General features: G+C 42.5%; 108 protein-coding genes, 1 rRNA gene, 3 pseudogenes and 2 riboswitches (1 of these 114 running past the window's edge). Of the genes and pseudogenes, 32 read left to right on the top strand and 80 right to left on the bottom strand.

The features are described 5' to 3' along the window. From CA598_RS05835 to rrf, 3 genes are all read left to right on the top strand, one after another. On the top strand, nt 1-32 hold the final stretch of the coding sequence (locus CA598_RS05835; protein ID WP_094873092.1) for an ATP-dependent nuclease. 2,056 nt of this gene lie to the left of the window's left edge; 32 of the gene's 2,088 nt are visible here — the last part of the coding sequence; its start codon lies off the left edge, out of view; its stop codon occupies nt 30-32. Further along, nucleotides 17-1,705, top strand: coding sequence for a UvrD-helicase domain-containing protein (locus tag CA598_RS05830; RefSeq protein ID WP_094875818.1), 1,689 nt, complete (start codon nt 17-19; stop codon nt 1,703-1,705). Before CA598_RS05835 ends, CA598_RS05830 begins: the two co-directional genes overlap by 16 nt. Nucleotides 1,706-2,025: 320 nt before the next feature. Beyond that, nucleotides 2,026-2,138, top strand: a 5S ribosomal RNA gene (gene rrf / locus CA598_RS33550). 355 nt (nt 2,139-2,493) lie between these two features. On the opposite strand, the pseudogene CA598_RS05825 reads toward rrf, so the two are convergent. Next, a pseudogene (locus tag CA598_RS05825) lies at nt 2,494-3,120 on the bottom strand (hemolysin family protein); the annotation flags it as partial. A 441-nt stretch (nt 3,121-3,561) separates the two neighbouring features. On the opposite strand from CA598_RS05825, the gene CA598_RS05820 reads away from it, so the two are divergent. From CA598_RS05820 to asnB (CA598_RS05805), 4 genes are all read left to right on the top strand, one after another. After that, complete coding sequence (locus CA598_RS05820) at nt 3,562-5,565, top strand: peptidoglycan D,D-transpeptidase FtsI family protein (protein ID WP_094875816.1); 2,004 nt, start codon at nt 3,562-3,564, stop codon at nt 5,563-5,565. A gap of 203 nt (nt 5,566-5,768) precedes the next feature. Further along, nucleotides 5,769-6,821, top strand: coding sequence for a C39 family peptidase (locus tag CA598_RS05815; RefSeq protein WP_256989721.1), 1,053 nt, complete (start codon nt 5,769-5,771; stop codon nt 6,819-6,821). Between the two features lie 21 nt (nt 6,822-6,842). Next, nucleotides 6,843-8,162 (top strand): D-alanyl-D-alanine carboxypeptidase family protein, encoded by a 1,320-nt coding sequence (locus CA598_RS05810; RefSeq protein WP_094869058.1) that lies wholly within the window; start codon nt 6,843-6,845, stop codon nt 8,160-8,162. 188 nt (nt 8,163-8,350) lie between these two features. Next, entirely contained in the window at nt 8,351-10,219 is a 1,869-nt protein-coding gene (gene asnB, locus CA598_RS05805; protein ID WP_094869059.1) for an asparagine synthase (glutamine-hydrolyzing), read from the top strand. 12 nt (nt 10,220-10,231) lie between these two features. Here the strand turns inward: asnB (CA598_RS05805) and CA598_RS05800 are convergent, their stop codons facing one another. After that, a complete protein-coding gene (locus tag CA598_RS05800) occupies nt 10,232-11,635 on the bottom strand; it encodes a sensor histidine kinase (protein WP_094869060.1) in 1,404 nt (467 codons plus the stop codon). Next, nucleotides 11,622-12,380 carry a response regulator transcription factor gene (locus tag CA598_RS05795; RefSeq protein WP_256989722.1) on the bottom strand — a complete coding sequence of 253 codons (759 nt, stop codon included), beginning with the start codon at nt 12,378-12,380 and terminating at the stop codon, nt 11,622-11,624. The genes CA598_RS05800 and CA598_RS05795 overlap by 14 nt, the downstream gene beginning before the upstream one ends. A gap of 211 nt (nt 12,381-12,591) precedes the next feature. Between CA598_RS05795 and CA598_RS05790 the strand changes: the two genes are divergently transcribed. From CA598_RS05790 to CA598_RS05760, 8 genes and pseudogenes are all read left to right on the top strand, one after another. Next, a complete protein-coding gene (locus CA598_RS05790) occupies nt 12,592-13,956 on the top strand; it encodes an MATE family efflux transporter (RefSeq protein ID WP_256989732.1) in 1,365 nt (454 codons plus the stop codon). A gap of 28 nt (nt 13,957-13,984) precedes the next feature. Continuing rightward, complete coding sequence (locus CA598_RS05785; protein WP_179281523.1) at nt 13,985-14,629, top strand: TVP38/TMEM64 family protein; 645 nt, start codon at nt 13,985-13,987, stop codon at nt 14,627-14,629. A gap of 57 nt (nt 14,630-14,686) precedes the next feature. Further along, nucleotides 14,687-15,685: a tagatose 1,6-diphosphate aldolase gene (locus CA598_RS05780; RefSeq protein WP_256989733.1), complete on the top strand. Its 999-nt coding sequence runs from the start codon at nt 14,687-14,689 to the stop codon at nt 15,683-15,685. 121 nt (nt 15,686-15,806) lie between these two features. Next, nucleotides 15,807-16,157, top strand: a complete 351-nt coding sequence (locus CA598_RS32690; RefSeq protein ID WP_218832583.1) for a TraX family protein — start codon at nt 15,807-15,809, stop codon at nt 16,155-16,157. Next, nucleotides 16,072-16,527: a conjugal transfer protein TraX gene (locus CA598_RS32685; protein ID WP_256989723.1), complete on the top strand. Its 456-nt coding sequence runs from the start codon at nt 16,072-16,074 to the stop codon at nt 16,525-16,527. The genes CA598_RS32690 and CA598_RS32685 overlap by 86 nt, the downstream gene beginning before the upstream one ends. Before the next feature lie 109 nt (nt 16,528-16,636). Beyond that, a complete protein-coding gene (locus CA598_RS05770) occupies nt 16,637-17,734 on the top strand; it encodes a M15 family metallopeptidase domain-containing protein (protein ID WP_094869063.1) in 1,098 nt (365 codons plus the stop codon). Between the two features lie 119 nt (nt 17,735-17,853). Further along, entirely contained in the window at nt 17,854-18,165 is a 312-nt protein-coding gene (locus CA598_RS05765; RefSeq protein ID WP_094869064.1) for a metal-sensing transcriptional repressor, read from the top strand. A 221-nt stretch (nt 18,166-18,386) separates the two neighbouring features. Further along, nucleotides 18,387-18,728, top strand: a pseudogene (locus CA598_RS05760) (tyrosine-type recombinase/integrase); the annotation flags it as partial. A 1,147-nt stretch (nt 18,729-19,875) separates the two neighbouring features. Here CA598_RS05760 and asnB (CA598_RS05755) read toward each other — a convergent pair. The 11 genes from asnB (CA598_RS05755) to melA form a co-directional block, all read right to left on the bottom strand. Continuing rightward, entirely contained in the window at nt 19,876-21,753 is a 1,878-nt protein-coding gene (gene asnB, locus CA598_RS05755; protein WP_094875814.1) for an asparagine synthase (glutamine-hydrolyzing), read from the bottom strand. A 145-nt stretch (nt 21,754-21,898) separates the two neighbouring features. Next, nucleotides 21,899-22,834 (bottom strand): alpha/beta fold hydrolase, encoded by a 936-nt coding sequence (locus CA598_RS05750; RefSeq protein WP_094875813.1) that lies wholly within the window; start codon nt 22,832-22,834, stop codon nt 21,899-21,901. A gap of 283 nt (nt 22,835-23,117) precedes the next feature. Then, nucleotides 23,118-23,342 (bottom strand): DUF896 domain-containing protein, encoded by a 225-nt coding sequence (locus CA598_RS05745; RefSeq protein WP_042188496.1) that lies wholly within the window; start codon nt 23,340-23,342, stop codon nt 23,118-23,120. 26 nt (nt 23,343-23,368) lie between these two features. Then, on the bottom strand, nt 23,369-23,791 hold the full coding sequence (locus CA598_RS05740; RefSeq protein ID WP_231573276.1) for a MarR family winged helix-turn-helix transcriptional regulator: 423 nt from the start codon (nt 23,789-23,791) through the stop codon (nt 23,369-23,371). A 146-nt stretch (nt 23,792-23,937) separates the two neighbouring features. Beyond that, on the bottom strand, nt 23,938-25,035 hold the full coding sequence (locus tag CA598_RS05735) for a sensor histidine kinase (protein WP_094875812.1): 1,098 nt from the start codon (nt 25,033-25,035) through the stop codon (nt 23,938-23,940). Nucleotides 25,036-25,117: 82 nt separating this feature from the next. Continuing rightward, nucleotides 25,118-25,756, bottom strand: coding sequence for an ABC-2 transporter permease (locus CA598_RS05730; RefSeq protein ID WP_094875811.1), 639 nt, complete (start codon nt 25,754-25,756; stop codon nt 25,118-25,120). A 17-nt stretch (nt 25,757-25,773) separates the two neighbouring features. Further along, the gene (locus CA598_RS05725) at nt 25,774-26,409 is read right to left on the bottom strand and encodes an ABC-2 transporter permease (RefSeq protein ID WP_094875809.1); all 636 of its coding nucleotides are present in this window, start codon (nt 26,407-26,409) and stop codon (nt 25,774-25,776) included. Then, on the bottom strand, nt 26,402-27,271 hold the full coding sequence (locus CA598_RS05720) for an ABC transporter ATP-binding protein (protein ID WP_094875807.1): 870 nt from the start codon (nt 27,269-27,271) through the stop codon (nt 26,402-26,404). The genes CA598_RS05725 and CA598_RS05720 overlap by 8 nt, the downstream gene beginning before the upstream one ends. After that, complete coding sequence (locus tag CA598_RS05715; protein WP_094869071.1) at nt 27,268-27,648, bottom strand: GntR family transcriptional regulator; 381 nt, start codon at nt 27,646-27,648, stop codon at nt 27,268-27,270. Before CA598_RS05715 ends, CA598_RS05720 begins: the two co-directional genes overlap by 4 nt. 160 nt (nt 27,649-27,808) lie before the next feature. Further along, a complete protein-coding gene (locus tag CA598_RS05710; RefSeq protein ID WP_094875830.1) occupies nt 27,809-28,486 on the bottom strand; it encodes a M14 family metallopeptidase in 678 nt (225 codons plus the stop codon). Nucleotides 28,487-28,617: 131 nt separating this feature from the next. Beyond that, nucleotides 28,618-29,916: an alpha-glucosidase/alpha-galactosidase gene (gene melA, locus CA598_RS05705; protein ID WP_094875805.1), complete on the bottom strand. Its 1,299-nt coding sequence runs from the start codon at nt 29,914-29,916 to the stop codon at nt 28,618-28,620. Nucleotides 29,917-30,169: 253 nt separating this feature from the next. Here melA and CA598_RS05700 point away from each other — a divergent pair, with 253 nt between their 5' ends. Continuing rightward, nucleotides 30,170-31,033 (top strand): AraC family transcriptional regulator, encoded by an 864-nt coding sequence (locus CA598_RS05700; RefSeq protein WP_094869073.1) that lies wholly within the window; start codon nt 30,170-30,172, stop codon nt 31,031-31,033. A gap of 157 nt (nt 31,034-31,190) precedes the next feature. Here the strand turns inward: CA598_RS05700 and CA598_RS32875 are convergent, their stop codons facing one another. Further along, complete coding sequence (locus CA598_RS32875) at nt 31,191-31,346, bottom strand: GrpB family protein (protein ID WP_256990370.1); 156 nt, start codon at nt 31,344-31,346, stop codon at nt 31,191-31,193. Beyond that, nucleotides 31,343-32,566, bottom strand: a complete 1,224-nt coding sequence (locus CA598_RS05690; protein ID WP_094869074.1) for an MFS transporter — start codon at nt 32,564-32,566, stop codon at nt 31,343-31,345. The genes CA598_RS32875 and CA598_RS05690 overlap by 4 nt, the downstream gene beginning before the upstream one ends. A gap of 177 nt (nt 32,567-32,743) precedes the next feature. Between CA598_RS05690 and CA598_RS05685 the strand changes: the two genes are divergently transcribed. Both CA598_RS05685 and CA598_RS05680 read left to right on the top strand, forming a co-directional pair. Beyond that, the gene (locus tag CA598_RS05685; RefSeq protein ID WP_094875803.1) at nt 32,744-33,523 is read left to right on the top strand and encodes a GNAT family N-acetyltransferase; all 780 of its coding nucleotides are present in this window, start codon (nt 32,744-32,746) and stop codon (nt 33,521-33,523) included. A 24-nt stretch (nt 33,524-33,547) separates the two neighbouring features. After that, nucleotides 33,548-33,865 carry a DUF4190 domain-containing protein gene (locus CA598_RS05680; RefSeq protein WP_094869076.1) on the top strand — a complete coding sequence of 106 codons (318 nt, stop codon included), beginning with the start codon at nt 33,548-33,550 and terminating at the stop codon, nt 33,863-33,865. Between the two features lie 72 nt (nt 33,866-33,937). Here CA598_RS05680 and CA598_RS05675 read toward each other — a convergent pair whose 3' ends face one another. From CA598_RS05675 to CA598_RS05615, 13 genes are all read right to left on the bottom strand, one after another. Further along, nucleotides 33,938-35,122 (bottom strand): response regulator, encoded by a 1,185-nt coding sequence (locus tag CA598_RS05675; protein WP_094869077.1) that lies wholly within the window; start codon nt 35,120-35,122, stop codon nt 33,938-33,940. Continuing rightward, nucleotides 35,103-36,884 carry a cache domain-containing sensor histidine kinase gene (locus CA598_RS05670; protein ID WP_094875801.1) on the bottom strand — a complete coding sequence of 594 codons (1,782 nt, stop codon included), beginning with the start codon at nt 36,882-36,884 and terminating at the stop codon, nt 35,103-35,105. The genes CA598_RS05675 and CA598_RS05670 overlap by 20 nt, the downstream gene beginning before the upstream one ends. Before the next feature lie 77 nt (nt 36,885-36,961). Next, nucleotides 36,962-37,885, bottom strand: a complete 924-nt coding sequence (locus CA598_RS05665; RefSeq protein ID WP_256990369.1) for a carbohydrate ABC transporter permease — start codon at nt 37,883-37,885, stop codon at nt 36,962-36,964. A gap of 17 nt (nt 37,886-37,902) precedes the next feature. Further along, complete coding sequence (locus tag CA598_RS05660) at nt 37,903-38,793, bottom strand: carbohydrate ABC transporter permease (protein ID WP_094869079.1); 891 nt, start codon at nt 38,791-38,793, stop codon at nt 37,903-37,905. 76 nt (nt 38,794-38,869) lie between these two features. Next, a complete protein-coding gene (locus CA598_RS05655; protein WP_094869080.1) occupies nt 38,870-40,243 on the bottom strand; it encodes a sugar ABC transporter substrate-binding protein in 1,374 nt (457 codons plus the stop codon). A 180-nt stretch (nt 40,244-40,423) separates the two neighbouring features. Beyond that, complete coding sequence (locus CA598_RS05650; protein ID WP_094875800.1) at nt 40,424-41,614, bottom strand: Ger(x)C family spore germination protein; 1,191 nt, start codon at nt 41,612-41,614, stop codon at nt 40,424-40,426. Next, complete coding sequence (locus CA598_RS05645; RefSeq protein WP_094875798.1) at nt 41,607-42,710, bottom strand: GerAB/ArcD/ProY family transporter; 1,104 nt, start codon at nt 42,708-42,710, stop codon at nt 41,607-41,609. Before CA598_RS05645 ends, CA598_RS05650 begins: the two co-directional genes overlap by 8 nt. A 34-nt stretch (nt 42,711-42,744) precedes the next feature. Continuing rightward, nucleotides 42,745-44,436, bottom strand: coding sequence for a spore germination protein (locus tag CA598_RS05640; protein ID WP_094875797.1), 1,692 nt, complete (start codon nt 44,434-44,436; stop codon nt 42,745-42,747). A gap of 179 nt (nt 44,437-44,615) precedes the next feature. Then, the gene (locus CA598_RS05635; RefSeq protein ID WP_094875795.1) at nt 44,616-46,814 is read right to left on the bottom strand and encodes a DEAD/DEAH box helicase; all 2,199 of its coding nucleotides are present in this window, start codon (nt 46,812-46,814) and stop codon (nt 44,616-44,618) included. Further along, nucleotides 46,811-48,130, bottom strand: coding sequence for an ATP-binding protein (locus CA598_RS05630; protein ID WP_094875793.1), 1,320 nt, complete (start codon nt 48,128-48,130; stop codon nt 46,811-46,813). Before CA598_RS05630 ends, CA598_RS05635 begins: the two co-directional genes overlap by 4 nt. 15 nt (nt 48,131-48,145) lie before the next feature. Further along, nucleotides 48,146-49,750 carry a TerB N-terminal domain-containing protein gene (locus tag CA598_RS05625; protein WP_094875792.1) on the bottom strand — a complete coding sequence of 535 codons (1,605 nt, stop codon included), beginning with the start codon at nt 49,748-49,750 and terminating at the stop codon, nt 48,146-48,148. Nucleotides 49,751-49,892: 142 nt separating this feature from the next. Further along, the gene (locus CA598_RS05620; RefSeq protein WP_179281530.1) at nt 49,893-51,095 is read right to left on the bottom strand and encodes an MFS transporter; all 1,203 of its coding nucleotides are present in this window, start codon (nt 51,093-51,095) and stop codon (nt 49,893-49,895) included. Between the two features lie 91 nt (nt 51,096-51,186). Further along, nucleotides 51,187-51,954, bottom strand: a complete 768-nt coding sequence (locus CA598_RS05615; protein ID WP_094869088.1) for a DUF1836 domain-containing protein — start codon at nt 51,952-51,954, stop codon at nt 51,187-51,189. A 113-nt stretch (nt 51,955-52,067) separates the two neighbouring features. Here CA598_RS05615 and CA598_RS05610 point away from each other — a divergent pair, with 113 nt between their 5' ends. Then, on the top strand, nt 52,068-53,393 hold the full coding sequence (locus tag CA598_RS05610; protein WP_094869089.1) for a hemolysin family protein: 1,326 nt from the start codon (nt 52,068-52,070) through the stop codon (nt 53,391-53,393). A 30-nt stretch (nt 53,394-53,423) separates the two neighbouring features. Here the strand turns inward: CA598_RS05610 and CA598_RS05605 are convergent, their stop codons facing one another. After that, a complete protein-coding gene (locus CA598_RS05605) occupies nt 53,424-53,852 on the bottom strand; it encodes a GNAT family N-acetyltransferase (RefSeq protein ID WP_094875790.1) in 429 nt (142 codons plus the stop codon). A gap of 54 nt (nt 53,853-53,906) precedes the next feature. Further along, nucleotides 53,907-54,260: a VOC family protein gene (locus CA598_RS05600; RefSeq protein WP_094869173.1), complete on the bottom strand. Its 354-nt coding sequence runs from the start codon at nt 54,258-54,260 to the stop codon at nt 53,907-53,909. 161 nt (nt 54,261-54,421) lie between these two features. Between CA598_RS05600 and CA598_RS05595 the strand changes: the two genes are divergently transcribed. Beyond that, complete coding sequence (locus CA598_RS05595) at nt 54,422-55,768, top strand: TrkH family potassium uptake protein (RefSeq protein ID WP_094875788.1); 1,347 nt, start codon at nt 54,422-54,424, stop codon at nt 55,766-55,768. Between the two features lie 61 nt (nt 55,769-55,829). Here the strand turns inward: CA598_RS05595 and CA598_RS05590 are convergent, their stop codons facing one another. Then, nucleotides 55,830-56,105 carry a hypothetical protein gene (locus CA598_RS05590; protein ID WP_094875787.1) on the bottom strand — a complete coding sequence of 92 codons (276 nt, stop codon included), beginning with the start codon at nt 56,103-56,105 and terminating at the stop codon, nt 55,830-55,832. Nucleotides 56,106-56,282: 177 nt separating this feature from the next. Here CA598_RS05590 and CA598_RS05585 point away from each other — a divergent pair, with 177 nt between their 5' ends. The 3 genes from CA598_RS05585 to CA598_RS05575 all read left to right on the top strand — a co-directional run bounded on the left by CA598_RS05585 (nt 56,283) and on the right by CA598_RS05575 (nt 59,200). Next, nucleotides 56,283-57,515, top strand: coding sequence for an aminopeptidase (locus CA598_RS05585; protein WP_094875786.1), 1,233 nt, complete (start codon nt 56,283-56,285; stop codon nt 57,513-57,515). Nucleotides 57,516-57,565: 50 nt separating this feature from the next. Further along, nucleotides 57,566-58,795, top strand: a complete 1,230-nt coding sequence (locus CA598_RS05580; RefSeq protein WP_094875784.1) for an aminopeptidase — start codon at nt 57,566-57,568, stop codon at nt 58,793-58,795. 222 nt (nt 58,796-59,017) lie between these two features. Next, complete coding sequence (locus CA598_RS05575; RefSeq protein WP_094875783.1) at nt 59,018-59,200, top strand: hypothetical protein; 183 nt, start codon at nt 59,018-59,020, stop codon at nt 59,198-59,200. 71 nt (nt 59,201-59,271) lie between these two features. On the opposite strand, the gene CA598_RS05570 is transcribed toward CA598_RS05575, so the two are convergent. The 10 genes from CA598_RS05570 to CA598_RS05525 all read right to left on the bottom strand — a co-directional run bounded on the left by CA598_RS05570 (nt 59,272) and on the right by CA598_RS05525 (nt 66,638). Continuing rightward, the gene (locus CA598_RS05570; RefSeq protein ID WP_094875781.1) at nt 59,272-59,964 is read right to left on the bottom strand and encodes an AlkZ-related protein; all 693 of its coding nucleotides are present in this window, start codon (nt 59,962-59,964) and stop codon (nt 59,272-59,274) included. Nucleotides 59,965-59,989: 25 nt separating this feature from the next. Further along, the gene (locus CA598_RS05565) at nt 59,990-60,562 is read right to left on the bottom strand and encodes a TetR/AcrR family transcriptional regulator (RefSeq protein ID WP_094875779.1); all 573 of its coding nucleotides are present in this window, start codon (nt 60,560-60,562) and stop codon (nt 59,990-59,992) included. Next, complete coding sequence (locus tag CA598_RS05560) at nt 60,563-61,279, bottom strand: MBL fold metallo-hydrolase (RefSeq protein WP_094875777.1); 717 nt, start codon at nt 61,277-61,279, stop codon at nt 60,563-60,565. Nucleotides 61,280-61,362: 83 nt separating this feature from the next. After that, nucleotides 61,363-61,830, bottom strand: coding sequence for a DUF6773 family protein (locus tag CA598_RS05555; protein WP_094875775.1), 468 nt, complete (start codon nt 61,828-61,830; stop codon nt 61,363-61,365). Nucleotide 61,831: 1 nt separating this feature from the next. Further along, nucleotides 61,832-62,011 (bottom strand): helix-turn-helix transcriptional regulator, encoded by a 180-nt coding sequence (locus tag CA598_RS05550; RefSeq protein ID WP_094875826.1) that lies wholly within the window; start codon nt 62,009-62,011, stop codon nt 61,832-61,834. 270 nt (nt 62,012-62,281) lie between these two features. Further along, the gene (locus CA598_RS05545; RefSeq protein ID WP_094869099.1) at nt 62,282-62,884 is read right to left on the bottom strand and encodes a nitroreductase family protein; all 603 of its coding nucleotides are present in this window, start codon (nt 62,882-62,884) and stop codon (nt 62,282-62,284) included. Nucleotides 62,885-63,002: 118 nt separating this feature from the next. Next, nucleotides 63,003-63,779 (bottom strand): phosphate ABC transporter ATP-binding protein PstB, encoded by a 777-nt coding sequence (gene pstB / locus CA598_RS05540; protein ID WP_094875773.1) that lies wholly within the window; start codon nt 63,777-63,779, stop codon nt 63,003-63,005. A 39-nt stretch (nt 63,780-63,818) separates the two neighbouring features. Then, complete coding sequence (gene pstA, locus CA598_RS05535; RefSeq protein ID WP_042128135.1) at nt 63,819-64,715, bottom strand: phosphate ABC transporter permease PstA; 897 nt, start codon at nt 64,713-64,715, stop codon at nt 63,819-63,821. Continuing rightward, the gene (gene pstC, locus CA598_RS05530; RefSeq protein WP_094869100.1) at nt 64,712-65,614 is read right to left on the bottom strand and encodes a phosphate ABC transporter permease subunit PstC; all 903 of its coding nucleotides are present in this window, start codon (nt 65,612-65,614) and stop codon (nt 64,712-64,714) included. The genes pstA and pstC overlap by 4 nt, the downstream gene beginning before the upstream one ends. A gap of 91 nt (nt 65,615-65,705) precedes the next feature. Beyond that, nucleotides 65,706-66,638 (bottom strand): phosphate ABC transporter substrate-binding protein, encoded by a 933-nt coding sequence (locus tag CA598_RS05525; RefSeq protein ID WP_094875771.1) that lies wholly within the window; start codon nt 66,636-66,638, stop codon nt 65,706-65,708. A 332-nt stretch (nt 66,639-66,970) separates the two neighbouring features. Here CA598_RS05525 and CA598_RS05520 point away from each other — a divergent pair, with 332 nt between their 5' ends. Further along, nucleotides 66,971-67,855, top strand: coding sequence for a LysR family transcriptional regulator (locus CA598_RS05520; RefSeq protein WP_094875769.1), 885 nt, complete (start codon nt 66,971-66,973; stop codon nt 67,853-67,855). A 68-nt stretch (nt 67,856-67,923) separates the two neighbouring features. Here the strand turns inward: CA598_RS05520 and CA598_RS05515 are convergent, their stop codons facing one another. The 16 genes from CA598_RS05515 to CA598_RS33430 form a co-directional block, all read right to left on the bottom strand. After that, nucleotides 67,924-68,913, bottom strand: a complete 990-nt coding sequence (locus tag CA598_RS05515; RefSeq protein WP_094875767.1) for a substrate-binding domain-containing protein — start codon at nt 68,911-68,913, stop codon at nt 67,924-67,926. Next, on the bottom strand, nt 68,910-70,694 hold the full coding sequence (locus tag CA598_RS05510) for a cache domain-containing sensor histidine kinase (protein WP_094875765.1): 1,785 nt from the start codon (nt 70,692-70,694) through the stop codon (nt 68,910-68,912). Before CA598_RS05510 ends, CA598_RS05515 begins: the two co-directional genes overlap by 4 nt. Then, a complete protein-coding gene (locus tag CA598_RS05505) occupies nt 70,691-72,301 on the bottom strand; it encodes a response regulator (protein ID WP_094869105.1) in 1,611 nt (536 codons plus the stop codon). The genes CA598_RS05510 and CA598_RS05505 overlap by 4 nt, the downstream gene beginning before the upstream one ends. Before the next feature lie 112 nt (nt 72,302-72,413). Beyond that, nucleotides 72,414-73,394 (bottom strand): ABC transporter substrate-binding protein, encoded by a 981-nt coding sequence (locus tag CA598_RS05500; protein ID WP_094869106.1) that lies wholly within the window; start codon nt 73,392-73,394, stop codon nt 72,414-72,416. A 60-nt stretch (nt 73,395-73,454) separates the two neighbouring features. Next, entirely contained in the window at nt 73,455-74,447 is a 993-nt protein-coding gene (locus tag CA598_RS05495; protein ID WP_094875763.1) for an ABC transporter permease, read from the bottom strand. A 32-nt stretch (nt 74,448-74,479) separates the two neighbouring features. After that, nucleotides 74,480-75,979 (bottom strand): sugar ABC transporter ATP-binding protein, encoded by a 1,500-nt coding sequence (locus tag CA598_RS05490; protein WP_094869108.1) that lies wholly within the window; start codon nt 75,977-75,979, stop codon nt 74,480-74,482. Between the two features lie 203 nt (nt 75,980-76,182). Beyond that, nucleotides 76,183-77,025 carry a class I SAM-dependent methyltransferase gene (locus tag CA598_RS05485; RefSeq protein ID WP_094875761.1) on the bottom strand — a complete coding sequence of 281 codons (843 nt, stop codon included), beginning with the start codon at nt 77,023-77,025 and terminating at the stop codon, nt 76,183-76,185. Nucleotides 77,026-77,057: 32 nt separating this feature from the next. Beyond that, on the bottom strand, nt 77,058-77,972 hold the full coding sequence (locus CA598_RS05480; RefSeq protein ID WP_179283590.1) for a DMT family transporter: 915 nt from the start codon (nt 77,970-77,972) through the stop codon (nt 77,058-77,060). A gap of 141 nt (nt 77,973-78,113) precedes the next feature. Next, nucleotides 78,114-79,250: a zinc-dependent alcohol dehydrogenase gene (locus CA598_RS05475; RefSeq protein ID WP_094875759.1), complete on the bottom strand. Its 1,137-nt coding sequence runs from the start codon at nt 79,248-79,250 to the stop codon at nt 78,114-78,116. Nucleotides 79,251-79,330: 80 nt separating this feature from the next. Beyond that, nucleotides 79,331-80,149: a VanW family protein gene (locus CA598_RS05470; RefSeq protein ID WP_256990365.1), complete on the bottom strand. Its 819-nt coding sequence runs from the start codon at nt 80,147-80,149 to the stop codon at nt 79,331-79,333. Next, nucleotides 80,150-80,674 carry a cysteine hydrolase family protein gene (locus tag CA598_RS05465; RefSeq protein WP_094875757.1) on the bottom strand — a complete coding sequence of 175 codons (525 nt, stop codon included), beginning with the start codon at nt 80,672-80,674 and terminating at the stop codon, nt 80,150-80,152. 130 nt (nt 80,675-80,804) lie between these two features. Beyond that, complete coding sequence (queE, locus tag CA598_RS05460) at nt 80,805-81,527, bottom strand: 7-carboxy-7-deazaguanine synthase QueE (protein ID WP_094875755.1); 723 nt, start codon at nt 81,525-81,527, stop codon at nt 80,805-80,807. Next, entirely contained in the window at nt 81,520-82,002 is a 483-nt protein-coding gene (locus CA598_RS05455) for a 6-pyruvoyl trahydropterin synthase family protein (RefSeq protein ID WP_094869113.1), read from the bottom strand. Before CA598_RS05455 ends, queE begins: the two co-directional genes overlap by 8 nt. Beyond that, a complete protein-coding gene (gene queC, locus CA598_RS05450; RefSeq protein WP_094875754.1) occupies nt 82,002-82,664 on the bottom strand; it encodes a 7-cyano-7-deazaguanine synthase QueC in 663 nt (220 codons plus the stop codon). Before queC ends, CA598_RS05455 begins: the two co-directional genes overlap by 1 nt. Before the next feature lie 29 nt (nt 82,665-82,693). Continuing rightward, on the bottom strand, nt 82,694-83,179 hold the full coding sequence (queF, locus tag CA598_RS05445) for a preQ(1) synthase (RefSeq protein WP_094869177.1): 486 nt from the start codon (nt 83,177-83,179) through the stop codon (nt 82,694-82,696). 151 nt (nt 83,180-83,330) lie between these two features. After that, a riboswitch (PreQ1 riboswitch) is annotated at nt 83,331-83,374 on the bottom strand. 146 nt (nt 83,375-83,520) lie between these two features. Next, complete coding sequence (locus CA598_RS33430) at nt 83,521-83,775, bottom strand: ATP-binding cassette domain-containing protein (protein WP_373455809.1); 255 nt, start codon at nt 83,773-83,775, stop codon at nt 83,521-83,523. Nucleotides 83,776-83,865: 90 nt separating this feature from the next. Between CA598_RS33430 and ymzB the strand changes: the two genes are divergently transcribed. Beyond that, nucleotides 83,866-84,201 (top strand): protein YmzB, encoded by a 336-nt coding sequence (gene ymzB / locus CA598_RS05435; protein ID WP_094875750.1) that lies wholly within the window; start codon nt 83,866-83,868, stop codon nt 84,199-84,201. Nucleotides 84,202-84,270: 69 nt separating this feature from the next. On the opposite strand, the gene murB is transcribed toward ymzB, so the two are convergent. The 15 genes and pseudogenes from murB to bcaP form a co-directional block, all read right to left on the bottom strand. After that, nucleotides 84,271-85,182 (bottom strand): UDP-N-acetylmuramate dehydrogenase, encoded by a 912-nt coding sequence (murB, locus tag CA598_RS05430; RefSeq protein ID WP_094875749.1) that lies wholly within the window; start codon nt 85,180-85,182, stop codon nt 84,271-84,273. A gap of 160 nt (nt 85,183-85,342) precedes the next feature. Further along, the gene (locus CA598_RS05425; protein ID WP_094875747.1) at nt 85,343-86,134 is read right to left on the bottom strand and encodes an ABC transporter ATP-binding protein; all 792 of its coding nucleotides are present in this window, start codon (nt 86,132-86,134) and stop codon (nt 85,343-85,345) included. Nucleotides 86,135-86,234: 100 nt separating this feature from the next. Continuing rightward, nucleotides 86,235-87,269, bottom strand: a complete 1,035-nt coding sequence (locus CA598_RS05420) for a FecCD family ABC transporter permease (protein ID WP_094875746.1) — start codon at nt 87,267-87,269, stop codon at nt 86,235-86,237. Then, nucleotides 87,269-88,324, bottom strand: coding sequence for a FecCD family ABC transporter permease (locus CA598_RS05415; RefSeq protein WP_094875744.1), 1,056 nt, complete (start codon nt 88,322-88,324; stop codon nt 87,269-87,271). Before CA598_RS05415 ends, CA598_RS05420 begins: the two co-directional genes overlap by 1 nt. Nucleotides 88,325-88,542: 218 nt before the next feature. Continuing rightward, on the bottom strand, nt 88,543-89,550 hold the full coding sequence (locus CA598_RS05410; protein ID WP_094869120.1) for an ABC transporter substrate-binding protein: 1,008 nt from the start codon (nt 89,548-89,550) through the stop codon (nt 88,543-88,545). Nucleotides 89,551-89,752: 202 nt separating this feature from the next. Then, nucleotides 89,753-91,553 (bottom strand): annotated as a pseudogene (locus CA598_RS05405) (APC family permease). 123 nt (nt 91,554-91,676) lie between these two features. Beyond that, nucleotides 91,677-91,834: riboswitch (cyclic di-AMP (ydaO/yuaA leader) on the bottom strand. 196 nt (nt 91,835-92,030) lie between these two features. After that, nucleotides 92,031-92,495 carry a disulfide oxidoreductase gene (locus CA598_RS05400; protein WP_094869122.1) on the bottom strand — a complete coding sequence of 155 codons (465 nt, stop codon included), beginning with the start codon at nt 92,493-92,495 and terminating at the stop codon, nt 92,031-92,033. Next, entirely contained in the window at nt 92,492-93,244 is a 753-nt protein-coding gene (locus CA598_RS05395; RefSeq protein WP_094869123.1) for a DsbA family protein, read from the bottom strand. Before CA598_RS05395 ends, CA598_RS05400 begins: the two co-directional genes overlap by 4 nt. Before the next feature lie 160 nt (nt 93,245-93,404). Continuing rightward, complete coding sequence (locus CA598_RS05390) at nt 93,405-94,721, bottom strand: hemolysin family protein (protein WP_094869124.1); 1,317 nt, start codon at nt 94,719-94,721, stop codon at nt 93,405-93,407. A 311-nt stretch (nt 94,722-95,032) separates the two neighbouring features. Continuing rightward, complete coding sequence (gene gerQ / locus CA598_RS05385; protein ID WP_094875742.1) at nt 95,033-95,512, bottom strand: spore coat protein GerQ; 480 nt, start codon at nt 95,510-95,512, stop codon at nt 95,033-95,035. Between the two features lie 125 nt (nt 95,513-95,637). Then, the gene (locus tag CA598_RS05380) at nt 95,638-96,069 is read right to left on the bottom strand and encodes a cell wall hydrolase (protein WP_094869125.1); all 432 of its coding nucleotides are present in this window, start codon (nt 96,067-96,069) and stop codon (nt 95,638-95,640) included. A 208-nt stretch (nt 96,070-96,277) separates the two neighbouring features. Next, nucleotides 96,278-96,670 (bottom strand): DUF2500 domain-containing protein, encoded by a 393-nt coding sequence (locus CA598_RS05375; protein WP_179283592.1) that lies wholly within the window; start codon nt 96,668-96,670, stop codon nt 96,278-96,280. Between the two features lie 191 nt (nt 96,671-96,861). Next, on the bottom strand, nt 96,862-97,038 hold the full coding sequence (locus CA598_RS32130; RefSeq protein WP_179085723.1) for a hypothetical protein: 177 nt from the start codon (nt 97,036-97,038) through the stop codon (nt 96,862-96,864). Between the two features lie 243 nt (nt 97,039-97,281). After that, on the bottom strand, nt 97,282-98,571 hold the full coding sequence (locus CA598_RS05370) for a WD40/YVTN/BNR-like repeat-containing protein (protein WP_094869126.1): 1,290 nt from the start codon (nt 98,569-98,571) through the stop codon (nt 97,282-97,284). 26 nt (nt 98,572-98,597) lie between these two features. Continuing rightward, nucleotides 98,598-99,980 carry a branched-chain amino acid transporter BcaP gene (bcaP, locus tag CA598_RS05365; protein WP_094875739.1) on the bottom strand — a complete coding sequence of 461 codons (1,383 nt, stop codon included), beginning with the start codon at nt 99,978-99,980 and terminating at the stop codon, nt 98,598-98,600. A gap of 172 nt (nt 99,981-100,152) precedes the next feature. On the opposite strand from bcaP, the gene CA598_RS05360 reads away from it, so the two are divergent. Next, a complete protein-coding gene (locus CA598_RS05360; RefSeq protein WP_042188714.1) occupies nt 100,153-101,076 on the top strand; it encodes an L-lactate dehydrogenase in 924 nt (307 codons plus the stop codon). 91 nt (nt 101,077-101,167) lie between these two features. Here CA598_RS05360 and CA598_RS05355 read toward each other — a convergent pair whose 3' ends face one another. Together CA598_RS05355 and CA598_RS05350 are read right to left on the bottom strand one after the other, a co-directional pair. Next, nucleotides 101,168-102,073 (bottom strand): tyrosine-type recombinase/integrase, encoded by a 906-nt coding sequence (locus CA598_RS05355; protein ID WP_094875737.1) that lies wholly within the window; start codon nt 102,071-102,073, stop codon nt 101,168-101,170. 63 nt (nt 102,074-102,136) lie between these two features. Further along, entirely contained in the window at nt 102,137-103,033 is an 897-nt protein-coding gene (locus tag CA598_RS05350) for a LysR family transcriptional regulator (RefSeq protein ID WP_094875735.1), read from the bottom strand. A gap of 128 nt (nt 103,034-103,161) precedes the next feature. Between CA598_RS05350 and CA598_RS05345 the strand changes: the two genes are divergently transcribed. The 4 genes from CA598_RS05345 to CA598_RS32125 all read left to right on the top strand — a co-directional run bounded on the left by CA598_RS05345 (nt 103,162) and on the right by CA598_RS32125 (nt 107,913). Beyond that, a complete protein-coding gene (locus CA598_RS05345; RefSeq protein WP_094875734.1) occupies nt 103,162-104,484 on the top strand; it encodes an APC family permease in 1,323 nt (440 codons plus the stop codon). 204 nt (nt 104,485-104,688) lie between these two features. Beyond that, nucleotides 104,689-105,645, top strand: a complete 957-nt coding sequence (locus tag CA598_RS05340; protein WP_094875732.1) for an alpha/beta hydrolase — start codon at nt 104,689-104,691, stop codon at nt 105,643-105,645. A gap of 177 nt (nt 105,646-105,822) precedes the next feature. Further along, nucleotides 105,823-107,139: a PQQ-binding-like beta-propeller repeat protein gene (locus CA598_RS05335; RefSeq protein ID WP_179283589.1), complete on the top strand. Its 1,317-nt coding sequence runs from the start codon at nt 105,823-105,825 to the stop codon at nt 107,137-107,139. Nucleotides 107,140-107,736: 597 nt separating this feature from the next. Then, on the top strand, nt 107,737-107,913 hold the full coding sequence (locus CA598_RS32125; protein ID WP_179283588.1) for a hypothetical protein: 177 nt from the start codon (nt 107,737-107,739) through the stop codon (nt 107,911-107,913). 140 nt (nt 107,914-108,053) lie between these two features. On the opposite strand, the gene CA598_RS05325 is transcribed toward CA598_RS32125, so the two are convergent. Continuing rightward, the gene (locus CA598_RS05325; protein WP_256990364.1) at nt 108,054-109,025 is read right to left on the bottom strand and encodes a GNAT family N-acetyltransferase; all 972 of its coding nucleotides are present in this window, start codon (nt 109,023-109,025) and stop codon (nt 108,054-108,056) included. A 112-nt stretch (nt 109,026-109,137) separates the two neighbouring features. Between CA598_RS05325 and CA598_RS05320 the strand changes: the two genes are divergently transcribed. After that, nucleotides 109,138-109,533, top strand: a complete 396-nt coding sequence (locus CA598_RS05320) for a hypothetical protein (RefSeq protein WP_143812390.1) — start codon at nt 109,138-109,140, stop codon at nt 109,531-109,533. Nucleotides 109,534-109,622: 89 nt separating this feature from the next. On the opposite strand, the gene CA598_RS05315 is transcribed toward CA598_RS05320, so the two are convergent. From CA598_RS05315 to CA598_RS05300, 4 genes are all read right to left on the bottom strand, one after another. Further along, nucleotides 109,623-110,189, bottom strand: coding sequence for a GNAT family N-acetyltransferase (locus tag CA598_RS05315; RefSeq protein WP_094875724.1), 567 nt, complete (start codon nt 110,187-110,189; stop codon nt 109,623-109,625). A 68-nt stretch (nt 110,190-110,257) separates the two neighbouring features. Beyond that, the gene (locus CA598_RS05310; RefSeq protein WP_094875819.1) at nt 110,258-110,662 is read right to left on the bottom strand and encodes a VOC family protein; all 405 of its coding nucleotides are present in this window, start codon (nt 110,660-110,662) and stop codon (nt 110,258-110,260) included. A gap of 34 nt (nt 110,663-110,696) precedes the next feature. Then, entirely contained in the window at nt 110,697-111,620 is a 924-nt protein-coding gene (locus CA598_RS05305; RefSeq protein ID WP_094875722.1) for a ketopantoate reductase family protein, read from the bottom strand. Between the two features lie 289 nt (nt 111,621-111,909). Then, nucleotides 111,910-113,685, bottom strand: coding sequence for an ABC transporter substrate-binding protein (locus tag CA598_RS05300; RefSeq protein ID WP_094875720.1), 1,776 nt, complete (start codon nt 113,683-113,685; stop codon nt 111,910-111,912). Between the two features lie 143 nt (nt 113,686-113,828). Here CA598_RS05300 and CA598_RS05295 point away from each other — a divergent pair, with 143 nt between their 5' ends. Continuing rightward, nucleotides 113,829-115,073: an MDR family MFS transporter gene (locus CA598_RS05295; protein ID WP_094875718.1), complete on the top strand. Its 1,245-nt coding sequence runs from the start codon at nt 113,829-113,831 to the stop codon at nt 115,071-115,073. Nucleotides 115,074-115,343 lie beyond the last annotated feature (270 nt).

Genomic DNA, 115,343 nt, shown 5'->3' with positions numbered 1-115,343 from the left:
TAAAGGATGCGATCGTATGGATTTCGAATTAATATCTGCCGACTCTACAATTCCAATTGAAACTCACTTTAAAGTCGTAGCAGGGCCCGGGGCTGGTAAAACAAGATTTCTAATAAACCATATTCAGAATATACTGCATCAATCTCAGCGACTAGGTCGAAATAAAAAAATAGCATGTATTACCTATACTAATACTGGCGTAGAAACTATTTTAAAAAGACTCCCTAATGGGCATGATCACGTCGAAGTATGTACTATTCATAGTTTTTTATTTCTGCATGTAGTAAAGCCATTCTTATCTTTAGTTAGTAAGAAACATAATATTAATATTCATAAAGTTAAGGGACCTAGTGAACACTTAATATCAGGTTTTTTTAAACAAAGTGGATTGGAATATAGATACAGACTATCTAACGTTGAAGTAACAAAGGAATCCTTTTGGTTTATTGATAATGATAATGTTTGTAAGCTTCACATCAAAGGCAGAAAAGCAGACATGCACGAAAACCTGTATAGATACAAACAGATGTTTTGGGAAAAGGGAATCCTTCATTATGAAGACATTCTAGCCCTATCATGGGAAATAATGATTTTAAATCCAGATGTTTTAAGAGTCATTCGTTCTAAATTCCCATATATTTTTATTGATGAGTTTCAAGACACATCTCCTATACAAACAAAAATCATAAAACTGATTGCAGAAAAAGAAACGATTATTGGAGTTATTGGAGATTCAGCTCAATCAATTTACAGTTTTCAAGGTTCTGATATTATACAATTTGAGGAATTCAATCTAGAAAACAATGTAAACTACAAGATGGAAGACAACCATAGAAGTACAGTACAGATCATAGATTTGTTAAATTCAATTCGACCTAATATTTTTCAAAAAAGCCCTAATAATAAACAAGGGAATTTGCCGACTATTCTTATCGGGCACCCCTTGAACGCAGTAAAATATATTGAAGATTCACTCAATCTCAATAGTGAAGAAGAACTTTATACACTCTCTTTTTCTAATAAAAGGGCTAATTCTATAAGAGATAAGATAGATTATACGGACAATATCAGATCCGAAACACTCGAATCTATTTTCACCAATAATGATAGCTCTAATGAACGAAGAAAAATCATAGTTCCCATTATTAAAGCAATAGAATATGCACGCCTTTCCAACTTTAAAAAAGCAATTCAGGAGATAAATAAGATTTCCAATCAAATAATCAATGAAAGAAAAGGATTGGAGATCATCCAGCAATTATTAACTGACTATAGCAAATTTAATGATCAACCAATCCAAAAACTATATGAGAAAATTTTGACTCTAAGCATCAATATACCTGTTATTTCCAAAAGGGAAATTCCAACAAAAATAGAGGAGTTCTATAAAAATAAGAAGTATTCAGAACTCGCTTTATTAATATCAAGCCAAGACATTGTTGGTAAAGATCGAACCATACATCAGGCAAAGGGAAATGAATTTGAGAATGTATTAGTGAATATTCTTCCGCATAAGCAAAATTACTCAGAAAAGAGAGAATTGGGATTTCTTTTAAATCCTGATGTGATTTCAAAAGAAGACCACCGAGTTTATTATGTGGCTGCAAGCAGAGCAAAGTCTAATCTGTTTTTTTGTGTACCAAGTTTGTCTCTAAATGCTACAAAAAAACTAAGCAAACTTTGCAAAATCCATCCTCTAACATAAGTCTTAGTAAATGCATTTACAAATTGTTGTCTAGCGATCGGACCGTAGTTAACCCTCATAAGCATACCATTCTAAGCGTGAGTCACTCCTTACGAGCAGGTAAGACCCCTTGAAGACCGACGAGGTAGATAGCTTGGAGGTGGAAGTGCGGCAATGCATGGAGCAACCAATACTAATCGCACTATGGCTTATCCAAAAAATAAAACACAGATTTGTTTAGGATTCAGTTTTCAGGTGATTACGCCTGTACACACCGAAATTCATTTAAACATCCGTGATGAACCCAATTTCTAGCGACAGGTCTGTTTCACAGACGCATGTTTGGTGGCATAGCAGAGGGGTTCCACGCGTACCCATCCCGAACACGACCTTTTTAGCCTTCCACCGCCGGTGGTACTTGGCGAAAGGACTTGAGACTAGATCGACGCCAAGCTAATCTAAAGCATCTCCTTAAGGTGATGCTTTTTTGTTTTAATGTTCGAAGTAAGGTGAAAAGTACAAATCATAATGTTGTCATCTACTATAAAACCTAGAAAGTGTCTGAAGACAAGAAATTGGTCTCTTTGCCGATTTGATATTAAGCAAAATAGGATGTGATAAAGTATTTAGAAAGTTTAGTCGTTTTTTTTCAGTCTGTTATGACAGAGGCAGAGAATTTAGAGGCTGTCATTGTTACCTTAAAGAAATTGACCTTTGAAAGTGAGAGTAGAATTTATCTAGTCTGTGGGAGCTACGGTGGTTTTGTTTCTACGATTGTGGGAGCCAGAAGAAGAGATAAGATTAAGGAAGTGGTTTTGATATTCCAGCTTAGTTTCATTCAGCTCACCGCCTTCGAAACTTTGGGCCATAATGATCCGCACTTCTTCTTCCGAGTAATGCTCTTCATGCCCGACAGGTTTGACTCCAAACAGACGAAGAATTACCCGCGATGTTCCATTCAACGCCACAATAAAAGGATGCATGATTTTGCCGAACCAATACAGCGGAGGTGAGAGAAGCAGCGTCAGCTTCTCGGCGAACTGGATGGCAAGCGTCTTCGGCGCCATCTCCCCGACAACCACATGTAGAAAGGTAACAAAAATAAATGCAATCGCATAGGACGCTACGGAAGCGCTCGCTTCGGATAAATTAAATAAATCGAAAACCGGATACAAAATACGTTCTACTGTGGGCTTGCCAATAGCTCCAAGTCCTAGAGCTGTAACTGTAATCCCGAGCTGACACGCGGATAGATAATAATCCAGATCACCGACGACTTTTTTAGCAATAATAGCCTTTTTATTTCCTTCATCAATCAATTGTTCTATCCGTGACATTCGGATTTTAACGGCAGCAAATTCCGATGCTACAAAAAAAGCTGTCAATACAATTAACACTGCAAGAATAAATAAATTCATGATCGTTATTAAGTCCAATCCTTCCCATCTCAAAGAGGGACTCACCTCCAAATTGTAGTCAGATTACACTTCTTAATCCGCTAATGGGTTTAACAAAAGTACCGTCTGAGGCGGATCAATTCAGGAGCACAATCCATTTGCAAAATCGCCTTCCCATTATTGTTCAGCCCCCCCTCGAAATATATACGAAGGAGTATAACATAAAAGCACTTAAACCATCCAGTTGTACGTCATGGTTTGGTAAGTCGGGTGATCTCTCACTCTTCTCTTATTCCCCCAAGAAAAGATGTTGTAATACTTTCTTCACAAGATCTTCAAATCCATCTCCTACTATTGTAAATAGAGGTTAGTTATTTAGGCCAACTAAGGAGGTGGAAAGATAGTTTTACTATGGACTTTAAGAGCTGTCCTGACCTCACCTAAGCTTCATGAAACTCTATACTATAGTGAGGAAATGTGATGACAAAGTTTAATTTCAGCATAAAGAAAAATTCAAATCCCAAGAATCATCTGCATCTACGTATTAATATTTTCTTTTTTGGCGTATTCATAATCTTTTCAATTCTACTCATTCAATTGACAGTTCTACAATTTGTGGAAGGACCTGTAATGGCTGAGCAAGAGAATATCAGTGTAACAAGGACGGCTCCTTTACTCCCTGTTCGTGGGACGATATATGATTCTACTGGGCAAACGAAGCTGGCTTATTCTGAACCCTCGTACTCCTTGTATATTACTTTATTTAAGAACTATAGTGAACAGAGCGGAGGGTCACCAAACCCTAATCGAAAAGAGATTTTGGAGTTAGCAGAGAAACTGAGTAAAGTCTTCCAGCAGTTAAAAAATATAAACACCGCTGATTATAGTGTAGAACAAATTATCGAAGCTATGGACTTAGAGTATAAACAGGCCCTTGGCTATACTCCCAGACTCATAAAAAGCGGACTTTCGAATCAAGAAGTAGCTTATTTTATGGAGAATAAAATGGAATATCCCGGTGTGTCAGTCGTAGAAGAGACGATCAGAAAATACGACCCGGATACAATAGCCGTTCAGGCGATCGGATATCTGAAATCCTTCAAAACATCAAAGACCACTGTCAAGTATAAAGAACTCGATAGATTGAATGCCGAACAAACGGATCCTGGACTGATCTACTCTGAACTCGAAGATGTAGGCGTATCAGGACTGGAAATGCAGTATCAGGATTTGCTGCGCGGAAAAAATGGTTTTAAGCAAATTGCTATTAATGCCGTTAATTTGCCGGAAGAGGGTTCGCTGCCTGTTACACAACCGCCGATCAAAGGATACGATCTCGTCTCCACTCTTAATAAAACAGTTCAAATGAAGACTGAACAAGCTATCATAGATCAGTTGCAATGGTTGCAGCGAACGCCCGTATCCGGGAAGCTCCACCCCAACGCGAAGACGGGCTATGCAGTTGCCATGGAGGTGGAAACCGGAAACATAATCGCTATGGCAAGTATGCCAGATTATGATCCTAATGCCCCTTGGGATTATGAGAAGATCAAGTATATTTATCGCAATGGAACAGTGGAGTCTTTTCCACCAAATGATTCAGGACAGCATCCTGAATCCACTGTGCTCCTAGGTTCAACGATAAAACCGCTCAGTGTTCTAATCGGACTTAATGAAGGCTTAATCACACCAGGTACTACGTATATGGATCAAGGATATGCTGAATTCGGTAGGGATAATTCAAGAGTCCGTAATTCGGGAGGCAAAGCTTTTGGCTTGTTGACTCCTGTAACTGCAATTAAGAATTCATCCAATGCATTTATGGTTGACTTAATTGGCGAACAATTGTGGAGGAAATACGCAGATCAGTCAGTGGAAGTCTGGGATAAATATATGAAAGAATTCGGTCTAGGAGTGGAAACCGGGGTAGATTTGCCGCGAGAGTTTAGAGGACGAATTGAATATAACCAGAAAAACCAATCTCAGCTTTCAAGTATGGCTTTCGCTTCGTTCGGGCAGCAGGGTAAATATACAGCGTTGCAACTTGCACAATATACAGTGATGCTTGCCAACAAAGGTAAACGAATGGAGCCTCATCTCGTTAAAGAAATCCGAGATACTAACGGAAGTGTCATTCAAACCATTGAGCCGAAAATCTTAAACGAGGTTTCGTACGAAGATGAGTTATGGCAAACGATTCACCGTGGAATGGCTACGAATGTAGACAGCGCATTTCAAGGGTTTCCTTATGATTTCGCCAGAAAGACCGGAACATCCCAACAAACGATTTATAAGAATGGTCAAGCTATAAATGTGGAGAACGGAGTTTTCATCGCCTTTGCACCAAGAGAAAATCCGAAGCTTGTAGTTGCTGTTGTCGTTCCTGAAGGTGGTTACGGTTCACAAAGTGCAGCTCCCATTGCACGGAAAATTTTTGATGCTTATGATGCGGTGTTCGGATTAACTATGTCGCCACAAAGTTGACCAGTGATCTGAAAGACCTCAAGATAAGAACACAAATGCAGACTCTTTATGAAAACCGCGTAAATCGCGGTTTTTTTATTACTAAAAATCACTCGGGCTCCCCCCGGAAAAGATGTTGTAATAATTCCTTCACAATATCTACAAAGTCCATCGTTACCCTTAGAGATGTACGCTCATTACACTGCAAAGATAGGTGGTTTTGATTGCCAAAACAAAATAAGAACAAGGCTTGGTTACAGCATTTCATGTTAGTGTTAATCGTCTTAATCGCAGTTATCGTAACTGAACGTTTGCTTCAACCCAAAGAGCTTGTTATGCCGCAAAGCGAATCTTCATATGTGAATGAATTAGAGAAAGAAGCAGACAACACTTTTGCTGTGTATAGCGGGTCTACATTTGTAAACAGCTATACTACGCTAGGAGAAGCTATTAATTATGCTGAATCCACTCGATTAGCATCAGTCCGAGAAAAGGGATCTAATGCTTTACTGTGGAACAATTACCGTCCGTATTTGGTATACCAGAGTGAAATACTTGTGGCTGATTTTTCAGAATACGCAGAGGCTGTACAGTTCGCCAGAGGTAATCTGGGAACTCGTGTGTACCATGTCAGCAGTGAAAAGACAATATGGACCCTACAACCATTGCCGGCTCAGGTCCAGCCCCTTGATGCCGTACTAGTTAACCAAATGCCGGAGCTGCCGCGGGGTTGTGAGGTGACGAGTCTTGCGATGCTACTAAAACATGCTGGAATCGAGGCGGATAAAATGATACTTGCAAAACAAATTCGCAAAGATCCGACACCGTATTCCAAGATTAATGGTTCAGTTACATTTGGCAATCCTTACGATGGCTTTGTCGGCGATATGTACTCCTATGATAATCCGGGATACGGCGTCTACCACGGGCCGATTAAAGATCTGGCTGAGATGTATTTGCCTGGGCAGATCATTGATATGACTGGCAGCAGCTTTGACGATATGCTGGTTACTCTCACTCAAGGGAAGCCTGTGTGGGTTATAGCCAATACTTATTTCACTTCGTTGCCTATTGAGATGTTTGAAGAGTGGGATACCCCAAGTGGTCCAATCAAGATTACCTACAAAGAGCATTCCGTGCTCCTAACGGGCTATGATGAACGCTACATTTACTTCAATGACCCTTTGACCGAAGTGATTAACCGTAAAGTGAAGATCAACTCGTTTCGTGAAGCATGGGAGCAAATGGGCAGACAAGCCATTACTTATTCGAATTGAGACTAAAGGAGTGTACATCAAGTGTTAACCTCAAAAATTAAAACATACGTGATCCCAGCTCTAGTGTTTGTCAGCTTATGGGCAGCCTTTTACACAGGACCCTACGCCGTTGTATCAGCTAACGCCCATACACCCGCACCTGTCCGAAGTCTATCGCTACAGGCCAAATCGGCCATCCTTCTTGAAGTAGAGACAGGACAGATCTTATACCAGGCGAACGCAGATATCGCCTATCCGCCAGCCAGCATGTCTAAGATGATGACGGAGTACATCGTGCTTTCCGAAATCAAGGGCGGACGGTTAAACTGGGAGGATCAGGTGGCCGTTTCAAAAAGAGCCCAGGATACTGTGGGATCCAAGGTGTTTCTAGCGGAAGGCGATACACATACCGTTAGAGAATTGTTTACGGCAAAGGCAGTGGGGTCGGCTAATGATGCGTCAATCGCACTGGCTGAACATATTGCCGGCAGTGAAGAAGCCTTCGCCATGAGAATGAACGTTACTGCAAAAGAACTTCAGTTAACCAATGCCCACTTTATTAATGCCACCGGTTTAGGCAGGGGGGATATGAGCGAAGAATACCGTCCCACAGAAATTGAAGGTGAGACCGTGATGTCCGCACGTGATGCCGCCTATCTGGCATTGGCCATACAGCGCGAGCATCCCGATTTTTTCGAAATCTCCAGCCTTCCTTCATACCAGTTCAAGGCACGTGATGCCCAGCCGATCATTAACTACAACTGGATGCTGGAGGGGAATTCTTCCATAACCTCACTTAAAAACTATGCTTACGAGGGTCTGGACGGTATGAAGACAGGTTACACAGATCAAGCGGGTTATTGTTTTACGGGCACCGCCGAGCGGAATGGTATGCGGCTAATTAGCGTTGTCATGGGAACAGCTTCTGAGTCCATGCGTTTTGTTCAGACTCGGAAACTGCTCGATTATGGATTTGGCCAGTTCGAACGAAAGACGATTCTTGCAGAGAGAACGGTTCTGGAAGGGTTAGAAACCGTAAAAGTATTTAAAGCCAAGGAAAAAGAAGTAGGTCTGGAGACAGAGGAGGACCTAACTCTGATGACCATTAAAGGAACAAACCCTAAATTAACAATAACTGCCGAATTCGTAGATGAAATTGTAAGAACAGCTCCTATTCCAGATGGAACAGTTCTTGGGAAAGCAACAATTACGTATATAGATGAAACAGGTCAAGAGATCAAGTCAGAGATGAATTTGTTGTCTAAAAACCAAGTGGATAAAGCAAGCTGGTTCACTTTGATACTCCGTTCAATCGGAAATTTCTTCAATAACCTAAAGGATTCTTTAATGAATTTATTCTAAATCGGTGTTGTATTCAATAAGAGGATTTCAGCTCTCATTACGTGGTGCTGGAGATCCTCTTTTTTTTATGTCCCGTCCGTGAAGAAATTGTGGAGAATCGTAAGCACAAATGTAATCAAACCATCACGGTTTGTTCAAATACACTCCCTAAAATAAAGAAGAGATAACAAGTTAAGGAGTGCTAATTTATGTGTGGAATTACCGCTGTATATAATCGAAATCAAGTGCCTGTACAAGCCCAGATGCTCAGGCAGATGATAGAAATCATCAATCACCGCGGGCCTAACGACTCCGGTATTCATTTAAATGGGCACGTAGGTCTTGGTTTTCGAAGACTAAGCATCCTTGACCTGGAGCACGGCGCACAGCCGATGCACAATGAACCGGGCGAAATATCCCTTATTTTTAACGGAGAAATTTACAACTACCGGGAGCTGCGTGAATCACTACAGAGAGAGGGACATCACTTTCATACAGAGAGCGATACCGAGGTTATTCTCAGGCTGTATGAAGCCGAGGGTGAACACTTCGTCAAGCGGCTGCGAGGAATGTTTGGACTGGTCATCTGGGATCAGAGACAGCAAATGTTGCTGGTAGCCCGTGACCCTTTCGGAATCAAACCTATTTATTATTCTGAAACACCCAGTGGGTTCATGATTTCCTCAGAAATCAAATCCCTCCTGGCATCAGGTAAGATCGACAGAGAAGTGGATGGGCAAGCCTTCTCCCATTATCTGACCTTTCAGTACGTTCCGGAACCGGCCACTATGTTTAAAGGCATTAATAAGTTGATGGCTGGAAATATGCTTGTTATTAAGCAAGATCAAATATTCATAAAACCTTATTTCAAGGCATCATTTTATGCAGAGGATATTGTTACTTTTCCGGAGTTGGTAGAGGAGACGCGCGCTGTGCTGATGGATTCTGTTCAGATTCACCGGAACAGCGATGTGCCCAGAGGTGCCTTTCTGTCAGGAGGTATTGACTCCAGCAGCTTGGTGGGGATGCTCCAGCGTCTGGAGCCTACCCGAACCTTCTCCGTAGGTTTTGATGTTCCTGGATATAGTGAACTGGAGCTTGCCCGTAAGACGGCAGCGCATCTGGGTACAGAACATTATGAAGTATCGGTAAGCGCTCAAAGCTACCTTGAGGCGCTTCCGCGTATGATTTGGCATATGGATGAACCGGTTGCCGATCCTTCAGCGGCGGGTATTTACTTTGTTTCCGAGCTGGCCAGCAGGTATGTCAAAGTGGTTTTTTCCGGCGAAGGAGCAGACGAATTTTTCGGCGGCTACAATATCTACCGGGAGCCGTTATCCCTTAGAATGTTTAACTATATGCCAGCCGCAATGCGAAAGCTTGCCGGTGCAATTTCGAAGGGAATGCCGGCAGGAATGAAAGGAAAGAGCTTTTTAGAGAGGGGAAGTTTGGAGCTGCAGGAACGCTTCTATGGTAATGCAAAAATATTCCACGATGCTGAAAAGGGAGCAATAATGCCCGATAATCTAGCAAGAACTTTCCAGCGTGCACAAGAAGTGACCTTGCCGCTATATGAAGCTGCTGCTCATTATGACGACATTACTAAGATGCAGCATATTGATATTCATACCTGGCTGCGGGGAAATATCTTAATGAAAGCAGATAAGATGTCGATGGCACATTCTATTGAGCTTCGGGTTCCCTTTGTGGATCCTCGGGTTTTTGATCTCGCATCCCGTATCCCAAGCAAATACAAAGTGAATAAAACAACTACCAAGCTGCTTCTACGGGAAGCAATGAAGGATTTCGTACCTCCGGATGTGCAGAGCCGTAAGAAACTAGGCTTTCCGGTTCCCATCCGCATTTGGCTCAAAAATGAATGGTACCCTTGGGCTAAAGAGGTTATCGGCTCTGCTGATGATATTCCATGGATAACTACAAAACAAGCGTTGGGTATGCTCGAAGATCATCGGGCAGGCAAAGTGGATGCCAGCCGCAAGCTATGGACAATTTTGGTGTTCATCTTATGGCATCAGATGTATATTACTGCTCCAACGACTGTACCTGCTCTGCACTAAAAGAGGTCCGTTTCACGAAATAAGCGGGATGAGCACCTTAAAAGTGGTCCCTGATCCTTCTGTGCTATCCACAGTAATTTGTCCCTGATGCAGCATTACAATTTCTCGTGAGATAGCCAGACCCAGTCCTGTACCACCGGTCGTTCGCGATCTTGATTTTTCAACACGATAAAGGCGTTGCCAAATATGTGGTAGTTCATCCGCAGGAATTCCGATGCCTGTATCCTTGACCATAATAACAGCCTGACCATTACTGGTGCTAGTAGAAACCGTGATTCGCCCGCCGGAAGGGGTATACTTTCGCGCATTTTCAAGCAAGTTAATCACGACTTGCTGAAGGCGCCGTTCATCTCCCTTTACATAGACAGGTGATGAGGAGGGCTGATAATCAAGTTCTATTCCATGCTGTTGTATGGAATCCGACATAAGTTCCAAAGCATTTTGCATGACTTTGTCTACGGACGTTCGATCAATAACCAGTTTAAATGATCCTTGTTCCATGTTTGCTAGTTCGAATAAGTCCTGAACGAGTCTTTGTAACTGAATACTCTGGGTGTAGAGAAGCTGTAAGTACCGCTCCTGATCCTCCTGGTTCTGTACCAATCCATTCTTCAACACCTCTGAGTAGCCTTTCATATACGTTAGCGGTGTGCGAAGCTCATGGGAGATATCTGCTAAAAATTGTCTTCGCTGCTGTTCATAGTGTTGAATATTAGAGGACATCCGATTAATAGCATGGGATAATTGTGCAATTTCATCAGAACCACGAGGCTCCAGTTTCCAATCATAGATGCCTTCAGAAATCCGTTTTGTTATTTTGATCATTCTCAGCAACGGCTGCACCAGCTTCCGGGATACCAGAAGGATAATCAATGCCGATAGGACAAGCACAACTGCAGCGACGCCTATAAATGTATTGTTTAATGTCTTAATCGCTGTTTGAATGGGGACGGTAGGACTGAACATAAAGACTCTGCCAATCGTCTCTCCACTGGAAACAATGTCTGCTTCGGTCACAAAGTTAGGCTCATTCTTCCAATCAGAGTTTAACACCGGGCCATGAAAATCAGCACTCGTGCCATGGATGATGATTCCTTGCAAGTACTCAGGGGGGAGAGAGGCAGTCCCCTCCGAAGAGCCCAGTAAAGCGTTATCCCGGTCCAGTATCAGCAGGAGATTGTCCGTCTTGCTTTCTGTGAGCAGCACATGGTTAATTGTCGTCATATCAAAATGCTCACTTAACACAGCAGCATAACTTTGATTTCGGTGGATCTGTTCGTTCAGCACATCATCTGTGTAGAAGCGGATAAATAACATATAGAGCACACTTTCAATGCAAAAGAGCAGTACCATAAACATTATGACAAGTACAGAGCCAAGTTTCAGAGGAATGCTATTTAATTTAATTTTTCTCATTACAAATATATCCCGTACCCCAGATGGTCTTGATGACGTCATGCCCGGGGATTCCGGCCTGAGATAGCTTCTCCCTTAAATTTTTGATGTGCGTATCGACGGTCCGATCGTCGTTGATGGATCTCGTCTTCCACAGCAGCTCGAGGATATCTTCCCGCTGAAAGATTCGTTCTTTATGGCTCAGAAACAGCTTTAGGATCGAGTATTCCTTTGGGGTCAAAGCAATCTCCATGTCTTGATAGAACACCTGGTGAGTCTTCAAATTCATCTTCAGATCACGGAAGGTTAACTCTGATTTGGCGGGTAAAGTGGAGATTGACTGTACAGGCTTGACTATCATGTGATTCTGCTGCTGTACAAATTCCTGTCTGCGGAAAATAGATTCCATACGGGCGATAAGCTCTTGATGCTCAAAGGGCTTGGTTAAATAATCATCGGCACCGATTTTCAGGCCGACGACTTTATCTACCGTCTCTTCGCGGGCGGTTAGCATGATAATAGGAACGGTTGAAATTTGGCGGATTGCCTTGCATACATCAAACCCATCCATAATCGGCATCATGAGGTCCAGGATCACCAGATCGAAATCTGCTACAGTAATTCGTGACAATGCTTCTTTACCGCCGGCTGCGGATTCGGTGGAATAACCTTCAGCATGCAGATAAAGCTGCAGTAGCTCACGCATAGGAGCTTCATCGTCGATAATTAGTATTTTTTTATGATTTTTGCGGATAAATACGGACACGGCTTGAACCTCCTTTGTTTCTAGTGTACCCTGCATTTTCGAAGAATTTGTGAAGATAATCCTTGTAATCATCATATTTAGTTTTTTTAGAAGCACAAATAATCTAAATATTGTACCACATCACCTTTTGAAAGAATTTCTCTTGACAACAACCCCCCCGGGGGGTTAGTTTTTTGGTATGTATTTATTCCAGAGAGCTTAGAAAGGAACGATTGATGTGGCTAGGATAATAGAAATAACAGACACTACACCAAAAGAAAAAATTAAAATCATTTTGGCGCTCGGTGTACCTGCGATGATTGAAAATCTGCTTCAAACGGTGGTGGGATTTGTGGATACATTGTTTGTATCCAGAATCGGGCTAAATGAGGTTACGGCTGTCGGCGTTTCCAACACGATTTTGAATGTTTACATTGCTATTTTTCTCGCCATCGGTGTCGGAACTTCCTCCATGATAGCCAAACGTGTTGGCGCCGGGAAGATGAAAGAAGCTAAACAAGTTGCTCGTCAATCTACGTGGCTAGCTGTGTATGCCGGAATTTCATTTGGAATTATAACCTTATTTTTCGCTGAGCCGCTACTACGCATTATGGGAGCCGAGCCAGAAGTACTCAACAGCGGCGTCACTTATTTTCGTATTGTTGCCGTACCTTCCATATTTATTTCCTTAATGACTGTGTTCGGCAGTATCTTGCGTTCAGCTGGTGATACCAAAACCCCGATGAAGGTGGGGATCTGGGTAAATGTAATCCACATCGCTCTTGATTACATCCTGATCTTCGGACTAGCCGGCATTCCGGGGATGGGGATTGCCGGAGCGGCGTTAGCCACAGTTCTGGTTCGGATTCTTGGTTCCATTGCACTGTTCCATTACATCCGGAAGTCACAGCTGTCTTTCTCGCTGTTCAAAAAAGACCACAACGAGTTCACTAAACCGCTTCTCAAACTCTCAGGACCAGCAGCTGCAGAACGTCTCATCATGCGTCTGGGACAAGTTTTATACATGGGCCTTATCGTCAGAATCGGAACTGAGGTTTATGCTGCACATACCATTGCCGGTAATATCGAAGTTTTTTCATATATGCCGGGCTATGGGCTGGCCATTGCAGCCACCACCTTAGTTGGACAATACCTGGGAGCAAACCGACACCGGGATGCCTACCAGTTTGGTATATATACTACCGCTGTTGCCGTGGTATTTATGAGCTTCGTCGGTGTTCTCCTGTTTGTATTTGCCCCCTTTGCGGCAGCGTGGTTTACCGGGGATCAATCTGTCATTGAAATGGTGACAACCGCACTTCGAATCGATGCCTTCGCGCAGCCGTTCCTGGCTGTCGGACTCGTCCTTGCAGGTGCACTGCAGGGTGCGGGTGACACCAAGAGCCCCATGTATAGCACCGCCATCGGCATGTGGCTGATCCGGGTCATCGGAGTATACATCTTAGGCATTCAGCTGGATTTGGGCATTGCAGGCATCTGGTTGTCAATCGCTATTGATTTGGCGATTCGTGCAGTATTTTTATTTTTCCGTTTCCGGAAAAAGATTGCTGCGTTTGAAAATGAGGCCGCACATTAAAGCGAGGAGGGGAGGAAGAAAGGAGCGAATGTTTACCCGAAAGATGGCTGCCGTGATCTTCTATCTGGCCTTGCTCGGTTTGATTTACGTCCTGAGGGATGAGCTGCTTCCTTGGCTGGAAAATCTGGATTCTGGAAGCTGGCCCATCATCCTGTTCATCTGTGCAGTGCTCGGAATGGTTCCCGTCATCCCCTTTGCGCTGGTATCTGGCATCCTAGGCATCAAATACGGGCTATGGGGAGGAAGCGGGATGAGTGTGGCAGCATCGACTCTGGCTGCTGTTATTACCTATTGGATTTTTGCCAAAGGAGGTGGGGGGTATCAAAGCCAAAGTTCCAAAACCAAATTGAAGATATGGAATGAGCATATCCAGCAGCGCGCTTTTCTGTTCGTTCTTATCGGGCGGATGCTGCCTTTCATCCCAGCTGCGCTTATCAACGGATATGCAGGCTGGTTTAAACTTCCGTTCGTTCCGTATGTAACCGCAACTGTCCTGGGCAAAATCCCAACGATGCTTGTTTTCGCCTATGTTGGCGTTTCTGCGGTCTCGGGTTCGCAGTATTGGTCACCCGTGCTGCTGATATATGCTGTTTTTTTAGGTGTCGTGTATCTGATATATAGCCGATTATTTCCGAATGCCACGAGCGTTCAACGCTTAGAAAACGAGCAATAAGGTATGTAAATTTAATGCAATCAAAATTTCAAAATCGATGGAGGAACAATCATAACAATTAAGCTTTCAAAAGGTGAATTTGACCGTTTGCTCAAACTCTCCAACGACAATGGATATATTGCTGCTACCGCTATTGATCAAAGAGGCTCCTTATCCAAATCTTTAAGCAAAGCATTGGGAAAGGAAGCATCCTATGAGCAGGTCGCCGAGTTCAAACAGCTGGTTTCCGAAGAGCTTACACCTTATTCGACTGCTATTTTGCTGGACCCTGAGTTTGGCTGGCCAGCAGCAGAAGCCCGTGATGCAGACTGCGGGCTTCTGCTCGCTTATGAGGAAACCGGATATGATGTGACACAAATGGGCCGACTGCCAGATTTATTGCCCCGATCTTCAGCTCTGCGGTATGTCGAGAAGGGAGTAGATGCCGTTAAAATCCTGATGTATTACGATCCGGATGATCTAGAGGAAATCAACGACATTAAACATGTCTTCATCGAACGTGTCGGTGCGGAATGTGCCGCAAATGACATTCCCTTCTTTTTTGAAGCCGTAACATACAGTGACAGCATACCGGACTCAGGAAGCGCCGAGTTTGCCAAAGTCAAACCGGATAAAGTTAAGAAGTATATGCAGGAATTCTCCAAACCGCGTTATAAAATTGATGTGCTGAAGGTTGAAGTTCCGGTAAATATGAAATATGTATCCGGCACGGCAGCCAATACCGGCCATGAGCATGAAGCGGTATATACAAGGCAAGAAGCACTACAGCACTTTAAAGATACAGCAACAATTTCACCTATTCCGTTTATTTATCTAAGTGCGGGAGTCACGAATGAAATATTTCTAGAGACCTTGAAATTTGCCGGGGAAGCGGAAGTCCCTTTTTCAGGAGTACTGTGCGGTCGGGCTACATGGCAGGACGGTATAGAAATATACGGCAAGGAGGGGGTTGAAGCATTACGCAAATGGCTTCAAGAGGAAGGCAAACAGCGAATGATCAAGCTTGATAATATTCTGCGGCAAGTGACCACACCATGGTGGCAGAAACATCCTTGATTGATTTTACCGTCACCCATTAATCTGCTTTGAACCCCGGCAGGTCGTGCAGCAGGCATAGCCTTTCCGCCTGCCGGGTATTATATGGCTTCACGAAACAAGGGAAATGGAGCAGCAAATCATGCAGACAGCAGATGTCTCAGCTATTAAAGTTGTAAATTCGAATACACTTAAGATTATTGCTATATTATCCATGTTCATCGATCACCTATCGGTATGGCTGGTTCCCTCAGGAACCTCACTGGATATTCTGCTTCACACTATTGGCAGACTTGCCGCCCCCATTATTTGTTACCTGATTGCAGAGGGCTTCGCGCATACTTCCAACTTAAAGAAAATTTATGATACGGCTTTTTCTTTTTTCCTTAGTCTCTCATTTTCCATTTGTGCTCTTCTTCGGTCTATCCTGGTGGCAAGGGACCAGTGTGATCTGGGATTTGCTCATGGGGCTGATTGCACTGTCTATCTGTAAAAATCCCAAGATCCCCTTATGGGGACAGATCTCTTCGGTTGCGGTATGCTGCCTGCTCGCATGGACGGCAGATTGGAATTACATCGGAGTCTTATGGGTCGTGTGTTTTGGTTTGTTCAGAACACGCTTCAGTCTGCAAATGTTTGGCTTTGCACTAATTGGAACTTCCCTTTACATTATTCCAGGCCTTTCGGCATCAGGTTCAACGAGCATCTTCCGTTTCGGCATTCTGCTGGCGATTCCGCTCTTTGCTTTGTACAACGGAACCCGCGGCCGAAAATCCAATCTGATCAAGTATGGATTCTATATATTTTACCCGCTCCATCTAATAGTGCTGTATCTGTTTCGTTATATTTTATTTGAATCATAGATTAAGGAGAACGCTGCATGAAGTGGCTTAGAATAATTAATCATAGGTTCCTAACCTTGACTATATTTACAGCTGTAGTGCTGTAACGCTATCCGCTTGTACCGGCAAGATGAACCCGAATCCGCAAGTAGTAAATAGTCCTGCGCCCACGTTATCTGAGCAAGAAGTCCTGCCTGAACAGCCGCAAGCAACGAGAAGCGAAGAACCCTCGACAGGACTAGTGTACGACGGTAATTTGGAGCTGCCTGTAATTGGTGCTACAGGGTATGCCTCAGTAAGAATGGAGTTGAAAAATTCAGCCGACGTTAATTCCATTACGGTAGCAATAATTGAACCTAGAAGTGCCTTCCAGATTTTAAAGGAAGAGGGGGCATGGTGGCTGGTACAACATCAGGATGTTACCGGCTGGCTGCCGCATGTTTACTGTTTCATTAATCTTCCCGATGTTATTCCGTCTATGATTTATGACAACACCAATACGTATGCTTCACAGTTCAAATCTTCCGGAAAAGCGATTCCCGGTATCACCGATCAGAAACTGTATTCCGGGAAAAGTTACAATAATCGGCTGGCAAAAGAGGAGTTCATCGATCCTGTTCTGTATCAAATGTCAAAAAAAATATACTCCGCACAGCGCATGGCTTTATCTGATGGAAACTCGCTGAAAATTTATGAGGTTTTCCGCCCATATACTGTACAGAAAGATGTTGCCTCTGCATTAAAAGCTCTGGCTGAATCAGATCCTGAAGTGATGGAGGGGATCAATACGCCACCGTGGGGAATAACCTGGTTTATTGTTGATGGAGTATCCAATCACCAAATGGGGTACGGAATGGACGTGAGTTTAGTAGAAATCCAATCAGAGGAGCAAGTAAGGATCGGTGACTACCTTTCCTTGCAAGTTACGGATTATATTGAGTACGTCATGCCAACCTACATACATGAGTTGAGTGGAAGCTCAGCTATATTCACTGCTGCAGTGACTTCAAAAACGCCGGACGCTTGGAGAGGATCGACTTATGCCGATACGATGACAGACCCTGCTAAACAGCTGCAGAAATATTGCACGTCCGCGGGTTTGACTCCGTTGGCCTCGGAATGGTGGCACTTTAACGATCTTGAGGCCAGGGACAGTATCGCAGATCAAAGCGGCGATGGGGAATTTATTATAACGGATATTTACAGTACAGCACCTTTTGCGGAATAATTTGTTGTTGCCCCTCTGGATGATTGGACAGCCAGCCTAGACAGCGGTACTATTAAATTGTGTCATATGTATAGGGAGAGGTTCATTCAAAAAGGATTTAGCTAGGGAGGTAAGTACGCATGTCTGATGAGCATATTAACCATGGGAATAGTCATGAACATAATCATGAGCATAAGTACCGGAAAGATATTATTAACCGTTTGGCAAAAGTCGAGGGGCATTTGCGGTCAGTTAAAGAAATGGCGATCAATGGACGCCAGTGTCCCGATATCCTGCTGCAGATTGCGGCCGTGCAAAAAGCACTGGATGGAGCAGCAAAGCTGCTCTTAAAAGACCATCTGGAGAATTGTGTGGTTGATGCCGTGCATCATGGCGACGAAGCACAGGTGATTGCAGAACTGAATGCTGCGATAAATAGTTACATCCGGTAAAGCTTGTTGATGCCCCTTCTTGTGCCAGTATAGAAGGGGCTTTTTAATAATGTGTAATGGAGTGTATCCCATAAATATTAAATGGTTAATAAAATTTTAAATTATAGATATAAGGTGCATAGAGTGCTCAAATCAACCAAAAAAAAGTCAAGGTTGTTTTTAAAACTTCTGATTATAAGAACTTGTTAATTAGAAATGATCATCGGAATTAAAAAATGAATGATTTAAACAATTATCTTGCAATTAGAGAATCACGGTATAAACCAGATAAATCAGCTCCATTCCTATTTATAGCTGCACCAGTTGGACGGAAGGGTACTAATCGCCGCTTAAATCAAAGATCTATTGAAAAGCTTGTTGAAAAATATGCAATTGCCTTTGGAAAGCCGGCTCTATCGGTGCATGCATTAAGACACTCATTTGCAACTCGATATCATAAGGAGAATAATGATGTACCTAGATTAAAGAATCAACTGGGGCATTCATCTATTCAAACTACTATGATTTACACTCATTTAACTGATGAAGAGATGCGAATTGCAGTTAATAAAATGGATCAATAACAAATATTAAAAGGTGTTATGGATAACTAGCTGTATAAATAATGACACAAATGTGCCTACTTGCTTGGAGTAAATGACACTAAACCACCTACTTGTTTGGTGGGGTGACACAAAACCGCCTACTTACTTGGAGGAATGACACAAAATCATCTACTTGCTTGGTGGAGCTGACAAAATAGATTGATCAAATCATATTTGATTTTATTAACCTCCAAACTTTTTAACTAAAAGAGCTTAAAGTAGGGGGTTTTGTGTCAAAAAGGTAGGGAGTTTTGTGTCGCATTAGATCAACATATTGAAGATCAGTCTTTCTTAGTTATATGATAAAAAGGAGGGTGATCTCATGGACAACGGTACATATTCTTGTCATTCATCGGTACACATTCTTGTCATCCGTCACACACAGACAATAAGAACCAAACAGGGCGTTTTCCAACTCATAGACATATGTACAAAATACGGGTTTTGTGATGAAGTAGTATATAAATTAATGGAGTAAGCCAATTTGATCTATAAATACTGCTTATCAGCTGTCCATTAATGGTTATCGATACAACGTTCAAATGAACGTCCCTTGTATGAACATTATCTTCATCTTTTCTTTTTTATAGAGATCAATTTGTCGCTAACGAGTATTAAACTTTAAAGTGTATCAGAATCTCGGATTTAACTCTGTGTGGTTATATTTATATGTTTATTGTTGGTTGTTCTTTAAGTACCTCTTAAATAAAAAAGCTAATTATTACCATTAATCAACTTATACCAATATCTTCACACATGTTCGGTCTTATAGCTTTAATTTTAAAACAATTCTTCAGCTATCCTTAATTGTCTTTCCCATTCTTTAGTGGCAGCCTCGGCCACTAAAGAACAATTGGATACATTTACCATTTCAACGGCATAGTCACTGCTTACTATAGTATGTCCTCTCATATGTCCAGTTAGAACGCTCGGGTCAATTTATAAGATGTTGATCCAGATGATCCAGATGTTCAACAGCAACGCTCAAAGCCCATTAGGCCAGGAACTTCTGTGGTAATTTTTCAAGTGTCTCTTCAAGTTGATTTCTTAATTCATTATTGTCTACAATTTGCTGCTTATGTTTATTCCATGCATATTCCTCAATGTTCAAGCGATCACTCCCCCATTACAGCACAGCACTCTTTAATTGCTTCAGATCTTCTTTCATAAAAAGTGTGTACCACACTGAAAAAATGTAAATTAGCCAGATTCTACGCGAATAATCACCTTTATTACTCCGATGCTGGATAAACATTTCTTCGATGATATTCATATTGAATATTTCTTCAATACCACTATAGCGTATTTGCTCAAACATTATATCTGAAATCGGGGTCTTAAGCCAATCACGAATCGGTACGGGAAATCCTAATTTGGGGCGATTCACAATTGCGTCCGGAACAATTCCTTCCATAGCTTTACGCAAAGCAAGTTTTGTTGTGTTTTTGCCAATCCGATTGGCGACTGGAATTTTACTGGCCGTTTCAAAAACCTCTTTATCTAAAAACGGGACTCTTAATTCCAATGAATGTGCCATAGAGAGCTTATCTGCTTTTGACAAAATATCGCCAGGTAACCAAAAGTTCATATCAATAAACTGCATTCTTGTCGTAGGATCAAGATGCACTGTCTTATCATAAAAAGGCTTAACGATTTCGGTCGGATGTAAAAAGCTATTTTGAGCGTGTACCGATTCGTGAAGCAAGTTCATCTTTCCGCTTTTGTTAAAGATATTAGCATTACCGAAAAAGCGTTCCTCTAAAGGTGTCAGCCCCCGAAGTAAATAATTTTTTCCATAAAAATGATAAGGATATACGGTTAAAGATTTTCGTAACGTATCCTTTATGAAGTTAGGCATCCATGTAATGGGTCTTAATGCATCCGGCTCTCTATAGATTCGGTATCCTCCGAATAATTCATCAGCGCCTTCCCCCGATAGGACAACCGTGACATGCTCTTTGGCAAGCTGATTAAGATGATAGAGCGCAATAGCAGAAGGGTCCGCAACAGGCTCATCTAGATGCCATACCGTTTTCGGTATACTCTCAAAAAAGTCTTCTGTAGATAAAATGTGAAAATAATGATCCGTCCCCAGTTTGGCTGCCGTTTGATTTGCAATGATAGTTTCATTGTTCACCCCTTCAAATCCAATCGAAAAAGTCTTTGTTGATTCTTCTGCTTTCATCATTGCAGCTATAGCTGTGGAGTCAATTCCACTGGACAAAAAACACCCTCTATTCACATCACTTTGTAAATGAAGATTTACAGACTCTTTCAATTTCCATTGAATTTCTTCCGCATAGTCTGCTAAGGATCGTTTTACCGGATGAAAATGGGGTTCCCAATATTTCTCGATCTTCATTTCACCATTCGAGTTAACAAAGATACGCTCTGCAGGGCCTAATTTATGAATATGTTCAAACATCGTATCGGGTTGCGGTACATACTGAAAAGTTAAGTAGCTAAATAAGCTTTGATACTGAAGTTTTCTAGGCACTCCTTGCACGGCAAGAATGCTTTTGATTTCTGAAGCAAATAAAAGGTTATTCTCATCTTTGTAATAATAAAAAGGCTTAATACCGAAATGATCTCTAGCAGCAAAAAGGGTTTGTTCCTTAAGATCCCAAATCGCAAAACTAAACATTCCACGTAGATGATGGACACATTCCTTGCCGTATTCCTCAAATAAATGCAAGATAACTTCTGTATCTGATTGTGTTTGAAAATGATGTCCCTTTAGCTTAAGCTGATCTCTTAGTGTTTTATAATTATAGATTTCACCATTAAAAACAATCCACAGGGACTGATCTTCATTCGTCATCGGCTGATTCCCATCACGTAGGTCTATAATGGACAACCTCCGAAAACCGAGTCCAATGCGAGAATCAAGCCATACTCCCTCATGATTAGGACCTCGATGATTCATTGCACCTGTCATTTGTTTTAAGGTTTCTTCTTGCGGGGGGTGTCCATTACATTTTAGTATTCCTGCTATTCCGCACATGCTATGTTAGTCCTTCCTATAATAAAGATTAAGGTTTAGAGTGCCCACAAATGCGTTGATCAATCATTTTTTGTTGCTTATCATTCATATAAAAAAACGCCGAAGGATTCACTAAACGAATCGTTCGACGCTTTCTCATTTATGCTTATTTGGTTTCATTCATAAAGCTTCTGAAGTTCTCTACGATTTCTTTCGATCGAGTATGGTGTAAATAATGATCTCCTTCAAACATCAACATCTTCCCATGTAAGGAATCCTTGATCTGTTCTTCATGTAAAGCTGCCCAACCCTCAACATCCGAATTATCTTTTACTAAGAAGAAAATCACGGGAAGATCTTTAGGGAACTTTAATGTTTCGGTAGCTTTAAAATTACTAGGGAAATGCTCTGCTTCGTTAATGATGTTTGGGTTCATCATGTTTTTAAGCGTAATCATTCTATTTTGTTCTTTCGTTTTATCATCCACATTTGGCGAGAGGATTTGGTTAGGATCGATCTTAACCAGCAATCTGTAGAACCCTGATTGTTTAAGTGTTTTTAAGGCTGCAGTTGGAAGCGCCTCGCCTGCTCCTTGTGCCGGTACACTGCTGTCGATTCCCACGAATGCACTGACTTCGTTTTTGTATTTGTTCACATAGTCCAGACCATAAATCCCAGAAATAGAATGTCCCATCAGAATATAACGGTCTATTTTTAATTGTTGTAAAGCTTCATGAAGTTCACTCACTATATTATCGACCGTTCGTTCTTTTTCAGTGATATCACTTAACCCATACCCAAATGGCTCAATTACTACCACTTTGTAGAATGGAGATAGCTCGTCAACTAGCGGTTTAAAATCAATTCCTGGGGCTGCCGTTCCGAAACCTGGTAGTAATACTACCGTTTCTTCGCCTTGACCTTGAATCATGACATTCATGTTTTTTCCGTCTACCGGTATTAGCTGACCATAGGATTCAATTTTGCCTTTCTCTATTTTGTTGCTGACCACATTAACTGTAAATACAGTGGCTAGAAATACTACGATTAGTACGATAATAACTACTACTACTTTAAGTAACAAGAACAATGCTTTTTTCATCTGTCATCTCCCGCTCCCCATATGTTTATATCTTATCTTCTGTCCATTTCATTCTAACCATCCAGTCTTAGATCCTGTGTAACACAAGATTAATTCAGTCTTAATTCTCAACCACAACTAAAGAAATAGAATTAAGCTTCCGTTAAGATAACTTTTTATAGATAGGATTCCTCTTCCGCCCATTAGATATCACATAAAAAAACACCTTTAGATATTTGCTGATTAGCCCATAGGACCATTCAACAATATTCTAAAGGTGTCCATCCATTTCATTAGTTAAATATTAGTTCAAAGTTTCTTTACGCGATAAACGAATCTTTTCAGGTGTAACATCATTTCCCTCAGGATCTACAATCGTCACTCCCGATAGACTGTTACGAACTTGTCCACGAATTTCACGTAGGTAATCTTCACGCAAAGCGATTTGCTCCACCCATTCACTTTTTGTCAGACCTTCTTCACGTTCTTTCCTGGCTAGTTCATTAATACGAGTCAAACTGGTAATCATCTATGTTCCTCTTTTCTAAGTTTTGATTAGCTTGCTAATAAATTTACAACCATCTGTTTCATAAGCCTTCTTAATAATAAACGTTCTTCGGGTAGAATTCCTGTTAATAATTTATCCAGTTGCTTATTCCATATACGTTCCACAGGTTCACAAAGATTACGTCCGGCTGGAGTTAGATACACTCGGCTTACTCTGCCATCTTCAGGATCTCTTTTTCGAACAACAAACCCATGACTCTCAAGTGATTTCACCATATTCGTAATGGTTGGAGGCTCACAATTCAGACTTTCGCTTAACTGGATCTGTGTCATTCCATCTGATCTCCATAACCGGCATAATAACTGTTCTTGGCCCACATGAAGATTAAATTCTCTAAGCAATGCTGCATAATCTCTACGCATTTCCGCTGAAATTCTATCCAGTAGTTCTCTTATCTCATCTTCAATCACAGCTTGTTCCCCCGAACCACCTTACAAATTAATTAGCAAGCTAATTATATCATGTTTTTAAGAGGATTTCAAAGGTTGATGATCTTTAGATGTCACCCACCAACGAATCCTCTTTAGGTTGGAGCTTTATGGTATAGAAATGTTCTTCAATTACTGTTTTGCGGGAGCCTCACTTCAAAGATTGTACGCACCACACTGCTTTGCGCAGATACGGTTCCATTATGCTGCTCTACTATATTTTTTGTAATAAACAAGCCAAGTCCCGTACTTCCTGTTGGATGTGATCGAGCAAGATCGCCCGTGTAAAACATATCAAAAATACGTGGAAGCTCTTCCGGTTCAATACAATTTCCATAGTTGATCACTTCAACGACTACCTCGTTAGCGTCCAAGTAACCGTGAATATCAATAAACTGGCCGTCGTTTCCGTATCGGGCCGCATTCGTTAGAAGGTTCTCAAATACACGTGCTAACAATTCCCCGTCACCGTAAATCTTCAGTGGCTGTGTCATATCCAATCTGGAGGTTAGACCATTTTTCTCAAAGACTGGATATAATTCTTCATTTAATTGTAAGAGAAGCTCACTGAGATCAATCGAGGATTTCTCAAGCTTAAGCTTGCCATAGTTCATTCTTGTAATTTCAAACAACTCATCGATTAATTTTTCCAAACGCTGAGATTTGGTATAAGCAATCGTAGTGTAATGCCTGGCCTGTTCTGGGGTTAATTGATTGTCTTTCAAAATAAAATCCAAATAACCAATAACCGAGGTTAGGGGTGTACGTAAATCATGCGCTAGATTCAGCACGAGTTGATCTTTACTGCTCTCGGCAATGTCTCCCCGCTCAATGGCTTCTTGCATATTCTCAATGGCTAGATTGAGATCATGACCAATCATCCCAAATTCATCTTTGGAGGGGATATCTACTCGTTCGGAGAAATCACCTGACGCTAGCTGATGAATCCCCTTTGAGATTTCTTTGAAATATTTTGCATAAGGTTTAGTAAATAAGAAGAAAAATAGAATGGCTAGTGGTATAAAGATAATTAAAAATGTATTCACATCTCCAATATCTCTTATAACATAGCGAACTTGGGTTAGTGGATTCTCAAACTTCACCTCAGAGTGATAATATCGCTGGAGCGCCTTATAGATTAAAAAGGTTATCCCACCGGATACTAGCATACTGGCCATCAGCAGCATAATCATTTTTGTACGAAAGCTATAAATCATTTTAGGCATTGGATGTATACCCTTCCCCTACAGTATTTATCTTGTAGTGATAATGGTATATGAATTCAATCTAAATCTCAAATTATTAACATCACAGATCCTTCTTCTCAAAAATCCGCAGTGAAATGAGATAAGAACAACTGAGCAAGAACACGTAAGCCAGTCCTAGTATGATATAAGGAATAAAGCTAGACTTCACGCCAAAGCTCTGCCAGTTCTCTAGGTTAGGAAACCATTGAAGCAAACTACCGATCACATTTGGACCAACCATTATAATCATCATAAAAACGAGATTAACTACTTGCGTTCCTTTAGCCCCTAACCAGTAATGAATCGGTAAATAAAGCATGGCGAGAAGTGGGAAAATGGATATCGTAATACCAACCTCTTGCCAAAAATGAGGGGTTACCTCTTTACCTGTCATAATAATCAGGAGATAGGTAAAGGCCGTTGCCGCTAGCCCAACAAGAGCATACGGAAGGATTGAGAAGTATTTGGCACGGACAAGCTCTTGTCTCCGCACAGGGAGATTAACGAGAAGCCGTTGCGTCATCTGCTGAGTATCCATAGAACAGGAGCTTATCAGCAACAGCATGGGTGGCATTACCGTAAATAAACTGAAGCTATGATAGTTCGAGTAAGCTATAAAAATAAAGAAAGGGATTAGCAGCATCAGAAATTTACGCAGAAGAATGAAGTCTTTTTGAATAAGATACAATGAATGATACACTATAAGTCCTCCTTAGCTTATAACGCTTCCCTGCTAAACAATCGTAGTGAAATCTTATATGAGAAGTACAAGATGAATAGATAAACGATCCCTATTAAACCTGTCTGCACCGGATGATCCTGCAGCTTTATTTGGGTTATTGTTAAGAAAAATGATGAATTGGTGAGTGAAGATCCAGCACTTATCGTGGTTATCGTCACAACTACATTAAAAAGGATATTAAAGTGATAGTTCTTGTAACCAAGCCAATAATGGATCGGCAAATAAATAGATGCAGCTAAAGGGATCATAAGTAACGTTAAAGATACCCCTATCCAATAAACCGGGCTAATGGAATATCCAAATGAACTGGAAATTAGAAACAAAGCTAAAGAGCAAACCAAACCGATGAAACAATAAGGAATCAGTGATAAATATTTAGCCAAGACAATTTCATGCCGACTTACTGGCAGTCCTATAACAAACTTTGTGTTGTTATTCTGTGCATCCATTGAACAGGAGTATACGAGTAATAGTAAAGATTGAAAGGTAGCAAACATACTGGAGCTATCCAATTGTACATATGCAACAAACAAAATACTTAAGAGAAATAAAGGGATGAAATTCCGCAGGAGAGTAATGTCTTTACGAATCAACAGCAAGAGATTAAACATACAAAGCGTTTCCCTTTACCGTAAAATACATGATTTCTTCCAGAGTAGGTGTCTCGCATATGGCATGCTCTCTAAAGAATCGTTCCCCCTCAGAGCGATTGTTCAGAAGACCCTCGAAACCAACTTCAGTCTCTCTAAGCCCGATGAACCATTTTCGCACATCCCGATCAAGTAACTCCTTATTGCCTTTTACCAGCATATATTTATTAGGGAGAGATTCTTTCATCTCATTAAAAACTAGCCGCCCCTCATTCACAAAAACAATATAATCCGCTATCCGGTCTAAATCAGTCGTGTTATGCGTGGAGAAAAGAATAGATTTCTGCTCATCCTGGATATGCTCACTAAGCAGATCCAGCAGTTCTCTTCGGAATATGGGATCAAGACCCGCAGTAGGTTCATCCATGATGAGCAGATCTGCACCGTGCGATAAAGCAATGGCGAGCGAATACTTCATTTTCATCCCTTTGGAGAGTTCTTTAATCTTTTTCCGCGGGGAAAGCTTGAACATCTCTATGTATTTCCTATAAGTCTCTTTATCCCACTGACTATAAAAGGGGGCAATCATCTTACTCATCTGATCGATGGTTAATTGCTCGTAGAAGTAATTCTCATCGGAAACATACCCAATTCGATCTTTGTACTTTGCATTCTTTATGGACGTTTCTTTGCCAAAAATCTCGATTTTTCCTTGGTCGGGTTGTACCATACCCATCATCATTTTAATTAAAGTTGTTTTCCCTGCCCCATTGGGTCCAATTAGCCCCGTGATATACCCTTCCTTAATACCGAACGTAAGTTCGCATAGGCTAAAATGGCCATATTTTTTAGATATTTGATTCAATTGAATAACATCGTTCATTCTGTCTCCTCCTCATAAAGCAATTTCAACATCTCACTGAACTCAGCAAAATCAATCCCTAACAGCTTGCTCTCGTCAATAATCTCCTTCATTTTGTTCTCCATGATCCGTAGCCGCTGCTCACGAATAAACTCCTGATCTGCACCAGAAACAAAGGAACCTTTTCCCACAATGGAATTGATAAGCCCTTCCCTCTCCAGCTCTTCGTAGGCTCGTTTCGTTGTGATTACGCTAATCTGCAGCTCTTTGGCTAACAGCCGAATAGAAGGTAAAGGCGTACCTGAGACTAACTCTCCTTGTAGAATCATCTGGCGGATCTGACTGACAATCTGTGCATAGATGGGTTCACCGGAAGTGTTGGATATCAATATGTTCATGAACTCGTGCCCTCACTCCTAGTTTATCTGTATTCAATGTATATATGTAATATATACACTATACTCATTATTGTCAATGATCTTTCAAATCCACACAAAACAAGCCGATTCCTATGAACTCAGGGTCAGCTTGCTTGGCATACAGCGTATCTAATCATCTTCACATCAATCCAGCACTTCTTAAAAAGCGGTTAACAATGTCTATCTGATAGCGAATACGAAGATCACGATCAAGACTCCAGCAGGTTTCCACAGTAAATGCCTTCGCTCCTATGATACGGGAGACGGCTGCACGTGACGACCCGGGGCGCTCTCGTAAACGGATATTAAAATGATAAGAAGTATTAGCGATTGTACGATTAATGTCCTTTATAATACGTCTTGCTGTAGCCATACCTCGGCTCCCCGGCTTAATGATAATAGATTGACCAAGTCGTTTAGGATTTCTTTGAGATAAACCGTTCGCTTCATGAAGATCTAGATACCAGGTGGGTCGATAACGTCGTACTAATTGAAGCAAGGCTATGGATATCGTATGTTTGGCAGATCCATTGCTAGTACGTGGAAACGTTCGGTTCAAATCTGGTACGCCTCGAATTCGTTTGCGATAAGCTTTTTGATTCATGAGGGGTACAATAATAAGCGTACCTCGGTAAATATATAGTTCTCCTTGTCTTATGCGATTCACGATGTTTTTAGCAGCACGTATGCTTGCCGTTTCATTCCCGTGTATACCGGACACCACCATAAATACAGGACCAGGGAGCCCACCTCTGATCACATAATAAGGGGTGGCATGGGATGTGGACGCTGCTAAGGTATAATTCTCAATGATCATCATGCTTCACCTCCGCATTTAGGTGTCCATATATGTGTATTCCGTAAGAACCCAGTTGTCCTAGACAGATAAGCAAAAAAAAGCCTGATTTCTCAGGCTTTAGAATTATAAAATCGTAGCAATATGAAATTTTATTTATACGCTGGCAACCAGTCTCCATGGGCTGTAATTAGCTCATCACACATATTCGTAATGTCATCCATCGACAGTTCGGCGGCAGTGTGCGGATCGAGCATAGCTGCGTGATATATATGCTCTCTCTTATGCGTAATCGCTGCTTCGATCGTTAACAATTGTGTATTAATGTTCGTACGATTTAGTGCGGCACACTGCGGAGGAAGATCTCCCACGAAGGTCGGAGTGACGCCGCTTCTGTCTACAAGGCATGGAACTTCTACACAAGCTTCTTTCGGAAGATTGGTGATAAGACCTGTATTCATAACATTACCACCGATTTTGAAAGGCACATTCGTTTCGATAGCTTCCATAATATATGAAGCATATTCATGCGAACGTTCATGTACAAGCTCTTTATTATTTACTAATTCTTCACGCATTAGCTGCCAGCGTTCAATTTGATCTACACAGCGGCGTGGGTACTCGTCGAGTGGGATTTGAAACCGTTCGATGAGCTCAGGATAATTACGTTTGATAAAATAAGGATGATACTCTGCGTTATGTTCTGAAGACTCCGTAATGTAGTAACCAAATTTAAGCATCATTTCATAACGAACCATATCCCCGTGATGCTCTTTCTGCTTCTCGGCAGCGCGACGTTTGATTTCCGGATATAAGTCCTCTCCGTCCTTCGTAACCTCAAGTAGCCAAGCCATATGGTTAATCCCGGCAATCTTAGCCTGTACACCCGTCTGATCCATTCCCAGATGCTCGAATAAGCCTGGAATACAGTGCTGTACGCTATGACATAATCCAACAGTCTTCACACCACCATAAGTGTTCATCACATTGGTCAATACTGCCATTGGATTCGTATAATTCATGAACAGAGCATCTGGACAAACCTCTCTCACATCTGCAGCAAAATCAAGCATAACAGGAATCGTGCGTAAGTTGCGGAAAACACCACCGATACCAACCGTGTCCGCAATTGTCTGACGTAAGCCATATTTCTTCGGAATTTCAAAGTCTGTTATGGTACAAGGATCGTAACCCCCGACCTGAATCGCATTAATCACATATTTAGCTCCGCGCAAAGCTTCCTTACGATCCGTATAGGATTTCACGATACAAGTACTGCCACTACTTGCTTTTATATTACTCAGCATATTCTCGGAATCTTTTAGGCGCTGAAGATCAATATCATATAGGGCAAGCTCAAAGCCTTGAAGGGCTGGAGTTCTCATGCAATCTCCTAAAACGTTCTTTGCAAATACAGTACTTCCCGCTCCGATAAATGTAATTTTGGACATGTGAAATATTCCTCCTTAAATAGTGAGCTCTACGGTCCCGACATCGTTAACGACACAGAAAATATCGATAATTTTCCTTATAAACACTAGAATATCAGAGGGTATCCGTCTCTCTCTTCACTATTCACTATAAATGAGAGCGATCTCAATGAGTATGGATAAATACAATTCATATATGGATGTTTGTTGCATTTATGTGGTACGTCCTATAATCTATATGTAATTCAAATCAGTTATAGGAGGTCAGAAGCAAATGGCTTCAGAGCATTATCATTTCACAGCAGGGTTTAATCTTGCTCCAGATGAAATCGACCTGACTGTATTGTTCAGCGGAGAAGGTAAACCGGTCCCAGGACATAAGATGGGGCCTTCTGTTCACGATTACTACCTTATACATACCGTAATGGATGGTAAGGGAGTGTTTCAGAGTGAAAGTAACTCTCAGGTATGTGGTGCAGGAGATACCTTTGTTATATTCCCAGGGGCATTATTCAGCTATCAGGCAGACATGGAACAGCCTTGGACTTATGTATGGGTAGCCTTGCAAGGAGAAGCCGTTCAGCAGCTATTTAAAGAAGTGGGGATTACACCGGACAAGCCGTTAATACACTTAGATAATCTTTTAGAGATACATAACTTGTATGAACATATTCGTTTTTCCTTCCAGCAGTCTGCTTATCCAAGGTTGGAAAGTTTGGAGGCTTCTGGGTGGATGCGCCTTTTGGTGCACAAATTCGGCCTTGCGAACATAGGTTCGCTAACCCCTAATTCCGCACATTTACCGGATGTTATCGACCGCCAGATCAATCAAGCGATCCGCTGGATCTCTCTCCAATTTCATCAACAGATCAGTATCGACCACATGGCATCCTCGCTTGGTTATCATAGGGCTCACCTCTCTAAGGCCTTTAAGCAAAAGATCGGAATGTCACCCAAGCAATATTTGTTAAAGGTTCGCATGGATAAAGCAAAGGAACTGCTTGGAGGAACGCTCACCATCGACCAGGTATCCTCTTCGGTCGGTTTCAATGATGCGTTATATTTCTCCAAGCAGTTCCGTAAGTGGAGCGGTATGTCCCCCAGTGAATATCGAAGCCATCTTCGATCGGGCATATGATTGCTTATGGGTTATTTCATGGCTTTTGATAAAATCGAGGTGACAAACATTGTCTTTCCTTCACAGTAAGCATCCCTATCGTAGCGGTGTTATTCCGCCAGACGCTGTTTGACTTCTGCATATGCTTGACGCGTTACCGCCATTTGAACGGAGATAGTCAGCCTTCAATGGAAGTACTCCCCACATGCTCTATCGTAACAATGAGGTCGCCAACATAAGATAACAACTGAACTCTAATTCTATTGAATTCTACCTTCCACTCGGGGTCATACGGGACAACTCTTACCATTTCCGCCTTCAGATTGATGCTCATGCACCTCCTGCGTTTAATGCCTTCTTCTCAATTCCTCTATAGACTATCCATATGCATATAGCGGCCACAATTAGCATTCCACCCATCAGACAGACGCCATTCCAGCCCCAATGCTGCCATGCAAAGCTTCCAAGTGTTGATCCAATTGCGCCACCTGTAAAAGTGCTGACCATAAACACAGTATTTATTCGGCTGCGGGCCGCCGGCTCAAGTGCATAGATCCGTGTTTGGTTACTAACCTGTGACCCTTGTACGCCAAGATCCAGAATAATAACACCGGCAATCAGGCTCCAGATTGTAAATCCAGCTAAACCGAAGAAGCCATAAGCAATCAATGTCAGCAACAGTAGTATACCTACTATCTTTTTCGGTGCGATCCTGTCAGCTAACCTCCCGATAAATGGAGCACCCGCAGCACCTGCTACACCGATCAACCCAAACAAGCCTGTGATAGAGCTACTATAGTGGTAAGGTTCACCTTCTAAAAAGAAAGCCAGTGAAGTCCAGAACACGCTGAAGCCACCAAACATACAAGCCCCAATCAGTGATGCTTCACGAAGCGTCGAATATCTGCGAATCAAATTCCCCATTGATTTCAGTAGATCCGTATAGGATGAATTATTTTCTGGTTTCGTCTTTGGAATTAGTTGGTATAAGATAAGGGATAACAATAGCATTATAACTGCAGCAATCCAGTACATCGCTCTCCAGCCGAACATATCTCCTATAATTCCGGATATCGTTCTTGCCAGCAAAATACCAAAAAACAGCCCGCTCATTACGGTTCCAATAACCTTACCTCGTTCTTCTGGCAGAGCGAGCTCTGCGGAGAGAGGAATGATAACCTGCGGCACCACCGTAGTTATGCCAATAGCAAAACTGGCAATATACATCCAAATAAGGTTCTGAGCTGTAGCAAAACCAACGAGTGATAATGATACGGCAATAAGAAGTCCGGATATTAGTGTTCTTCGTTCACGAATGTCGCCCAACGGAACAAACAATAACATCCCAAGCGCATAACCGATCTGAGTAAGCATCGATACATATCCTACTGCGTTAGAGGATGCATGGAAGGTTCGTCCAATATCGGCCAGAAGGGGCTGATTGTAATACATATTTGCCACGCTTAATCCTGATGCAATAGCTAATATAAGTATGAATTGCTTAGTTAGGCCTCCTCCTACACGAACTGCAGCGGGTGTGATAGATTGTGTCATGAAATTTCTGTGCCTCCGATTACGTATGCTGCATCAAACAGCAAGCTTTATTTCCCTAATACATTATAGCAGTCACTGTCAAGCTTACGTATTTCTGCGATATAATAATCATCCAAATATATATGATCTACATAAGTACAATTTATATTTGATTCTATTTAGCGAGGAGTTAATAACATGCACCAGAATGACCGAATTATGACCAAATTGCGCAAGGAACCCTTGAAGAATGTCAGTTTATTAAAAATGCTAACCTCATTCCAGAAAGTCATGGCGTCTCATCTTGTGGAGCAAGGAAGTCAATGGGGTGTTTTATTGCTTCTTCCTGGCTCAGCCTACGCATATGATCATAGAGTATATCCTCAAGCGGATTACATCGTATTTATGGATTACAGCAGCCCAGATGTATTTCCGGCTCTGTTTCAATTGCTGCCTCCGCAAGCAAAATTTGTTTTTAAACTGCAAGACGTGAACTACACAGAGGCCTTATCATCACAATTTTCAATGGAGAAAGTCCGGGGGTTCTACTCATACAGTACAGTTGAGGGGCAAATCTTTCCGAAGGACGAAGAAATTGTTATCAGTCATGTGGTTGACGACAGATTAATTCCGCTATGGGCCGCTAATCATTACACGAAAGATGAAATAGAAGACTATTTTCAAAATGGTGCTTTTTCCGTGTCAATTTTCCTAGACGGCAATCCGGTCAGTACCTGCCTAGCGTTCCGTAATGAAGAAACCATCTGGGAAATCGGCGCTCTACATACATTAGAATCCTCACAAAGAAACGGGTATGCGAAAAAGGTGGTCCAAACCGCCATACAAGAAACGTTAGAACGAGGGTTTATTCCACGCTATCATGTGCTTGAAACAAATCAAGCGTCCATCAGACTAGCTGAATCTATTGGACTCATTCCTTGTGTACAGCTTGAACACTGGATTAACTACATCCAATAACACGCTTGATAGGAGGTGATTTGAATGAGTTATGTGCCGAACGAGAATCAAAACTATTATCCTCCCCCGCCCCCACCAACACCGATGAATGGCAAATCAATTGCTGGTTTCGTTTTAGGAGTACTTTCCATAATTGTTCCTTATATCGGATTTTTGTTAGGGATTGTAGCGGTTATTCTGTCTGCCCTATCCCTTAAAGAAATACGGATTCGGTATGAGCAAGGAAGAGGCTTAGCTATTGCGGGTCTGGTATGCGGGATTGTCGGCACTCTACTTTACGCCATATTAATTTTATTTTTCGTTATTTTTATATATGCAGCAGCAAATTACCCCCATTACTGATCCACAGAAGAAAAGGATCTCTATAGCCACCCTAATGGCTGCAGAGATCCTTTTTCCAATCCTATGAACCATTCAGTAGGTTCCATTATTAAGCTGCTGGCGATACTCCGTCGGAGTTACTAGGAACCGCTTGCGGAACATCTGTGTAAAATGCCGCATGTCCTGATATCCAATACGTTCGGCGATTTCTGCCACCTTAAGCTTCGAGTTTACAAGCAGTAGCTTTGCTTGTTCCAAACGTAAGGATGTCACGTATTCCTTATAGCCTTGACCCGTCTTCTGTTTAAATAATTGACTGAAGTAAACCGGATTCAGAAATACAACGGAGGCAATCTTTTCTAAAGTAAGGTCTTCGAAATAGTGTTCTTTTACATATTGCAATGCGATGTCGATGGCTTTTTCGCCACTACCTTTCGCTGGCGTTAAATCCAACACTTGCGAATTCACTGCCTCTCTTAAGCTCGTTACGATCTGAGGTACAGTATTTATATCGTAGCTAAGTCCGGAATGGATCATTTGGAAGGGTGTTTTTAAATATTGCTTCAAATAGGTACGCCCATCTTCCAGAAAAGTTTCTAATCGTGCTTCTTCTCTTAAGGTGATTAATCCCAGCAGACTCTGGCGGTCATAGCTGACTACAAACCCGCTCCCGTCCCGATCTATCAGCTCAGTTAACACATTTTCTACAATAAAATGTTCTATCCGAATGTTTTTATCACCCGCATCCATTTGGAGCAAAATCAAATAGAAACATTGATGATCTTCTATTAATTGGCTGATGTCTAAATTACCGAGATTAAAACCAGAAGCGAGCCTCTGAAATACACCTTCTCTTAAATATTTGAGACTTGACCTTAATCGGTCTTCATCTTTAATAAATTTATGATCCTGCTCTATTTCTAGCGATAAGTTACTTATAATCTCAAGTAGCTTGCTTTTACCGATCGGCTTAAGTAGATAATCTCTCGCTCCAAGACGAACAGCCTCCTGTGCATAGGCAAACTCACTGTGTGCAGAGATGACTACCCATTTGACATAAGGATACCGCCGCTTAGAAATCCTCATGAACTCTAGGCCATTCATACCGGGCATAAGAATATCAGTTAAGACCATATGGATGGACTGTTCCTCCATAATCTTGACAGCTTCTTCTGTGGACGCAGCCACATGTACACAATAATCTGGATAGATACTTCTTATAGTGCGCTTAATGCCTTCTCGGATCACTCGTTCATCATCAGCTATGAGAATGTTCAAGACTATGCTCTCCTTCCTGCGGAATCGGTAGCATGATAGCAACCTCAGTTCCTTCTCCAGGTAAGCTTCGAATCACAAGACCATAGGATTCTCCGAACATATGCTGGAGCCGCCGGTGCAGATTTTGAAGACCTATCCCCATTTTTCCATTTTCTTTCGTTGTTGCCCGATCCAAGGATTCCACCAGCGCATTCAGCTTTTCTGCATCCATACCTTTGCCATTATCTTGAACAACGATGTTCAGTACTCCAGCTTCTTCAATTACACTCACCTTCAGAATACCTTGACGGTCGAGCGATTCCAAGCCATGTTTTACAGCATTTTCAATAACCGGTTGTACAGTCATCTTGGGAAGGCGAACCTCAAGCCATCGTTCATCTATATTGATCTCAATCCGTAGACGACCTTCCAGTCGGATAGAAATTATATTTAGATAGTGTCCAATTTGTTCCAGTTCTTCTCGTAGTGTGACTTCTACGTCAACTTCCCAATGACTACTGTACCGGAACATCGAAGATAGCGAGAGAACAAGTTCACCCAGCTGCTCATTCCCTTCCTCATCCAGCATCCAATAAATCATATCCAAAGTATTGTATAGAAAATGTGGGTTCACTTGAGATTGCAAGGCATGAAGCTCAGCATTCTTCTCACTGACGGAAGAAAGTTTCACCCGCTCGATCAGTTCTTCGATTCGGCGAACCATCCGATTAAACGAAGCAACAAGAATATTAATCTCTTGATAAGAAGAAACATTCACCATTCCCCGAAAATTCCCGATCTCCACTTGCTTCATCTCTCGAATCACCTTTTTAAGCGGCAAAGAAATCGTTCGTGAAACCATAGAAGCTATTAAAGTAGAGACGAGTACAAGAATCGAAAATACAATGAACAGATAACGTTTCATCTCTACCAACTCTACATTTAGGTCACGATTAGGAGTGATACTAAGCACCCACCAACCAGAGAAGGACAGTTTAGAAGCGACAAGCAGACGACTTGCTGTCTGTTCGACCACAACATTCTGGGAGTTCTGTAAAGACGGGAGCTGAGTTAAATCAGGTTCCTGATCTTCGGCAGAGGATACGAATCGTCCATCCTGCGACATTAAATACACCTGGCTATGCTCACCCAGCTTCACATTATCTAGCGCATCCAGAACAGGCTTCGGATTCGTCTCGTACAGAACAATGCCAATCGGTTTGTGTTCATTGAGATCGTAAATCTGACGGCCAAAGGCAAACACAGGACTATCCTCTACTTGATCGATAAGAGAATGTTCATAGACGCCGAGCCAGACCATTTTACCGGAGGAAGCTTGCAGCTGATGGTACCAATCTTCCTTCATATAATCGGGATCAACCACATTCATATAATTTCCGTAATTATAAATCTTACCTTTATCTGTAATGACATGAATACCTACGAGATCATCCCGAGAATAAAATATAGCTCCTAGAATATTGGTAATTGTCTGTTCATTGATGTAAGCTACCGCCGGCTCAGTGCTTGTCTCATTAATCAAACGTATCAGTTCAAAGTTATTGCTGAGTGATTTAGAGAGACTATCATACCCTTTGTACAATAAGCTGAATAGATCCGCCGTCTGGGCGACATTCTTCTGCGACAAATCACTTATTTTCTCATGAAACTGTACAGTTGTCCGGTTGTAATAGAGCAGACTCACAATTAATAGAATGCTAGACATACAAAAAAGAAACAGCAAAAACAATCGATGGTGGATGGAATGAAAGCTGTTTTTCAAAAAGGCTTCCCTCCTCAAACTCATCTGTCCTGCTGCTTCTTCATTATAATTCCATTATTGTAATTTGCAATATAGAGTTATCCTTTTACTGCTCCCGCCACCATTCCTTTTGTAATCTGATTGGATAAGAAGAAATAGATTAAAATGACGGGTAACGCACCCATCACTAGAAATGCACCGATATTTCCATAGTTTACAGAATACTGACTAACGAATGTGTACACGCCAAAGGGCAAGGTCTTCAATTTCTCGGAGGAAATGAAGGTGGCCGCTAAGATATACTCATTCCAAATGTTGATGAACGTTAGAATACACACAGTCATTACCGGTGGCACGGATACAGGAAGAATGATCGCGCGGAAGATCCGATATACGCTCGCCCCATCTATAAAGGCCGATTCTTCGATTTCATGCGGAATGCTCTTCATAAAGCCACTTAATATAAACACCGCTATAGGAGTAGAAAAAGCTACATAAGGTAATATGAGCGATAAATGCGTATTCAGAATATGCATATTTTTGAAAATGATCATCAGTGGTAGCAAAGTGGCCTGCATGGGAATCATCATCCCCATTAAGAAAATCGTCATGACCAAGTTGCCGTAACGCCAACGGAATCGAGAAATCGCGTAAGCTACCATGGAGCTAAGCAGGATAACGAAGATCATCGTTACACCAGTAACCAATACACTATTTGATAAATACTTTAGGTAACTACCTGACTTATAAGCCTCGCTATAGTTATGCCACTGAAATACTTTAGGAAATGAGAAAAAACGTCCTCCCAAAATCTCCTCATTGGTCTTCAAGGAATAAAGCATTAGCCATAGAAGAGGATATAGCTGGGTAACGACAGGAATCGCAAAGAGAAGATACACGAGTCCTTTCTTGAAATATAAGAACGTATGAGTTCCACTTATTACATTATCCTTATATTTCTCGCTTAAGCGCTTACCGTCCTTGTAAGGACGCTTTGGGCGTTTATGCTTGACATTCCGCATAATCGCGCACTCCTTTGCTAACTGAATTTTTTCTCAAGCTTATTAAAGATCGTATTTATGCTAGCAGTAAACACTAGGCACAGTATGACCAAGAAAGAAGCGATAGCACTACCATAGCCATATTTAAAGGATAAGAATGAACTGTTGTACATATGTGTGGAGATAACATCTGTAGCATGAGCGGGTCCACCGGCTGTCATGACCATTACGAGATCAAAAGCCTGCAAAGACCCTATAAAGGCGAGTACGATAGATATTTTAAAGATTGGAATAATCAGCGGAAAAGTAATGTATCGATCGGCTTTGAATCCGTCAGCCCCATCAATCTTTGCCGCTTCATACAGCTCATCCGGAATATTCTGAACACCGGTATATTGAATCAGCAAATGGTAGCCGAAATATTGCCATAGAGATACTGCATAAAGAGCGAACATCGCAATTTTAGGTTCTGTGATCCAATTGTGAGTCCAGCTATCCAGCCCAAGAGAGATCAGGACACCGTTCAACATCCCTCCCATGGATACCGGGTCATAAATCGTTTTCCAGAGCTGTCCAATGATAACCACCGACAAAATAACCGGCGTAAAGTAAATAGAAACTAAAGTGTTTCCTTTTCTCACGTACCGGTTTAGAAGGACAGCCATCAACAAACAAAATGGAATTTCCACCATGGAAGCCACAGCATAGAGTAATGTTCTCCTTACAGAGGGCCAAAATACCGGATCATGAAAAAACATATCTTTGAAATTAGCAAGTCCAGCAAACTTCGCAGTCGTAATTCCGTCCCATTTTAGCAATCCTGTATAAAAGGATACTAGAATAGGAGCAAACACCAAGCACACATACAAAAGCAGGCAAGGTAACACGAAGACGGCGATTGTGCGCGCTGGAACCTTTAGTACCTTCATTATTTCCGCCCCCTAGAATGTAAACACGATGCGAAGAAGCGTTTAAGCACCCTCGCATCGCGTTTTGGAAACCTTCTTATTTATTTGCTTCAAATGCGGTTTGATGTTCTTTAGCTACTTGAGCGGAATCCACTTTTTGAACAAAAAGATTTTGGATACTGCTGAGATGGACTTGTGCCGTAGCTGGGTTCATAGTGTTGTCAAAGGCCAAGTCGCCACCTTTAACCTGATTGAATAATCCTGAAACGTTGATCGCCAGATCAGAGTAACCTGCGGCTTTCAGGTCTCCATCCACTTTTTGACCAATCCCTACAGCATTTTTGAGTTCAAATTGCTTTTTAGGATAGTTAAGTGTGAAGAAGTTTAAGAAGTCTTTGGTTTCTTGTAAATGCTCACTGTTCGCAGAAATTGCAAAGGCGCTACCTGGTGCGAGCATGAATTCATTTGGATCACCTTTACCATTCACACTTGGGAATTGGAAGGCTCCTGCTTTACCAGCCACTGAGGATGCGTCAATTGCACCTGTTTCCCAAGAACCGATAACCCACATAGCAGCTTTACCGGATTTAAAGATATTACCACCTGCGTTAGCATCGATGGAAGTAGCTCCATCTGGAAATGCACCTGCTTGCACGAGATCTTGGAAACGGTCAACAGCTTCTATGAAAGCAGGATCTTCAAATGTTTTTTTGCCATCCAGCACATCTTGAAGGAAACCAGGTCCCCCATTGGTGCGAAGCAGGATATTCATGAACAAGAATGAACCCGTCCAGGAATCTTTTTCACCGATCGCGATTGGCGTAATGCCCTTTGCTTTCAAGGTTTTTACATCTTGGAGTAATTCATCGAATGTTTTAGGAGTGTCTGTGATTCCCGCTTGCTCGAAAAGTTCTTTATTATAATAGACTACCTCGATGTTATTACCATCTGGCAGCGCATAAACATTGCCATCGAAGCTGTAGTAATCAAGCAGACCGGATTGATAAGTGTCCTTCAGTCCATTTTGATCCAGCATATCATTCAGGGGAGCAAACAGCTTAGCATCAACGAAGGGTTTCATTTGTGCAGCCGGGTTAACAATCGTAATATCAGGAACTTCTTTGGAAGCAGCTTGTGTCTTCAGTTTGACTTTTTGTTGGTCTGTATTCAAAGTATCTAGTTCGATGTGAATGTTAGGGTTTTCTTTTTCATATTGGTCAACTAATTCATGAAGCATCTTATAAGCAGGTGTTGCTGGATCCGGATAAATATTTTGAAAAGTAATCGTGACCTTCTTACCGCTTTCGGTTTTAGTAGTTCCGGCATCTGGAGCATTCGTAGCTGTATTCCCTTTCGACTCTGTAGCGCCTTTACTCTCATTGTTGTTTGAATTTCCACACGCTGCCATACTTAAAACCAAAGCTGCTGATAACGCAATTGTTGAAGTTGCCTTCATTTTTTTGCTGACCATTGTTTGACGCCCCCTATTTTCGTTATAGGCTAATTATTGTACTGTTAAGCGCTTTCAACAAGGTGTCAAATTTAAGATAAATGGTTTGTTTTTTCTAGAAAAATACAATATATGTCCGAACATAACGAAACACCCGCTAATTCGGGTGCTTCCATGAACCATATTTTCGACGTGAGGCGATCATTTAGATGTGGAACCAAAATCGGTGATTTTAAGTTTTATATCAAAGGTCAATGGAATCCGAGTAAATTCCTCGTCCCAATGATCCTTCATCTGTTTCCAGACTAGCGGCTTTTCAATGCTGAGCCGATCACCGAATCCTGCTACATCCACTTTGTAGGTGGACTGCATTTTGTAGATAAGATCATTGATATGTTGGGTTAATTCATCTTCGAATATCTTCTCTAATTCTTCGAAATAAGGAACATTCGAGGAATCCTCATCCACATTCCAATCCTCAATTAGGCGTCCAGTGGACTCAATCACAACATGAAATGACATCGCCTTATCATCACCCTCCTTCAGCGTAATCTTGCTCTTCACTGATTTAATCTCATAAGTAACGGTGTCATTCGACCGATCATAGGCTTTGATATTCCCGCCTTGTATATCCCCCTTAATCCAAGCAATACTCTCCACATCATGTTGGTCGAGATTGCCGATCCAATGTCCTGTATCTCCCTTGATAATACCGGCTCCGGAAAATTTGACCTCACCTTGTGCCTCCACAATGTTCTGCAACACAAAACTTTGCTTGGAGTACATCAGTGCATCTAGATGTGATAACGTTATGCCCTTCATAACTTTACTGGTTCTGAAGTTGTTACGGACCATCTCCGCCAGTCGAAAGGAAGGAATCTCCTCCTCTTTCGTCACAAGTGTATCGGATGCACGACCTTTGCTAAGAAATATGAGACAACTGGGACGGATATCGTTATCTCGCAGTACAAAGTCCATTAACCTTCTGATCTTCTCCTGTTGCACTAGATCCTCTGATATGACTATAACCTTGAGGTGATGGCCTATAATCGGACGGTTCTGCCGAATGGAGTACTGACGGAATATTTCAAGCAGAGAATCTCCTGATTCGGAAATATTGTTATAGTGGGTTTTGGGTGTTTCACCGCTTTTACCGGAGTTTCCGATTGTTCTTTCTGGCACAATTTGTACGGTTGCCGTAACTTTATTATGCTTTTGGTAGCTTCCTCCATGTTCCTCGAATTCCCGCTCGATCGCTTTAGGTTCCCCCTTGTCAAGCGCCAATCCCGTAAAAACACTCAGGTCTTCAATCTCTTTACTGCTCCAACAGCCAGGCTGCGTAATCAGAATCATAAATATTAATAGAATGTGTATAACCCTCTGTCTAAACATTCTGCTTGAGTCCTTTCTTCCTGATCAGTAATACAATCGACAATAACACTGGCAACAATACAAAGATCATCACACCCATATAACCAATGGAATCACCAAGTTTGAGGACGTCATTAAGGCGTTGAGGGATCATCGTGCAGATGAAGATGATGGGCATTAAGGCGATCATTACCGGGTGAATCTTCACGTTGAACACTTGCGAGATTCCAAGTGAAGCATTAAAGAAAAAGCTGCAAAAATTACAAAACATCTGCATCAGCCAGATGACCAGCAGCGGGAATTCAAATCGTTCAAAAAAGAAACCTGAAATTTCAAAGCTTCGTACTAAATCTATCGTTGGCCAAGTACTAGTGATTACAGAATTGATGGACAAACCACCAATAACCATCACAATAGTCACCAGATACAGCACCAGCGGGATGCATAAGCCGACTGTCATCGCTTTAACCGCTTCCTGCGGATGCTGCATAAAGGCCGTCATCGTCATTACAACCTCACAACCAGTAAAGATTAGGATGCTCGACTTCATCCCGCGGATGACCGGCATCATGCCTTCACTCAAAAGAGGACGTAAATGATGAATATCAAATATTCTGGAGCTTAATATAAAGCAAATGATCAAGATGAAAATACTGATTGGAAATACAATCTGAAACACGCGGGCAATGGCATTAATCCCACCGTACACCAGATAAGTCCCCACCCAGATGAAAGGCATCACAATCGCCCAGATCGGCGTGCCTTCCAGAAGAAAGAACAACGTTACTTCTGCCAGTACGCGGATTTCGAAGCCCGCAATGACAATGAAGTAGAGAATCAATAGTGAACTCAGCACACTGCCTGGGAAATTTCCAACAATTTTTTTAGAATACTGAAAGACCGTTTTACCCGGAAATTGTTGGCTAAGCTTCACCATTACCATGATCACCATAAACACGACGATACCACCCAGCGCCACTGAAAGCCACGCATCGGGAGTCTGCACAGCCTTGACAACACTTTTCGGCATGGTTAAAATTCCAGCACCCAGCATTGAATTGGTCAATACTATGGTAGCCTGCGAGGTTGAAATCTTGTCATCCGTACGTTTGAACACTGCGCTCTCCCTTCTGCCTTGCTAGATTCATTCTCTAGGACTTGCGTTTTTTCTTCTGGGTCTTCAGCATCTCCGGTCTTCGCTTCATGATGGATAACGGGGCACGGACGAACAAATCCTTCCAGTCACTAACCCGAAATGGCGAGATTGGGGTGACGTAAGGAACCCCGAAGCTAGAAAGTCGAGTCAGATGACTGCAAATCAGCAGGAAGAATAGGATGGTTCCGTACATACCCAGAACCGCCGCAAATAACATGCCTGCGAATCGTAAGATCCGGAGGGTAATGCCAGCACTGTACATCGGTATGGAAAAAGAAGAGATCGCTGTCACGGCTACGACAATTACCAGAAAGGGACTTACAATACCGGCTCGTACCGCGGCATCTCCAATGATCAGACCTCCAACAATCCCCATTGCCGGGCCTATGGGCTTTGGCAGACGAATCCCAGCTTCACGCAAGATTTCAATGGAAATCTCCAGAATCAACACTTCAATCAATGAAGGAAAGGGTACACCTTGGCGTGTTTCGATAATCGAAATCGCCAGCTGCGTAGGAATCAGCCCCGGATGAAAGGAGATAAAGGAAATATACAGAGCTGGGGCTAACAGAGCCAGAAATGCTGCGCCAAACCGTAGCACCCGCAAAAGTGTACCTGGAAACCAACGCTCATAGTAGTCCTCAGGTGACTGCAATAGCATACTGAACGTAACTGGAACAATGAGGGCAAACGGTGTGCCATCCAGCAGGATAGCGATTCTCCCCTCTAATAAGGATGCAATCACACGATCGGGTCTTTCTGTATTCTGTGTTTGTTGAAACGGGCTTAAATAATCATCTTCGATTAACTGTTCCACATAACCAGATTCCAGAATGAAATCCATATCAATTTTGGAGATCCGGTCTTTCACTTCCTGTAGCAGATCTGGATTTACAATGTTTTTCATATAAGCGATAACCAGGTTCTTCTTGATTTCGCTACCCACTTCAAACCTTTGCATTTCCAGATGCTTATTGAGCCCTTGTCGGCGAAGCATAGAGGTATTCTCACTGAGCACTTCGGTAAATCCAATCCTTGGTCCCCGCAGTAAAGCTTCTGAAGTCGGCTCAGTAATAGAGCGCACTGCTCCATGTGGAAAGCCAACCAGCAGCATCTCACGCATGCCTTCTACAATCAGTGCGGTGTATCCAAACAGGACTGACTCCTGCAGATGATCCAAATCTCTAGTTTCGTTTAGCTGAGCCAGCGGTAGCATATTCTGTTTCATATAGGTGTATATTCCTTCGGAAGCCTGCATTTCACTGGCAAACATCAGATTCTGCAGCACCTGTTGGTTGATTAGCAGTTCATTCTGCATGCCCTCAACATAGACCAAAGCGGCACGTGCCTGAATACCTTTGACTGTGAATTCACGAAAACACACATCACTATTTCCTTCTAATGCCGTTCTTATCGCTGCTAAATTGTCATCATAGTCTTGAGTAAACCCTGTAGACTTAGAAGGCGGGTGATCGGCTTCAGTTTCCTGTTGATTTGCTGCATGATTGTCCGAATTCTTCGGTTCTGCATCCTGAGATTTAGCCCCTGAATTCTTGGAGCGTCCGCTTCCAACGTAGAAATATAGATGCTTATAAAGATAATAAACCGCTATGGGAAAGAGCAACGTTATCGCCGCCTGTATAAAAACTGTCCAATCGGGAATATAAGAGACTATTTTAGACCACATCGCAATCATCCTCTTAATAGGAATCTTCTAGATACTATTCTCCGCCTGCCCTATTTTTATGCAGCTTTTGGAATAGGAGGAAACTCTAGATTGGCGTAAGGACATACATGTTGCTGTGCGTCCGAACATAAAGAGACGCCCGCATAAGCGGGCGTCTCGATTAAAAATGTTTAAAATAGTTATTGTGGTTGCCGCCATTGTTTTAGCACTTCAAGCAACCCCGGAACATCTAATCCATCCAAAGAAAAAGCTTTGCGCAGCAGCTCATGCGGGATGAACTCGTCGTATTTCCCGAGATAAGGCGCCTCATCTGGTGATAACAAGGATAAAGGGTCACTTGCAGCCATGCTTTCAGCGATAATTTCTGCTTCCAGTGTATCTGCATCTGTTTTGCCTGCAACCACCATATAATAAGGTTCCATCGGTACGATAGATCTAAGTCCCTGTGAGCTCTTTAAATTGTTCTTGAGAAGGCGCTCTAGTGTGCGGAATTGCCGACTACCCGCCCACGGTAAGATAAACATCGAATCTCCACCTGCCGGCATAACGGAACGTTCAAGCATTCCACTTTCCTTCGCTAAACGGCGTGCTCGTTCAAGCCGCGCGGCCGCACTCGGAGCAAGATACGGATACAAGGATGTTGCGCCTAACACTTCACGAATCTTTATCATAATGCGTGTATGCACATCCCCACCCGCTCCAAGCCACAACGTATCCACTTTTCCGCGTGAGGTTTTTACATAAACAGCTTTATGGCGATTATCGACCTCTTCTACCTTCCAGAGCTTTCCTGCCAGAGTAAAACAGTAACCCGGTGGTGGTACCGTTGTGATCGAACCGATCTCTTCCGTCCCGTTATAGACAACATGCTCTTCATCGTCTTTGAAGACTGCATAGAAGCGGAAGTTGTTCACGATCTTCTCCCCTGCCATCCCGATAATCAGGCTGCCTTCATCCATCTTCTCGATTTGTCCCATACCCAGCATATAAGTCATGAAAGTATCGTAGTCCACAGGATCAATGCTATTGAAGGAAGGTAAGCTAAGTACAGCCTCTTTTAATTCCTCCGGCTCCGCCTCCCCCATACTTTTCAATACGCTCATCGTCTGATGGTATAGCAGACCAACGGGCAACTGGCGCACCACCAGTGGTTCAACCCACTTCTCGCGCACATAGAGCTCTATCACCGCAATCGCTCGAAGCAATGTCCAAGGCATTCGTGCCGGAAGCTGCGCTTCCTCATCCTCTTCCTCGGGCGTGACAAAGATCATCTCGGATGCGGCGTCCCCGCGCCTGCCCGAGCGACCGAGCCGCTGCACAAAGCTTGCGCAGCTATAAGGAGCGCCGACCTGGAGCACCCGCTCCAGCTCTCCCAGATCAATGCCCAGCTCCAGCGTCAATGTCGCTGCCGCAACGGCAGGTCCGGAACCTTGCCGCAGCGCGGCTTCCGTCTCTTCGCGGAGCATCGCGGAGATACTGCCATGGTGAACGTGAAAAACATCCCGTTCTCCACGCTTCGCGGCCGTTCTCCGCAGCTCAAGGGTCGCCGTCTCCGCATCCGAGCGGCTATTCGTGAAGATCAACGCTTTCTTAAGATGCGTATGATCGTAAATGAAATCGTAGTAAGACTGCTTCGCGCGTTCTAAATGCTCCGCCTGCACTTCATCCCGTGCATCCGGAAAAGAGAAATGCTCCACACTTAATCGGAGCTTACGCCCGCCCTGTGGAGCGGACACCTCTACGCTCTCCCGCGTACCAGCCGCCAGCCATTCCGTCACCGAAGCATAGTCGCTAAGCGTGGCCGATAGACCGATTCTGCGCGGATGACATCCCGCCATTCGTGAGATTCTCGCCAACAGACTTAAGACCTGAATCCCCCGATCAGCGCCCATGAAGGCATGAACCTCGTCTATAACAATAAAACGAAGATCATGGAACAGAGCCGGAATAGCATTCGGACGGTTCATCAATAGTCCCTCAAGCGATTCAGGAGTAATCTGCAGCACGCCGGAAGGATTCTGCACCAGTTTTGTCTTATCTGCTTGCGGGACATCCCCATGCCAGTGCCACACCGGAATATTGCCTTCACGTAGTAAATCGTTCAGCCGTGTAAATTGATCGTTAATCAAAGCTTTCAGCGGAGCGATATACAGAATACCGACCGAACCGGATGGACGTTCATACAGCTCAGTAAGCGCTGGAAAAAAAGCCGCCTCTGTCTTACCAGAAGCTGTACCCGAAGCAATCAGTAAGTGATTTGGCGTATCAAACAGCACACGACAGGCATCTACCTGCGCCTCGCGCAAGGTCTCCCAACGATTCTTATAGATAAACTCTTTAATGAAGGGAGCCAGCCTGTAAAACGGATTATCACTCATAATTCAAACTCCGCGAGGAATCCATCTAACTCGTTTTGTTCATTTTCAGCAGGTTTAGTGGCTCGTTCGCCCACTAGCTTCTCGAAAGAAATTTCCGGATGCTGGTGCAAGGTGTGTAGCAGATCCATAAAATCACGCACCACTTCACGTGGAGTCAAGAGCTCGTCTGCCCCTAATCTGCCCACTGCTTCTTCCATAAAATGAACCAATTGTTCCTGTGTTAACTGTGCTTCGTAACCATAATGAAGGGCATGGATATCTCTAAGCTTTTGCAAAAGGATCAAAATTTCTTCATGTGAAAGCATGTCTAGTGCAATAACAGGCCCGGTATAATTGTTCAGACCTGCTGCGCCGTATCTTCCTGCAACTAATCTAGAACGCAGCGCTTCATAGCTAAATAATCCGCGTCGACTATCTTCCACAAATTGCGGAGTCCCCCCTATAAAAATTCCCAGGCTCTCTGCCTTGCCCTGCATCGTATCATTGAACATCGTAAGCAGCTTTTCATAGTTACTCTGACGTGAGATGCTGTTGGTGATTTTGTAGAGATTGACGCCTTCGTCTATGAACAGCAGCAGTCCCTTATAACCAATAGCAGAAGTGAATTCCGCCCACAACTTCATATAATCATACCAATTATCATCATCAATAATCACGCCAACACCAAGTGCTTTTCGTGCTTCCGTTCGAGTGGCGAATTCACCTCTGAGCCAGCGAAGGGAATCCTGCTTCAGTTCATCGTCAGCCAGCTTATGGGCATTCCAATAAGAAGCCAGTACTTTGGCAAAATCAAATCCATGCACCAACCCGCGCATTTCGGAGGCTACAGCATAGATTCGTTTCTCAACTTCTTCTCCAAGCTGGGGGTGATCAGGGCCATATTCATTCTCTTGCATCACAGACTGCTGAAGCGTAATGATCCATTTTTGCAAAATAATCTCCAGAGCCCCTCCATCTGGACGCGTCCGGGTAGACAAGTGACTCATCAGCTCTCGATATGTAGCAAGACCTTGTCCTTTCGTTCCCACTAATCTTCGTTCAGGGGATAGATCCGCATCAGCTACTACAAAATCCCGATCCATCGCATAATTACGTATCATCTGCAAAAGAAAGCTTTTGCCGCTACCGAATTTGCCTGTAATCAGCTTAAAAGCAGCTCCACCCTCCGCAATGTTATCCATATCTCTCAATATCGCTTCAATCTCTGGCCGGCGACCAACGGCTATATGCTCTAGTCCGATACGCGGAACCACACCGGCTGTCAGTGAATTGACTAGCGCTGTCGTCATGCGTTTAGGTATTTTTAAAACATTCATCCAAAGTTCACCTCATTAAATATTAAGCAGATAAATTTTATATTCTTCTGCAATTTCTTCACCATCTATGATCAAATCACCTAGAATGTCCATTGCCATATCATTGATCTCATCAATCAAGAGCTCTGACATCGTGCCGTTTGCAGCCGCTAGCTTCTGTATGGCTTGTGTTCCATCCTCGTTCATAAGCGCAATAAGAGCTTTATGTTGGAGTGGACTTAAAGCTTTAGAGAACGGCTCCCACTCCGTTCCTACGTTAGCAGATTGAATTTCTTCTATAGTTAATTCAGGCTCAAGAGACTGAAGCGGTACAATGATTTCATCTTCAATCTCTTCAAATTCTTCTTTTTCTACTACTTCTTCAAGCTTGGATTCCTCATTAGTAATCTCAAAACCGCTATCCTCAGGCTCTTCCAGCTCAATCATTTCCTCAACCGTAAGCATGGTTCGTACAATCTCGGAATCACTCTGCAGCCTTTCAAGCTTCTCACGATCAATGACTACTGCCGGCCCCTTGTCTTCCTGTTTCTCTTTCTCAAATTCCCGCTTCAGAAAACGAGTGATAAGATCATCCATATCAGCATCCACGTTAACCCCTTTGAGCCGACCACGATAACCCAGCAGTTCCCGTAATTTATTCTCAGTCAAACGAAACAGCCTTGTAATCAAACTGCGAAGCGGTGGAGATTTACTGATACGTACAACCGGTATAAGTACAGAATAACCATATAGCGAAATATCATATACGGCGCTACGGAATAAATAACGCTCCCGCATAACTGATGGGCCTGGTGGGAACATTTCAACCAAATTCGAGCCGTGTTTCCGACTGACATAAGCGTTGATTAATGCCACTATCTGTGGAATATATCGTTCGAGGGCTTCTTTACCTTCCCCCATATAAAACTTCGATTTACTAATATCGTAGTCCGACATCGCTGTTAATACCGTAAAGGTTAACTGCTCAGGAGATACAGTAAGACATCTCTCTAACTCTAGCTCAGCCAGATCTCCAGCAAGGCCGCGTGAACGAGCAACGATTAGCGATAATGGCACATCCAAATGATGAACAAACGAGAAGTCCGCGATCCAACCACCCAAATATTGATCCAGACGTTTATAATTTTCTCGATAAGCTTCCCAGATTTGACTGAGCTGCTTATAGCCATCATAAGGATCTTGCCAGCCTACACCATTAATAAGCTCATACACATGCAGAAAAATATATGAAAGATCCGTTTTCGGATATCTACCCTGTCTAACTTCATAGCGCCAATAAAAATACCATCTACTTTGCGTGCCTGTCATATGGCCATACGTTGGCCAGTAACTCTTAAAAGGAACAAATAGCGCCGAATCCTCGGTTCTTTGTTCCAGCTCCTTCGCTCTAGCTACAAACTGACCTTCGGTAGTTGTCACAGGCTCCGGCATGTCGGTCTCCAGATCCCAAAGCTGAAGCTGTAGAGAAGGTTCTGACGACGCTTTAGACTTCCCTACATTTGCAGTAGATAACTTAGGCAGCACTGGTTCTGATGAATTTCGCGGGGGAATAGGAACATTTTGCTCCGTACTTTCCCAGACTAATTCCGTGAAATGAGGCTGCTTTCCATCCTTACTCATGTTCGATCGCTCCGTTCTTATAAAAGAAGGACTAATTTAAAAAAAACGGCCCTGTTCACAATTGTGAAGGAACCGTTTTGTTCTTATTAAATTTTAGCATTGTTGATAGATTAACATCAAGTATGTAATGAAGAATTATCCTTTACAGTAGCTCCGTTCCCTTTGTCTCTTTTCCTAGGAAGAGCACCGCTAACGCCCCGATAATAATCGTTACAAAAAATAACATGAAGATCGAGCCAATTGCTATAGATTTACCTACCAGCACACCTACTAGTAAAGGAGCGATGATGCCACCAATCCGGCCAAAAGAAGTCGCTAAACCAGCACCTGTTGAACGAATAGATGTTGGATATAGCTCTGGTGTATATGCGTACATGCCACCCCATGCTCCAAGATTGAAGAACGACAAGCAAATACCAGCAGCCATCAGCATGCCTTCAGTCGTCGCATTTCCGAACCATGCCGCACTAACGGCAGTGAACAGCATATAGATGACCAGGACAAACTTACGTCCGAACTTCTCGATGAAGTAAGCGGCAGTAAAGTAACCCGGGAGCTGGGCGAGTGTCATGATTAGCACATACTCGAAGCTCTTAACTAAACTGAACCCTTTAAGTACCATAACTGTAGGAAGCCATAAAAACATGCCATAATACGAAAACACTACGGTAAACCATAAAATCCACAGCATAATCGTAGAACGGCGATACTCTGGTGACCATACAGTTGCGATACGTTTTTTCAAGGAGACAGGTGCCTTCTTAATCTCTGCAAACTTCGGCGAATCATCTATAGCGCGTCTTAAATATAAAGCATATAGAGCGGGAACAGCACCAATGCCGAATGCTACACGCCAGCCATAATCAGGAATGACGAAGAATGCAATTAACGCAGAAGCAATCCACCCAACCGCCCAAAAGCTCTCCAGCAGCACAACCGCGCGGCCTCTCTCACGGGCAGGCATACTCTCAGACACTAAAGTTGAGGCAACAGGCAGCTCCCCACCTAGTCCAAATCCAGCGATAAATCTAAGCACGCAGAGTATCCCGAAGCCTGTTGCAAAAGCCGATAACCCACTCGCAGCCGAGAAAATCAGGAGTGTCCATAGAAGGATCGGTTTACGTCCGAATCGATCTGCTAATATCCCTGCCGCCGCAGCGCCCACGGCCATGCCCACGGAGTTAATACTTGTTAATATGCCTATCTGCTCCGGTCCCAGATTCCAATCCTTGGCTAAAGCCGCTACAACAAAAGAAATCATCCCGACGTCCATCGCGTCGAACATCCAGCTTAAGCCTGCACTGAAGAGTAATTTCCTCTGCTTCGGATTCCGCAGCAGTGTCATTTGATTCACTTCTAAGCCCCCTTATATCCAACATATATCTTATGAAACTTACTTTTGATTGTTTCACTTATACATTTTAAAATTGAAGCGTTCAAAAATCAAGAAATAAAGCCGCATTAAAGTATTGTCTGGCAAGTGATTGAAAATAACAGGTCTGAACAGCTATCGTGGCGATCAGCAGTATGTTGCGCACAGATTCTCTCTGAGATCTTGTAAGATGCGTCAGCCGATTGATCACACGATCTGTAGAACTTCTAAGCAGGGATTCTTCTTTCCAGGAGAACTCCTTATGTAAAAGTTGATCTACTTTACATTGCGTCTGTATCGTGGGATTGCTCTTGATCTCTTCAAAAAGTCCAGCGTATGCGAAATACAGTTTTGCCGGTTCTATGAGATCATCATCGTCGCGATCTGGCTTTAAGAACATCAGTTGGAATAGCTGACGAATACTTTCGAAATTCAGGGCCGATTTGAGATCATCAATCATAAACAGAAGTGCTGCCTGATTGACTGAATACTTTTTTCCCTCTCTTGGAGAACCGAGGTACTCCTTAAAGTCGCGCTTCACCCAGTTTTGCATAGTAGTCACAGTCAACGTGGAATACTCTATAAGATGGCCTAATGAAGCAATTTCACCAAGTGAAAAGCCTTTAACATTATCGCCCTTAATGATCTTTTGTAAAATGGGTGGAACATCTGTAGATAAAAAAGCGGGTAACGAAGTCCCCTTTTGAATTTCATCAAGATGAAATTTGGTCCATGCCTCTTGGAGGATATTCAGCGGTTTCCGGTCTGATAATCCGGTCAATGAGAGCAGAAGACTGGACATCTCCACACGAGTCAATGCAAATGATTCCATATCTGTTTCCCTCCACCATTTGATATTTTTCTGAAAAGTTCGTAGAATAGTTCATAAGAACTCATAATATGAGTATAACCTATTTTAGGAACGAAAGGGATGGTAAAGATTATATGGGTATAGGACTTAGTTTGACGTTGGTGGCTATTTTGATTATTTTAACCGCTTTTTTTGTAGCAACGGAATTTGCATTGGTGAGACTTAGAGGTAGCCAGATCAGTCAAATGGTGATCGAGGGAAAGAAGAACGCGCTAGCTGTACAACGAGTGTCTGCTAATCTTGACGGGTACTTATCTGCTTGTCAGCTCGGAATTACAATCACTGCGCTGGGTATTGGTGCGTTAGCAGAGCCGGCGTTTGAGCAGCTGCTCCTTCCGGTATTCGACTGGGCTAACATTAGTTCAAGTGTGAGTCACCCTCTTGCGTTTTTATTCGCATTCGTCATTGCAACATTCCTACACGTCGTTGTCGGGGAACTTGCTCCGAAGACAGTAGCTATAAACATTCCGGAAAAAATCGGTCAAATTACATCACCGCTGATTATTTGGTTCTACAGAATTTTGTACCCACTCATTTGGTTTATGAATGGTTCCGCAAATCTGCTTGTTCGCCTTTTTGGGATGAAGCCTGCCAGTGAGCATGGAGACGCACATAGTGAAGATGAGATTCGTTTGATCTTATCCGAAAGCTATGAAAGTGGAAAAATCAATAAAGCTGAATATGGCTATGTAAACCGTATCTTTACTTTTGATGAGATGTTGGCCAAAGAAATCATGGTTCCAAGAACCGATATGGTATGTCTTTTCACCAATCATTCATTGAAAGAAAATTTCGAGATTATCCGTAAGGAGCAATATACTCGCTTCCCGGTTGCAGAAGGCAGCAAGGATAATATCATCGGAATGATTAATACCAAACAGCTTTATTTGCAATATGACAATAACCCAGATTTTGATTTCAAAGGCTTGATTCAGCCTGTCCTAACTGTATCTGAAGTAACACCTGTTAAGAATCTTTTAACCCGTATGCAATTGGAGCGGGTGCATATCGCCCTGCTGCTTGATGAATATGGTGGAACATCTGGCCTCATCACGATAGAAGATATTTTGGAAGAAATCGTTGGTGAAATTCGAGATGAATTTGACGGTGATGAGCGCAGAGAAATTGAGAAACTAAGCGATACAAATTATCTGTTCGATGGTAAGGTATCTTTAATTGAGGTCAAGGAGCTTACCGGTCTTGATTTCGAACATGAGGAAGTGACAACGATTGGAGGCTGGTTATACAGTCATATCCCAGATCCGGCCGTTGGCAAAAGCATTGTACATGATAACGTAACCTTAATCATTCGTGAAATGAACAGATACCGTGTACGCAAGGTTGAGGTCATCATTGAGTCTACTGGTGATACTGAATCGTCAGAGCTTGAGAATTCATAAGCTTTTAATCATAAAAAAAGGATAGAGTTATCAGATTAAAATCTGATCCTCTGTCCTTTTTTCTTTTTTCAAAATCTTACTCATGTAATATTCATCTACCCATTTGCTATCGATCACAAGTGATTTTCTTTTCGTCCCTTCGATCTCAAACCCATTTTTGATATATAGCGCCACAGCCGGTTCATTATGTGTCATGACGGTTAGCTCCAGTCGAACAATTTCAGTATTCCTAGCCCAAACATCCATCTCTCGGAACAGACCTGCACCAATCCCCTTACCTTGATATTGTCTTAGGATGCCAATGACTATGTACGCATTATGGTGATTGCGTCTAACACTTCCACCTCTAACCGACATAAAACCTATCAATTGGTTATCAACCTCTGCACCAATAAGGATTGAAGTATCGGCTGAAGCGAAGCTTTCGACAGCAAAGGGTCGATCGTCACATAATACAATGCGTCTTCAGGAACAGCCTCTCTTATCATTAGTTTATTCCTTTCTTAATCATTCTTAACAACGACAGACCATGATAACATTACCATTCGGATCTTTAAAATTAAACCAATGATCATGCTCGATATCCGTAAGAATCTCTCCGCCATTTGCTTTCACATAATCGTAAGCAGCATCAATATCTTCGGTATTTAGATGAAAAGAGGGGATATTAAGAACAGACTCAGAGGTGTAAATTTTGCTGTCTAATACGATTTCTGGTCCCTGCATGGGGATGACGTATAAATGCCCGAATAATACTTCACCATCCAAAGGCAAACCAAGCAATTGGCAATACCATTCTTTTGATTTCTCAATATCCTTTACCGGAATAAAAACTGCACCAATCTGATTCAGAATCGGACTTATCACCATTAAGAAAGCCTCCTCTTTAAAGTTGCAGAATAGGGTGTTATTCTAGAATAATTCGATAAAATATGTCAATTACCTCCCTCCACTTAGGGAAGGTCTGGCAAGTTATGTTATAATTTTGTGAGCACTAATCTAATTTCACGTATGACAGGAGAATTGAATTGGCTAATCTGAACTTCGGTGGATTGAAATTAACACCACCTAAAGTCTTATCACTAGGATTTGTAATACTTATCACTGCCGGAACCTTTTTACTTAGTTTGCCGGTAGCCTCCGTAGAAGGGCATATTTCTTTTATTGATGCATTATTCATGGCTACATCGGCAACCTGTGTTACAGGTTTGGCAGTCATTGATACGGGCACACAGTTAACAACTTTTGGACAAGTCGTTCTACTCGTATTATTTCAGTTTGGGGGGTTGGGTTTTATTACGATGGCCACCTTGATTACTTTGGTCCTTAATAAACGAATATCCTTTAAAGAACGAATTCTTATGCAAGAATCTATGAACCAGAATTCCATGCAAGGTATTGTCCAGTTAATCCGCAGAGTCCTGATCTATTCCCTTGTTATTCAGCTCACAGGTGCCATCTTGTTTGCCGGTAGGTTTATGATGGATATGCCTTTCGGAAAAGCTGTATATTATGGAATATTTCACAGTATATCTATTTTTAATAATGCAGGCTTTGATTTATTCGGTGACATTCATGGACCCTTTAGTGGACTTACTCGTTTTGTAAATGATCCTATAGTGAATTTCACCTCCATGATCCTTATCTTTCTAGGAGGGGTCGGTTTTATTGTCCTTTCTGATGTTTTTGACTTTCCAAAACGCAAAAAGCTTACTCTACATTCTAAAGTTGTTCTTTCGACCTCTGGGATATTAATTGTCATTGGGGCTGCTCTATTTTTCTTACTAGAATTTAATTCTACGCTGAAGCCTTTGAGTGCAGGTGGAAAGATGATGGCTACATTTTTACAAGCGATAACACCACGTTCAGGTGGGGTCACTACGATTGAAATTCCACTTATGCGGGAATCAACGCAATTTCTAATGATCCTCCTGATGTTCATAGGGGCTGCGCCTGGATCTACTGGTGGGGGAATTAAGATTACTACATTCGCTGTTCTAGTGGCTGCGGTTTCCGCAAGACTTAGGGGTAAAGAGGATATTGTAATGTTTCGTCATCGGATCGCCAAAGAAGATGTCTATAGAGCGGTGACGATGACATTAATGTCTCTAATGTTAGTGGTCATAGCTACGATGTTGTTATCCGTGACAGAAAAAGCTGACTTTCTTGCTGTACTCTTTGAATCCGTATCCGCATTCGGGACTTCTGGTCTCTCCCTGGGGCTTACTCCAGAACTAACTACTGCGGGTAAAGTGCTCATTATTATTCTAATGTTTCTGGGTCGGACAGGTCCGCTTACTCTAGCTTATGCACTCAAGCCTAGGGGTAGTAAGGAACTTTACCGCTATCCTGAAGGTAAGATTACCATCGGATAAGTTGAGATGTATCCAGCGGCAATGAATATTGCCGCTGGTAATCAATCAACACTTGTATGTTTTACTCTTCATCGATCTCTTGTTTATCTAGTGCGGCATCCAGCAATTGATTGTATACATCGTCATCATTTTCAAGTAGTGCATCAGTTTCTAAGAACTGCTCTTCACTTCCAGGCTCACCAGCAAAGCTTAGGCTGTAATCCCATTCCGTTCCTCTTGTACTGAAAAAAGTAATCTCATATGGAGCCTTATGGTTTTCGAGAGTAAATATCGTCCTCCCTACATAGCTTTTATCCTCTTTACGGCTCATTTCAGCACTTACGATCTCTAAATTCATCCGCTAATCTTCCTTCCATTCATCAAATCATTTCCCCTTTCAGTATAGCATTGAAATGAATGTAATTCCTCAATTTACACTGTAAATTCCATGTAATTGACTTTTTTCATCCGGCGGTTAATAATTTAGTACAATACTTGTAAAGTACCAAACTATTAGTAATTGGAGGAAATATCGATGACTGATTTCGAGGCAAAGCTTAGTAAATATGCAGATTTAGCTGTGCAAATTGGGGTTAACGTTCAGCCAGGGCAAATTCTGGTGGTGAATGCACCGATTCTTGCAGCTGATTTCGTTCGTATGATTACCGCCAAGGCATATGCGATTGGAGCAAGCTTAGTGAAGGTGAACTGGAGTGATGCGAGCATTACACGCCAGCAGTTTGAACATGCTGCTCCAGAAGTGTTCACTGAGCCTCCTACTTGGTACGCCGGTGAAATGACCGAACTCGCCGAGAAGGGTGCAGCTATTCTTAACGTGATTGCGGAAGATCCTGATGCACTTAAAGGTATTGATCCTGTACGTATTTCAAATTTTCAAAAAGTACGGGGAGCCGCACTCACCAAATATCGTGAAATGCAAATGTCCGACAAAGTTAGCTGGAGTATTGTTGCTGTACCTTGTCAGGCTTGGGCGGATAAAGTATTTCCGGATGTTCCAGCTGAAGAACGTGTAAGTAAGCTTTGGGAAGCTATTTTCCACACCGTACGCCTTGATCGTGAAGATCCAGTAGCTGCATGGCAAGAACATCTCGACACCTTAGATCAAAAAGCAAATGTACTCAACGCAAAAAAATATAAGAAACTGCATTACATAGCACCTGGTACGGACCTAAGCATCGAGCTTCCAGAAGGTCATATTTGGGCACAAGGAGACAGCATTAATGCGAAAGGCCATTCTTTTGTAGCCAATATGCCTACCGAGGAAGTATTTACCGCCCCTCTAAAAACTGGTGTACATGGTACCGTACGAAGCACCAAACCACTTAGCCATGGCGGCAACATTATCGATGGCTTCTCTATTACTTTTGAGAACGGACGAATTGTTAGTGTTAGTGCAGAACAGGGACAAGAAGCACTAGAGCACCTCATTAGTATGGATGAAGGCGCAAAATACCTCGGTGAAGTTGCATTAGTTCCACATAAGTCCCCTATCTCAGAATCCAATATTCTTTATTACAATACCTTATTTGATGAGAATGCTTCCAATCACCTAGCTATAGGTATGGCTTATGCTTTCTGTTTAGAAGGTGGTAAAGATATGACTCCGGACGAACTGATTGCTCATGGATTGAATAATAGCGTTACCCATGTGGATTTCATGATCGGTTCTGCGGAGATGAATATTTACGGAATTACTGCTGATGGAACAGAAGAACCTGTATTTATTAATGGAAACTGGGCGTTCTAATAACTGCATATTTGAAATAAAGACTAGAGATATTGAAAGGAGTAGGAACTATGTTGGATTTCAAGCAAAAACTGGAGAATTATGCATTGCTGGCAGTAAAGATTGGGGTTAATATCCAACCTGGGCAGACCCTTGTTGTAAATGCCGACATCGTTTCCGCAGAGCTAGTGCGTCTTGTAGTACGTAAAGCTTATGAAGCGGGTGCGAAGCTCGTCAAGGTTAATTATAGTGATGAGGTTGTTACACGTACTCGTTATGACCTCGCTCCATCCGATTCCTTTTTGGAACCGCCACAATGGCAAGCAGATGAATTGGAAGACCTGGCTAAAAAAGGTGCAGCATTTCTATCGATAACTTCAACGAATCCAGATCTATTGAGCGGTGTTGAGTCCAAAAGAATTGCGGATAATCAGCGGATCTCTGGACAGACGTTAGCTCCATATCGTGAGTTGTTAATGGGGAATCACGTAAGCTGGAGTATTGTAGCCTTCCCGTCAGCATCGTGGGCGGCAAAGGTATTCCCTGAAGCATCACCTGATCAACAAATTGATTTGCTATGGGATGCTATCTTTAAAGCCACACGTGCGGATCAAGCTGACCCTATTCAAGCATGGAGTCAACATTTAGATGGTCTGAAAGCACGTTGTACTGCTTTGAATGATAATAAGTTCCGCAAGCTGCACTATACAGGACCTGGAACCGATTTGACGATTGAGCTGCCAGACGGGCATATTTGGTGTCAAGCAGGAGCTGTCAATGGCAAGGGAGACCCTTTCCTAGCCAATATTCCTACAGAAGAAGTATTTACTGCCCCACTGAAGTCTGGTGTGAATGGTAAGGTAAGCAGCTCGAAGCCGCTTAGCTATGGGGGTAATCTGATTGACAATTTCACCCTCACCTTTGAGAACGGCAAAGTAACGGATTTCACCGCTGAAAAAGGTTCAGAAACGCTTGCTTCCCTTATCGCGTTAGATGAAGGCTCTGCTTATCTTGGAGAAGTTGCTTTGGTGCCTTTCCACTCTCCGATCTCCGAGAGCGGAATTCTATATTACACCACATTATATGATGAGAATGCCTCCTGCCATTTAGCATTAGGTGCAGCTTATGCCTTTACCCTTCAAGAGGGTACGACAATGACCAAAGAACAATTGCAGGAAAAAGGAATGAACCAAAGCCATACACATGTTGATTTTATGATGGGCTCACCTGAAATGAGCATTGATGGTATTAAGGATGATGGAACAACCGTACCTATCTTCCGTGATGGAGATTGGGTTTAAATTGTTCGCTTAAATTATTGAATAAATAAAATGCCAAACAACCTGCTTGGTTCCTCTTCCGGGGACACAAGCAGGTTGTTTTTTATTGCACGCTAGAATATCCAGTAAATAAATAGTCCAAATTTGAATAAAAGTTCAATATTTGTTCACACTATTGTTGATTTCCGTTCACAAATATGTCACAATACAGTTAAGGATCTAATTTCCAAGGAGGGGATTATCATGTTGAGAGACCCAATATCCAATGAAATTGACAGCGTTGAAGAAGAACAGCTCGAAATTCAAGCACCGGTGGATTCAAGAATTGTTGCATCTAATGCAATCAAATATACCGCCTATGTTATGCTGTTATTCGGATTCTTGTATTTCCTGATTGCTTACTTGGCACCTATGTTGGAACAATAATGTGATGGATATGATTTTATTAGAAAACGCTTACGGTTAATCACTCTCATGAGAGTAGTGATTAGCCGTTTTTATTTCCAAGAGAATGCTTTGTTCGTCCAGGCTATTGCTGTAGGCGACCATATGCCATTCATTTTGGAATGTAGCCAAGCTATGGCCTCTTCTCTATCGCCTTCAAATGAGGAAAGACTGTTATCTTCCGTCCACTGGCTTACAGTCTCAAACGAGGTACTGCTCCAGCCATTTTTCTCACCTTCTGCATTTTGGCGTTCTTTTACACCTGAAATAACGATGTCCAGCGATGCCTGAAGCTCCGTAACTGCATTATCGAATGCCGTCTTCTTTTCCTTAGCCTTCATATCAGCTTCAGCACGAAGGATGCGTGTATCAATCCCTTGACGTTCACGGATAATTTGCAGTAAAGTCACTGCTTCTCTGCTGGCCAATCCGTCATTATAACGTTCTTCTATAGATTTTGTACTTCCAACAGCTGCCACAAATGCTGGAAACCACCCGCTAGAGACCAAGATCGCTTTTTTCTTAATAAACTTGCCGTATCCAGCCAGTCCTTCCCCGGGAAACCTTACTCGCCATGACCAAGGATCTAGCTCTGTTCCTGTATGCCAATTTTCTGCTTTCGTTAATCCGTTTAAAGATGGGTGATCAGGAATCAAGTTTGCAAGCGGTAAAATCCCAAGCTTGGCCACAATTTCTGCCGCTTCCTCAAAAGTGGTGACACTACCTTCTTCATATCCCTCATGCATCACAACATCATCTCCTATGTACTCATTATTTAGACTTCATATTTCCGATCCCAGCAATATAAGTACTGATGAGCCGAGATAGGCTTACATTAGTATCAAGCGCTATTCCAAAACCGCCTTTTTGTTCCAAAGAGGCAAAGCCATGCAAAATGCTTCGTAACCCGCGGACTGCATGAATTTCACCCTCCTCACCTAACTGATAATCCTTCATCACTTGAATAATAAGATTCAGAATATGATCACTTGCTGCTTCTAGCTCCGTATTTGCCTGTTCAGGCGCTCGCAGCGTGGTCTCATATAAACCAGGGCGACTTCTAGCGAAATCGACATACGCTCGCCCCATCGCCTGTACAGCATCATCTCTACTAAGCCCTTTAGCTGCGCTAAACATGGCCGTAGAAAGCTCGCCTAGTCCATAAATTGCTAGTTGAGTACGCAAATCCTGTAATCCGTGAATGTGATTGTATAGCGACGGTGATCGCACACCCAGTTTGTTAGCCAATGCAGCTAAAGTTACGGTCTCGATTCCTTCATGATCAGCAATTTCTGCTGCTGCAATAACTAGCGTACGACGATCTAATCCCGCTCTAGGTGACATTTAATTCCTCCTTCCTTGATTCATTTGTGCTTTGTGTATGGCATTCTCCATGGTTTGAACTGGATTTCTAAGCAAGTCTCCATGTCCAGTGGCCAGTATAGTCGGAGAAGCCTCTAGAAGCTTAATGGCACTTTTTAAGGCTTGATCTTTATTCCAGGTGGCCATAGCCGGAAACGGAAACCAAGGAATTACGGTTCCTGAAACTGCGGTTCCCCGGAAGGTTTGAAAAGCATCGCCAACAATAACAGCTTTGCTTCGTGAATCAATAAAAGACATAGAGCCAGGGGTATGACCGGGAGTTAGAATGGCTGTCAACGAACCAATGACATCGCCATCATAGAGTAATACATCTGGTCTTGTTGTTACCTTATCGGGTACACTTCCCTTAATAGGGGTCTGAGGTTCTCCCTCACGAAGGGAACGATCTCCGCTTAATAAAGAGGAATCCCTTTCTGAAATGTACACCTGAGCCTCTGGAAGCTGCTTTTTTAGTTCATCCAGTGCACCAACATGATCACCATGAGCATGCGTTAATACAATACGAGTAATCTTCTTATTTAACTTTGCTGAAGTATCCATAATTCCCTTTACACTAAACGGCATGGCCGCATCGATCAAAGTTAATTCATTTTCTTCCTCTATGATGTAACAATTCACAGGAAACACTTTTGGCATCCAAGTCAGCTGTAATAAATGACCTTCACGAGTTACTCTCATCATTATCCCTCCACAAAACTAATGGTATTAGCTTAAATATAAACTAATGGTATTAGTTTTGCAATAGCGATTTATCCATTCCTCTATCCCTCTAGTTTTTTGTCCGCATTTCTATTGGATCGTTTGATGATGAACCACTGAATCCATGTAATCCCAATAAAAAATAAGACGGAACCCACAAGAGTACTCATGATACTTTTAGCAATCTGCAAATCCCCCGCTTCTTTTAGATCAGATAAGATCATTAATGCAGCCCATATGATTGTGCTGACGACTCCCCCTATAAAATTGTTTTTCTTATACTGTCTGACAGCCCCCTCATTACTCGGTAGCAGGTATATTCCATCTTTGACGCAACGAACAGTAATATACGAGCACGCTACCATCACAATCACGAAAGAATCCCACCAATACTTAAAGTCCCATTGTAGGATAAACACTTTTACAAAGAGACTAACCAATAAGCCCACAAGCACTATCATAAACCCGTATGTACTAATCTTCTGAACTTCTGTGATAATCCGCTCATCCTTAATCCTTGTCCCTCTCACCTTAATCCCCCCAAAAAATATCGTCTAATGATCTATCTAATGCCTTACAGATCGCTAAGCATAACTTAAGTGTCGGGTTATAGTTTCCCGCTTCAATTAGGCCAATCGTCTGCCTTGTAACTCCTACTAATTCCGCTAACTGTTCTTGGGAAAGATCTTTTTCTACACGAGCCAGTTTCATCTTGATGTTCTTGTTCTCCCCCACGCTTTTCCCTCCTTATACAGATTGTTTCATTACACTAAATTGTAATCTATACTAATCATTATGCACAATATATATTGCTATAAACATTTTCGAAACTTCTTCAACTCAACTTTACTCATCCTCGATTCATCTTTACTCGACTTTCCTTATCTTTTCCCTGCCTCTTTCCTAGAGATTCTAAGCAAGAAAAAAAGCACCCCAATGGATGCTTTAAATGATTACTATTCAAATCCCTTATAGTCTTCTCTATTCCACTACATCGTTCTCTGGATAGCTATCAACGATCTTCAGTAGTTCAGAAGCATCCGTGCGTGGACGGCTGTCTGGCACAGTCTCCGGGTATCCAGCATGAATCATAGCTATGATCTTCTCTCCTGGCTTCACACCAATTTTGTTACGGAATTCAGGATTATTGATATAAGGATCGGTCTTCCAAATCGTTCCCACGCCTTGCTCCCAAGCTGCTAGCTGGAAGTTCTGCACAAGTGCTGACGCTGCTGCAAAATCCTCATCCCACTCTCTCTGCCGAGGATCTTCAGGCATCACCACAATTAACGTTAAGGGAATATTTGAGATATATTCTTTGCGCTTGGCAGCCACTTCAGGATCAGCTATGGCACGTTTCACGAAGGCAAATGCTGCTTCAGCCAAGAACTTTGTACCTTCACCTTGAAAAGCAATGAATCTCCACGGCTCACGAACCCCATGATTAGGCGCCCATACCGCTACATTTAACAATTCCTCTAATAGTCCTTGTGGCAGTGGATCTTTTTGAAAAAGTTTAATAGAGCGCCGTTCTTTAATTAGTTCTGCTACGCTATTCTTTTGAGTCGATTGAGTTTGTGTCATAAGATCCACTCCCTATAGTAATAATGATAATCATTATCATTAATGATACAGTATCGATCTGCCTTTTGCAAATAATAGAAAAAAAACACCGTTCCCTAAAGAACGATGTTAAAAGGCTTCAGCCGAAACGGCCCATGATGTATTCTTGTGTCATTTGATTCTCAGGATTAGTAAAGACCTTATCCGTTTTATCATATTCTATAAGGGATCCAAGATAAAAATAGGCCGTATAATCAGAGATCCGTGCAGCCTGCTGCATGTTGTGCGTTACGATTACGATGCGAAGCTCTTCTTTTAACTCCTTGATGAGCTCCTCTACTTTACCAGTGGAAACCGGATCTAGTGCGGATGCGGGTTCGTCCAAGAGCAGAATTTGTGGGTTAACCGACAACGCCCTTGCAATACATAAGCGCTGCTGTTGTCCACCGGATAGAGCTAATGCTGAATCTTTTAACCGGTCCTTCACTTCGTCCCACAAGGCAGCTTTGCGAAGGCTGCTCTCTACGATCTCATCGAGTGCTTTTTTCCCTTTAATTCCATGATACTTAGGACCAAAAGCGATGTTATCATAAATGGATTTGTAGAACGGATTCGGCTTCTGCCACACCATACCAATCTTCTGACGCAGTTTGATAACGTCTGTGCCCGGAGCATTAATATCCACTCCATCAATCCAGATGCTTCCTTTGGTGTTTGATCCGGAGATTTCGTCATTCATCCGATTCAGTGAACGGAGAAAGGTTGATTTACCGCAGCCGGATGGGCCGATCAGTGCAGTAACCGTATTTTCAGCAAAAGGAAGACTAATCCCCTTTACTGCCTCATATGTTCCATAAAAAATACTCAGGTCCTCGGTTTGAAAAGATTCTCGCACTGCTGTTGCCGACGTTCCCATCGATTACTCCTCCTACATCTCTACTTTAATTTTTAGGAATTAGTTCATTCTTTTTGAAGCTGTAAGCTTACGATAAATAAATCTTCCGAAATAACGTGCTGCTAAGTTGAAGATCAACACCATAATTACAAGTACTGCTGAAGCTCCCGCAGCAATTTGCGCGGCATCAGGAGCAAGGCCTTCACTATTTACCTTCCAGATATGAACAGCCAGTGTTTCAGCGGGACGGAAAGGATTCAGTGGTGAGTTCGGACTAAGTGGATTCCAGTTGGTGAAATCTAGTCTTGGACTACTCATTCCTGCAGTAAACATCAACGCGGCTGCTTCCCCAAAGACACGGCCAGCGGACAAAATAGTACCGGTAATAATCGTTGGTAATGCTACTGGAAATAACACAGAGGTTACGATTTTCCACTTGGACAATCCTAGTGCAAAACCTGCCTCTTTTTGTTGCTTCGGAACACTACGGAAAGCTTGCTCAGTAATCCGAACCATCAGCGGTAGATTAAAGACCGTCAATGCCAGTGCTCCCGAGATTAAGGAAAAGCCAAGATTAAAATAGTTAACAATCAGCAATAGACCAAACAAGCCGACTACGATTGAAGGGAACGAAGATAATACTTCAACAATTAAGCGAATAAAGCCGGTGATTTTTCCTGGACGAGCATATTCAGCCATATAAATACCGGCACCCAGTCCAAGCGGTACTGTAATTATTAGCGTGAGTACCAAAAGGAATAAGGAGTTGAATAATTGAGGACCAATTCCTCCACCTGCTCGAATTTTTTGTGGTGCAGAGAATAGAAAATCCCAACTAATGTGACTAAGGCCTCGAAAGAGGATATATCCTAATAGACCAACCAGAATAGCTACGATGAGCAATGCGAAAAACACAATAAGGCTTGTGGCAATTTTATTTACAGTTCTCGGCTTCAAATTTTATTTCTCCTTTCAAGCAGTCTCACAAAGAAGACAAATACAAAGGTCATCAGCATAAGAACCAGTGCCATACTCCACAGAGCATTATTGTGCGCAGAGCCCATGGTTGTGTTCCCCATTCCAAGCGTGATTACACTCGTCAAGGTAGAAGCTGATTCAAAGAGTGATTTTGGTACGAATGGCGCATTCCCGATAACCATCTGTACAGCAAGGGCTTCACCGAATGCACGTGCCATCCCCAGGACAATACCAGTCATAATAGCAGGAAACGTTGTCGGAATAATCACTCGAGAGATCGTCTGCCACCGGGTGGCACCAAGCGCATAGGAGGATTCCTTTAAATTTTGCGGCAATGAAGCCAGCGCGTCTGCAGCCACGCTTGTAATCGTCGGAAGAATCATGACCGAGAGCACAAGCGCGCCTGCAGCTACCCCGATGCCTTGACCAGGCAGGTTGTTGCGTAGAAACGGTACAATAACACTTAATCCGATGAAACCATAAACAACTGAAGGGATACCTGCCAACAGCTCGATTACGGGCTGAAGCAATTTTTTGCCCCATCCTGGGACAATCTCCGTCATAAACAGCGCAGCGCAAAGGCTAAGTGGACTAGCAATCAATGCTGCAAGTAGAGTAACTAAGAAGGATCCCGTGATAAACGGAAATGCACCAAAGGATGGCGTATCTGCTTCAGGTGACCACTTTGTTCCGAACAGAAAATCTGTAACGCTAACATCGCCACTTGTGAAAGTTGAAATCCCTTTAGACGCCACAAAATATACCATCGATACAATGATTGTGATCAATAGCAGTACACAGAAGGACATATATGTACGTCCCACAAAATCTTCAATATGATGTTTCTCGATGCGTGAGTTCTTTATTTTCACCCTCAATTGCTCCCTCTTTCTAAAGTGAAAAGAGAGGCAGATGTATCCGCCTCTAATCACTTGAGATTCTAATCCTTACAAATTACTTAGAAGTGAATTACTTAGCTGTAACATTTCCTGCAACGTCACGAGTAACTTGCATTTTTACTGCTGGAATGTATCCAAGCTCAACAACTTCACCTGTTTGTACTTCGTCTGTCAAGAAAAAGCCAAGGAATGCTTTTACTGTTTCATTTGGTTCGCCGTTTGTGTACATGTGCTCGTAAGCCCATACTGGATATTTACCAGAAACAACATTGTCCACAGATGCTTCTACACCATCAAGGCTAAGTGTTTTGATTGAATCATCAAGGTATGAAAGAGCCAGATAACCAATAGCCCCTGGAGTTTCTCCGATCATTTTCTTAACAGTACCGGAGGAATCTTCTTGAATCGATCCTGGGATATCTTCCGTTTTAGTTCCAAGTGCAAAGCTTTCAAAGGTTGCGCGAGTACCGGAGCTGCCTGGACGGTTGATGATTTGGATTTTTTGATCCGCTCCGCCAACTTCTTTCCAGTTCGTAACCTTACCTGTGAAAATATCGATAAGCTGTTGCTTAGTCAAGCTGTCTACACCAGCATCCGGATGAGTTACTGCTGCGATCGCTACTACTGCTACTTGATGATCTACAAGAGCTGCTGCTTTTTCTGCATCTGCATCCTTTAGTTTTTCTTCTGCGAATACGTCAGAGTTACCGATATCTACTTGTTTCTCAGCTACTTGAGTAAGACCAGTACCACTGCCGCCGCCTTGAACTTGAATGTCCACCCCAGCATTTTTATCCATGAAATTCTCTGCTACCAGCTCAACTAATGGTTGTAGTGCTGTTGAACCTGATGCTAGAATCGAACCACTTATTTTAGCGCCGCTACCTTCATTTGTAGCTGCAGCGTTTCCTCCCGTGTTGTTTGCCCCACCATTACCGCAGGCCGAAAGTGCCAGTACGCTTGTTAAAGCCAAAGTCATAACCCAAGATTTTTTGAATTGCATTGTTTTGTCTCCTCCTAAATGTTTTGTTAGCACGGCTTCCTCATACAGTTCATGCGGAACTGGCTTCGAAAGCTTTAACATGGTGTTGTGGAGCTTTGGCCCCCATATGCTTGTTTACTGTAAAAGTGTATTGCACGCATATGTTATTGTTGTTGTCCGGAGCTTCTTGGCCCCTCTGACTCTTCTTATTCTAGAGCTCGTTCGTTAGAGAAACTTCTTAACTTTGTAAAGCGAACGATAAAAATACCAATAGAAACTATATATATGTATAGATTTAATCTATAATGGAGATATAATTTGTTATCCAACTTAGCATTGTGCGGAGGAAAGTCATGAATATTATGAAGTTAAAGATCGTTATCCTACTTGAAAAATATAAGAAAGTAACCGATGTAGCTGCTGAATTAGGCCTTAAACAACCCACTGTATCTTTTCATATGAAGAATTTAGAGAATGAATTTGGAACTCCTTTATTCCTGTATCGAAGTGGAAGAGTCCTGCTCACAGATGCGGGTAGAGCCCTTTATCAATATGCGCTCAAGATTGTCTCACTTACGGCCGAAGCTGAACGTACTGTTAAACAGTTTTCTTCCCCAACACATGGTACTTTAAAGCTGGAAGCAAGTTATATACCTGCAACTTATATTTTACCTAAAGCGCTAATCCAATTCATGAAACAATATCCTGGGATTAATAATTCGATGACGATCCAAAGTGATAATTTGTTAAAGGAACGACTCCGAAGCCGAGAAATTCAAATGGCTATTTTGCACACTTCAGATTGGCATGATGAATCCTTTAACTTTCAGCTGATTGTCCGCGACGAGCCTGTGCTGATTTTTGCCCCTAGTCACCCTTTTGCAACTATAGAGAAGCTAACACCAGAACAGATCGCGCTTGAGCCTTGGATTCAGTATGAGGGTGGTTCTTGTTTACGGGGATTTGCGGATCAATGGGCAGAAATAAATCATATTCGCTTGTGGAACCGATCCGAGATAAATTCACCTGAATCCCTAAAGAAGTTAGTTAGCGAGGGAGATGGCGTAGGCATTTGTTCTAGAGTCAGCATTGAAGCAGAACTTGCATTAGGTCGTCTTTGTTATGCTCCTTTACCGGGAGTTTTGCCTGAGAGCGGCGGTTTTGTACTGGCTTGGCGAAAAGATCATATATTAACACCCTTACAGCAGTCTTTAGCGGAAATATTAAACAACGTTTAGACCTTATATTTTATATTAAAAGGGAGCACCCAAAGCCATTACGGACTTGAGCACTCCCTTTTTTAGGCTTATTCTATAAACGGAAACATTAACTTCTCATTCTCACTTGTGTACATATTTTCCTTCGTAATGAATTCGGAGCCTGTATCCATAACAGGAGCTACTTTGTGGCCTGAAACGGCTTCAAGTGCAGTTTTCACAGCCAAGTACCCCATAGTAAAAGGTTTTTGAATCACCGTTCCCAGCATAATTTCATTCTCCAGCAATTGAACCTCACTACTGGAATTGTCGAACCCCACCAGCTTCACTTTTTCTTTTAAGCCCATATCCATAATTGCCAGTCCCGCACCTAATGTAGAGGGCTCATTGAGACCAATGATTCCCTTTAGTTGTGGCTGTTTCCGTAGAAGATCAACAGTTAATTGATATGCCTTCTTCGAAGAACCGTTACTGTAAAGGGTATCCTGCACAAGATTAACTCCATTCTGAGATAAAGCATCCCTAACCCCTTTCTCTCTCTCGATAGCTGTAGCGGAGCCTTGTACAAAATTCATAATGGCGACTAGATCGTCGCTATAAATATTTTCAATCAACTTCTGCGCTGCTTTGCGGCCTGCTTCATAATTATCTGTGGCGATAAAACTCTCCGATACACCGCCGTTCAGTCCCGAGTCTACCGTAATAAGCGTGATACCCGCAGCTTTAATCTGCTCTGCAACCGGAACAAGACGATAATAGTCGGTAGCAGCCAAAATAATGGCATCAGGCTTCTCCTCAATCGCCTGTTCTAGTAATTGAATCTGCTTATCCACATCTAACTCGGTATCTGTTCCTACCGTATGGACATCTGCACCGAATTCCTTGGCAGCAGTTGCCACACCTTGTTTCATTACCTCCCAGAATTCAATGCTGGTATCGATAGTCTTAGGAACGTAGATAATGGTTCTGACTTTTGGATCAAGTTCATTCGTAAACATACGATAACCTACCCACCCGAGCGCTACAATAAAGAATAACAGTAGAGCAGACAGGCCTATTTTTGACCAAAGTGAACTCATGGACTCTCCTCCTCATAGAGCGCAGGAATTCTTAAAGTGACCGTCGTCCCTTCTTCCATTTCACTTGCAAAAGACAAACCGTAATGGTCCCCGAAATAAAGCTGAATGCGATGGTTTACATTCGCGACGCCTACCCCACTGCCAATCCTGTAATCTGGCTTTTGAAGCAGTAACTTCCCCATCTGATCTGGATTCATACCGACACCATTGTCAATAATTTGAATAGTAATATCTTTTTGCTCTCTTTTGCCTTTAATCAGGATGTGACCTTGCTCAGGATTATGCTTTATCCCATGATAAATCGCATTTTCAACTAAGGGTTGAAGGACCATTTTCAAAATACTGCATTCAAGAATGTCTTCATCCACTTCTATCGAATATGTGAATTTATGGCGATAGCGCATGTTCTGAATCGTTAGATAGTGCCGAATATGTTCTAGTTCTCTAGCGATCGGGATCAGCTCCTCGCCCTCACCAATCGTAGAACGTAGCAGCTTCGATAATGAAGAGGTCATTTCGACTACCTCCTCCATCTTACCGGTCTCTGCCATCCAAATGATCGAGTCCAGCGTATTATACAAAAAGTGGGGCTTAATCTGTGCTTGTAAGGCCTTAAGCTCACTCACACGCTTCATCTCTTGCTCCATGACGATCTGACTCATCAGCTCTTTAATCTTCAGGATCATCAGGTTAAAGGTACGGGCTAGCTTACCGATTTCGTTCGTGCTCTCAATCTCCACGCGAATGTCGAACTCACCGCGTTCAGCCTTTTTCATATTCATTTCTAATTTCTTGAGCGGTTTGGTTAATGCGTAGGACAGCAGCACAGAAATTGCCATAGCACAGATCAGACTTACGGCTCCCCACAAGGCGGCGGTCCCTTGCATCTGCTGTTTGTTAGCAACCAGATCATCTGGATAGGTGACCCCTACAATCTTCCAGCCAAAGCTAGTGGTATCCACGGTGTACAGTTTCTGTTCGTTCCCTGCTTTCACCGTAACTGACCCGTTCTTAATCCCAAGAACAGTATCCAATTGCTCAAACTTGAGCTGCGAATAAATCAACTGCTGTTGAGGATGATAGACTAGGCTCCCTGTCGGATCTACGATAAATACATAACCGCGCTTTCCCAGTTCGATTTGTTTGCACAAATTGTTAATAACACTGAAATTAAGATCTACGAGTAGCACACCCTGTCGGTCTGCTTCCATTTCAGAAAAAGAATCGGAAAGCTTTCTACTGATCGACACTACCCAACGGTATTCATTCTGAAATAAGTGCTGCACATGTGAAGAGGAGACAGCCACTCCCGTCTGGTTCAATGCTTGCTGATACCACTCTTGAGCAATCAATTCGGGAAGCGGTTTCAAAACTGCATCCAGTCGATCTGAAACGGTTATCCCTTCCGAGCTTGCATACACAATTGAAGAAATATCCGAGCGGGATTGGACTACAGATCGTAGATATTGGCTAGCTAATTGCTTATCCTTGGTCTCCCCTTCTTGTCCAGAACTCGAACCTCTTACATATTTCTCAAGATCACTGCTAGTTAACACCAGAGCAGCAATGCTCTCCATGTTGCTAATATAATTCTCGATGTTCAGTTTTACTTGTTCTATTAATTGTGAGGTATAGGCTACGGAATTCCCCATGACGGCTGCTGAGGAGAGTCGATATGAAGTATAGGTAAGTACTATAGTGGTGCAGAGGATAAGAAGCGAAAAAGAAATCGCGATATTATTATGAATACTTCGACTTCGGAAGAAACGATGAGGTTTCATAGAAGAAGATTCTCCTTCTGTCGCTGTCGATATTCCTTAGGTGTGATCCCAACATTTCGTTTAAAAATAACACTGAAATACTGAGGATCAGCATAGCCCACTCTAGCAGCGATATCATAAGTCTTCAGCTGTGTGATGGTAAGCAGTTCTTTAGCTTTTTCCAAACGGAGGCGAGTCAAATACTCAATAAAAGTCTCACCGGTATGCTGTTTAAACGTTGCACTGAAATAACTGATGCTCATAAAAATATGGCTACATAACTCATTGAGTGAAAAACTGTCATTATAATAATTCTCCCGGATATAAGCTTCCGCGGCTTTCATCTGAGAAGCCCTTACCGTAGTTCTTTGTTCCGACAGCTTGAGGATCAGCTCATGGCAAGTTCTCTCCAAATAATTCCTTGCTTCCTCTAAAGTCTTTAGAGCAGCAACTTCTGCGAACATATTATGCGAAACCAGCTCAGTATTGGGGAATCCAATATCGGCCACATAATTCATTAGAGAAACGAGCATCTGGTAAATGATACTGCGGCACCCTTCTATAGAAGAGCTATTGCTCTTTAATTCCTGAAACCATTGTGAGAGAACCTCTGAGATCGCTGATGCTTTCCCTGTCTTCAACGCGGATATAAATTGCTTTTCCCAAGAAGTGAAGTGCGCTTGATCCAACCCTTTGCCAAACTCAAGATCCTGAATGGAGATCACCTTATCGATGCCTAAAAGATAACGATATTCTAAGGATGAAATCGCTTCCTGGAAGGATTGTGGAATTTGTTGCATGCTAGCGTATTTTCTACCGATGCCGATGGTGGCGGTCAGCTTCAAATACTTATTCAAGCTGGTCTGAACCTGATCCGCGAGAAGCTGTGTTGTAACTTCAATTGCTTCTGAATCTCCTGATAATATCGCAGCGAGTTTACCATCTCTAGTCTGAAACACCACCCCGCACTGCCCCTTCTCAAGTTGCTCCTGCACAATGTTAAATGCAGCAAAACGTAGTAGCTCAGCATCAGAAGCAATGTCCTGGCTTCGACTCTCCATTTCTATCTCGATTACGATTGCAAGGTAAACCGCGCCCTGAAGCTGTATATGAAAATAATTCATTTTATTCTCGATCTCATCGTTCTTCATTCGAGTCGTAACCAGTTTCTCCAGAAAACGTTCGCGCAGTAAAGGTAAGCTCTGATTTAATTGCATGCGAAGCTTAGCGATATTGGCCTTTTGTAAATACTCTTCATCCAAATCCTGCTTCATTTTGCTTAGAAATTCTGCAAACTCACGAGCATTAATTGGTTTTAACAAATATTCTGTCACCTTCAAGGTTATTGCCTGTTTGGCGTAATCGAAGTCTTCATATCCAGTTACGATAATGACCTTCATGTCGCGGTACCGTTCCATAACAGCTTTTGCCAGTCCTAAACCATCCATAAAGGGCATGCAAATATCTGTAATAATCACATCTGGTCGAAACTGCTCGATCGCATCAAGGGCATCTCTGCCGTTATCGAAATCTCCAACGAGCTCAAAACCATAATTATTCCAAGATATCTTCTGTTTAATCGCTTCCCGAACCTCATCTTCATCATCAACCAGAATAATCTTATACATCCAACACCTCCTCAGCTATGAACTTATCGATCGCTTACATGTAAATGTTTACCTTTTTAAATAAGGATAATAGAGGTTGCCTCTTTAAGGCAACCTCTATTATATGTAGCTTCTATTCGTATAGCAGAGGTTTGATCTCATCAGAATCCATATTGTTCTTATCGTACCAATGAAACCCTGTGTCAATATTCTTTTCTACGGTTTCCCCTTTAATCGCCTGCACAGCCGCCTTCACCGCTTGATAACCAATCCCAATAGGGTCCTGTGTAACCGCGCCAGCCACAACACCACTACGAATGGCATCCATTAACTGTTTACCAGAGTCAAATCCGATGACCACAATCTTTCCACCCATCTGCAATTCATTTACGGCATTAGCCACACCTACCGCAGAGCCTTCGTTTGAGCCATAGATCCCTTTAAGATCCGGATTGGCCTGCATCATCGCTTTTGCAAGATCCGTGGACTTCAACTGGTCTCCACCGCCATATTGTGGCTCTAATACTTCAATGTCTGGATATTTCGCTTTCATTTGTTCTAAGAAACCATCACGACGTTGTTGACCTGTGCTGCTTGTTTGGTCATGTACGACTAGACCTACTTTACCTTTCTTGCCAATCAACTCCGCCATTTTATCAGCTGCTAAAGCGGCGGCTGCTTTATTGTCCGTCGCTGCTGTTGCTACAGGGATATCGCTGTCTACACCAGAGTCAAACCCAATGATGGGGATATTGTTTTCCTTTGCCTTTTCCAGATATGGAATCGCTGCTTTGCTGTCCAGAGCCGCTAAAGCGATTGCTGCAGGTTTCTTGTCTAGCGCCGTCTGCAACATTTCAATTTGTTTATCTACCTGACTCTCGTTTTCAGGGCCTTCAAACGTAATCTCGACATTAAACTCCTTGGCAGCCTTCTCGGCTCCTTGCTTCACCGCTTGCCAGAATTGATGCTGGAAGCCTTTTGAAATGACTGGGATATAGGGTTTGTCTGAACCGGATGCACTCTTTTTGCTATCACTGTTGTTACAAGCACCAAGTAAGGTAGTAGCCAGTAACAAACTGGCAAGCATAATAATCCCTTTTCGACGTTGTTTCATTTAAATCTTCCCCCTCGTCATTTGCTTTGTATATCACTCCGTATGGAGATAATACCTCTTTCATTGCTTCCGTCTGCGATGAATATCAGCATACACTGCGATGATGATGACAACACCGACAATGACTGTCCGCCATTCCTGAGCAACGGACATAATCTGTAAGCCATTCGTCAGTACACTCATAATCAGTGCACCAATAATCGTACCTAGAATAGATCCTACGCCCCCGCTTAAAGATGTGCCTCCAATGACGACAGCCGCTATAGCTTCTAATTCATAACCGGTGCCAAGTGACGGCTGCGCTGAATTAAGTCGTGAGGCCATCAGGATACCAGCGATTCCACTGAAGATCCCTGTGATGGTGTAGATTACAATCTTCCATTTGACCGTATTTACACCGGATAAGCGAGTCGCTTCTTCATTGCTGCCAAGCGCAAAATTATAGCGCCCAATAATGGTCTTCGACAATATGATGCTTGCGATAATTCCGAGCAATAAGAAGATGATGATGGTATTCGGAATGCCTGGGATCATCTTACCCATAGCAATCTTGGCAAAGATCGGATCATCATTGAAATAAATAGGCTTAGCACCCGTTATGACCAGTGATAATCCTTTAGTAATCATCATGATCGCCAGCGTAGCAATGAAAGGTGGAATATTCATTTTCGCCACCATTAAACCGCTGATAAAGCCACATAGTGCACCAGCTAGAATCCCGCCTACAATACCGAGTGGAACGGGTAGACCCCAGAATGTAATGAAGACGCCAACCATCACGGAGGAGAAGGTCATCACCGTACCCAAAGCAAGATCGATCCCACCTGTAATAATTACAAAGGTTGCGCCTAGAGCTAATACTCCAATTACAGCAGTAGAGACCAGAATTCCAACTAGATTAGAGAATTGAAAAAAGTTACTTGAGGCTACCGAAAATACGATGACCAATATGATCAAACTTGCGAATGCCAATAATTTTTGTTTGAACCCTGATTGCGCCCCGGTTTGCTTCGAGCCGATAGGTTGGCTAATCCCTTGATCTGCGATCTTCATGACCTTGACACCTCCGATAAACTCTTGAACGATTATGAACGCATCGTCGCATATTTCATAATTGCTTCTTGCGATGCTTCTTCTGCGGTTAGTTCTCCGGTTATACGTCCTTCACACATGACAATAATGCGATGGCTCATTCTTAGAATCTCTGGGAGATCTGAAGAGACTATAATGATCGCTTTTCCTTCGCTGGCCAGCTGATCAAGCAACTTATAGATCTCACTTTTCGCCCCTACATCAATTCCACGTGTCGGTTCGTCGAAAATCAGCACATCGCAGTCTCTCGTCAACCATTTACCGATAACCACTTTTTGCTGATTGCCACCGGATAAGAATTTGACTTTTTGACTTATACTTGGTGTCTTGGTTGCTAGTGCTTCCGCATGCTGCTCCGCTGTCTTTCGCATCTCGCGATCCCTCATCCATCCGAAGGCATTGCGGAACTTATAGAAGGAAGCCATCGCATTATTCATGCTAATGTCCATCTCTACAAGCAGTCCGTAGCGTTTGCGATCTTCGGACAAATAGCCAATACCCTGCTGCACTGCTTGATGAGGATGTCGTATACGTACCGTATTTCCATGCAGCTTAATCTCACCTTTATCGATAGGATCAGCCCCAAATACTGCGCGAACAACCTCAGTACGTCCAGCTCCCATTAATCCTGCGAAACCCAGAATCTCACCCTTATTCAGATGAAAGCTGATATCCTTCAACAACTGCCCGCTAGAAAGATTTTGAACCTCCAGAACGACTTGCTGCGTCTGTTTGGAAATCGTCGGCTTTGACGTTTGATAGAGTTCTCTACCGACCATCATGCTAATAATCTGATCAATGGTTATTGAATCCGTCCGAACAGTATCCACGTAACAACCATCCCGCATGACTGTAATGCGATCTGTGATCCGTTTCAACTCATCCATGCGGTGAGAAATGTATATAATACCTACACCTTCTTCTCGTAATTGCTCAATCATACGGAATAACTCGTTAATTTCCGTATCTGTCAACGCTGCAGTTGGTTCATCCATAATCAGTACCTCCGCATTGAAAGACAAAGCTTTTGCGATTTCAACCATTTGCTGATTAGCAACTGTCAGATCTGAGACCAAAGTCTTCGGATCCAGTTTTAGATTCATCTGATCAAACAGTTCCTGCACCTTACGATTAAGCTCCAGATCATCAACGAACCATTTCAGTGCCTTACGCGGCTCACGACCAATAAATATATTTTGGGCCACTGTAAGATGCGGCATTAGATTCAGTTCCTGATGGATAATACTAATCCCAAGTTCCTGCGCAGCACGAGTATTGGCAATCTCCACCTCAGATCCCTTGTACCACATCTGACCCGCATCCTTGGAATAGACTCCTGTTGCAATCTTCATTAATGTAGATTTTCCTGCGCCATTTTCACCAACTAATGCATGTACTTCCCCACGCTTCAGCTCAAATTGACATTGATTCAATGCGTGAACACCGGGGAAAAATTTATCAATCCCCGCCATTCGTAGTAATAATTCGTCCATTTCATCTCCACCTCAAATCCTTTAGGAGTGCTTTTTTATTGAAGTAATCGCTTTCAATATTGAATGTAAAATTATTGTATTGCCTATAGGCTTCAAATGTAATGGAATATTCTCCGCAAAAAAGTTTAAAATTTTATGTTTTAAAGCAAGCAAAAAAGACTGCACCGTCTTTTCATGGACGATGCAGTCTTTTATAAGAATTATTAATTCAAACCCTTTCCAGCCACCAAGGTGTACGTCTTTGGGATTCCTTTATCAAAAACATCCGAGGATAAATTGGGCTCTTCAACCAATTGGCGGATCACAAGTCCAGAACTAGCAGCGGCTGTAACGATTTCTCCAAGCGTCCAGCGGCGCCAGTAGACAACGCTATGTTCCTGTTCGCCTACAGGTTTGCCTGTGGAGGGCAAATACTTAGAATACGAGACCTTTTTTTCTTCCAATGTTGTATCGAAATAATCCCCACTAACTTTGTGCTTGCGAATCTTAGCCGTAGATCCCTTCGAGGTTATAAGCTTAGTTGTCACTGGATGGAAATCACGCAGAACAAAAATCCCACCAGGAGAAAGTAAACGACGGACGGTTTCCATAAACGGTGCAAGATCGGTAAAGTAGTGCATGATTCCTAACTCAGCAAATACGATGTCATATGAACCATCTAGGACGTGTTCTGGAAGCTTAAGAACATCTGATACGATGTAGGTAAGCTGAACACCCGCTTCTTGTGCGAGATCAGCGGCATAACGCGCATTTGCTTCCGAGAAATCGGCAACGGTTACGTCCGCTCCAAGTAAAGACAAAGCGACGGCCTTCATGCCATTTGATCCCATGAGATTCATCATCTTTTTACCCTTTACTTCTCCAAAATAAGAAGAGAGCGGGTACAGCTTCGCACTTGGTTCCTTGATTAATTTGGCTGCTGCTTCTGAAGGTGTACCAAATCGAGTAACCCAAGCTGTGTATGTGTCTTCGTTCCATAGTTCCTCACTGGTTGGCCCTGTGCCTTTTCCAGAAGGTAGTTCTACATTGTGATCTTGTTCTTCCATTCCTTGTGACCCCTTTATGATTAAAATATCTGTTATGAAGCATTCTGAATGGCATCTGCCACCCGAATAGTTTTCTTTCTTCCAGCGTACAAATATACACCGAGTCCAAACATGACTAACAGTCCACCAGCCCATTGCAGCGCTGTTAATTGTTCACCTAAGAGCAGAAAAGCTAGGATGCTAGCACCCACGGGTTCTCCTAAGATGTTCATGGATACCGTAGTTGCGGATACATACTGAAGTAGCCAATTAAATAAAATATGCCCAAATACCGTGGGTACCACAGCTAGCAATATGAAAATCCCCCACTCATTCGCAGGATAATTAAAGAAGGAAATCCCCATGAACAGATTGTATATGGCAAACACGCCAGCTGCTGACAAGAAGACTATCAAGCTATACAAATAGGAAGGCATACGCACCACTAGCTTTTGACCGATAAGCATATGCACAGCTACCGCTACAGTACCTCCAACCGATAACAAATCGCCTTTAAGATTATCCGCAGAGATTCCAATGTCTCCCCAGCCGATAAATACTACACCGCCAATAGCAATACTCAGTCCCAGAATAGCAGACGCAGCCGTTTTTTCCTTATACAAAAAATAAACGCCCAGCATAATAAAAACCGGCTCCAGCGCCATGATCATCGTTGAACTAGCTACCGAAGTATACTTCAAAGAGCCCATCCAAAGCAAAAAATGTAGAGCAAGCATAGTGCCTGAGAGCACTAACATGATCCAGTCCTTTTTACGAAGCGCAACCGCTGCTCCACTGTATGGCCTTGCAAAAGGTAACATCAATAGCGAGGTGAATAACAGCCGATACATGCCTTGAATAGACGCTGGTGCTGCAGACCATTTAATAAAAATAGCAGAAAATGAGATGGCCACAATCCCAATCAACATTAATATTGGAATAGGAAGTGGCGGTTTTTTAAGATTCACATGGTACGCGTCCTTTCAATATCTAAAGTCACTTATGTTAATTTAACGCAGACCGTAAAAAAATGCATCTATTTTCATTAGATTTCACTAAAAAAAGCATAAGCCACGTCATTTCTGACGAGAGCTCATGCTTCTATAAGGTTACGGCTTCAGAACAACCTTGATACAATTCTCTTTTTTCTCACTAAAAACGTCATAGCCATGCTCTGCTTTACTGATGGGCAGGCGATGCGTAATGATATCTGTAGGATCAAATTTATTCTCTTTAATCATCTTATAAAGCAAAGGCATATAGTGAATAACTGGGGCTTGTCCCATCTTTAAAGTAATATTACGTTCAAATAGATGACCCAGCGGGAACATATTGTAATTAAGCCCATAAACCCCTACTAGCTGAATGGTTCCGAATTTACGTACAATATCCGAGGCCATCCTAAATGCGCTGAGTGAGCCGCCTTGTAGCTTCAGTGTGGTTTCCACTTTTTCCAAAGCAGATATTTTGGCATCCAAACCTACGCAATCAATAACTACGTCTGCTCCCCCATGAGTAATCTCCTTCAAATGCGCCTCAATATCCTTGATCTCTTCAAAATTATAAATTTCAACCTTATTGGTTTGCTTCGCATGCTGCAGCCTGTAACCAACATGGTCAACAGCTATGACTCTAGAAGCACCTTTCATCCAGGCGAATTTTTGAGTTAACAGTCCAACAGGTCCGCAGCCGAGAACAATCACTGTATCCCCTGGCTTCACGCCTCCGCTTTCTACTCCCCACCAGGCTGTAGGCACAATATCTGATAAGAAAAGAATTTTCTCATCTTCCATTTCCGCATCCTCAGGAACCACAAAGGGGCCGAAATTACCATAAGGTACCCGCAGTAACTCGGACTGCCCCCCGGCAAAGCCACCATAAGTATCGGTATAGCCTAAATAACCACCTGTGTCCTTTGCGTCATTAGAATTATCGCATTGGCTCTCCATCTCATGCTGGCAAAAGAAACACTGGCCACAGGCCACATTAAAGGGAATAATGACACGATCACCTTTCTTGACTTTAGTTACGTCAGGACCAATTTCTTCAACAATCCCCATAGGCTCATGACCGATAATATAATCATCATGCATACCTGGAATCTCACCGTTATAGATGTGTAGATCTGAGCCACAAATCGCTGTAGTTGTAATCCGAACGATAATATCGTCCTTTTTCTCAAGCTTCGGATCAGCTACCTCTTTAACCTTAACTTTTTTCTTCCCTTGATAGGTTAGTGCCTTCATACTGTTCATCCGCTCCTTTAGAGTATGGCAAAGGGTGTAACGATAACATCATCTATGTTATAACCCTAAGACCTATCTTCTTATCCATGAAGAAGCGGGGAATACATCATAAGCGCATAATTATCGGTTACATCTTCATCTCCAACTAGGTCGCCGGTACGTGTATATACTTTTCGACTAATCTTGTTACTGCGTATATACCCTCCCCAAGGTTCTAAGCTAATTCGATGATCACTTTCGTACACTTCATATTTATAAAGGGATTGCTCGTCGCATCTCCATTCCCCATGCAAATGGCTGTCATCCAGCCAGAGCTTTAATTGATAGGCTTGATTTGTGTTATTCTTCACTTGAAGATCCAAATAATTATAAGAACAGGTGGCCCCGCTTCCAAATGGCTGTGTACGCTGTTCATCTGGAAAAACATCATAGCTGTGCCGATGCCGTTCCGTAACCGTAAGAGGTGTATGCAGTGTCATCCAGTAGATCAGATTGGACAGCTGGCATAAGCCTCCGCCTACCCCGGAATGGAAGCCACCATAATGCAGCACCATTCCCTCCAGATACCCTTTTCGCTTCGTGGGCTTCCCGATGCTTCTCCAGTAAGAAAAAGTCTCCCCCGGCTGCACCATAAGTCCATCCAGTTTCGCTATCGCCAGACGTAAATTGGTTATTTTATTGTATTGAAGCACCATATCTACATTCCGTAGACTTCTTAATAACGGTGTAGCATGAGTCATCACTTCATTAGATAAAACTTCACTAGTGCGTTGCTTCGCCACCTTGCTGCGGCTAGTACACCATTTCAGATATCTTTTGTAAATAAAATATCGCTTTCCGGCAAATAATCTAAGTCGAGAACGCTGAATAGGTTTCATGGCAGCCTGAGAGGTATTCATCTAGAACTGAACCTCGCTTTCAGCTCGTAACTGGGCGAATCTCCCTCCAAGCAGGGCATTATGATGCTTAACGATCTGTTCACTATTCAGCATTTTGTTATCAAAGGTGCTATGAGCGTCTGAAACCAATACACTTTTATAGCCCATGCTGTATGCGCGTCTTATCGTCGTATCTAGACAGAACTCACTTTGCATTCCACAAATCACCAGATTCGTGATCCCCAGCTTCTGTAGCTCATCTTGCAGTACGGTTCGGTGAAAAGCATCCCAAGTAGGCTTCTCCACAATAACTTCGCCTTCCTGCGGTGTGATACGATGACTAATCTGCCACGTGGGCGTTCCTTTTGTATATTCCTCATCTTCTGTATGTTGGACATAAACAATTGGAGTGCCTGCCACCCTAGCTTTGTGCTGAAGGGAAATAATTCTCTCCATCACCCCCTCTTCATCGTACAGCTTTTGATCAGGGTAGGAGAACATAGCTTCTTGAACATCAATAATTAATAGTGCAGTTGAATTTTCCAAGTGGATAACCTCCTAGAGCTTTTACAAAAATAATACCAGATTATGGGACACTCTATCTACCTATTTAAAGACTCCAATCAACAAAAAAAGGGCATCTGCTAAGCAGACACCCACATCATTACAATCCTTTTTACTTACCGCGTTTATTATGCCAGATCAAAGCATGCAACTGTGGAAGTACTCGCACTCTATTCATTTCTGAATCCATGATCACTTTATTAAACAGCCACTCCAGCCTTCCCAAAAGTCGAGCAGAAATGTCTCCTTCTTCAGTGACATCATCATTCCCAGGCTGCAGGAAGAGCGGCACATTGGGATATCGCTGGTGAACGTCTTTTGCATAATCAAAATCTTTGTCATCAAACACAACGACTTTCAGGCTATGTGTAGAACGGCCCGGATTCTCCATCTTACGCATGATGGTATCTAGCATCTCCCAATTTGTCGTCATCCCTGAGCTTGGTGGTTTCGGACTGATGGTCAGCACATCCACATCATTGAACCAGTCCTGCCATTTACTGCCCTGAGTTTCTATAGCCGCTTGTTTCCCTCGCTCATGAAGCTGGTTAATAAAAGTGCCCATCCCATCACCAATTAAAGCAGGATTACCGCCGGAAATCGTAACACAGTCGAAATTATCTCCAGCTATAGCTAAAAGTTCATTCATAATTTCATCCGAGGTCATCATACGAACCTTGTCTTTCGCCGTGCCATCCCAAGTGAAGGAGGAGTCACACCAGCCACAGCGATAATCGCAGCCATAGGTGCGGACAAACATCGTCTTTACACCAATCACCGCACCTTCCCCTTGAATGGTCGGACCAAACATTTCAATTACGGGAATCTTACTCACAGTCACAGCCTCCATACAAGCGGTAAGACGGCCCATCCTCAGGGATATCTTCAGCCAGTACCTCTGCCCAGGAGGTTGGTGTCTCCCACAGCTTTACAGCGTAGAGCGGCAGCCCCGCTTGCTTCAGCTTATAGGCAATATAGGAGGACATATTCTCAACCGTGGTGCGGAAAGACAATAAAGCTACTTTGGAGCCAGTATTCACTAACGTCTCTAATACAGGTTCATTCCCCATAGCGAGAAAAGCGTGATCTAAACGATCTACAAGGCTTTGTTGTACTGTCATTTTGATATCGCTGAAATCAATAACAAACCCTTCATCCGAATGGCCTTCCGCGGTCATAGGTTTACCCTTGAGCACTACTTCAAGCTTATAAGTATGTCCATGCAGATTGCTGCATTTCCCCTTGTGGCCCACTAATTGATGCGCCGCGTCGAACGTGAATATTTTGCAGACTGAAACCTCGTTTAGCATTAAGAACTAACCTCCGTTCTTTCTGCCTCATACTGTTCAAGACCACGCTGACGTAAAAGACAAGCTGGACAAGTTCCACAGCCACTCCCAATTATGCCGTTGTAACAGGTTAATGTGTGTTCACGAACATAATCAAAATAGCCCAGTTCATCGGCCATCTTCCATGTTTCTTTTTTATCCAGCCACATCAGTGGAGTGTGTACTGCAAACTCATAGTCCATAGATAAATTCAGCGTAACATTTAATGATTTCACAAATACATCACGGCAGTCCGGATACCCGCTAAAGTCCGTTTGACAGACACCCGTAACGATATGGGAGTAATCCAGCTGTTTAGCTAATATTGCCGCAAAAGATAAAAACAACAGATTCCGTCCGTCTACAAACGTGCTAGGAAGCTCATCGCCTTCGCCAGCAACGATATCAATATCTTGGCGGGTTAGTGCATTGGGTGCCAGCTGATTCAGCAGCCCAAGATCTAGGATATGCTGTTGTACCTTAAACTTAGCCGCTATTTCTGTAGCCACTTCGATTTCGGCCGCATGCCGCTGATTATAATTGAAGGTAACAACCTGCACTTCCTCAAATTGCTTCAAAGCCCATACCAGGCAAGTGGTGCTATCTTGTCCGCCGCTGAATACGACGAGTGCTTTCTTATTCATCTAAATCTCTCCTTATCAACTTATTGGGATTAGCGGTTGTCCACTTTTTCCGGATAGAGGTCATGATTGATTAAGCGGTGCTCCGCTATCGCTTCATACTTCGTACCCGGTCTTCCATAGTTGCAATAAGGGTCAATAGAGATGCCTCCACGCGGAGTGAACTTCCCCCACACCTCAATGTAACGAGGGTCCATCAGTGCGATCAGATCATTCATAATAATGTTGACACAGTCCTCATGAAAGTCACCATGGTTACGGAAGCTAAACAAATATAGCTTTAATGATTTGGATTCCACCATTTTCTGCTCAGGAATATATGAAATATACAATGTAGCAAAATCCGGCTGGCCTGTTACAGGACATAAGCTTGTGAACTCAGGACAGTTGAATTTAACAAAATAATCACGCCCAGGATGTTTGTTATCAAACACCTCTAAAATATCTGGATCATAACCAAACTGGTACTGCGTTCCCTGATTCCCAAGCAAAGTAACCTCTTGCATTTCCTCTTTCATTCTTCCTTCTGACACGACAAAAAACCCCTCTCTTTTCCTTCGGCCTTGGCCGGTAATGGAAAGAAGAACGAGATTTCGAAAACTTGGCTCCACTAAGAAGAAACGGAAGCAACGTCCCGATAAAGGAGCGCATCCGCTTATATGATTTAATATACTCTTAGTTTTTTATAGAGGGAGTTCGCGAACCTCTCCTGCATCATCCGTGCAGACTTCTTCTTTAAGCATATTGCGTCTTGAACTATACCATGGGTAACCTGCTCCTGACAAGTTCTACGCTTTGCCTTAGCTTTTCCCTTGTCAAACAGTTGAAGTTTCCATGACTTCAATCACTCAAATTGGTGCTACCTTACAGAGATCAGCGAACAGCTCCAGGTTATCTCGGATAGAACAACGCATGTACAGATTGGGAAGCTCAAAAACAACACCAATTTGGCATGGATTTCTTTTTTATGATGTGAAATATTCATGCCATTAATTAAAATTTCTCCGCTTGTAGACTGAAGTAGACCTGTCATCATGCACATTGTTGTTGTCTTCCCAACACCCTTGGGACCTAGAAACCCAAAGGCCTCGCCCTTTTTCACAGCAAAAGTAATTCGTTCTAATATAGCAGAAATATGGATTCAAATCCTAAGAAAAGGGTAACTTAAACTTAATAATCTTCGAGGTAAAGGTGGGCTCATCTAATGGAACAAAGTATACAGAAAGTTATGGACTGGATTAACAGTCATGTGAATGAAACTATTGTAATTGAAAAGAAAGAGCTTCGTGATCTGGATAAAATTCATTTTAATCTAGAGGCCGTTGAGTTTCGGAGTGCGGAGGATGTTATCGATGATTATCTAGGGAGTGCAATAATATTAAAAGGATTTGGCAGCACTTTAAACGCCGATGGTGAGCTAGTATCGCTACCACACTCCACCTATGACTTAGCTATTGACGGGCTTCGGATTGAGGACATAGGAGATCGTAAGGCGGAAATTACGACAGATCGAGCTATATATACCCTCTCAGTAAATTAAGCAAGTTGTAATAACAGCAAAAGAGCCCGCAGTAAATCTGGGGCTCTTTCGATTTATACGATTAATAAGTTACTCTTCTCCAATGATCTCCACTTCAGTTTCCAGCTCCACACCGAATTTATCCTTCACAGTCGCCCTTACATGGTGAATTAGCCCAATGTAATCGCTGGCGGTTGCATGATCTGCATTTACAATAAACCCTGCATGCTTCTTGGATACCTCAGCACCACCGATTCTTGTTCCCTGCAAGCCACTCTCTTGAATTAACTGACCTGCAAACCGACCTGGAGGACGTTTAAAGACACTACCACAGGAAGGATACTCAAGCGGTTGCTTGGATTCACGCAGGTAAGTAAGTTCATCCATTTTCGACTTGATGGCTAATGCATCACCTGAAGTCATAGCAAAATTGGCCTCAAGTACGATGTATTCACCGCTTGCGAACACGCTTTTTCTATAACCCCATTGCAGCTCATCCCCTTGCAGAGTCACCAATTGCCCGCTCTTAGTTATAGCTAGCGCACTATGCAGTACATCTTTAATTTCTCCGCCGTAAGCGCCTGCGTTCATGTATAACGCTCCACCAACCGTTCCTGGAATGCCACAGGCGAACTCAAGACCCGTAAGCTCCATATCCAGCGCATATCTGGAAACATCAATAATCTTAGCGCCGCACTCCGCATATAAGAGATTGTCTCGAATCCCCACATCCGTTAGTCCTGCCGTTTGCAGAACGATTCCACGTACACCGCCATCGCGGATAATCACATTCGAACCGTTCCCAAGTACAGTAAGGGTGATCCCATTCTGTTCCGCATATGTAACAATCTTTTGAATTTCCTCATAAGTAGCTGGTGCTGCCAAAATATCTGCTTTACCGCCCATTTTGGTATACACGTGATCTTTTAAGTTCTCATGACTCTTCACAATTCCTGCAGTCATTAGCTGCTCTAGGTCATTTTGAATTTTGTCAATATTCATGTTTCATGCTCCTTTAACCATGTATAAATGATGGTCCTTAATCTATTTTTAGTAGTGGTATCATGGATTTGTAGGCAACCCCAACTGTAACAACGAACAGGCTCCCTTGTCAATGACGGGAGCCTGTTCGTTGTATGATTATCGAATATGATTATACCGCTTAATAGGCAGCAAGCTCGTAAGGAAGGCACAGTGGCACTCCCGTACGTGGATCTGGAACAATATCTGCTTCAATGCCAAACACTTCGCGCAATACATTTGGGGTCATAACCTCAGTAGGTGATCCTTCACTAATCACAGTACCCGACTTGATAGCTACCATATGCTGCGCATAACGAGTAGCATGATTCAAATCATGCACGACCATGATAATGGTACGCCCTTCTTCCTCATTCAGCTTTTGCAGAAGCTGTAGGACTTCAAGCTGGTGAGCCATATCTAGAAATGTTGTTGGTTCGTCTAAGAACAAAATATCCGTCTCTTGTGCCAATGCCATAGCGATCCAAGCGCGTTGACGTTGTCCACCCGATAGACGGTCAATCGGACGATCATGGAATGGTTCCATCCCCGTAACGGAGATTGCGTTCGAGATAATGTTGCGATCCTCTGCGGTCATTGTACCGAAACCTTTTTGATGGGGGAAACGACCGTAGCTGACAAGCTCAGAAACCGTTAGACCGTCTGGAGCTGTTGGGTTTTGCGGTAAAATCGCAAGTTGACGAGCTACCTCTTTCGTTGAAAAGTTATGGATTGATTTGCCGTCCAGCATTACACTGCCGCTCTTAGGCTTCATGATCCGAGCCATCGTTTTGAGGATTGTAGATTTACCGGAGCCGTTAGCGCCCACTAGTGCAGTGATTTTTCCCGTTGGGATAGTCAAGTTCAATCCTTTAACAATTGTAGCCTCTGCATACCCAATACTTAATTCTTCTGTATTCAAACGTTCTGACATGATAACAACTCCTTATAAGTTTTATGGAGCTATGCTCCTAGAATGAACTACATAATAAATTCCGCTTCGTAAGCACGCGCTACGTTGTATGGAGCTATACTCACGCTTTTGATTTGGCGAGTAAATATAAAAAGTAAGGTGCGCCAATAATTGCAACCACAATGCCCGTGGGAACTTCTGCAGGTTGTAATACCCATCTGCCGATCGTATCGGCAGTAATCATAAGGAGTGCCCCTGTCAACGCACTAGCCGGCAATAATACCTGATGACGGGGACCTACAAGCCTGCGAGCCAAGTGTGGTGCTATCAGTCCAACGAAGCCTATACCTCCGCTTACAGCAACGCAGGAGCCGGCAAGCGCCACTGCTGTCATGAGTAGAAGAATACGCTCCTTCTCCACTCTCATTCCAAGCCCTAGTGAAGTATGATCGCCTAGATTCAATACATTAAGAATCCGTGCTTTATAGAAGGCAAACGGTAACAAAATCGCTATCCAAGGTAACAGAGCAAGGACAAATCTCCAATCCCCACCCCATATTTTACCGGCGATCCAAGTCGCTACAAATTGATAATTATTAGGATCAAGCCGAAGTGCCAACACAAGCTGGCAAGCATTAATTCCGGCAGCGACCGCAATCCCGATAAGGATCAACCTTGTTGGAGATAGACCATCTGCTTTCCGATAAGCGAGAAGATAGATTAAAGCGGCGGTTAAGCTAGCCCCTCCAAGCGCTAAGAGCGGCAAGACGAATACCGGAGCTGCTGTTGTAGCCGGAAAAAACGAGATGAAAATGATTACCGCAAAACCTGCACCCGCACTTATGCCCAGCGTAGCCGGCTCAGCAAGTGCATTTCGTGCGAGACTCTGTAAGATACAGCCTGACACTGCAAAGCCCGCTCCAACCAACAGTGAAATTACGATGCGAGGTAATCTAAAATCAAATAAAATAAGCTTTTGCTGATGTGTTCCATCTCCCAGCAGTGTATGTAATACCTCCAATGGGGATAGGCGCATAAACCCTGTATTCATACTGATAATAAACATGACGACGATCAGTATAGCTAGGAGCGATAATACTGTAAGCACGCGTTTGCGGCGTTCTTTTTCATTTGGAGAAAGGGTTAATCTGTGCATTACAGCTCCCCCTTCCGCTTACTCGCCAAGTAAATGAAGAAGGGTACCCCGATAATGGCAATTAAAGCGCCTAGCGGCGTTTCATAAGGTGCATTGATCATTCTAGCGGCGATATCCGCAAAGATAATCAATAAGCTCCCAAGTACTGCCGAGCAAGGAATAATCCAGCGATAATCTACCCCCACGAAATAACGCGTAACATGTGGAATAATTAGTCCTATAAAAGCAATCGGGCCAACCATGGATACTGCACTTCCGGCAAGAACGACTACAACAATCATACATGCCAACTGGACTAATCGAGTCCGCTGCCCCAGACCAACGGCCACTTCCTTACCTAAACTGAGCAATGTGACGGAACGCGATAACATCATCGCTGCAATTAATGCCACAAACACCCAAGGGAAAATGATTTTGATCTGAGTCCAGCTAGCTCCTCCCATTCCACCAGCTAACCAAAAAGCTATATCCTGAGATAAGTTAAAAAGAATCGCTATGCCCTGGCTAACAGCAACTAGTAATGCGCTGACAGCAGAGCCCGCAAGTGTCAACCGCAACGGTGTCAGGCCATTAAAGGAAAGCGACCCAATTCCGAATACGATAAAAGAAGCAACTGCGGCACCAATAAAACAAAACAACATAAGTGTAGTGAAGGAGAGCGAAGGTGCAAAAGCAAATACTATAGCAAGCGCTACACCCGCTCCCGCATTCAAGCCGAGCAGACCTGAATCCGCAAGTGGGTTCCTTGTCATCCCCTGCATGATTGCCCCGGCTACTGCGAAGCAAGCACCGACTAAAGCACCTGCGATCACGCGTGGAAGTCTTAGTTCTCTAATCACCTGATGTTGCTGTATATCTGGATTGAATTGAAATATTGCTTCCCATACCGTAGCTAGCTTGATATTTGCCGCACCCACTGAGACTGAAAGTGCCAGTCCAAAGGCAATAGCAGCAAGTCCAAAAATCAGAATACCTATTGCAGCTGCCGGACGGGTATGTAGAGCTTTTTGTGTATCATTTTTATTGCGATGTGCGAAATCTGAGGGTGAAACCATGAGTCGTCTCCTTAATCGATAGTTACAATAGTCTATATGATAACAACAATCATTCTCATTATCGCAAAAAAATTAATGTTGTACAATTGCAGGAGCCATTTTCCCGTAATATGGGCGTAGTTTATAAAAAAATGGTGCAGATCTTTGTATCTAAGATACTGATCTGCACGCCCTTCCCCACCCAAATGAGCAGTCTCATTCATGGTGAATTACGACTTTTATTTCACAAGACTTGTTAACACATCGTCAATGATTTTGCCACCAGCGTTCGCACCACTGTATAGCCAACTGCTTGTTGAGCTCATTTCATGCACATTACCAGCTTTTACAGCCGGGATGCCTTTCCAAATGGCACTGTCCAGAATCTCCGAACCCTCAGTCTTATCACTATTTACAAGGATAATATGATCTGCAGTCAGCTCAGAAAGCTTCTCCAGCGAAATTGGATTCCAAGTAGCTCTTGTACCCACAGGAATTTCTGTTACTAAGTTAGGCAGCTTTACACCAAGGTCTGTATATAATACAGCACCACTGCTGCGAGTTTCGTCTACAATATAGAAGTTTTTTTGTACCAGCCATAAAATCGCCACGGACTCTTCTCCAATAGCTCCTTTAAGCTTTTCTTTCGCAGCCGCCGCTTTGTCTTCATAATCTTTAATGGCTTTCTCTGCTTCAGGGGTTTTGTTCAGAATTTCACCAATCTTGAGTAGCGATTTACGCCAATCTTGATTTAGCTTATCCCCAATCACATATGTCGGTGCAATCTTATTCAGTTGGTCGTAGATACCATTCTGTACGGAAGACTCCGATGGGATAAGAATCAGATCCGGAGCGAAGCTGGTTACTGCCTCCAATGGAAGATCGTAGCTAATGGTAGGGACATCTTTCAATTCAGCAGCCAGATAATCCTGAACGCCATTTGGCACAGACCATTGGGCTACTGGAGTCACACCCAGCGTTACCAAAGAATCTTCCAAATAAGAACCCAGAACACGCCCAGGATTAGCAGGGATCGTTACTTCATGCCCCATCGCATCCGTTAACGTTTTTGGTGCTGCCGGTGCTTCTGTAGCTTCTGCAGTAGGCGCTGTTGTAGGCTCCGTTCCTGCATTGGATGAACTTTCAGCATTATTATTACCGCAAGCGGATAGGAATAGCGTCATCACTATTAGTCCGATCATCGTCAATTTCATGCTTCCAAATCTTTTTCTGTTTAACGAAAACATTAAATACCCTCCTAATATATACCTGCTTTGATATTCAAAGGTGTTGTTTACCTCTGTCTCACTTTTAAATGATATTGATTCTCATTCTCTGTGTCAACCTATAAATTTAAAATTTTGTTGATTTGCAGCATTTTCCTTCAAGAAAAATACAAAAGAGACTATATTCCGAACGTTCCGGATATAGCCTCTCCTTAATAATCCATTATTTATTCAAATGATAGGGGACAGTCGCAACTACAACATCTTTTGAATTCATTAGATACGAACGGATTAAAAAGCTGGTCTGATTATGAAGTACAGCTTGCCACCAATGCTTAGTTATAAACTGTGGAATCAGAATCGTGATATGATCCGTCGCTGCGGTCTTCCACTCCACGGTATCAATAAATTTCACTAACGGACGAATAATACTGCGATATCTGGAACGAAGTACAATCAGGCGTACACCCGGATTCCATTCCTCCCACCGTTGCTCCATCTTTTGAATGTCCTCTTCATCAAAGCCAACATACACGGCTACTACATTATCTGTTAGAGACTTAGCATAGCTGATGGAATGCAGTACAGCACGTGTTACACCAGCAACAGGGACAACAACCGTACTTCCTTTAATCAAAGGTTTATCCGTAGCCGGACATATACGAAGCTGATCTGCAGTGTTCAAATAGTGCTTGTGAATGCGGTGGAACACAAACATTACAGCAGGTAAGAAAATGAACGCCATCCATACGCTTGAGAACTTAGTAATGATAAAAATAAGCGTAATTGTCAATGTAGTCAGCATACCGATGGTATTTACAACAAATCTTTTTTTCCATCCCGCTGGTTTGGTTTTAAACCAATGAAGACAATGTGAACGGAATGAAGACACCTACCGCATAAAGAGGAATCAAGCTTTCTGTATTTCCGTGAAATGCAGCTACAAGTACCGCAGACAGAACACCTAGAAAAATAATACCATTTGAGAAACCTAGACGGTCACCACGAACCATAAAAGCATGTGGCATATATTTATCTTTTGCAAACATAAAGGCGAGCAGCGGGAACGCTGAGTAAGCTGTATTAGCTGCTAAGAATAAAATGACTGCTGTAATCCCTTGAATGAAAAAGTATAAAGTTCCGCGACCAAAGGTCGATTCAGCGATCTGAGAAACAACCGTTGCCTTTTCATCAGGCACTATACCGTACCAATAGGCCAGTAATGTGATACCTGTAAACATAAATCCAAGTATAACCCCCATGACCATTAAGGTCTTGGCTGCATTCTTTTCAGCCGGTGCTTTAAAGTTTGGAATGGCATTAGATACAGCCTCTACACCCGTAAGTGCCGAACAACCAGAACTGAAGGCTTTTAATAGTAGAAACAAACTAACATTGGAGACGGCGCTGCCTATTTCAGGGACATTCGCATGTACGCCACCTGCTGCATATTTAATAACACCGGAGATAATCAAAACTACAATCGACACCACAAACAAATACACTGGGATTGCGATAAATGAAGCCGATTCTGTAACTCCGCGAAGATTAATCAATGTTAGAAGAATAATTACGGATACAGCAATAAGAACCGTGTGATTATGAAGACTTGGAAACGCTGATGTGATCGCATCTGTCCCTGCCGAGGCACTAACAGCTACGGTCAGAATGTAATCCACTAACAAAGACCCTCCTGCTAAAAGCCCTGTCGGAACACCAAGATTACTCTTGGCAACGATGTAAGCTCCTCCTCCTTGCGGATAAGCGTAGATCGTCTGCCGATAGGATAAAATCAGGATGGCCAGCAGGCCCAATACGGCTAATGCAATTGGCAGGGAATACCAGATGGCAGTAAACCCGGCAGCCACCAGTACAATCAGAATTTGTTCCGTTCCGTAGGCTACAGACGAGAGCGCATCAGAAGACAGGACAGCCAGTGCTTTAACCTTGGATAACTTTTCATGATCGAGTTCGTTCGACTTCATCGGACGCCCGATCAATAGTCGTTTTACCTTGCTTACCATGGTGGATACAGTTCCTTTCCTTGGGAGCTGAAACGGAATTTCCGCGCGCTGTTTTCATTGGTGGATTTCATAAATGCAGACACAAAAAATAGCATACGGAAATGATCCGCATGCTATGCATGGTCATTATCCCACCTTGCTTACGAGGTTAGCTGGCGGATTCGGGCTGTGGTTTAGCCCTACGGTACAAGTCCAATCGACCTATTCCGATTCACCCCATTGGCACATATGCCAAGTTTGGTTCCCCCGTTTTTCCTAAGAAAATTCAGCGCATATTCAACTTCTCACAAGGTCTAATATTAGTCTACAAAGTGTATGCAGTAAAGCGTTGAAAAAAATGAAAAAAGAATGAAAAAACATCCAAAAAGCGCAAATACATCGTCTAATTGGATGCTCTCTTTCATTCTCTTCAATTATCCCTCTGGGTCGTGTTTTTAGTCACTTTTCACATTTTTTCGTTCCTTCAAAGTTGAAAAATCAAAATCCTAAACTTTCTTCTGTTTCTAATTCCATCACTTCTTCTTCCTTGCGTCCGTACCAAAGTAAAATACTTATTAAAGCAAACGCGATTAAAGCAAGAAAAGGAATCGTAATGAATCCGAAATAGTTCAAGTAATCCTTATTACAAGGAACACCAATTGTACAAGGAAGCACTTTACTTAACGCAGGAATCTTCTGCTCCGCATAATGATAAATCGAGATACTGCCACCAATCAAGCTTAATGGAAGTACATATGGGATAATCCTTTTATCTCCTCGAAACGTCGCAATTCCCAAGAGGAATAACTGAGGATACATAAAAATTCGCTGGAACCAGCAAAGCTTACAAGGTTCATATTTCAATACTTCGCTCAAATACAAGCTACCAGCTACAGCAACTAAAGAGACGAACCAGGCCAGATACAGGCAGTTACGCTTGCAAAAAGATAGGAACTTTGTCACTTTGCCTCCACAGCTTTTGCGGCGTCGTTAATTTCAGTTGAAATCGCTTCAACGTTAAAAGGATCCGCAATCATTACTCCATTGATGTAAAGGGATGGTGTAGTCGTCACCCCAGCTTCACTAGCTAACTGCATACCCTTATTCAGCTCATCTGCATACGTACGATCCTTAATATCTTTACGAAGCAGTTCGTAATCGATAGCTAACTTCTCTTTCTCCGCAAGGCTTACTAAGAAATCTTCAGTCGCCCATTCTTCACTTTCATCACCTTGCTGAGCATATACAGCATCATAGAACTTCCAGAACTCATCATTATTCTGATGATAAACAGATAATGCAGCAAGTGAGGCCGTTTCAGAGTCTGGACCAACGAAAGCCATATTTACAAAGTAGAGCGCTGCTTTTCCCTCGTTGACAAAATCTTGAACAATTTTCGGTTTAACTGAAGTTGCAAATTGGGAACACGCTGGACATTTTAAGTCTCCAAATTCAACAATTTTAACAGGTGCATCCTCTTTACCAACTCTAGGTAGCTCACTGTAATTGAATGCTACTGGTTCTCCCGAAGTGGCATTTTTTGTGGCATCTTTCGAAGCTAACATAAACAATCCAACAAAAATAATGACTACTAAAGCAATTGAACTAATAATTAAAATTCTCGTCTTCTGCTTTTGCTGCTCCTGTTCTACCCGCCGTTTCTCTTGTTTGCTAAGCTGGGGAACGCTTGTACTTTTATTAGGTTTACTCAAGGAGAGTTCCTTTCTGTCCTCTGTGGACTAATGTAGTTTTTATCATATACATTTAAAATTATATAATTTTTAGTCTCTTTTTGGCAAACAATACTGTAAAAACTCTGTAAAAAAAGACACAGCACTATAGCACTGTGTCCTAATCATTCTAATAAGTTCGTTATGCACCAGCTTCTTCAGTCAATAGCTGTAACTTCAGCAGTTTAATTCGAGAAATCCGCTTATGATCCGTTTCTTCCACAATAAACAGATGATCATCAAATTCTACAGACTGTCCTTTTTGAGGTGGATTAACCTCCAATTTAGAATACAGCCAACCGCCTATCGTATCATAATCCTCAGTATCCATATGGAGCCCCAAAAGATCATTGATCTCTTCAATAAGCATCAAGCCGTCGATGGAGTGTTCATCCTCCCCCAGCTTCTCAACACCAGGACGTTCTTCATCGAACTCATCCTGAATTTCTCCTACAATCTCCTCCATGATATCTTCCAGCGTAACCATTCCTGATGTTCCACCGTACTCATCAATCAGAATGGCGATTTGTGTCTTTGCGCGCTGCATGACTTTCAACAGAGCACTAATCTGAATAGATTCTGGTACAGTTAGTATAGGACGGATCAATTTATTATAGCTTTGTTCACGATCCCTAATTAAGTCCTTGATATGGATGAAGCCAAGGATATGATCCTTATCACCATCACAGACAGGATAACGCGTCCTCATTCCATCAAAAGCAATCTCAAGGTTCTCTTCCGTTGAAAGATGATTATTCAAGCAGATCATTTCTGTTCGAGGAATCATGATCTCGCGGGCCATTGTATCCACAAATTCAAAAATATTGTCAACCAGCGCCATTTCGGTATTATCAATAAAGCCGCTTTTATTACTTTCTTGCATAATAATACGGATTTCTTCTTCCGTATGCGCCGTTCCCAGCTCTGAAGCAGGGGATAAACGGAAGATCCGTAATAAACCACGTGCCAGCCCGTTTACGATCCAAATCACTGGATACATGATCTTGTAAAACACATTCATCGGCCCCGATGTTAGCAAAAGGACAGATTCAGCCTTGTTAACTGCAATAGTCTTAGGTGCAAGCTCTCCTAGCACGATATGCAAGATAGTGATAAACATTAGAGCAATAATCAAAGATACAACATTAACAGCGGTTACTCCAAAACCTATACTTCCTAATAAGGGCCCAACAAGGTTAGCTATAGCGGGCTGCCCCAACCATCCTAACGCAAGTGAAGCCAATGTAATACCAAGTTGACAGGCGGATAGATAACCTTCCAAGTTGCGTACAATGCTTCTCGCTTTTAAAGCTTTTTTACTACCTTCTTCAATAAGGGTATCGATTCTACCGCTTCGTACTTTCACCATTGCATACTCAACTGAAACAAAGAATCCATTTAATAATACCAACAGAATAATAAGACCTACGTGTAATATACCGGGTAAAGGGTCGCTCAATTTATAATCCTATCCACCATTCTCCGTACGGATGGATAGGCCCACCTCCTTCGTTTTTTAAGAGTATTGGCAAATCGCTTGCCAGTTGTTCCTTTCAGTATCAATTTCCCAATGCTTTCATCTCCAGTCTAGAATCACGTTTTTGAATATATACTTTATTATATTAATATATTGGGGCAAACCGCAAGCATGCGTGTCCTTTCGAAAAAAAATAGGCCTTTATTCCCCTTATTATTCCAAAATATCAGCATAAATAGAGAAAACCCCCTCACGGTTAAGTGATGGGGTTCATACCAAATATAAGACCTTGATTAACGACAGTTTCTTGTTGTAGGAGGATTACCGATCACACCAGGGTACTGATAAGTAAGGGGCTCATCAAATGTAGCATAATCAAAATAAATCATAAGTAATACAGTACGTTGACCAGTTACTGGGTCACTAATAATAATGTGGTCACGGCCCGCAGCTTCCAGCACACCCTTGTAAACTTTGGCATTCCACTCTTTGTTATTTTCGTAAGTAAAATAAAATGTACCTACTTTGCCTAAATTCAGTCTGAAAATATTTTCGATATACGATTGTTCAAACTGTTGAGGCGGGTTTTGAACTACAACCCCTCCTGGTGTCATCGGACTTCCGCTGCTAACTTGTGGTGGCATGCTACCCATGCCTTGCATTCCTTGCATCCCTTGCATGCCTTGCATTCCTGTAGACATTGGCATTTGCATACCTGAAGAAGAAACACTGCCAATAGTGTAAGTAACGGGACGGTATGGTTGAACGATCATTTAATGAAACCTCCTAAATATTTATCGGAGCAGTTGCTCCCTTTGGATACAAAAGAACCTTTACACTAGCTTACTGAGAGAATTACTCATAATAATGAGTAATTCTCTTTTACACAGTTACCCTGTTAATTACCAATAAATACAGCCGGGCAATCTTCTCCAGTCGGAGTAAAGAAACAATGAGCTTTAAAGCGGCCAGTGTTTTGTTGGTTATACCAGGTTGGAGGGCAATCTCCTACAGGACGGAAGAACCATAAAGCATTGGTCGCTGGCCATGTTCTTTCACCTGCAATTGCACGTTTAGCAAGACGGATGTCTGCTTCTCTTGCTCGTTGATAAAAGTAGCTTTTTTGCGGGGCTTCGAATCCTCCCGGACTTTGATAGACCATGTCATTCACAGTACGAATGTTCAAAAAATCAAGGCAATTGCCAAGAATCCGGTTGACACCAACATTGCCAACCATAAGCATACCGAGATCTCCATCTTCCTCAGCTTCCGCTCTCATCAACCGCGCTAGCACCCTCACATCTTCCGAGTTCGTTTTGATGACGGCCACGCTGTCTCCTCCTTGGGGTTGCTTCGTAAACAACCTCGTTCTTAACTGCATGGTGTATTGTATGTGCATTAGCCCAAGAGGTGACAGTTCCCACCTAATTTTAAAGCCATTTACATTCCGTCTAGTTGCTTATTAGACCGCAAATAAAAACCATCCCTCTGCTCCGTTGAATAGAACAGAAGAATGGTTTAAGAATGAATGCTAATGACTACTCCGCTGTGGAGTAGTGTGGTTGTCGCTCAAATCCGTGATATCTAGTTCCTTGATAGGTAAGCATGCCTTTATCGCCTTCTGCACTCATTCCATATTCATGGCCATCTACTTTAAATTCAATTCGAGTGCCTCCATTCAATTCGTACGTTAAGTAGTATGTTGTACTTGTACGACTTGAACCATTATCTTCTTGAACCTGCTGCTGCCTTATTTCACTCCGTTTGCTGACGATACGGGCAGGGATAGTTAGCATGGGTGAGCTATTGTTCCGGCTCCATTGAAGCAAACCCCTGCCTGCTGAAACTGCAAGAATACCAACCATTACAATGAGAAATATTGGCATCACTGTTCCAGAGAAATCAAACATCCATGAAAGATCCGGGCCCATTCCCATGACATTGTCCCCCTTCATACCCATTAATTCAACCCTTAGCTTAACTTCAGGCACTTCTGTACATGTATATGCCTCTTCTAGTCCAGAAAGCATTAAATTAGTGAGACTTCATGCAAAAAGACCACTTCGTTTTCTTAGAAATCAAGAAATCGTGTGGTCTTTAATCATAGTTTTGAGTGTTCAGATTAAGCATGAACGAGGTCTAGCAATTGCTTCGTTTCATCAGTCTCAACATCTAACATACCATTGTCTGCCCAGCATGCTCTGCATTGTTCTTCCGTTTCACACAGGTGAGCATCATCACAGTTGTAGCAAAGTTGCAGTAGGTTTCTTGTCATATAATCTGTTTCAAAAGTTTTCATTGTAATCTCTCCTATTCGAAAGTTAAGTTTGTGAAAATTTGAACTTGTTCTATGTGTTAAATATATCACACAATCAATTAAATGTCATGTGATTTTTTTCACATCTTTAAAGAAAATTTTAATTAAGTTTTTTCCTTATATTCAATCAATCAAAAACAAATTGATTTGGAAGTTCATTCTTGTTTATTTTTTAAAGAAAGCTGTTTCAAAAGTAGTATCTACTACTTTTGAAACAGCTTCACTTTACATCACACGCCAACTAATCCCACCATTTGTAGTTTGTAAGAGGAGCGAGCGTTTTTGTTCTTTTTTCTCAAGCAAAAGCCATCCCACCTCTGCGGAAATAAACTGCATCTTAATCGTCTCAGGATATTCCTCAAGCTTAGACTGCAGAACACTGCTCTCCTTAAGAGGGAGCCAAGTTTTCCCTTGATTAACGGTATGGTAAAGCGTATCACCAATAATTGCCCAACCAACTTGCGAATCCAGAAATGTCGGAGCGCTCTGATGATTCCCTCCGGTTGGACTCTTTAATTCAAAAGGGGTGAATTTCCAGTTGTCTCCACCATTAGCGGTAAAGTAACCGTGGTAAGTAATCGTCTTATCTTTATCATTTTGGCAGCCCACAGACATCCAACCATTAGTCTTACTAGCATCGAAGAACTCTGGTTTGCCAGTAATGACTCTGTCACAGCTTTCCAGTTGTTCATTTACCAGAAAAGACTGTCCCGGATTCCAACTCTGCCCGCCGTCCTTAGTTATAAAGATCTTAGGAAGGGCACCGGTTTGCAAAGTCACAAATCCTTCTACATGATTCTTGAAGATCATTCCAGTACTTACTCCTGTGAACGGGATCGAATGATTTGGAAGGTTCGGATTATACTGTTCATTCTGCATCACTTCTTCCCATGTGGCCCCACCGTCTGTCGTTGAATAAATCGCCTTGCTTTCCTTATTAGGAGTAGCGTTCGCAGAGGTCATTAGCCATCCCTGAGTTGGTGAATTGAAATAAACGGAAGATACATTATTATCATCACCTAATGAAGAGATTTTCCAGCTCTTCCCTCCATCTGTGGTTCGTAACACTATATTTTCTGTCGTACCAAAGGCACTTCTTATAATCCAACCATGATTAGAGTCAGTGAAAAAGATGCCTTTTCCATAGACAGGTGTGGAAAGGAACTGCACATTGGGTGCAGGAGAGATATTAGCCCAGGTCGACCCGTTATTATGGGTAACGTACAAACGAAGTTCATTTTTTGTTACACCCCATACCATGCCCTCTGTCTCACTAAGCAGATGAAAACCCGTAATTCGAGTTTGAACCTGATATTTCGGGCCACTCTCTTTGTTAGTATTGTTACTAGGTGGTGTAATGAGAGTAATCGTCTGTCCTTCTTCCGGTGCTTCTGTAGGTTGTGGCTGTGGAGAAGGCTCCGGTGGTGGTGAAGAACATGCTGAGACTATCCACGCTAGAAAAAATAGCATCATAAACATTCTTAGAGTTTTCAATCCAGCGGTTCTAGATGTCAATGCCCTCTCTCCTCTCAATTGGAATCTTATTTATAATTTAACTTACTATTACGGTAGCCGTATAGAAAATAGATCAGAAGCCCAAGACCTGTCCAAATCAGAAATCCAATCCATGTCTCACTTCCTAGATTATACATCAAATATCCGCATGTTGCCGCACTTAGCAATGGAATGAAGGGTACCCAGGGTACTCTGAATCCTCTTTTCATATTAGGATGAATAACCCGCAGGGCAATTATCCCCAATGAAATGACAAAGAAGGCAAACAGTGTTCCAATGCTTGTTAAGTTAGCCAATCGATCCAATGGAATAAAGCCCGTTAATACAGCTATAATGATCCCAACCATCCACGTACTCCGAATAGGTGTCTGTGTTTTAGCATTGATCTTAGACAATCCTCGTGGTAAAAGACCATCACGTGAGATTGCAAATAACAATCTAGTTTGACCGAACAGCATTACGAGCAGTACGGTGGTCATTCCCGCAATAGCTCCAACAGAGATTAAACCCGCTATCATATCTTGATTTACAACACGGAGCGCATAAGAAACGGGATCACTAACATTGAGATCCGTATAAGGTATAATCCCCGTTAATACAAGTGAAACTAGGATATACAATACAGAACATATAGCAAGGGATGAAATAATCCCTATAGGCAAATCGCGCTGAGGCTGCTTTACTTCTTCTGCAGCAGTCGATAACGCATCAAAACCTATGTAGGCAAAGAAGACAGTTGCCGCACCGTTCACAACACCTTGATAGCCAAAGGGCAGGAATGGAGTCCAGTTCTCTGGTTTAACATAGAAAAATCCAGTTACGATAAACAAAAGCACTACAGCTATTTTGATAATAACCATAATCGCATTAAAACGAGCAGTCTCTTTAGTTCCCCGTGTTAGTAAGTAGGAAATTAGTAAAATGATTATTACTGCTGGTAAATTAATAATGGTACCTGCTTCCGCATTATACGCCCCGGATAGTGCTGTAGGAATATGGATACCAAAGCCCTCTAAAAGTCCCTGTAAATAGCCTGACCACCCGCTGCTCACTGCAGCTGCTGCAACGCCATACTCTAACACAAGGTCCCAGCCCAAAATCCAAGCGAGTAATTCTCCAAAAGCTACATAACTATAAGCATAGGCACTTCCGGAGACTGGGATGCTCGATGCAAACTCTGAATAACAAAGGGCTGACAGCACGCAGGCAAACGCGGCTAACAGGAATGAAATGACAAGGCCAGGACCAGCGTGTTCTGCTGCCGCTACTCCTGTCATTACAAAAATACCAGTACCAATAATCGCTCCTACACCTAACATGGTTAGATCCAGCGCACCGAGTGTTTTATTTAACTTGGTTGTACCGGAGTTTGAAGGTGCGATTAGCGGTTTTTTGCGAAATAAATCCATTCTTACATTCTCTCCTGTCTAGTCTTGTTGTCAAATTGATTAGAGAATTTCTATTAAGTATGCCCAAAATGGGGTAATGCATTAAATAAGACCTGCTTGAAAACAATATCGTTAGCGATTATGATGGACAAGATTAAAAGCTAAAAATTTTAATTACTGAGGAGATGGAATCATGGCCCCCCCGAAACCCAATCGTGTCGTAGTCATTGGTACTGGAGCAGTTGGTACAACAACAGCCTATACATTACTGCTACGGAGACGTATGCCTGAGCTTGTACTTATTGACGTTAATCAAAAGAAAGCCCTTGGAGAAGCATTGGATATGAATCACGGTATGCCTTTTGTTGGTGGTGTGAAGCTATGGGCTGGTACATATGAAGATTGCCGGGAAGCGGATATCATCATTGTAACTGCCGGTGCATCACAAAAACCGGGTGAGACCCGGATAGATCTTCTCCGCAAAAACATTTCAATTTTCAAAGATATCGTTCAAAAGATCACCAAATATAATCAACATGCGATACTACTTATTGCTACTAATCCTGTAGATATTTTGTCATATGCCACTTTGAAAATAAGCGGTTTTGATCGCAGAAGAGTCATCGGTTCCGGAACGGTGCTGGATAGCGCACGTTTTCGCTACCTGATTGGACGCCACAAAGAAATTGATCCACGCAGTATTCACGGTCAGATTATCGGGGAACATGGAGACTCGGAACTTCCGGTTTGGAGTCTAGCGAATGTTGCCGGGATTGATCTCGGTTTTGACGAAGCAGAACAAGATGAAATATTCCAAGATACTAAGAATGCCGCTTATGAAATTATTGATGCCAAAGGCTCAACCTCTTACGCAATAGCATTAGCACTAGATCGTATTGTAGTCTCCATTCTTCATAATGAAGGCTCTGTATTGAACGTATCTACTTTATTGAATAATTATAACGGAGTTTCGGATGTCTACCTTGGCGCGCCTTGCGTCGTAGATCGGTCCGGTGTACGAGAAGTACTAGATCTTCCATTGAATGAAACAGAACGAGCTCTATTCCAGAAATCTGCCGAGAAGCTTAAAGCTGAGATAGCTAAGCTGGAACTATAAGCAAAAGAATACATGGGGTTCTCCCTACTGTCATGATACAATGGCAAGGGATAGCCCCTTTTTCATGAAAAGAATTGCACTTAGAATTCTATCAAATCTGGATTTGCAATTTCGACATGGCTTCTTCCTTCTCACGGCTCGTGATATGCGTGTAAACCGTTGTTGTCTGAATGGAAGAGTGTCCCAGCAGCTCTTGAACCGTCCGCAGATCCGCACCTTTTCGTAGCAGCATGGTAGCGAAGGAATGTCGTAGCTTATGGCTGGAATAGGGTCGACGTTGTGCAGCAGGCACATCCCTTTGGAAACGATCGAAGGTGTCCGCAGCGATTTGCTGAATGCCACGTATGGACAGCCTGCGTCCTTTTTGTGAAATGAACATAGCTTCCTCTTTACTGCGCCAAGGATTTAATCGTTCTTCAATCGCCAGATCGAGAAAAGGTACCACATCCTCTGGGATCGGTACATTACGCCATTTACGTCCCTTACCGAACACTCGAAGGGAATGTCTTTCTACATTATAATCACTTAAATTAAGCGTGTGGACTTCCCCCACCCGAAGCCCCATATAGGACATCAGTAAAAAGACTGCTAAATTACGGCCTTTGTATTTCCCATCTATAGAAGACAAAAATCGCCCCAGATCACCCTCATCTAAGTAGACCGGCTCGCGATTGATCTCCGTTTTAGATTTCTTAATCCCAGCTGCAGGATTGGTTAGAAGCAATTCCAGCTCAATTAATGCCTTGAAAAAACAGTTAATTGAGGCATGCTTCCGGTTACGGGTAGCATCACTTACTCCACGTTCACGCACTGACGTAAGAAAAGAAATAACATGCAGCTTCTTTACGAACTCTAGCTTTTTACCATTCAGACTTTCTAAAAACTGTCTTACATCTACTAAATAGGATTTCTGCGTATAGGGAGTGTAACCGGCATCCTTCATCCAGATTAAAAAAGCCTCAAGCCCCTCTTCGTAGTCTTCACTCCACTCATTCATGGCTTCGAGCCTCCCTTGATTTCGACAATCTATTGTACCATAGAATGGCTATATGAATTAAACTTAGCTGCTCCATTTTTCAGCATGCTTTTGCACAGCTTTTAAAAACTCTGTTAGAACAGGAGATTTCCACTTCTTATGATGATAGGCTATTTGAGTTGCAACCCGCTGGGATTCATCATTCCAATTCAACCTGGCTAACTTCCCTTCCGCTAATTCGTTGTTCACTGTAATCATTGGAATAAAAGCGATGCCTAGACCGGCCATAACACATTGCTTGATTGCCTCGATACTCCAAAACTCTAGTGTAGGGTCAGGAAATACCCCGTGGCTGTTTAAATGATGCTCGAACAAAGTACGGTAGCTACAACCGGTTTCCGTATGCAGTATCGTTTCTCCCTTAAGGTGTAGAGGCTCTACCTCCGAAAGATTAATTAGAGGGTGTTCCGGCGGGGCGATCAGGGTCATTTGTTCATGCACCAGAGTTTCTATATTCAGATCTTTATCTTCCGTTTCGGATTGCAGTAAGAAAGCCAGATCCAGTTCACCGGAACGAACTAGATCTGTTAGCTCCCAGCAGGCTCCAGGCTTCAGAAGAATTTGGACCTTCGGATATTTAACACGAAACTCCTTGATAATGCCTGGTAAACGAAAAGCAGCCAGAGATTCAGGTGCGCCAATTCGTAAAGACCCTGTTAACTCACTCTCGGAGCGAAGAGCATCTTGCGCTAGAGAGTGCATTCTGGAGATCTCTTGTGCGAATGGAAGCAGACGGCGGCCTGCATCGGTTAGGATAATCTTTTTACTGATCCGATCAAATAAAGGCTGACCTATTTCAGTCTCTAGCGCTTGGATCTGTGCGGTAATACTGGATTGTGCATAATCAAGCTTCTGTGCAGCACGGGTGAAGCTTCCAGTTTCCACTACAACTATAAAGGTAAAAAGATGACGTGATTCCATAGAAGCCCCCTGAATAATAGTTATCCATCGGAATTTTGAATGGATACTATTCAAAAAATCTGTTTTTCCAATGGATATATTATCTGCTACTCTATAACAAAAGACAATGAAAGCAGGATTAAAAAATTATGAAAGATTCAAGTTCAACCACTTTACGAAGAAACATCGGCATGCCGCAAGCCATAGCTCTTTATATCGGTGCTGTATTGGGCTCAGGAGTCTTAATCGTTCCCGGGCTGGCTGCAGAAATAGCTGGTCCCGCTTCATTACTGGCATGGGGATTTATGACGCTGTTGATTTTGCCAATGGCCTTATCGATGGGCCTGCTCTCTGCCAAATTCCCTAACGCTGGAGGCGTGTCCCACTTCGTTACCCTTGCTTTCGGACCTAAAGCCGGATCTTTAGTGGGCTGGTTCTTCCTAATGTCCGTTCCGATTGGTGCGCCTGTCGCTGCGCTGACTGGAGCTGGTTATATGACAGCCGCCATGGGCTGGGATGAACCCGCGAGAATTACTATTGCTGCGGTGATGTTGGCCATTGGGCTAATTACAAACTGGATTGGTATGCAAGTGGCGGGAAAGGTACAAATTGCTGTAGTGATTGCGATTGTAGCTGTCCTCGTCTTCTCGTTTGCTACTGCGCTTCCACGGATGGAGGTTGAACACTTCACTCCCTTCGCCCCACACGGTTGGATGAGCATTGGACAGGCTGCAGCGATCCTATTTTGGTGTTTTATTGGTTGGGAAGCTGTCTCACATCTCTCTGAGGAGTTCAAAGATCCACAACGTGCTGCAGTTAAAGGTGTGACCATCGCTGCAATTATTGTAGGTGTTCTATATTTCTTATCCGCTTTAGCAACGGTTGGCACACAAAGCTACCTTAAAGGCGGGTCGAGCACTTCCCTTGTCTGGATCATCAGCCAGCCTCTTGGACGCTGGGGAGGATTTATCGCAGGTCTTACAGGTCTCTTCATCTGTACCGCCACCATTATTGCTTATGCCGGTGCCGCTTCACGCGTGGCTTTTGCGTTATCACGTCAGGGCTATGCCCCGCAATGGATGGGTAAGCTATCCAAACCGTTTCATACCCCTATTGGTGGAATAGCTTTTCTACTCCTCTGTTTTGTAACTGTGATGTCACTGTACGGCAGTGGAGCAATCTCCATCACTACTTTGATCCAGTTTCCGAATGCGACATTTATCCTGACTTATATCGGAGGTTGTGCTGCAGGGATACGCCTGCTCAAAGGAAGTCGCTTAGGTGTGACGCTAAGCTGGATTTCCTTTTTAGCTACTGCTGCCGTGTTTCCTTTTACAGGCTGGGCGATAGGCTATCCGTTACTAATTACTTTGATGTTTATTTTGATCTTTCGTATCAAACATAAACAAGCGGGTGCAGAAATAAAGGATTTAAGTCGTGAAATGTATGAAGGTCAACAAAAAGTGTTATAAGGCTCATAATCATCTGATTGAATCAGACAATGTGATGATGCATCAGCTTCCATTCACTCCCAGTGCCGCTATTGGCAAGAAAACACCAAATCCTACCCATGGAAGAGTTGCATGAATGAATCCTATCGTTTCAGTATTTGTTTAGATGGTTATGGAATGATGAGGGTAAACTATACTATGACCAGACAAAGGAGACGATACATCATGCCTAATCAACCAAAGATTGTTCTTGAGCCAGCAGCGCAGAAATTTGCCGATGATAATTCCAAACCTCCATTCCTTCCTGATCTTGGACCAGAAAAAGGCCGTGAAACCGTAGATACTGTACAATCCAGTGAGATATATAAACCAGAAGTCGATATTAAAGATCTTATGGTACCAGGAGGACCTAATGGTAATGTTTCCATAAGAATTGTTCGGCCTCCTAGCTCCTCTTCCGCTTCGTTGCCAGTGATTCTTTACATTCATGGTGCAGGCTGGGTGTTTGGTAATGCACATACCCATGACCGTCTAATCCGTGAAATAGCTGTTGGAGCAGAGGCCGCTATTGTTTTTCCGAATTATAGCCTCTCTCCGGAAGTAAAATATCCTACTGCCATCGAAGAGATCTATGCTGTTCTGAAATGGATCGCTGAACAGGGAAGTGATCATGCCCTTGATGCTAGCAAGCTATCCATAGGTGGTGATAGTGTCGGTGGGAATATGGCAGCCGCCATTACGCTTATGGCAAAAGAACGCAGTGGCCCAAAGATAGAGAAACAACTTTTGTTCTATCCGGTAACGGATGCCTCCTTTGATACCGAATCCTATCATGAGTTTGCCGAAGGATATTTCTTGCAGCGTGATGGAATGAAATGGTTCTGGGATCAATATACAACTGACCCCGAGGAGCGGAAGCAGATCACAGCCTCCCCGCTTCGAGCTAGTGTTGATCAGTTACAAGATCTACCCGAAGCACTAGTCATAACGGGTGAAGCAGATGTTCTACGTGATGAAGGGGAAGCTTATGCCGCCAAATTACGTGAAGCTGGAGTCACAGTCACGGCAGTTCGCTTTCAAGGGATCATACATGATTTCGTGATGCTAAATCCTTTAGCTGAGACCAATGCCAAAAAAGCCGCCATTAAGTTGGCAACTACCTGGCTTCGTGAAGGTTTTTAAACAACTGATTACTCTAACCCTGGCGAATGGGTCTACACAAGAATTTTGTGTAGACCCATTCGTTTTTTGTTGTTTACATAATAATTATTATGTAAACAAGTTTATTTTTACAAATAAGAAACAAATATCCAGACTCTGCGTCAATATATATTAAATGATCTAAAAGGAGCTAGAATATTGAAATATCGACCATTCATTCTGAAGACAGTCATTTCCTCCTCCTTACTCTTATCTGGTGTTGGTCTATGTTTGCCTAGTGCTCAAGCTGCAGCAACGCCCCTTGCCTCCTCCTCTTCTTCAACAGTCGATCCTGTCACCACAATTAAACCATTATGGCATGACAAAACAGATAGCTTGGGACTTTATGATGTAAAAGCTCCTATTTCAAATGGATTGTTCTATTATTCATCAGGTGGCACACTGAAAGCAGCTGATCTAACCACAGGAAAAGTAAAATGGTTCTACAAAAACGGCGCACACCCTGAGATTATAACGAAAAATTCCGTCTTCTTCATCACTTATGAGGGTTATCTTGTAAAAGTTAATGCCCAAACAGGGAAACTGCTTTGGAAAGTTAAGGCTGCCAAAGATCCCATTGAAATCGGTGCCTATGCAGAGTTAATGAACGGGGTGTTATACTTCCGGAATGATCATGGTGGAATAGCGGCTTATCATCCAGTTACAGGTAAAAAGATTTGGGGAAATAAAGACATCCCTATGTATGCAGGGAGTATATATGGCCTTTATGACGGTATATTTGTCGTATCTAGTACCGTTGATAACAGACGCACACAGTTTTTCGGCCTCGATCCAGCTACAGGTAAGAGGTTATGGAGAATGGAGGGATTTTACAACTTTGTTGCTTATCGGGATGGTGATTTAATACTTCGGGAGCAAGCGAATGCTTCAAATGATGCCTCTAACGAACCTCTTAAAGGCTATCAGATGACCCTGGTGCATGTGGATGTTAAAAGCGGAAAAGCAAAGACCAAAAAGAACTATAAACCACTCGAAGATGTTAGTAGACTAGGTAATTATTTCACGTCACTTCAAGGATCCTATCTATATACAGTCGATGGAAGCTTAAATCAGTGGGACTTTAATACACTATACCGCTTTAGCTTAGGTCAAGAAACAAAAAGTGAGCCTAAAAGTTATGAGGAGTACGGAAATTGGGTGGCTGGTCCATTAAATAACATGGCTTTTTTCCAAAAAGGTTCACAGCTCACATGGGTTCAAATGAACAATAATCGCAACACAATTTTCAACGGCCCGGACAGTCCTGCTCTTAGCGTTCAATGGTTTGGTAAGGGGATTTACGCTGGTTATGAGAATGGCTACTTCTATATTATAAATGCAGAAACAGGAAAAGCACTCGGCAAAATAAAGACAGGAGCACGACAATATGGCAAACCTTTCACTGCGAATGGGATTCTTTACATCCAGACGGAGCAGGATCTATTCGCTATTGCTCTGCCAAAAGAATTAAAATAGAGGTGATTCCCCCTCATCTCAGTCCGAATAAATCGAACCCTTTAGATTGGATGAACGAAGATCCTTTTTTTAAGAAAAAGTTATCCTTAAAGTCGCTTGAAGAGCAATGGAAGCTGGATCCAAGTCAGATCAATGGCTATGTTGAAAAAATAATCAGAGAATCTACCGCGGCTACTTCTTCTTCATTGACGGATGAAACCTCGAATCACACATAATTATCTGATTACTAAAATTCGTATTCCCAGTAATTCACCCCGAAAGTAATTGGGCACCAATCAACCGAACAAGGCTCATTACAATTCAGAATGCTAAAAATGTCAGCAGGTAAATTTAGAGATATAGATATCCGTTATTTATAAAAAAATCCTTAAAATCCCTCCTTTTCGCTCGTCCAAGTGGCGATCTCTCCTCAAAAAAACGCCTTAAAACTAAAACAGCGTATAATTTAAGTTATGCGCTGTTTTTTTAGGGCATTTTTCGCCCTTATTTATCCTTTATTTCATCTGCAATTACAAAGGAATTTATAAGCTTCATTCTCCGAACTTTAAGGTTCCCTCGCTCATAAGATAGGGTATCAATCGCAAAGGTGGGCTATTTATGTCCAAAAACAAGCGCGGCAAAGCACTTTGGCGTATGCCATCCCGAGGCAGAGGAACATGTCTGATCTGCGGCAGCACTCGTATTAAGCTTTTGTATATCGGAAAAGGACTTTCAGGCGAAAAGGTTAACGTGTGTAAGAAATGTGAGGGTAAACAAGTAACTAACAATAACTGAACAAAATTGTTCAGAGGTTCCAGTCATCATTTATTACAAGGCGAACGGATTACTAAAAAAGTGCAATCCTGTCATCGAGCCTCGATGAAAACGAATCACACTTTGCTTAGTAATCCTCCACTTCAAAAACTATAGGAGTTCTATAATTCTATACGATACCGTCTTTCTTCACTTGATAAACTGAATCCAACGGATTCATAAAGATGCAATGCAGAATCATTATCTGTTAACACCATTAAATAAGCTTCTTCAAGTCCATGTGTTCTGAAATAGCTTAACGCTTGAGAAAGCATGTACCTAGCAATTCCAAATCTTCTCCACGGCTCTAGTACAAAAACATTTTCAATATACCCACTTTTCTCTTCCTGCCATACCATCAAGCTGCCTACAACCCTCTCCCCTTCTCGAACAACCAAAGAATTCCAAAGCAGATTTTGCTTAAACTGAGATAGTCGTTCTTTCCCGAGTGGGGTTTCTGGCCAAACCTCTGCTTCCAATTCTAAATAAAGTTGTTCTTCTTGTGGGGTCTCCATCATCCAAGTTGCAAATTCAAATCTCTCATTTAGTTCAGGTACGGAGAAAGTATCATTAAGATTATGATTCATTTTAAATAAGCTATTGTACTGACAGAAGCCCTTTTCTTTTTCAAAAAACTGCGTGTTCGCGATCTCCGATGCGTTATTCCCCACACATAGCGTCGTTTTATACTCTGCTGGTAAAGTTTCCTTTAATTCTAGTGCTCTCAAGAGGAGCGTTTGATACATGCTCTCTAATAAATCATAGTCTTCTTCTTGTTCAGGTATTGTTTTCAAATTCAAATAGATCGAATGTCTGCTTTCCTTTGAACGCCCAGTCGGCACAATATTTATGATCTCTACTTGACCTTTGGCAATCATTTTCCCATTTTCAAAGGCGCAGTACACATTCTTCCAGTTTTCCTCATCACCAATCCACCAAAAAACAGCATTTCCCCGCGAAGTAACCGAGTTATATAACTCACCCAGTAATGGCATATCCCCTTGTTCAAAATGACGAATCATTATTCCCTCTGATGAAAGAATCGTTGATTTTGTCAAAACAAAACCCCTTTTCAAATAAATTTTGGCATACATTAAGGGTAGCACATCTCTTCCAATTTCACTTGTTAATGAATAGTTATAATTAATTCTTATATACTGTAACATTATTCGAATGAACCCTGTCTTACTTACATAGGGGGACTGCATGATGAAGAGACGATTTTTAATAGGTATTTCTATATTTTCAGTGGGTATTGTGATAGCTTTAGGGATCGGTACGATATCAAATATCCTAACTCCACTTAAGAGTTTCTTGCTCACTGTAGATAATCAGTCGGATAATGATATTAGCTCTATTGAAATAGGTTTAGTCCATACGGATTCCAAGGAATTATTTATAAGTCCCATCAGGAAAGGACAAACGAAAAAGTTTAAGCCTACACTAAGCTTAAGTGGTGAAGGTTCTATATACCTAAAGTATACTGACGCAAAAGGACGATCCACCCAAGAAACTGTATGCGGTTATACAGAGTATCTATCTGGTTATTCAACTGTCACGATTACTAATAAGGGCACAACTATTGTTCAGCAATGTAATTAAATCCGTTTCTTATATTTTCAAAAAAAGAGGATGTAAACCCTATTAGGTTCACCTCCTCTAATCATTTATGTAGCTTGCGATTATACCTCTTAACCAGAAACTCTCGAAATCATATAATAGTCGTAGAAAGACACCAGTGCATTGCCCTCAATTTTTGAATAACCACTATTTAATAGTGCAGTAATTCTTTGCTTAGCGGCAGGAATGGCCTTGGTAATCATCGCATCAACCCCAAAACAATCATAGAACTCCTTCTCAATCATAGAGAGGATCTCTGTAAGAACCCCTTCATTCTCCAATCTCGAGATCAGATCAAGCCTTAGAACACCAATCACTCCTACCCCTTCAACACTCTCATTTCTCGCAAAAAATTCAATAGTGCCAACAGCCTTATCACTATCTTTCTCTACAATACTAAATCGAACGTAACTATGCCCTGCATATTCATCCAGCCAGAATCGTATACAGCCACTCATCTCTTCTATCATTTGAAAGTTAAAATCGTTAGTACAGTTATCGCTATTGAAGAGCGGGATAGAAGCAGCGTCAGAATAACATTCTAGTAGGTCCTCTGCGTCTTCCTCTTGAACCAATCTATAGATTAAACACTCACTCTCAAACACCGGACATACCTGATACGGATTAATGATGGACATCTCAAAACCTCCATTATAATAGCTATGCTCATTATAATGGAGGTTACAGAACAATAGTATGATACTACTTATAGAAGATTTAATTGCCAGGTCACACCAAAACGATCCGCTACCCAGCCAAATTTCGGACTAAACGGATAGCTTCCAAGAGGCATTAGGACCTGTCCACCTTGCGCTAATGATTCGTAGACCCGATCAATTTCAGCTTCACCCTCACAATTCACATATAAGGATATCGCTGGAGTAAAGGTAAAGCCGTGCTGAACATAACTATCTATACACATAAATACTTGTCCATGTAAAGAAAAGGAGGCCTGCATTACACTCCCTTCAGGTCCTGCTTCGTTCGCTCCATAGCGCTTAATGCTAATAACTTCGGAATCATCAAACAAGGACGTATAGAAATTCATAGCTTCTTCTGCCTTACCCTCGAACATTAGAAAAGTCATGATCTTTTGATTCGTTTCCTTCATCATTGTCCAGCTCCTTATTGTGATTTAAAGTAGATCAGTTCATATCATTAACGCTTTCGTATACTTTCAAACGGGCATACACGGTTTCGAGAACCGGATACGCGCCTTGAACTGGAACAGCCATAGCCAGAAGTGCCCCATGCAGATGGTCCGCTTCTACAGGTAGTAGCTTATGCATATCCCGATGCATGGATGAAGTAAATTCAGGTAACACAGAACGCATCTTTCCCATCGTGGAAGCTATATTTTCCGGTCCCACAGGCATTCCAGCATTCTGAGCCAAGCTAACAATCTCTTGAAGAAGCTGCTCATAGATTGCACGTGCTTTTGAGGAAGCAAAAATAGGCCCAACAGAGCTATCCATTAAAGTGGTAATCCCACTTAGACTAGCTACAAATATATATTTCTGCCACACTTCGCGCTGAATGGCAGAACTTAATGATACAGTGAAGCCAGCATGATCCAAATGACTCAGCAGCAATCTTGTTCGTTCTGACTCACCGCCTGCCCATTCACCAAACACAATACTATGAAACGAACTGCTTTGAACGATAGTACCTGCTGAATCTAGAGTTGTTTCTATATAACAAAGACCACCCAGTACATGTTCTGGGCCAAAACGCTTCTGCAAAATGCTAAATTGATCATAACCATTGAGGAGCGGGAGGATCAGTGTATGTTCACCGACGTAGGGTTCAATGTCATTCATCACCTGAGGCAAATGGTATGCCTTGACCGCTATAATAATGCAGTCGAAAAGCTCTGCTTCTTCCCTATTAGAAATCGTTCGTACAGAAGTCTGAAAATCCCCATGAACACTTTTTACAATCAAACCGTCCGCTTCTAACTGAATCTGTTTGGCATTTCGGACGAGAAATGTAACATCTTCTCCTTTTTGAACTAGACGACCTCCGAAATATCCACCTATAGCTCCTGCACCCACGATAAGAAAACGCATAATAGTCTCCCCTTCTTTTCCCTTAATTTAAACAAACAAAAAGACCTTTTAGCTATCTGCTAAACAGGTCCGAAAGGCAAAAAAAGAGTCAAGTACCGACCGTTCTTTTGTCTCGGTCCTTACGGATCTGAGCAAAATCCAACGAGTTCACCTCCATGGCTACAAGTTAATTAATATTCATTTTTATTAAAACCTATTAGAGCACCATTCGATAATTTATCGATACAGCCTCCCTGGAAAGTATAGCAAAAGAAAACATTCCTGTACAAGCATATTTAGGTAACTCTCCTTAAAGACTAGTAGTTTTGATCCATAGTTTTGAGATATCCAGAAATCCGAATGAACTGGTGTGAAGTCCAAACAAGCTTTGATTTAGCTGCGCTTTTTTATTCATATGACAACCATATAACACCCAATAGTTGTCCCTAAGCACACCTTCTGCCTGATCCAGCAGCTTGATTCTCTCTTCCTTTGGGGATTGCGTGAAATCGGTAAGTACATCTGAGAATAACAAGATCTGTTCATCTCTCAGCAGAGAAAAAAGATAATTAAGTTTATTATTAAAGTAGTTAACCATTCCCCACTGCCAATCATCTTCAAGAACCTCTTCAGCAAGGAGGATTTCGGCAGTGTTCTTTATATCTGCAGAGTTAAACTCGTTGAATAAATACAGCTCAATATGCAGTCCTACTGAAGCAGCTCGTGCTTGAAGCCACAGGGCTTCTTCCCGCTCTTCTTTTTTATCTTTTGTAGCTAATCTTAAGGTCTCCCCCTGGTATCCACTTGCCACTAGAAGCTCTCTCGCGTGTTCCAGGGTAGGCTCAATAATACTTCTCTTACTGCTCTCCCAAGGTAAAAAGCTATCAGCAGGGGTACTACGGTTCCCTCCTAACTCCTTAATTAAGGCTTCTCGGCTGTAAAGGATTCGTATAGCCTGCCGGAATAGTTGGTGTTGATGAATTCCGTCTTTATGGAAATTGAACAAGAGATATCGGCATCCCAAGGCAGGGTAGTCAATACTGTGGTTACAGATGATATTAGGTAATAAACCTTCCTGAGCAGATTCAGGGAGTTCATACAATCGTTCATTTGAAGCTTGTTCTGGCAAATACCAGATTTCCACACGATCTAGTAGCGGGCGTATACCGTAATAATAGTCAAATGCCGCGAGAACTAGCACATCTTCATTAAGATCTAGTAAACGATAAGGCCCTGTTCCACTCACTTCTTTTACAAGATCTACGTCATGAGGAAGAATCGACATATGAATACAACTGAACATATGGAGAAAAAAGAGATTCGGACGAGACAGCTCAAACTTGATTCTGTGATCTCCTTCTATCTCTACTCGCTCAATATCTTTGTACAAGCTCAACGCCGGACTGTTCAAATCTATAAGTCGCTGAAAGGTTTCTTTGACATCTCTTGAAGTCATAATCTTACCATGATGGAAACGTACACCTTTACGGAGATAAAAAATATAACTTGTGCTGTCTTCATTGGTTTCCCACATATGAGCCAATCCAGGGAGAAAGGTATCACTGGCCGCATCATAGGTAACTAATGTGCTATAAATTTGTCCGAGTAAATAGGATTCAAACGCGGTATATACATAAGCTGGATCCAGCACTTCCATATGCCGGTTTCGTGTAATTCGTAACACATCCAAGCCTGATGTCGACTCCGTTTCACTACGGAAGCCCATCTGCTTATTTAACACCATTAATAACCGTTCCTTTAATGTGTCGCTAACCTGACCACGACTTAATAACTCTATAGCTTCCTTAAGCTTCCCCTTATTAACCAGTTCCTGAAAGCTGTCCTCCAGCACCTCTTCAATCGTTCGTAGAAAAGTTAGCTGCGAGATATTTCCACGCCCTCTTCCAGGCTGCCAGTGTATAAAACCCTGCTCTTCAAGTTTTCGCAGAATAAACTTTACGTTACGAGGAGTGCAGCACAGAATAGAAGCTAGTCTATCTATGGTCACAGGATTACCTTCCCCTATATCTATTGAGGATGGGATGGCTATTGCTAAACATAAAAAATGATTACTAATATGGTCCACGATCGCTCACTCCTTTAAAGGTGAAACACTGTAAGTAAATCTTACACTTTTACTTCCCCCTTTTATCATTATAATTATACATATATCGTTAATGAATATGCAGTACTAAATTATAGCTATCAGATTAGGAGACCTTTTCAATTATGAACCAGCATCTTAGGCATATTCACCCATTAGCTTGGACTATCATCGTCGGTACGATGTTCGGACGTTTGGTAACTTCAATGAGCATTCCATTCTTATCCATCTATTTAACCCAAGTCCTTGGATCCACCCCCACACAAACGGGGATTACGGTAGCCGTCAGCTCTTTGGCGGGCGTAATGGCCAGCTTCTACGGAGGATATATCTCGGATATTGTAGGCCGCAAAATTGTCATGTTAATCTCCGTATTTGGCTGGGCAGCAGTATTCTTCGGATTCTCAGTTGCCCAACATCTGTGGGTATTTTTCCTGGTCAATACGTTGAACGGATTATGCAGATCTGTGTTTGAGCCCACCTCACGGGCACTTTTATCTGACATAACACCAGCTGAAAGTAAGCTGCTAGTATTCAATCTTAGATACGCTGCGATTAACCTTGGTGTTGTCTTTGGTCCGATTATTGGAGTACAGCTCGGTTCTGCTGAATCTACGTTTCCTTTTATGATCGCTGGTATTGTATATGTTGCATATGGGCTTGTGTTATTCGTACAATTCAAATTGCATCGCTCAACCATGGAGGGTCATACGCAAGCCGAACCACCACGTTTACTTGAAGCCTTGGCAACAACCGGTAGAGACCGTGTATTCTTGCCAGTTCTACTCGGTACTATCTTTTGTGTACTTGGATACGGACATTTTGGTTCAACTATGGCGCAATATTTAGCAATGAACACCCATTTCACAAATGGTGGGCAATTATTCTCCTATATGTTGTCACTCAATGCCATCACGGTATTAGTGGTGCAATATCCTATTGTACGTACGGCTAGCAAATTCTCACCGATTATTCCATTGATTCTCGGAAATATCTGCGTTGCTATTAGTCTTCTCTTAGTAGGTTTAGCCGAAGGTGTAGCCCTGCTTATGTTCAGTGTGATCCTGTTTACTATAGGGGAAGTTCTGCTCTTTACGATGATGGATATGTTAATCGATCGGATTGCGAAGCCAGAAATGAAAGGTACGTACTTTGGAACGATTGGCTTTAATAATTTGGGGAGTGTAATCGCGCCTATCTTCGGCGGAGTGTTGTTGGATCATTATGGAGCTCAGAACGGACTTACGATCTTCCTGCCACTCGCTTTAACCACGGCTATAGGTCTTCCATTTCTATTCTTAGCGCACAAGAGGCTTACTGCTAGAGAGAAGTTATCGCATGGTGATGAGACCAACACGGTTAATGGATAATTTAGTATTTCTGGTCTCTAAAGGTTTTTTATGGACTCAATATTTTCAGGGTAAATACCTAAATCGCCCGCTACTTTTAAGAATAAAGATGATATTAATTGGATCTCACCAAATAATTGATCTACATCTCCTTCTTTTTGTGATCATCATCATTTAAGTAGGTTAATACCTTACCTATGCCAGTCTACAACTTTATTTTCTGAGTTTATCAAGACATAAATTTAAGAAAGATAGATATATTAAAGGGTTTCACATATTAGTCATGACTAA

Origin of the sequence: Paenibacillus sp. VTT E-133291 (assembly GCF_002264395.1) — a bacterium.
Taxonomy (GTDB): Bacteria; Bacillota; Bacilli; order Paenibacillales; family Paenibacillaceae; genus Paenibacillus_AQ; species Paenibacillus_AQ nitricinens.
Note: the sequence above shows the minus strand (reverse complement) of the source record. Positions and strands in the feature narration are given on the sequence as shown.

Excerpts from the sequence above, each read along its gene's own strand:
- CA598_RS05830 (WP_094875818.1), top strand. The coding sequence starts at position 17 with ATGGATTTCGAATTAATATCTGCCGACTCTACAATTCCAATTGAAACT.
- CA598_RS05820 (WP_094875816.1), top strand. The coding sequence starts at position 3,562 with ATGACAAAGTTTAATTTCAGCATAAAGAAAAATTCAAATCCCAAGAAT.
- asnB (WP_094869059.1), top strand. The coding sequence starts at position 8,351 with ATGTGTGGAATTACCGCTGTATATAATCGAAATCAAGTGCCTGTACAA.
- CA598_RS05800 (WP_094869060.1), bottom strand. The coding sequence starts at position 11,635 with ATGAGAAAAATTAAATTAAATAGCATTCCTCTGAAACTTGGCTCTGTA.
- CA598_RS05785 (WP_179281523.1), top strand. The coding sequence starts at position 13,985 with ATGTTTACCCGAAAGATGGCTGCCGTGATCTTCTATCTGGCCTTGCTC.
- CA598_RS32690 (WP_218832583.1), top strand. The coding sequence starts at position 15,807 with ATGCAGACAGCAGATGTCTCAGCTATTAAAGTTGTAAATTCGAATACA.
- CA598_RS05770 (WP_094869063.1), top strand. The coding sequence starts at position 16,637 with ATGAACCCGAATCCGCAAGTAGTAAATAGTCCTGCGCCCACGTTATCT.
- CA598_RS05765 (WP_094869064.1), top strand. The coding sequence starts at position 17,854 with ATGTCTGATGAGCATATTAACCATGGGAATAGTCATGAACATAATCAT.
- asnB (WP_094875814.1), bottom strand. The coding sequence starts at position 21,753 with ATGTGCGGAATAGCAGGAATACTAAAATGTAATGGACACCCCCCGCAA.
- CA598_RS05750 (WP_094875813.1), bottom strand. The coding sequence starts at position 22,834 with ATGAAAAAAGCATTGTTCTTGTTACTTAAAGTAGTAGTAGTTATTATC.
- CA598_RS05745 (WP_042188496.1), bottom strand. The coding sequence starts at position 23,342 with ATGATTACCAGTTTGACTCGTATTAATGAACTAGCCAGGAAAGAACGT.
- CA598_RS05735 (WP_094875812.1), bottom strand. The coding sequence starts at position 25,035 with ATGCCTAAAATGATTTATAGCTTTCGTACAAAAATGATTATGCTGCTG.
- CA598_RS05725 (WP_094875809.1), bottom strand. The coding sequence starts at position 26,409 with ATGTTTAATCTCTTGCTGTTGATTCGTAAAGACATTACTCTCCTGCGG.
- CA598_RS05720 (WP_094875807.1), bottom strand. The coding sequence starts at position 27,271 with ATGAACGATGTTATTCAATTGAATCAAATATCTAAAAAATATGGCCAT.
- CA598_RS05715 (WP_094869071.1), bottom strand. The coding sequence starts at position 27,648 with ATGAACATATTGATATCCAACACTTCCGGTGAACCCATCTATGCACAG.
- CA598_RS05710 (WP_094875830.1), bottom strand. The coding sequence starts at position 28,486 with ATGATCATTGAGAATTATACCTTAGCAGCGTCCACATCCCATGCCACC.
- melA (WP_094875805.1), bottom strand. The coding sequence starts at position 29,916 with ATGTCCAAAATTACATTTATCGGAGCGGGAAGTACTGTATTTGCAAAG.
- CA598_RS05700 (WP_094869073.1), top strand. The coding sequence starts at position 30,170 with ATGGCTTCAGAGCATTATCATTTCACAGCAGGGTTTAATCTTGCTCCA.
- CA598_RS32875 (WP_256990370.1), bottom strand. The coding sequence starts at position 31,346 with ATGAGCATCAATCTGAAGGCGGAAATGGTAAGAGTTGTCCCGTATGAC.
- CA598_RS05690 (WP_094869074.1), bottom strand. The coding sequence starts at position 32,566 with ATGACACAATCTATCACACCCGCTGCAGTTCGTGTAGGAGGAGGCCTA.
- CA598_RS05685 (WP_094875803.1), top strand. The coding sequence starts at position 32,744 with ATGCACCAGAATGACCGAATTATGACCAAATTGCGCAAGGAACCCTTG.
- CA598_RS05680 (WP_094869076.1), top strand. The coding sequence starts at position 33,548 with ATGAGTTATGTGCCGAACGAGAATCAAAACTATTATCCTCCCCCGCCC.
- CA598_RS05665 (WP_256990369.1), bottom strand. The coding sequence starts at position 37,885 with ATGCGGAATGTCAAGCATAAACGCCCAAAGCGTCCTTACAAGGACGGT.
- CA598_RS05660 (WP_094869079.1), bottom strand. The coding sequence starts at position 38,793 with ATGAAGGTACTAAAGGTTCCAGCGCGCACAATCGCCGTCTTCGTGTTA.
- CA598_RS05655 (WP_094869080.1), bottom strand. The coding sequence starts at position 40,243 with ATGGTCAGCAAAAAAATGAAGGCAACTTCAACAATTGCGTTATCAGCA.
- CA598_RS05650 (WP_094875800.1), bottom strand. The coding sequence starts at position 41,614 with ATGTTTAGACAGAGGGTTATACACATTCTATTAATATTTATGATTCTG.
- CA598_RS05640 (WP_094875797.1), bottom strand. The coding sequence starts at position 44,436 with ATGTGGTCTAAAATAGTCTCTTATATTCCCGATTGGACAGTTTTTATA.
- CA598_RS05635 (WP_094875795.1), bottom strand. The coding sequence starts at position 46,814 with ATGAGTGATAATCCGTTTTACAGGCTGGCTCCCTTCATTAAAGAGTTT.
- CA598_RS05630 (WP_094875793.1), bottom strand. The coding sequence starts at position 48,130 with ATGAATGTTTTAAAAATACCTAAACGCATGACGACAGCGCTAGTCAAT.
- CA598_RS05625 (WP_094875792.1), bottom strand. The coding sequence starts at position 49,750 with ATGAGTAAGGATGGAAAGCAGCCTCATTTCACGGAATTAGTCTGGGAA.
- CA598_RS05620 (WP_179281530.1), bottom strand. The coding sequence starts at position 51,095 with ATGACACTGCTGCGGAATCCGAAGCAGAGGAAATTACTCTTCAGTGCA.
- CA598_RS05615 (WP_094869088.1), bottom strand. The coding sequence starts at position 51,954 with ATGGAATCATTTGCATTGACTCGTGTGGAGATGTCCAGTCTTCTGCTC.
- CA598_RS05610 (WP_094869089.1), top strand. The coding sequence starts at position 52,068 with ATGGGTATAGGACTTAGTTTGACGTTGGTGGCTATTTTGATTATTTTA.
- CA598_RS05590 (WP_094875787.1), bottom strand. The coding sequence starts at position 56,105 with ATGAATTTAGAGATCGTAAGTGCTGAAATGAGCCGTAAAGAGGATAAA.
- CA598_RS05585 (WP_094875786.1), top strand. The coding sequence starts at position 56,283 with ATGACTGATTTCGAGGCAAAGCTTAGTAAATATGCAGATTTAGCTGTG.
- CA598_RS05580 (WP_094875784.1), top strand. The coding sequence starts at position 57,566 with ATGTTGGATTTCAAGCAAAAACTGGAGAATTATGCATTGCTGGCAGTA.
- CA598_RS05575 (WP_094875783.1), top strand. The coding sequence starts at position 59,018 with ATGTTGAGAGACCCAATATCCAATGAAATTGACAGCGTTGAAGAAGAA.
- CA598_RS05570 (WP_094875781.1), bottom strand. The coding sequence starts at position 59,964 with ATGCATGAGGGATATGAAGAAGGTAGTGTCACCACTTTTGAGGAAGCG.
- CA598_RS05565 (WP_094875779.1), bottom strand. The coding sequence starts at position 60,562 with ATGTCACCTAGAGCGGGATTAGATCGTCGTACGCTAGTTATTGCAGCA.
- CA598_RS05560 (WP_094875777.1), bottom strand. The coding sequence starts at position 61,279 with ATGAGAGTAACTCGTGAAGGTCATTTATTACAGCTGACTTGGATGCCA.
- CA598_RS05550 (WP_094875826.1), bottom strand. The coding sequence starts at position 62,011 with ATGAAACTGGCTCGTGTAGAAAAAGATCTTTCCCAAGAACAGTTAGCG.
- CA598_RS05545 (WP_094869099.1), bottom strand. The coding sequence starts at position 62,884 with ATGACACAAACTCAATCGACTCAAAAGAATAGCGTAGCAGAACTAATT.
- pstB (WP_094875773.1), bottom strand. The coding sequence starts at position 63,779 with ATGGGAACGTCGGCAACAGCAGTGCGAGAATCTTTTCAAACCGAGGAC.
- CA598_RS05525 (WP_094875771.1), bottom strand. The coding sequence starts at position 66,638 with ATGCAATTCAAAAAATCTTGGGTTATGACTTTGGCTTTAACAAGCGTA.
- CA598_RS05520 (WP_094875769.1), top strand. The coding sequence starts at position 66,971 with ATGAATATTATGAAGTTAAAGATCGTTATCCTACTTGAAAAATATAAG.
- CA598_RS05515 (WP_094875767.1), bottom strand. The coding sequence starts at position 68,913 with ATGAGTTCACTTTGGTCAAAAATAGGCCTGTCTGCTCTACTGTTATTC.
- CA598_RS05510 (WP_094875765.1), bottom strand. The coding sequence starts at position 70,694 with ATGAAACCTCATCGTTTCTTCCGAAGTCGAAGTATTCATAATAATATC.
- CA598_RS05505 (WP_094869105.1), bottom strand. The coding sequence starts at position 72,301 with ATGTATAAGATTATTCTGGTTGATGATGAAGATGAGGTTCGGGAAGCG.
- CA598_RS05500 (WP_094869106.1), bottom strand. The coding sequence starts at position 73,394 with ATGAAACAACGTCGAAAAGGGATTATTATGCTTGCCAGTTTGTTACTG.
- CA598_RS05495 (WP_094875763.1), bottom strand. The coding sequence starts at position 74,447 with ATGAAGATCGCAGATCAAGGGATTAGCCAACCTATCGGCTCGAAGCAA.
- CA598_RS05490 (WP_094869108.1), bottom strand. The coding sequence starts at position 75,979 with ATGGACGAATTATTACTACGAATGGCGGGGATTGATAAATTTTTCCCC.
- CA598_RS05485 (WP_094875761.1), bottom strand. The coding sequence starts at position 77,025 with ATGGAAGAACAAGATCACAATGTAGAACTACCTTCTGGAAAAGGCACA.
- CA598_RS05475 (WP_094875759.1), bottom strand. The coding sequence starts at position 79,250 with ATGAAGGCACTAACCTATCAAGGGAAGAAAAAAGTTAAGGTTAAAGAG.
- CA598_RS05470 (WP_256990365.1), bottom strand. The coding sequence starts at position 80,149 with ATGAATACCTCTCAGGCTGCCATGAAACCTATTCAGCGTTCTCGACTT.
- CA598_RS05455 (WP_094869113.1), bottom strand. The coding sequence starts at position 82,002 with ATGCTAAACGAGGTTTCAGTCTGCAAAATATTCACGTTCGACGCGGCG.
- queC (WP_094875754.1), bottom strand. The coding sequence starts at position 82,664 with ATGAATAAGAAAGCACTCGTCGTATTCAGCGGCGGACAAGATAGCACC.
- queF (WP_094869177.1), bottom strand. The coding sequence starts at position 83,179 with ATGAAAGAGGAAATGCAAGAGGTTACTTTGCTTGGGAATCAGGGAACG.
- ymzB (WP_094875750.1), top strand. The coding sequence starts at position 83,866 with ATGGAACAAAGTATACAGAAAGTTATGGACTGGATTAACAGTCATGTG.
- murB (WP_094875749.1), bottom strand. The coding sequence starts at position 85,182 with ATGAATATTGACAAAATTCAAAATGACCTAGAGCAGCTAATGACTGCA.
- CA598_RS05425 (WP_094875747.1), bottom strand. The coding sequence starts at position 86,134 with ATGTCAGAACGTTTGAATACAGAAGAATTAAGTATTGGGTATGCAGAG.
- CA598_RS05420 (WP_094875746.1), bottom strand. The coding sequence starts at position 87,269 with ATGCACAGATTAACCCTTTCTCCAAATGAAAAAGAACGCCGCAAACGC.
- CA598_RS05415 (WP_094875744.1), bottom strand. The coding sequence starts at position 88,324 with ATGGTTTCACCCTCAGATTTCGCACATCGCAATAAAAATGATACACAA.
- CA598_RS05410 (WP_094869120.1), bottom strand. The coding sequence starts at position 89,550 with ATGTTTTCGTTAAACAGAAAAAGATTTGGAAGCATGAAATTGACGATG.
- gerQ (WP_094875742.1), bottom strand. The coding sequence starts at position 95,512 with ATGATCGTTCAACCATACCGTCCCGTTACTTACACTATTGGCAGTGTT.
- CA598_RS05375 (WP_179283592.1), bottom strand. The coding sequence starts at position 96,670 with ATGGGCCCGGATCTTTCATGGATGTTTGATTTCTCTGGAACAGTGATG.
- CA598_RS32130 (WP_179085723.1), bottom strand. The coding sequence starts at position 97,038 with ATGAAAACTTTTGAAACAGATTATATGACAAGAAACCTACTGCAACTT.
- bcaP (WP_094875739.1), bottom strand. The coding sequence starts at position 99,980 with ATGGATTTATTTCGCAAAAAACCGCTAATCGCACCTTCAAACTCCGGT.
- CA598_RS05360 (WP_042188714.1), top strand. The coding sequence starts at position 100,153 with ATGGCCCCCCCGAAACCCAATCGTGTCGTAGTCATTGGTACTGGAGCA.
- CA598_RS05355 (WP_094875737.1), bottom strand. The coding sequence starts at position 102,073 with ATGAATGAGTGGAGTGAAGACTACGAAGAGGGGCTTGAGGCTTTTTTA.
- CA598_RS05350 (WP_094875735.1), bottom strand. The coding sequence starts at position 103,033 with ATGGAATCACGTCATCTTTTTACCTTTATAGTTGTAGTGGAAACTGGA.
- CA598_RS05345 (WP_094875734.1), top strand. The coding sequence starts at position 103,162 with ATGAAAGATTCAAGTTCAACCACTTTACGAAGAAACATCGGCATGCCG.
- CA598_RS05340 (WP_094875732.1), top strand. The coding sequence starts at position 104,689 with ATGCCTAATCAACCAAAGATTGTTCTTGAGCCAGCAGCGCAGAAATTT.
- CA598_RS32125 (WP_179283588.1), top strand. The coding sequence starts at position 107,737 with ATGTCCAAAAACAAGCGCGGCAAAGCACTTTGGCGTATGCCATCCCGA.
- CA598_RS05325 (WP_256990364.1), bottom strand. The coding sequence starts at position 109,025 with ATGTATGCCAAAATTTATTTGAAAAGGGGTTTTGTTTTGACAAAATCA.
- CA598_RS05320 (WP_143812390.1), top strand. The coding sequence starts at position 109,138 with ATGATGAAGAGACGATTTTTAATAGGTATTTCTATATTTTCAGTGGGT.
- CA598_RS05315 (WP_094875724.1), bottom strand. The coding sequence starts at position 110,189 with ATGTCCATCATTAATCCGTATCAGGTATGTCCGGTGTTTGAGAGTGAG.
- CA598_RS05310 (WP_094875819.1), bottom strand. The coding sequence starts at position 110,662 with ATGAAGGAAACGAATCAAAAGATCATGACTTTTCTAATGTTCGAGGGT.
- CA598_RS05305 (WP_094875722.1), bottom strand. The coding sequence starts at position 111,620 with ATGCGTTTTCTTATCGTGGGTGCAGGAGCTATAGGTGGATATTTCGGA.
- CA598_RS05295 (WP_094875718.1), top strand. The coding sequence starts at position 113,829 with ATGAACCAGCATCTTAGGCATATTCACCCATTAGCTTGGACTATCATC.